The organism is Bradyrhizobium sp. SSBR45G (assembly GCF_030159255.1).
GTDB lineage: Bacteria > Pseudomonadota > Alphaproteobacteria > Rhizobiales > Xanthobacteraceae > Bradyrhizobium.
Map to the genome: position 1 here is coordinate 1 of NZ_BSCT01000034.1, position 84,745 is coordinate 84,745.

Annotated in this window: 77 protein-coding genes; 49 read left to right on the forward strand and 28 right to left on the reverse strand. The window is 65.9% G+C overall.

Annotated features, from left to right (window positions below; all coding sequences use genetic code 11):
* Positions 1 to 389 precede the first annotated feature (389 nt).
* Positions 390 to 1,394, forward strand: coding sequence for a GNAT family protein (locus QQL87_RS29180; RefSeq protein WP_284422564.1), 1,005 nt, complete (start codon positions 390 to 392; stop codon positions 1,392 to 1,394).
* Positions 1,394 to 2,608 (forward strand): hypothetical protein, encoded by a 1,215-nt coding sequence (locus tag QQL87_RS29185; RefSeq protein ID WP_284422643.1) that lies wholly within the window; start codon positions 1,394 to 1,396, stop codon positions 2,606 to 2,608. The genes QQL87_RS29180 and QQL87_RS29185 overlap by 1 nt, the downstream gene beginning before the upstream one ends.
* Here the strand turns inward: QQL87_RS29185 and QQL87_RS29190 are convergent.
* The 3 genes from QQL87_RS29190 to QQL87_RS29200 all read right to left on the reverse strand — a co-directional run bounded on the left by QQL87_RS29190 (position 2,593) and on the right by QQL87_RS29200 (position 5,984).
* Entirely contained in the window at positions 2,593 to 4,224 is a 1,632-nt protein-coding gene (locus tag QQL87_RS29190; protein ID WP_284422566.1) for a hypothetical protein, read from the reverse strand. The genes QQL87_RS29185 and QQL87_RS29190 overlap by 16 nt on opposite strands.
* A gap of 405 nt (positions 4,225 to 4,629) precedes the next feature.
* Positions 4,630 to 5,484 carry an SDR family NAD(P)-dependent oxidoreductase gene (locus tag QQL87_RS29195; protein WP_284422568.1) on the reverse strand — a complete coding sequence of 285 codons (855 nt, stop codon included), beginning with the start codon at positions 5,482 to 5,484 and terminating at the stop codon, positions 4,630 to 4,632.
* 110 nt (positions 5,485 to 5,594) lie between these two features.
* Entirely contained in the window at positions 5,595 to 5,984 is a 390-nt protein-coding gene (locus QQL87_RS29200; RefSeq protein ID WP_284422569.1) for a winged helix-turn-helix domain-containing protein, read from the reverse strand.
* Between the two features lie 100 nt (positions 5,985 to 6,084).
* Here QQL87_RS29200 and QQL87_RS29205 point away from each other — a divergent pair, with 100 nt between their 5' ends.
* The 9 genes from QQL87_RS29205 to QQL87_RS29245 all read left to right on the forward strand — a co-directional run bounded on the left by QQL87_RS29205 (position 6,085) and on the right by QQL87_RS29245 (position 16,961).
* Entirely contained in the window at positions 6,085 to 7,209 is a 1,125-nt protein-coding gene (locus tag QQL87_RS29205; protein ID WP_284422570.1) for an alkene reductase, read from the forward strand.
* Positions 7,210 to 7,415: 206 nt separating this feature from the next.
* Positions 7,416 to 9,080 (forward strand): thiamine pyrophosphate-binding protein, encoded by a 1,665-nt coding sequence (locus QQL87_RS29210; RefSeq protein ID WP_284422571.1) that lies wholly within the window; start codon positions 7,416 to 7,418, stop codon positions 9,078 to 9,080.
* Positions 9,081 to 9,938: 858 nt separating this feature from the next.
* Positions 9,939 to 11,321 carry a M20 family metallopeptidase gene (locus tag QQL87_RS29215; protein ID WP_284422572.1) on the forward strand — a complete coding sequence of 461 codons (1,383 nt, stop codon included), beginning with the start codon at positions 9,939 to 9,941 and terminating at the stop codon, positions 11,319 to 11,321.
* A 553-nt stretch (positions 11,322 to 11,874) separates the two neighbouring features.
* Positions 11,875 to 12,789 carry an amino acid ABC transporter substrate-binding protein gene (locus QQL87_RS29220; protein ID WP_284422573.1) on the forward strand — a complete coding sequence of 305 codons (915 nt, stop codon included), beginning with the start codon at positions 11,875 to 11,877 and terminating at the stop codon, positions 12,787 to 12,789.
* A gap of 203 nt (positions 12,790 to 12,992) precedes the next feature.
* Positions 12,993 to 13,724 carry an amino acid ABC transporter permease gene (locus tag QQL87_RS29225; RefSeq protein WP_284422574.1) on the forward strand — a complete coding sequence of 244 codons (732 nt, stop codon included), beginning with the start codon at positions 12,993 to 12,995 and terminating at the stop codon, positions 13,722 to 13,724.
* A gap of 1 nt (position 13,725) precedes the next feature.
* Complete coding sequence (locus QQL87_RS29230; protein ID WP_284422575.1) at positions 13,726 to 14,418, forward strand: amino acid ABC transporter permease; 693 nt, start codon at positions 13,726 to 13,728, stop codon at positions 14,416 to 14,418.
* A gap of 9 nt (positions 14,419 to 14,427) precedes the next feature.
* Positions 14,428 to 15,159 carry an amino acid ABC transporter ATP-binding protein gene (locus QQL87_RS29235; RefSeq protein WP_284422576.1) on the forward strand — a complete coding sequence of 244 codons (732 nt, stop codon included), beginning with the start codon at positions 14,428 to 14,430 and terminating at the stop codon, positions 15,157 to 15,159.
* Positions 15,160 to 15,398: 239 nt separating this feature from the next.
* The gene (locus QQL87_RS29240) at positions 15,399 to 16,259 is read left to right on the forward strand and encodes a D-amino-acid transaminase (protein ID WP_284422577.1); all 861 of its coding nucleotides are present in this window, start codon (positions 15,399 to 15,401) and stop codon (positions 16,257 to 16,259) included.
* A 102-nt stretch (positions 16,260 to 16,361) separates the two neighbouring features.
* Positions 16,362 to 16,961: a 3-keto-disaccharide hydrolase gene (locus tag QQL87_RS29245; RefSeq protein ID WP_284422578.1), complete on the forward strand. Its 600-nt coding sequence runs from the start codon at positions 16,362 to 16,364 to the stop codon at positions 16,959 to 16,961.
* Here the strand turns inward: QQL87_RS29245 and QQL87_RS29250 are convergent.
* From QQL87_RS29250 to QQL87_RS29260, 3 genes are all read right to left on the reverse strand, one after another.
* On the reverse strand, positions 16,948 to 17,115 hold the full coding sequence (locus tag QQL87_RS29250; RefSeq protein WP_284422579.1) for a hypothetical protein: 168 nt from the start codon (positions 17,113 to 17,115) through the stop codon (positions 16,948 to 16,950). The genes QQL87_RS29245 and QQL87_RS29250 overlap by 14 nt on opposite strands.
* A 77-nt stretch (positions 17,116 to 17,192) precedes the next feature.
* A complete protein-coding gene (gene wrbA / locus QQL87_RS29255; protein ID WP_284422580.1) occupies positions 17,193 to 17,792 on the reverse strand; it encodes an NAD(P)H:quinone oxidoreductase in 600 nt (199 codons plus the stop codon).
* Between the two features lie 75 nt (positions 17,793 to 17,867).
* Entirely contained in the window at positions 17,868 to 18,566 is a 699-nt protein-coding gene (locus QQL87_RS29260) for a pirin family protein (RefSeq protein WP_284422581.1), read from the reverse strand.
* A 131-nt stretch (positions 18,567 to 18,697) separates the two neighbouring features.
* On the opposite strand from QQL87_RS29260, the gene QQL87_RS29265 reads away from it, so the two are divergent.
* Together QQL87_RS29265 and QQL87_RS29270 are read left to right on the forward strand one after the other, a co-directional pair.
* Entirely contained in the window at positions 18,698 to 19,621 is a 924-nt protein-coding gene (locus tag QQL87_RS29265; RefSeq protein WP_284422582.1) for a LysR family transcriptional regulator, read from the forward strand.
* A gap of 123 nt (positions 19,622 to 19,744) precedes the next feature.
* Complete coding sequence (locus tag QQL87_RS29270) at positions 19,745 to 20,734, forward strand: Bug family tripartite tricarboxylate transporter substrate binding protein (RefSeq protein ID WP_284422583.1); 990 nt, start codon at positions 19,745 to 19,747, stop codon at positions 20,732 to 20,734.
* 3 nt (positions 20,735 to 20,737) lie between these two features.
* Here the strand turns inward: QQL87_RS29270 and QQL87_RS29275 are convergent, their stop codons facing one another.
* The 3 genes from QQL87_RS29275 to QQL87_RS29285 form a co-directional block, all read right to left on the reverse strand.
* Positions 20,738 to 21,205, reverse strand: a complete 468-nt coding sequence (locus QQL87_RS29275) for a YbaK/EbsC family protein (RefSeq protein ID WP_284422584.1) — start codon at positions 21,203 to 21,205, stop codon at positions 20,738 to 20,740.
* Positions 21,195 to 21,941, reverse strand: coding sequence for a haloacid dehalogenase type II (locus QQL87_RS29280; protein WP_284422585.1), 747 nt, complete (start codon positions 21,939 to 21,941; stop codon positions 21,195 to 21,197). The genes QQL87_RS29275 and QQL87_RS29280 overlap by 11 nt, the downstream gene beginning before the upstream one ends.
* A gap of 63 nt (positions 21,942 to 22,004) precedes the next feature.
* Positions 22,005 to 22,889 (reverse strand): amidohydrolase family protein, encoded by an 885-nt coding sequence (locus QQL87_RS29285; protein WP_284422586.1) that lies wholly within the window; start codon positions 22,887 to 22,889, stop codon positions 22,005 to 22,007.
* Between the two features lie 269 nt (positions 22,890 to 23,158).
* Between QQL87_RS29285 and ykgO the strand changes: the two genes are divergently transcribed.
* The 3 genes from ykgO (at position 23,159) to QQL87_RS29300 (ending at position 24,364) form a co-directional block, all read left to right on the forward strand.
* The gene (gene ykgO / locus QQL87_RS29290) at positions 23,159 to 23,284 is read left to right on the forward strand and encodes a type B 50S ribosomal protein L36 (protein ID WP_006611362.1); all 126 of its coding nucleotides are present in this window, start codon (positions 23,159 to 23,161) and stop codon (positions 23,282 to 23,284) included.
* A 95-nt stretch (positions 23,285 to 23,379) separates the two neighbouring features.
* Entirely contained in the window at positions 23,380 to 24,009 is a 630-nt protein-coding gene (locus QQL87_RS29295; RefSeq protein WP_284422587.1) for a tetratricopeptide repeat protein, read from the forward strand.
* A gap of 100 nt (positions 24,010 to 24,109) precedes the next feature.
* Positions 24,110 to 24,364: a hypothetical protein gene (locus QQL87_RS29300; RefSeq protein ID WP_284422588.1), complete on the forward strand. Its 255-nt coding sequence runs from the start codon at positions 24,110 to 24,112 to the stop codon at positions 24,362 to 24,364.
* A gap of 28 nt (positions 24,365 to 24,392) precedes the next feature.
* Here QQL87_RS29300 and QQL87_RS29305 read toward each other — a convergent pair whose 3' ends face one another.
* A complete protein-coding gene (locus QQL87_RS29305; RefSeq protein WP_284422590.1) occupies positions 24,393 to 24,575 on the reverse strand; it encodes a hypothetical protein in 183 nt (60 codons plus the stop codon).
* Positions 24,576 to 24,827: 252 nt separating this feature from the next.
* On the opposite strand from QQL87_RS29305, the gene QQL87_RS29310 reads away from it, so the two are divergent.
* On the forward strand, positions 24,828 to 25,787 hold the full coding sequence (locus QQL87_RS29310; RefSeq protein ID WP_284422591.1) for an alpha/beta fold hydrolase: 960 nt from the start codon (positions 24,828 to 24,830) through the stop codon (positions 25,785 to 25,787).
* 65 nt (positions 25,788 to 25,852) lie between these two features.
* Here the strand turns inward: QQL87_RS29310 and cycA are convergent, their stop codons facing one another.
* The gene (cycA, locus tag QQL87_RS29315) at positions 25,853 to 26,248 is read right to left on the reverse strand and encodes a cytochrome c-550 CycA (protein ID WP_284422592.1); all 396 of its coding nucleotides are present in this window, start codon (positions 26,246 to 26,248) and stop codon (positions 25,853 to 25,855) included.
* Positions 26,249 to 26,456: 208 nt separating this feature from the next.
* On the opposite strand from cycA, the gene QQL87_RS29320 reads away from it, so the two are divergent.
* From QQL87_RS29320 to QQL87_RS29330, 3 genes are all read left to right on the forward strand, one after another.
* The gene (locus QQL87_RS29320; RefSeq protein WP_284422593.1) at positions 26,457 to 27,950 is read left to right on the forward strand and encodes an FAD-linked oxidase C-terminal domain-containing protein; all 1,494 of its coding nucleotides are present in this window, start codon (positions 26,457 to 26,459) and stop codon (positions 27,948 to 27,950) included.
* A 1,311-nt stretch (positions 27,951 to 29,261) separates the two neighbouring features.
* Positions 29,262 to 32,039: an SIR2 family protein gene (locus tag QQL87_RS29325; protein ID WP_284422594.1), complete on the forward strand. Its 2,778-nt coding sequence runs from the start codon at positions 29,262 to 29,264 to the stop codon at positions 32,037 to 32,039.
* Complete coding sequence (locus QQL87_RS29330) at positions 32,029 to 33,534, forward strand: argonaute/piwi family protein (protein WP_284422595.1); 1,506 nt, start codon at positions 32,029 to 32,031, stop codon at positions 33,532 to 33,534. The genes QQL87_RS29325 and QQL87_RS29330 overlap by 11 nt, the downstream gene beginning before the upstream one ends.
* A gap of 273 nt (positions 33,535 to 33,807) precedes the next feature.
* Here QQL87_RS29330 and QQL87_RS29335 read toward each other — a convergent pair whose 3' ends face one another.
* A complete protein-coding gene (locus QQL87_RS29335) occupies positions 33,808 to 34,146 on the reverse strand; it encodes a putative quinol monooxygenase (protein WP_284422596.1) in 339 nt (112 codons plus the stop codon).
* A gap of 453 nt (positions 34,147 to 34,599) precedes the next feature.
* Between QQL87_RS29335 and QQL87_RS29340 the strand changes: the two genes are divergently transcribed.
* The 4 genes from QQL87_RS29340 to QQL87_RS29355 all read left to right on the forward strand — a co-directional run bounded on the left by QQL87_RS29340 (position 34,600) and on the right by QQL87_RS29355 (position 39,121).
* The gene (locus QQL87_RS29340; protein WP_284422597.1) at positions 34,600 to 35,838 is read left to right on the forward strand and encodes an FAD-binding protein; all 1,239 of its coding nucleotides are present in this window, start codon (positions 34,600 to 34,602) and stop codon (positions 35,836 to 35,838) included.
* Positions 35,835 to 37,151, forward strand: a complete 1,317-nt coding sequence (gene glcF / locus QQL87_RS29345) for a glycolate oxidase subunit GlcF (protein WP_284422598.1) — start codon at positions 35,835 to 35,837, stop codon at positions 37,149 to 37,151. Before QQL87_RS29340 ends, glcF begins: the two co-directional genes overlap by 4 nt.
* A gap of 77 nt (positions 37,152 to 37,228) precedes the next feature.
* Positions 37,229 to 37,690, forward strand: a complete 462-nt coding sequence (locus QQL87_RS29350) for a hypothetical protein (RefSeq protein ID WP_284422599.1) — start codon at positions 37,229 to 37,231, stop codon at positions 37,688 to 37,690.
* 438 nt (positions 37,691 to 38,128) lie between these two features.
* On the forward strand, positions 38,129 to 39,121 hold the full coding sequence (locus QQL87_RS29355) for a TorF family putative porin (protein ID WP_284422600.1): 993 nt from the start codon (positions 38,129 to 38,131) through the stop codon (positions 39,119 to 39,121).
* 627 nt (positions 39,122 to 39,748) lie between these two features.
* Here the strand turns inward: QQL87_RS29355 and QQL87_RS29360 are convergent.
* Positions 39,749 to 41,506, reverse strand: coding sequence for an ABC transporter ATP-binding protein/permease (locus QQL87_RS29360; protein WP_284422601.1), 1,758 nt, complete (start codon positions 41,504 to 41,506; stop codon positions 39,749 to 39,751).
* 320 nt (positions 41,507 to 41,826) lie between these two features.
* On the opposite strand from QQL87_RS29360, the gene QQL87_RS29365 reads away from it, so the two are divergent.
* Positions 41,827 to 43,494, forward strand: a complete 1,668-nt coding sequence (locus tag QQL87_RS29365) for an L-lactate permease (protein ID WP_284422602.1) — start codon at positions 41,827 to 41,829, stop codon at positions 43,492 to 43,494.
* Positions 43,495 to 43,642: 148 nt separating this feature from the next.
* The gene (locus tag QQL87_RS29370; RefSeq protein ID WP_284422603.1) at positions 43,643 to 44,050 is read left to right on the forward strand and encodes an META domain-containing protein; all 408 of its coding nucleotides are present in this window, start codon (positions 43,643 to 43,645) and stop codon (positions 44,048 to 44,050) included.
* Between the two features lie 324 nt (positions 44,051 to 44,374).
* Here the strand turns inward: QQL87_RS29370 and QQL87_RS29375 are convergent, their stop codons facing one another.
* The 3 genes from QQL87_RS29375 to groES form a co-directional block, all read right to left on the reverse strand.
* Complete coding sequence (locus QQL87_RS29375; protein WP_284422604.1) at positions 44,375 to 45,565, reverse strand: hypothetical protein; 1,191 nt, start codon at positions 45,563 to 45,565, stop codon at positions 44,375 to 44,377.
* 141 nt (positions 45,566 to 45,706) lie between these two features.
* Positions 45,707 to 47,350, reverse strand: a complete 1,644-nt coding sequence (gene groL, locus QQL87_RS29380; RefSeq protein ID WP_284422605.1) for a chaperonin GroEL — start codon at positions 47,348 to 47,350, stop codon at positions 45,707 to 45,709.
* Between the two features lie 134 nt (positions 47,351 to 47,484).
* Complete coding sequence (groES, locus tag QQL87_RS29385; RefSeq protein ID WP_008961387.1) at positions 47,485 to 47,781, reverse strand: co-chaperone GroES; 297 nt, start codon at positions 47,779 to 47,781, stop codon at positions 47,485 to 47,487.
* A gap of 330 nt (positions 47,782 to 48,111) precedes the next feature.
* Here groES and QQL87_RS29390 point away from each other — a divergent pair, with 330 nt between their 5' ends.
* Positions 48,112 to 48,618: a hypothetical protein gene (locus tag QQL87_RS29390; RefSeq protein WP_284422606.1), complete on the forward strand. Its 507-nt coding sequence runs from the start codon at positions 48,112 to 48,114 to the stop codon at positions 48,616 to 48,618.
* Positions 48,619 to 48,723: 105 nt separating this feature from the next.
* On the opposite strand, the gene QQL87_RS29395 is transcribed toward QQL87_RS29390, so the two are convergent.
* Positions 48,724 to 49,503: a protein phosphatase CheZ gene (locus tag QQL87_RS29395; RefSeq protein WP_284422607.1), complete on the reverse strand. Its 780-nt coding sequence runs from the start codon at positions 49,501 to 49,503 to the stop codon at positions 48,724 to 48,726.
* A gap of 306 nt (positions 49,504 to 49,809) precedes the next feature.
* Between QQL87_RS29395 and QQL87_RS29400 the strand changes: the two genes are divergently transcribed.
* Complete coding sequence (locus QQL87_RS29400; protein WP_284422608.1) at positions 49,810 to 50,610, forward strand: L,D-transpeptidase; 801 nt, start codon at positions 49,810 to 49,812, stop codon at positions 50,608 to 50,610.
* 89 nt (positions 50,611 to 50,699) lie between these two features.
* Here QQL87_RS29400 and QQL87_RS29405 read toward each other — a convergent pair whose 3' ends face one another.
* The 6 genes from QQL87_RS29405 to QQL87_RS29430 form a co-directional block, all read right to left on the reverse strand.
* Complete coding sequence (locus QQL87_RS29405; RefSeq protein ID WP_284422609.1) at positions 50,700 to 51,494, reverse strand: DUF2076 domain-containing protein; 795 nt, start codon at positions 51,492 to 51,494, stop codon at positions 50,700 to 50,702.
* Between the two features lie 229 nt (positions 51,495 to 51,723).
* Positions 51,724 to 52,566 (reverse strand): ChbG/HpnK family deacetylase, encoded by an 843-nt coding sequence (locus QQL87_RS29410; protein WP_284422610.1) that lies wholly within the window; start codon positions 52,564 to 52,566, stop codon positions 51,724 to 51,726.
* Positions 52,563 to 53,606, reverse strand: coding sequence for a glycosyltransferase family 2 protein (locus QQL87_RS29415; protein WP_284422611.1), 1,044 nt, complete (start codon positions 53,604 to 53,606; stop codon positions 52,563 to 52,565). Before QQL87_RS29415 ends, QQL87_RS29410 begins: the two co-directional genes overlap by 4 nt.
* Before the next feature lie 70 nt (positions 53,607 to 53,676).
* Complete coding sequence (gene hisG, locus QQL87_RS29420; RefSeq protein WP_284422612.1) at positions 53,677 to 54,654, reverse strand: ATP phosphoribosyltransferase; 978 nt, start codon at positions 54,652 to 54,654, stop codon at positions 53,677 to 53,679.
* On the reverse strand, positions 54,651 to 55,811 hold the full coding sequence (locus tag QQL87_RS29425) for an ATP phosphoribosyltransferase regulatory subunit (protein ID WP_284422614.1): 1,161 nt from the start codon (positions 55,809 to 55,811) through the stop codon (positions 54,651 to 54,653). The genes hisG and QQL87_RS29425 overlap by 4 nt, the downstream gene beginning before the upstream one ends.
* Before the next feature lie 120 nt (positions 55,812 to 55,931).
* A complete protein-coding gene (locus tag QQL87_RS29430; protein WP_284422615.1) occupies positions 55,932 to 56,678 on the reverse strand; it encodes a 16S rRNA (uracil(1498)-N(3))-methyltransferase in 747 nt (248 codons plus the stop codon).
* Between the two features lie 331 nt (positions 56,679 to 57,009).
* On the opposite strand from QQL87_RS29430, the gene QQL87_RS29435 reads away from it, so the two are divergent.
* From QQL87_RS29435 to ubiA, 3 genes are all read left to right on the forward strand, one after another.
* A complete protein-coding gene (locus tag QQL87_RS29435; protein WP_284422616.1) occupies positions 57,010 to 57,387 on the forward strand; it encodes a hypothetical protein in 378 nt (125 codons plus the stop codon).
* Positions 57,388 to 57,640: 253 nt separating this feature from the next.
* Positions 57,641 to 58,306 carry a hypothetical protein gene (locus QQL87_RS29440; RefSeq protein WP_284422617.1) on the forward strand — a complete coding sequence of 222 codons (666 nt, stop codon included), beginning with the start codon at positions 57,641 to 57,643 and terminating at the stop codon, positions 58,304 to 58,306.
* Positions 58,303 to 59,235, forward strand: coding sequence for a 4-hydroxybenzoate octaprenyltransferase (ubiA, locus tag QQL87_RS29445; RefSeq protein ID WP_284422618.1), 933 nt, complete (start codon positions 58,303 to 58,305; stop codon positions 59,233 to 59,235). The genes QQL87_RS29440 and ubiA overlap by 4 nt, the downstream gene beginning before the upstream one ends.
* Here the strand turns inward: ubiA and QQL87_RS29450 are convergent, their stop codons facing one another.
* Positions 59,236 to 59,760 (reverse strand): DUF6101 family protein, encoded by a 525-nt coding sequence (locus tag QQL87_RS29450; protein WP_284422619.1) that lies wholly within the window; start codon positions 59,758 to 59,760, stop codon positions 59,236 to 59,238. It lies immediately after the preceding gene.
* Between the two features lie 281 nt (positions 59,761 to 60,041).
* On the opposite strand from QQL87_RS29450, the gene QQL87_RS29455 reads away from it, so the two are divergent.
* From QQL87_RS29455 to lpxK, 6 genes are read left to right on the forward strand one after another with little or no spacing between them, the layout of a single operon-like run.
* The gene (locus QQL87_RS29455) at positions 60,042 to 61,436 is read left to right on the forward strand and encodes a TldD/PmbA family protein (RefSeq protein ID WP_284422620.1); all 1,395 of its coding nucleotides are present in this window, start codon (positions 60,042 to 60,044) and stop codon (positions 61,434 to 61,436) included.
* Between the two features lie 49 nt (positions 61,437 to 61,485).
* Positions 61,486 to 62,232 (forward strand): 3'(2'),5'-bisphosphate nucleotidase CysQ, encoded by a 747-nt coding sequence (locus tag QQL87_RS29460; RefSeq protein WP_284422622.1) that lies wholly within the window; start codon positions 61,486 to 61,488, stop codon positions 62,230 to 62,232.
* A gap of 59 nt (positions 62,233 to 62,291) precedes the next feature.
* On the forward strand, positions 62,292 to 62,531 hold the full coding sequence (locus QQL87_RS29465; protein WP_284422623.1) for a DUF4170 domain-containing protein: 240 nt from the start codon (positions 62,292 to 62,294) through the stop codon (positions 62,529 to 62,531).
* A 17-nt stretch (positions 62,532 to 62,548) separates the two neighbouring features.
* Positions 62,549 to 63,286: a lysophospholipid acyltransferase family protein gene (locus QQL87_RS29470; protein WP_284422624.1), complete on the forward strand. Its 738-nt coding sequence runs from the start codon at positions 62,549 to 62,551 to the stop codon at positions 63,284 to 63,286.
* On the forward strand, positions 63,279 to 64,586 hold the full coding sequence (locus QQL87_RS29475) for a 3-deoxy-D-manno-octulosonic acid transferase (protein ID WP_284422625.1): 1,308 nt from the start codon (positions 63,279 to 63,281) through the stop codon (positions 64,584 to 64,586). The genes QQL87_RS29470 and QQL87_RS29475 overlap by 8 nt, the downstream gene beginning before the upstream one ends.
* Complete coding sequence (lpxK, locus tag QQL87_RS29480; RefSeq protein ID WP_284422626.1) at positions 64,579 to 65,613, forward strand: tetraacyldisaccharide 4'-kinase; 1,035 nt, start codon at positions 64,579 to 64,581, stop codon at positions 65,611 to 65,613. The genes QQL87_RS29475 and lpxK overlap by 8 nt, the downstream gene beginning before the upstream one ends.
* Here the strand turns inward: lpxK and QQL87_RS29485 are convergent.
* Positions 65,583 to 65,810 (reverse strand): DUF2093 domain-containing protein, encoded by a 228-nt coding sequence (locus tag QQL87_RS29485; protein ID WP_284422627.1) that lies wholly within the window; start codon positions 65,808 to 65,810, stop codon positions 65,583 to 65,585. The genes lpxK and QQL87_RS29485 overlap by 31 nt on opposite strands.
* A 182-nt stretch (positions 65,811 to 65,992) precedes the next feature.
* Between QQL87_RS29485 and QQL87_RS29490 the strand changes: the two genes are divergently transcribed.
* Positions 65,993 to 66,823 (forward strand): dienelactone hydrolase family protein, encoded by an 831-nt coding sequence (locus QQL87_RS29490; RefSeq protein ID WP_284422629.1) that lies wholly within the window; start codon positions 65,993 to 65,995, stop codon positions 66,821 to 66,823.
* A 4-nt stretch (positions 66,824 to 66,827) separates the two neighbouring features.
* On the opposite strand, the gene xseA is transcribed toward QQL87_RS29490, so the two are convergent.
* Complete coding sequence (xseA, locus tag QQL87_RS29495; protein ID WP_284422630.1) at positions 66,828 to 68,444, reverse strand: exodeoxyribonuclease VII large subunit; 1,617 nt, start codon at positions 68,442 to 68,444, stop codon at positions 66,828 to 66,830.
* 195 nt (positions 68,445 to 68,639) lie between these two features.
* On the opposite strand from xseA, the gene QQL87_RS29500 reads away from it, so the two are divergent.
* The 8 genes from QQL87_RS29500 to QQL87_RS29535 all read left to right on the forward strand — a co-directional run bounded on the left by QQL87_RS29500 (position 68,640) and on the right by QQL87_RS29535 (position 78,729).
* On the forward strand, positions 68,640 to 69,563 hold the full coding sequence (locus QQL87_RS29500; RefSeq protein ID WP_284422644.1) for an alpha/beta hydrolase: 924 nt from the start codon (positions 68,640 to 68,642) through the stop codon (positions 69,561 to 69,563).
* 7 nt (positions 69,564 to 69,570) lie between these two features.
* Complete coding sequence (locus tag QQL87_RS29505; RefSeq protein ID WP_284422631.1) at positions 69,571 to 70,119, forward strand: hypothetical protein; 549 nt, start codon at positions 69,571 to 69,573, stop codon at positions 70,117 to 70,119.
* A 5-nt stretch (positions 70,120 to 70,124) separates the two neighbouring features.
* A complete protein-coding gene (locus QQL87_RS29510; protein ID WP_284422632.1) occupies positions 70,125 to 70,439 on the forward strand; it encodes a transcriptional regulator in 315 nt (104 codons plus the stop codon).
* A gap of 71 nt (positions 70,440 to 70,510) precedes the next feature.
* Positions 70,511 to 71,794 (forward strand): phosphoribosylamine--glycine ligase, encoded by a 1,284-nt coding sequence (gene purD / locus QQL87_RS29515; protein ID WP_284422633.1) that lies wholly within the window; start codon positions 70,511 to 70,513, stop codon positions 71,792 to 71,794.
* 162 nt (positions 71,795 to 71,956) lie between these two features.
* The gene (locus tag QQL87_RS29520) at positions 71,957 to 75,187 is read left to right on the forward strand and encodes an adenylate/guanylate cyclase domain-containing protein (RefSeq protein ID WP_284422634.1); all 3,231 of its coding nucleotides are present in this window, start codon (positions 71,957 to 71,959) and stop codon (positions 75,185 to 75,187) included.
* Between the two features lie 49 nt (positions 75,188 to 75,236).
* Positions 75,237 to 75,731, forward strand: coding sequence for a hypothetical protein (locus QQL87_RS29525; RefSeq protein WP_284422635.1), 495 nt, complete (start codon positions 75,237 to 75,239; stop codon positions 75,729 to 75,731).
* The gene (locus QQL87_RS29530) at positions 75,728 to 77,755 is read left to right on the forward strand and encodes a cytochrome P450 (protein WP_284422636.1); all 2,028 of its coding nucleotides are present in this window, start codon (positions 75,728 to 75,730) and stop codon (positions 77,753 to 77,755) included. The genes QQL87_RS29525 and QQL87_RS29530 overlap by 4 nt, the downstream gene beginning before the upstream one ends.
* A gap of 50 nt (positions 77,756 to 77,805) precedes the next feature.
* Positions 77,806 to 78,729, forward strand: a complete 924-nt coding sequence (locus QQL87_RS29535) for an alpha/beta fold hydrolase (protein WP_284422637.1) — start codon at positions 77,806 to 77,808, stop codon at positions 78,727 to 78,729.
* Here the strand turns inward: QQL87_RS29535 and tadA are convergent.
* Positions 78,713 to 79,159 (reverse strand): tRNA adenosine(34) deaminase TadA, encoded by a 447-nt coding sequence (gene tadA / locus QQL87_RS29540; RefSeq protein ID WP_284422638.1) that lies wholly within the window; start codon positions 79,157 to 79,159, stop codon positions 78,713 to 78,715. The genes QQL87_RS29535 and tadA overlap by 17 nt on opposite strands.
* Positions 79,160 to 79,290: 131 nt before the next feature.
* On the opposite strand from tadA, the gene QQL87_RS29545 reads away from it, so the two are divergent.
* Entirely contained in the window at positions 79,291 to 81,522 is a 2,232-nt protein-coding gene (locus tag QQL87_RS29545) for a pseudouridine synthase (RefSeq protein ID WP_284422639.1), read from the forward strand.
* A 9-nt stretch (positions 81,523 to 81,531) separates the two neighbouring features.
* Positions 81,532 to 82,086: a 16S rRNA (guanine(966)-N(2))-methyltransferase RsmD gene (gene rsmD / locus QQL87_RS29550; protein WP_284422640.1), complete on the forward strand. Its 555-nt coding sequence runs from the start codon at positions 81,532 to 81,534 to the stop codon at positions 82,084 to 82,086.
* A gap of 224 nt (positions 82,087 to 82,310) precedes the next feature.
* Here the strand turns inward: rsmD and mutL are convergent, their stop codons facing one another.
* Positions 82,311 to 84,158 carry a DNA mismatch repair endonuclease MutL gene (mutL, locus tag QQL87_RS29555; protein WP_284422641.1) on the reverse strand — a complete coding sequence of 616 codons (1,848 nt, stop codon included), beginning with the start codon at positions 84,156 to 84,158 and terminating at the stop codon, positions 82,311 to 82,313.
* A 185-nt stretch (positions 84,159 to 84,343) separates the two neighbouring features.
* Here mutL and QQL87_RS29560 point away from each other — a divergent pair, with 185 nt between their 5' ends.
* Positions 84,344 to 84,655 carry a ribbon-helix-helix domain-containing protein gene (locus tag QQL87_RS29560; protein WP_284422642.1) on the forward strand — a complete coding sequence of 104 codons (312 nt, stop codon included), beginning with the start codon at positions 84,344 to 84,346 and terminating at the stop codon, positions 84,653 to 84,655.
* Positions 84,656 to 84,745 lie beyond the last annotated feature (90 nt).

Below are 84,745 nucleotides of genomic sequence, written 5' to 3' on the forward strand. Positions count from 1 at the left end.
GGCCTCGCCCTTCGAGACGCCCGCCTTCGGCGGGCTCCTCAGGGTGAGGGGCGAAGTTTGCTCCGTCGCAGGCAGGTCGTGGATCGAGCGCGCTCTCTCTCGATGAACCCGCTATTCTCGGTTTCTGTGCAACGCCACTTGCAGCGCTGTGCAGTGCCAGGCTCGGAGCTTGACCCTCATGGTGAGGAGCGCCGCTTGCGGCGCGTCTCGAACCATCAGGCCCGGTACGAACAGGCGGTGGATGCGATTGCGTCCGCCGCTTGTCATCGTTCAAGCTGCGTTTACCGTGACTGAGGCTCCATCCATCGTCGTGGTCACGCATTAACGGCGTCAGGTTAGGCCTTGCGGAGCAAGGCACGGTCGCTGACTATGGCGAGTGGATCTACGGAATGAACATCGTCGCAGCGGCCAGGCGTCTCAGGGACAATCTCGGCTTCTGGCTGACCGCGCTCGGCCAGGAAGCGATGGACCTGTCGCTGCGCACCCATGCGGATTTCCGCACGCGCATCGTCGAGAGCCCGGGCACGATCCTGGACGACGCGGCGCTGGTCGCGCTGGTCGCCGATCTCCGCAGCATTGCCGGCAAGACGCTGCCGGCGGGCGATCTCACCTACGGCATCTTCTCTGGCCGGCGCGAGGCGCTTGCCCGCGCCATCATCACGCTGGTGTCGGATGCCGCCAGCGGCCGGCCGATCGCCTTCAATGCGCTGGCGGTGATGCAGGTGGCGCGCGATGGCGAGGCGCAGCAGGTGATCCATCTCGGGCTGGTGATGGTCGATCCCGAGGCGCGCGGCAAGGGCCTGTCCGGCGTGCTCTATGGTCTCACCACTTTGCTGCTGTTCATCCGCGACGGCCTGCGGCCGAAATGGATCTCCAACGTCACGCAGGTGCCGGCGGTGGCCGGCATGGTCTGCGAGACCTTCTCCGACGTCTATCCGTCGCCGCAGCCCGAGGCGCGCGCGAGCTTCGATCATCTGCAGCTCGCGCGCGGCATCATGCGGGCGCATCGCGCGGTGTTCGGCGTCGGCGACGAGGCCGGCTTCGACGAGGCGCGCTTCGTCATCACCAATGCCTATACCGGCGGCTCGGATGCGTTGAAGAAGACGTATGACGAGGCGCCCAAGCATCGCGACGACGTCTACAACGGCTTCTGCGCGCGCGAGCTCGACTACGTCAGGGGCGACGACCTCTTGCAGCTCGGCCGTATCGACCTCGCCGCCGCCCGCCGCTATCTGCTGCGCGAGATTCCTTCAGGATCGCTGCCGGCGCTGCTGGCGACCTCGGCGGTGCTGGCGCTGCAGCGGATGATCCTGCCGCTGGTGCACTGGTTCGACGACAGCAGGGCGTTCGGCACCTTGCGTCCGCGGCTGCCGTCCGGCGAGAGCGCGCCATGATGCCCGGCATCGTCGCCGATTCCGTCGTCAATCTCTGCGGCGCGATCGGCCTCGCCGTCGCCGCGGCGATGCTGCACCGTCGCGACTCCCACGGTCCGCTGACGGCGCGGCTCGTCGCTCTGCTCGCGCTGGTCGCCTTGCTGTTCCTGCTGCGCGGCATCGCCTGGTGGACGGATAACGCCACGCTCGACCGCATCTCGCTGATCCCGGCGGCGCTGGTCCCGCTCGGCGCGCTGATCGTGACCGAGGGCCTGTTGCGCCGTCACGCACATCGCCGGCTGAAGGCCGCCGCGCTGATCGGCGGCATCGTGCTCGCGCTGGCCGGAGTGCTCGGTCCGGTCGAGCTCGAAAACCATCATACGGTCGTGCTGTCGGCGTTTCAGCTCGTAGGCTTTGCGGTTTGCGCGTGGCTCTTGCTCCGCCGCGACCGCGCCAGCCTGCTCGCCTGGGAGAACCGCGCCATCGATCGCGTCGCGTTCGGCGCCGTCATGGTCATTCCCTTCATCATTACCGATTTCCGCGTGCTGGCGCCGGACATGCCGGTGCGGCTCGGGGCGCTCGGCGCGCTGCTCGCGGTGACCGCGATGCTGATTGCGGGCGCGAGCGCGGAGGCGCAGCGGCAGGGCGCGCTGCTCACTCTGCTGCGGATCGCCGGCGCAGCCCTGCTCGGCGCCGCCGCGGCCGCGCTGTCGTCGGACGTCGATGCGGCGCAATTGATGCGCTTCTGTGCGGTCGCAGTGGCCGGCGTGCTGACGATCGGCCTGTTGGGCGATGCCTTGCGGGCGGTGCTGGAGGCGCGCGAGCCGGGCGTGCTGGAGTCGATCGGCGCCGCGACCGCCGCGACGCGCGACGAGCTGATCGCCGAGCTGGCGCGTCAGCCGATCTTCGAGACCGCGCGCCGCTGCCGCGAGGCCGAGCTCACGGCGTATGATCCGCCGCTGCTGCGGGCGTTTCTCGCCTCACGGCGCGTGTTGCGCCGGGCCGACGCGCCCTGGGAATGGGCGGCGACCGATCCCGCCGTCGAGCGCATGGTGGCGCTGATGGCGGCGCGGCATGCGACGCATGTGATCGTGCTGTCGCACCAGCCGGTCGATCTCATCGTGCTGGCGGTCTCCGTGATCGCGGCCGATCCGGCCACGGAAACCGCGCTCGCGCTGGTGAGGCGCCTGCTGGTGCAGGCGCCTGAGACGTCAGCGGATCACGCCCACATGTGATGATGCTGATGATGGTGCGACAGGTCCATCATCGGCCCTTCCATCGCCGGCCCGTCGACCGCGGCAGCGCTGGCGTGTTGTGAAGCCGGTGCAGCATTCGGCAGCATGATCACGTTCGAGGCCGGCGCGGCCAGGATGTCCGCGAGCACGGCGGCGGTCGCGGCGCTGCCCGCATCGCCACTGCTGGCATCAGCGGCGGCGGCACCGCCCGTGGTCGCCAGCACCTGGGCGACCGTGGTGCCGTTGACGTCATAGGCGCCGCCGTTCACCGGGATGTTGTTGCCGCCGACATCGGCGGCGTTCTGGTGCATCTGGTCGGCGGCCGCGGCGACCAGCGCCTTGTTGCCGGTCTGGAAGCCCTCGAGGATCTTGGCGATCTCGGCGCCGAGCGTGCTCTGGTCGCCGAGCAGCTCGTTGTCGAAGCGGGCCTGGAAGATGCCGCCCTGCGCCGCGTCGAAATCGGTGACGTCCTTCTTGAAGGTCATCAGGTCGGCGGTGACCTGCGCCATCGCCGCCGCGTCGCCGGCATTGACGGCTGATATCGCGGCCTGGCCCAGCGCGTTCGACTTGGCGATGAACATGCCCCAGAACTCGGTCTGCGCCTGGTTGTCCTGATAGGCCGGCGTCGGATTGAGGAAATCGCCGAAGCCGGTCCAGCCGTTGAGGCCGTTCTGCTGCGCCATGTTGGCGAGGTTGGTGTCGCCGGCGACGATGTCGATGATGTCGAGGAAGTCGTCGTTCAGCGCTCGGCCGATGTCGACATTGCCGGCCGCGCCGTTGATGTGGGTGTTGACGAGCGCGAGCTGGTCGATGATGGCGAGCGCGTGCACGCCGGTGAGGCCGCCGAACTGCAGCGGATTGGCCGCGACCAGCGCGTTGAGGCCCGCGATCAGCGCGTCGACATCGTCCTGGATGACATTGACATTGCTGTCGTTGACTCCGCCGAGCAGCCGGTTGGCGGCATCGTTGAAGATCAGGCCGAGCTCGGCCAGCGTGCCCTTGGCCGCGGTCGCCGCCGTCACACCGTCGGGCAGCAGCGCCGGCACCTCGAGGAAGCCGGTGACGCCGTCGGCATTGGTGGCCTGGCCGGCGAGGTTGGCATCGGTGTTGACGACCTTGAGGATGTCGAGATGCGCGTTGCGCAGCGCGGCCTCCGCAGCGGCGATGCTGCCGAACGCGCCGCCGCCGGTCACCGAGGCCAGCGCGGCATCCTGCGCGGTCGCGATGTCGGCGAGAATGGTGTTGACGTTGGCGAGCGTCTGCCCGGTGAACTGGCCGGCCGCGACCATCGCCTTCAGCCCGTCCTGGATCACCGTGAGATCGCCGGTGTAGTTGAAGACGCTGCCGAGCCCTTGCCCGCCTTCCTCCACCACGTTGCGCCACAGCCCGCCTTCGAGAAAGCGCGTCGCGTCGTTGAACACCACGCCGAGATCGGCAAAGCCGAGCGCGGGTGGCGTCGGTGTTGGCGGCGGTGTCGGCGTCGGAGGAGGTGTGGGAGCCGGAGGTGGCGTCGGCGCCGGCTGGCAATGATGGTTGTGATGATGATGCTGGTGATGGTCGTTGTGGTGATGGTGATCGTGGTGGTGACTGTGATGGTGACGGTGATGGCGCGTCATGTCCGATGGACTCCCCTGGCTGCGCACCAAAGCGCGCCGGCCGACGCTGACGTCGCGGCTGATCGGGTGCGGTGATGCGCCCATCTGCTGCTTGCTTTTTGGCTGCTTCGCGCAAAGGTCGTGGAAGGCGTCTGCGGCAGATTGTCGTGCGGCGCGGAGACCGCGCTAACGGCAGCGCTGCGACATCGCGGCGCTTGACGTTCCGTGCCCTGCCGAGGCCGCGGCGAACCCTGCGGAGCCGTGCCGCGCAGCAAACGAATGAGTTTCAAAAGATTTCATCGCCACGATTCGTCGCCTCGCGACGACGGCGACCGACGCATCGGTCGCGTTGCGACGATCCGACGCGTCGGGGAACTCGGCGTGCGGCTTCGTCGTCAGGTCATGCCGTTGCCGGACGTGGCCGGATCATGGCGATTTCTTTACGAAAGCGGCGAAGGCGTCGGCGTAATCAGCATGCCAGCGCGACAGCGGCGGCCGGTTCTCGACGATGTCACCCGCCGCCCACAGGATCCGCCGCTCGTCGAGTGCGCGTGGCACGTCGTTGTCGGGACAGAGCACGTAGAAGTCACCGGCGGCGACGCGCTCCAGCATGAAGTCGACGGTCTGCTCCGGCGTCCATGCCGCCGCCGGCTTCTCGACACGGCCATTGGCGGTCAGCGGCGTGAACACGAAGCCGGGGATGAACAGATGCGCCGTGACCTTGCAGTCCGGCGTGTTGCGCAGCTCGTGCTGCAGCGCCTCGGTGAACGCCTTCACGCCGGCCTTGGAGACGTTGTAGGCGGGATCGCCGGGTGGCGTGGTGATGCCCTGCTTGGAGCCGGTGTTGATGATCAGCGCAGGCTTGCCTTGCGCGATCATGCTGGGCGCGAACACCTGCGCGCCATGGATGATGCCCCACAGATTGACGCCGAGAATGCGCTGCCAATTGTCCTCCGGTCCGAACATCTTGCTGCCCGGCTGGATGCCGGCATTGTTCATCAGCACGTCGACCGCGCCGAACCGTGCGCGCACCGCCGCTTCCAGCGCGACCACGCTGTCGCGGCTGCTGACATCGACCGTGACGGTCATGACCGCGGCCTCGCCGCGCGTCGCCACGGCGGTGACCTTGGCGGCCGCCTCGCGCAGCCGGGCCTCGTCGACATCGGCGATGCACACGTTCAGGCCGCGCGCGGCGAAGCGCATGGCGGCAGCGAGGCCGATGCCGGAGGCGCCTCCGGTGACGACGGCGGTGTGGTCGGGCGACAGGGCAGGATGGGACATGGGCGGGTTCTCCGGCAGGACGATGGGATGCTGGTGTATGACGTCTGGGCGCGGCCGCAAGATCATCCGGCCCAGGGCATGACAGGTCTTCGCGATCCGGCTGGAACCGGCTACGGCGCGGCCTTGGCGCCGCGCGCCTTCTTCGGCTTCTCGATCTCGCTGCGCAGCGCCGCCAGATCCTTCCTGACCGCGTTCGCCGCGTCGCGCTCGATGCGGCGGTAACGCTCGACCAACAGCTCGCCGAACGCCGTCAGCGCGGCGCCGCCGCCGTTGCGGCCGCCGGTCTGCCGCGCCACCGCGGGCTGCCGGCACACCCGGTTGATCTCGTCGACGAGGTCCCAGGCCCGCTTGTACGACATCTCCATGGCGCGCCCCGCCGCCGAGATCGAGCCGTAACGGTCGATGTTCTCCAACAGCGCGATCTTGCCCGGCCCGATCCGGCTGCCATCATCGAGATCGATGCGCAGGCTCAGGGAGGGCAGGGCGCTCGCTTTCGGCATGGAGGGTCTGCTTGGACTGACGTGGGGCGGACATTGCCACCATCATGTTTTGCGAACAAGATGATGCCAATCGACAATCACAATGACATCTGGGGACGAAATGCTGCCTAAGCTGTTTTCACCGCTGACGATCGGTCCATATCATCTCAAGCATCGCGTCGTGATGGCGCCCTTGACGCGGATGCGCGCCGACAAGGCGACGCTGGCGCCGCGGCCGCTCAACGTCGACTATTATGCGCAACGCGCCACGCCCGGCGGGCTGATCATCGCCGAGGCGACGCCGGTCGCGCCGACCGGCACCGGCAGCCCGAACGTGCCGGGCATCTACAGCGACGCGCAGGTCGCCGGCTGGAAGCACGTCGTCGACGCCGTTCACGCCAAGGGCGGGCTGATCTTCCTGCAGCTTTGGCATGTCGGCCGCGTCTCGCATTCCTCGTTCCAGCCCGGCGGCGCGCTGCCGGTGGCGCCGTCGGCGATTGCGATCGGCGATGATTTGAAGGCAATGACCGCGGACGGCAAGGCCGCCGCCTACGAGACGCCGCGTGCGCTGGAGACCGACGAAATCCCCGGCCTCGTCGCGGCCTATGGCCAGGCGGCCCGCAATGCGATCGCCGCCGGCTTCGACGGCGTCGAGGTGCACGGCGCGAACGGCTATCTGATCGAGCAGTTCCTGCAGACCCGCAGCAACCAGCGCACCGATCGCTATGGCGGCGGAATCGAGAATCGCTGCCGCTTCCTGCTCGACGTCATGCAGGCGGTGATCGATGCCTGCGGCGCCGACAAGGTCGGCGTGCGGCTGTCGCCCTATGGCATCGCCAACGGCTCCGGCGAGGCCGATCCGATGCCGCTCTACACTTACGCGATCGAGGCGCTGAACCGGCTCGGCATTGCCTATCTGCACCTGATCGAGCCGCGTTCCTCCGGCGCCGGCCGCGCCGACGTCAACTGGCAGAACGTGCCCTCGGCGCTCGCGCTGTTCCGGCCAGTCTGGAAGGGCGTCCTGATCGGCGCCGGCGGCTTCACCGGCGAGCCCGCGGAAGCGGCGATCCAGGCGGGCCACGCCGATGCCATCGCCTTCGGCCGCTACTTCATCTCCAATCCCGACCTGCCCGCCCGCCTGCAGCACGGCTGGCCGCTGACGCCGTATCATCGCCCGACCTTCTACGGCGGCGAGGAGAAGGGCTACACGGATTATCCAGTCTACGACGCGACGGTGAACGCGTAGCGCCCGCGCTCGGTCTGCTGTCATTGCGACGAGTCAGGATCAAAGGTTCTCGCTCGTCTCCTTCTACGTCGTCATGCCCGGGCTTGTCCCGGGCATCCACGTCCATCCGCGCGTGCCGACCAACGTGGATGGCCGGGACAAGCCCGGCCATGACGCGGTGAGGGCTTGCTACAACAAACAAAGCTGTGTTGCTCGGAGGGAATCGTATGAAGAACCGCACCACCGGTCGCTCGGCCTTCCTCGCGCTGCTCAAGGACGAGGGCATCACGCATCTGTTCGGCAATCCCGGCACCACCGAGTTGCCGATCATGCATGCGCTGAAGGACCATCCCGATCTCACCTATGTCATGGCGATGCAGGAGAGCCTGGTGGTCGCGATCGCCGACGGCTTCAGCCGCGCCTCCGGCCGCCTCGTCGCTTGCAACGTTCATGTCGCGCCGGGCTTGGGCAATGCGATGGGCGCGCTCTACAACGCGCAGTTCACGGGCACGCCGATGATCCTCACCGCCGGCCAGCAGGAGCAGGGCCACGGCCTGATGGAGCCGCTGCTGTACGGCCCGCTGGTGCGCATGGCCGAGCCGCTGGTGAAATGGGCGGTCGAGGTGACGCGGCTGGAGGACTTGCCGCGCATCATCAGGCGCGCCGCCAAGGTCGCGACCACGCCGCCGACCGGGCCCGTCTTCATCTCGCTGCCCGGCGACATCCTCAACGCCGAGGCCGGCATCGACCTTGGCCGCTCCACCCGCGTCGATGCGCGCGTGCGGCCGTCCGCCGACGCGCTGCAGGCGCTCGCCCAGCGCATTCTGAAAGCGCAACGGCCGGTCATCATCACCGGCGACGAGATCGTCAAGAGCGATGCGCTGCAGGCGGCGGCCGACTTTGCATCGGCGCTCGGCGCGCCGGTGCATCAGCAATCCGCGCCCTATGGGTCGCATTTTCTCTCCGAGCATCCCTGCTACATCGGCGCGCTGTCGCGCGCGCAGAAGCAGGTGCGCGACCTGCTGGCGCCGCATGATCTCCTCATCGTGCTCGGCGCCGATCCCTTGCGCATGTCCGTGCATAGCGAGATCGAGCCGCTGCCCGAGGGCCTGCCGCTCCTGCAGATCGGCCTGGTCGACTGGGAATTGGCTAAGAATTTTGGTGCCGAGATCGCGCTGAAGGCCGATGTCCGCGAGACGCTGCTTCAGCTCACGCCGCTGTTGCGCGAGCTCGGCGGCGCGGCCCTGCAGGCCCGTGTGCAGGAGCGCATCGCGGAGCTGTCATCGAAGAACTGGAGCGCGCGGCGCCGCACGTTGACGACGCAGATCGAAGCGGCGCGCGAGCGGACGCCAATCGACCCCGACTATCTGGCGCTGCAGGTGGCCGAGGCGATGCCCGAGCATGGCATCCTGGTCGACGAGGGCCTCACATCCGCGCGCCACATGACCGCGCTGTGGCCCTATCGCGACCGCTACAACTATCACGCCCTCGCCTCGGGCGGCATCGGCTGGGGCCTGCCGGCCTCGGTCGGCGTGAGCCTCGCCAATCCCGATCGGCCCGTCGTGTGCTATTCTGGCGATGGCAGCGCGATGTATTCGATCCAGGCGCTGTGGACCGCAGCCCATCACAAGCTGCCGCTCTCGGTCGTCATCATCAACAATGGCGGCTACCGCATCATCAAGCAGCGGCTGCTCTCGTTCCACGGCGACGACAACTACATCGGCATGGATTTCGCCGACCCGTCCGTGGATTTTGCAGGATTGGCCAAGTCGCTTGGCTGCGAGGCGCTGCGTGTCAGCGATCCCAGCGAGTTGAAGCCGACTCTATCGGAAGCGTTCCGTCGCCCCGGCGCCAAGCTGATCGAGGTGATGGTGAGCAACGCGGTGAATTGAGCCGACGCTGCCTCATCCCCACCGCCGTCATTCCGGGGCACGCAGGTCGTGGACAGCGAAGCTGTCTGCGACCTGTGTGAGCCCGGAATCCATATCCCCAGGCGGATGTGTGGAAGCGCGCTGGGCGTGATCACCGCCTCTCCAACCGCGGCCTGTGGTTATGGATTCCGGGCTCAGCCAAGTGCGGGACGGCTGCGCCATCCCGCACCTGGCTGCCCCGGAATGACGACCTCTTGAGCAGCGCTGCTAGAAAACACTTTACGAATATCCGAAGATATGCTTTATTCCCGAAATCCCGCCTCGAACGGAGGGGCGTTGCGCGCGATCGTCACGACACGCGGGGCGGGGAGCGATGGCCGCTGATGGACCGCAGCGTGGGGAGACCCGCGCCGACGAACGGTACGTTGCGGACGTAAAGGCGTGTGGTCCTGGCGCCCCGATGCTGGCGCCAAGTCGGCGGGTGATGATGATCCTGCCGGCGACGGTGGCTATCAAGCCGGACACCGGGGAGAGCGCGCTATACACGTGAAAACCGTCGCGCGGGGAATGCCGGATGTCCGGCTGAACCTGTGGTGACTGCCGCCTGCTTTTCTTTCTGCAGGCGGGCCATGGGTTGCGGCCAGCGCCCGGCATTCCCCGCGCCCTCCGTCTTTGCGAGGGCACCGCACCGGCAGACCTCGGACGCTCCTTGCGCCGCGAGAACGGAAGCGCGCATCCCGACACACAGATATCATCGATCCCTGCGAAGTTCCGAAATCCGAGACCTTCCTGATATCAGCACTGAATTCAAAGCGAGCCCCTTCCGCTTTGTACCCGATCCCGATATGACGCCGCCTTCGTTGTGACTGGAAAAGCGCCATGACCAGGATTGATGCAATCGCCCGTGCCCGTCAGAGCCTGACGAGTGGTGACTTTCTGGCCGAGCTCGGCCGCCGGGTCGCCTACCGCACCGAGAGCCTCAATCCCGAGCGCAAGGACGAGCTCGCCGCGTACCTGACGAAGGAGCTGACGCCGTCGTTCGCCGCGCTCGGCTTCTCCTCCGAGATCGTGGCCTCGCCGAGCGGCAAATCGCCGTTCCTGATCGCGACCTATCATGAGAGCGACAGCGCGCCGACGGTGCTGAGCTATGGCCATGGCGACACCGTCGACGGCATGACCGGCGAGTGGCGCGATGGCCGCGATCCCTGGGCGGTGACGCCGGACGGCAACCGCCTCTATGGCCGCGGCACCGCCGACAACAAGGGCCAGCACAGCATCAACATGGCGGCACTGCGCGCCGTGCGCGAGGCGCGCGGCGGCAAGCTCGGCTTCAATGCCAAGTTCATCATTGAGATGGGCGAGGAGATCGGCTCGCCCGACCTCGCCAAGGTGGCTGATCTGCATCGCGAGGCCCTGAAGGCCGACGTCTTCATCGGCTCGGACGGCCCGCGCCTGTCGACCGCGCGCCCGACCATCTTTCTCGGCTGCCGCGGCGGCATCCGGCTGCATCTCGACGTCAATCTGCGCGAGGGCGGCAATCACTCCGGCAATTGGGGCGGCGTGCTCGCCAATCCCGCGACGATCCTCGCCAATGCCATCGCGACGCTGGTCGACGGCCACGGCCGCATCAAGCTGGAGCAGCTCAAGCCGCCGCGTCTCACCAATGCGGTCCGCGCCATCCTCGCCGACGTGAAGGTGGAGCCGAGCGCCGACGAGCCGGCGCTGTCGGACAATTGGGGCGAGGACGGGCTGACCCCGGCGGAGCGACTCTATGCCTGGAACACGCTCGAGGTGCTGGCGATCTCCTCCGGCAATATCGACAAGCCCGCGAACGCGATTCCCGGCAGCGCCCGCGCCGTGCTGCAACTGCGCTTCGTGGTCGGCACCAAGGTCGATACGATCGTCGAGGATGTGAAGACCCACCTCGCCGCGCACGGCTTTCCAATGATCGAGGTCAGCATGACGCAGGGCTTCATGGCCTCGCGCGCCGACATCGACAGCCCCTGGATCACATGGGCGGCCGAGTCCATCAGGATGAGCACCGGCAAGGCGCCCGCCGTGTTGCCGAACTTCGGCGGCTCGCTGCCGAATGACGTCTTTGCCGACGTGCTGAAGATGCCGACCATGTGGGTTCCACACTCCTATCCCGGCTGCTCGCAGCACGCGCCGGACGAGCATATTCTTCTGGACGTCACGGAGGAGGCGCTCGGCCTGATGGCGGGGTTGTTCTGGGATCTGGGTGAACTGCAGAAGCCGTTGTGAGGAAGCTTGGGCATGAGCACACGTCGCGTGTCATTGGTGCTCATGTCTCATTGCCAGAGGCGGCGCCGCGGTCGTGCTCAGCGCGCCTGCGGCCGCCCTTCGAGACGCCCGCCTTCGGCGGGCTCCTCAGGGCGAGGACCGGCGGCTTGGCAAGACTCGGTCGTGTCCCTCATGGTGAGGAGCGAAGCGCCGATCAGGAAGATGGGATTCGAACTTATGGCGCGCGGCGCGTCTCGAACCATGAGGCCCCGGTCGGTGCGCTTCAGCTGCCACGCGGGAACCATCGGCGTGCAACTTTCGTCTGGTCGTCCGACCGTTGCAGGCCTCGTAGTTTACCATCACGACGTTCGGCGCCGCCGTATCGGCCCGAATGTCTTGTCCAACGGGATGCAGGACAGGCAATTTGTCGCAAGCGTCCGAGAATTTCCCGCCGCAGGGCGGTCTATGGTGCCCGCGCTCACCGGCCGAAAGATCGTCCGAGGCCGGGAGCAATTTTGAGTTCGTTCTGATTCATGCAAGCATCCGGCGATCAGCCGGATTGAGGAGATCGATGATGAAGCAGCTTCGCCTAATGGGTCTGGCCGTCGCCGCCGCGCTGTGCGCCGGCCCGGTGCAGGCCGAGGACCTGACGGGGACCCTGAAGAACATCAAGGAGACCGGCGCCATCACGCTCGGCGTGCGCGACTCCTCGATTCCGTTCTCCTATCTCGACGACAACCAGAAGCCGATCGGCTTCGCCATCGACATCTGCATGGGCATCGTCGATGCCGTGAAGAAGGAGCTCAAGCTCGACAAGCTCGAGGTCAAGCTCAACCCGGTGACGTCGTCGACCCGCATCCCGCTGCTCGCCAACGGCACCATCGATCTGGAGTGCGGCTCGACCACCAACAATGCCGATCGCCAGAAGCAGATCTCTTTCACCAACACCCACTTCCTGACCGCGAGCCGCTACGTCTCGAAGAAGGCGAGCAACATCACCAAGATCGACGATCTGAAGGGCAAGACGGTGGTGTCGACCGCCGGTACCACCAACATCAAGCAGCTGACCGAAGCCAACGCCGCGCGCAGCCTCGGCATCAACATCATCCCGGCCAAGGATCACGCCGAAGCCTTCCTGATGGTCGAGACCGACCGCGCCGTGGCGTTCGTCATGGACGACATCCTGCTGGCGAGCCTGGTCGCCGGCTCCAAGGATCCGGCCGCCTACGTCGTCTCCAGCGACGCGTTCTCCAAGCCCGAGCCGTACGGCATCATGCTGCGCAAGGACGATCCGCAGTTCAAGAAGGTCGTCGATGCCGCCACCGCCAAGATCTACACCAGCGGCGAGGGCGCCAAGCTGTATGACAAGTGGTTCATGCAGAAGATCCCGCCGAAGGGCCTCAACCTCAACACCCCGCTGTCGGCGGAGCTGAAGGCCGAATTCGCCAAGCCGTCGGACTCGCCCGATCCGGATTCGTACAAGCCGTGATGTGAGGCCGCAGATCTCGCAACTAACCGGCGCCCCCCCCCCCCCCCTGGGGGGGGGGGGTCGGGGGTGGGGGTCTCAGGAAAGACTGCCTGTGTGGACCCCCCACCCCGACCCTCCCCCGCAAGGGGGGAGGGAGCGCAGGGAGCTCTCGGCGAAAGTTGCGTGATCCGGCTACCGAGCTAATCCCCTCTTAGGATGCCCCCGTGAACTACACCTGGAACTGGCACATCTTCCTGGAGCCGAACCCGACCGGGGCCGGCACCTATTTCGACATGCTGCTGGCGGGGCTCAAGGTCACCATCGTGACCTCGCTGACGGCCTGGGTCATCGCGCTGATCTGCGGCACGATCGTCGGCATCCTGCGCACCTTGCCGTCGAAGCTGGCCGGCTGGATCGGCTTCGCCTATGTCGAGTTCTTCCGCAACATGCCGCTGCTGGTGCAGCTGTTTCTGTGGTTTTTCGTGCTGCCGGAGCTGTTGCCGCGCACGATCGGCCTGTGGCTGAAGCAGATGCCGAATGCGCCGTTCTATACGGCCGCTGTCGGCATCGGCCTGTTCATGTCGGCGCGTGTCGCCGTGCAGCTGGCGGCCGGCATCGGCTCGTTGCCGCGCGGCCAGAAGATGGCCGCGACCGCGCTCGGCCTCACCACGTTGCAGGCCTACCGCTACGTGCTGCTGCCGATGGCCTTCCGGATCATCCTGCCGCCGTTGACCTCCGAGTTTCTCAATACGGTCAAGAACAGCGCGGTTGCGATCACCATCGGTCTCATCGAGCTGACCGGTGCGGCGCGCGCGATGCAGGAATTCTCGTTTCAGGTGTTCGAGGCGTTCAGCGCCGCCACCCTGATGTATCTCGTCATCAACATCATCGTCGTGATCGGCATGCGCCTCCTGGAGCGCGCGGTGGCGATTCCTGGCTACATCACGGGCAAATGAGATGCTGGCCAATTTCGATTTCGACGTCATCCGCCGCTCGCTGAGCTATCTGTTCATCGACGGCATGACCTTCACCGTGACGCTGACTGCACTGGCGGCGGCGGGTGGGTTGTTTTTCGGCACCATGATCGCGCTGATGCGGCTGTCGGGCTATCGCGTGATGGGCTGGATCGCCGGGCTCTATGTCGACTTCATGCGCTCGCTGCCGCTGGTGCTGGTGATCTTCTGGTTCTATTTCCTGGTCCCCTATATCGGGCAGTGGATCACCGGCTCGTCGCGGCCGATCAAGGTCGGCGCGTTCGCGTCCTCCCTGATCACCTTCATCCTGTTCGAGGCTGCCTATTTCTCCGAGATCATGCGCGCCGGCATCCAGTCGATCTCGCGCGGGCAGCCGGCCGCGGCCTCGGCGCTCGGCCTGACCTATGCGCAGACCATGCGCTACGTCGTGCTGCCGCAGGCGTTCCGCAACATGCTGCCGGTGCTGCTGACGCAGACCATCGTGCTGTTCCAGGACACCTCGCTGGTCTACGTGCTCTCGATCCCGGACTTCCTCGGCGCGGCGTCGAAGGTCGCGCAGCGCGACGGCCGCCTGGTCGAGATGTACCTGTTCGCAGCCCTGATCTACTTCACCATCTCCTGCGTCGCGTCCTACTTCGTCCGCCGCCTGCAGGCGCGCATCTCCATCATCAGATAGTCGGCTCCCATGATCGAAATCAGCCACGTCAACAAATGGTACAGCCCGAGCTTCCAGGTGCTGAAGGACTGCACGACCTCAGTCGCCAAGGGCGAGGTCGTGGTGGTCTGCGGCCCCTCCGGCTCCGGCAAGTCGACCCTGATCAAATGCGTCAACGCGCTGGAGCCGTTCCAGGACGGTGCGATCACCATCGACGGCCTCAAGGTCAATGATCCCAAGACCGACCTGCCGAAGCTGCGCTCGCGCGTCGGCATGGTGTTCCAGCACTTCGAGCTGTTTCCGCACCTCAAGATCATCGACAATCTCTGCCTCGCGCAGCAGAAGGTTCTGGGCCGCGGCCAGGAGGAGGCGACCGCCAAGGGCATGAAGCTCCTGGAGCGCGTCGGCCTGAAGGAGCAGGCGCAGAAGTTTCCGGCGCAGCTCTCCGGTGGCCAGCAGCAGCGTGTCGCCATCGCCCGCGCCCTTGCCATGGACCCGATCGCGATGCTGTTCGACGAGCCGACCTCGGCGCTCGACCCGGAGATGATCAGCGAGGTGCTCGACGTCATGGTCGACCTCGCCCGCGAGGGCATGACCATGATGGTCGTGACCCACGAAATGGGCTTCGCCCGCAAGGTCGCCCACCGCGTCATCTTCATGGACCGCGGCGAGATTGTCGAGGACGCCAAGAAGGAGGATTTCTTCGGCCAGCCCCGCAGCGAACGCGCGCAGCAGTTCCTGTCGAAGATTTTGTCGCATTGAGGGAGTTGTGGTTTGCAGGCCGTGGTTCTGTCGCCGCACAAGTGCATGGAGTTCGAGCCCATGTCTCTCCGCGTCGTCATGGCCGGGCTTGTCCCGGCCATCCACGTCGACCGGCCAGGAAGAACGACGTGGATGCCCGGGACAAGCCCGGGCATGACGAGTAATTCATTGGCAGAGGCTCTTTTGGCCCGATATCCGATAACTCATAGTTCGAACACGAGCTACTAGGAGACACGTCCTTGGACCCGATCGCTTACGTCAACGGCGCTTTCGTGCCCCTGTCCGAGGCCAAGGTCTCGGTGCTCGATCGCGGCTTCCTGTTCGCCGACGGCATCTATGAGGTGGCGGCGGTGCTCGACGGCAAGCTCATCGACAGCGCCTCGCACCTTCAGCGTCTGGAGCGCTCGGTCGGCGAGATCGGCTTGGCGTTGCCGGAGAGTCTTTCGCGCATCGAGGAGCTGCAGAAGGAGCTGGTGGCGCGCAACGCGCTCGACCAGGGCATGGTCTATCTGCAGGTGACGCGCGGCGCCGACAAGAGCCGCGACTTCCCGTTTCCGAAGGGCGACGTCAAGCCGACGCTGGTGATGTTCGTCACGGCCAAGAACATCGTCGACGCGCCTTCGGCCAAGACCGGGATCGGCGTCATCACCGTGCCCGACATCCGCTGGGCGCGGCGCGACATCAAGAGCGTGGCGCTGCTGGCGCAGGTGCTGGCGAAGCAGGCCGCGGCTGCGGCCGGCGCCGGCGAAGCCTGGATGGTCGAGGACGGCCACGTCACCGAGGGCGGCTCGTCCTCGGCCTTCATCCTCACCCCGGACGACGTCATCGTGACGCGGCCGAACTCCAACGCGATCCTGCCGGGCTGCACACGCAAGGCGGTGGTGAAACTTGCCGAGGAGCGCCAGCTCAAGGTCGAGGAGCGGCTGTTCACGGTGGAGGAGGCGCTCGCCGCCAAGGAAGCCTTCATCACCAGCGCGAGCTCGTTCGTGCAGCCGGTGGTCACGATCGACGGAAAACCGGTCGGCGACGGCAAGCCGGGTCCGGTGGCGAGCCGGCTGCGCGAGATCTATGTCGATTTTGCGCGCGCGACGGCGGTGTAGGAGCGGGCGACGACAGAGCAGGTGCAGCATCGAAACTCGTTTGCATTGTCCGGCGCTTTGCTATCGTGGCGGACCAATAGAAAATTGCAGGGAGGAGTTTCGATGCGTTATCGCTGGGGCGTGCTTGCGGCTGGACTGGTCATGACGGGCGCAGCGTTGAATTGGATCGGGACGGCGTCGGCCGATGACGGCTGGGTGACGCTGGTGGATGGCGACAAGAAGGTGGAGTTCACCGAAGTCGGCAAGGCCAATTGGGAAGCCAAGGACGGCAGCCTGATGGCCGACAAGCTCGACGGCAAGGATCCGTCCTATCTGGTGACCAAGACCAGCTACAAGGATTTCCAGATCAAGGCCGAGTTCTGGGTCGACGACGCCGCCAACAGCGGCATCTTCATCCGCTGCGACCAGGCGGAGAAGATCGACTCCAACATCTGCTACGAGGTCAATATCTTCGACAAGCGCCCCGATCCGAAATACGGCACCGGCGCGATCGTCGACGTCTCGAAGGTCGATCCGATGCCGAAGGCCGGCGGCAAGTGGAATACGTTCGATATCACCGCCAAGGGCACGCGGCTGACCGTGATCTTCAACGGCGAAAAGACCGCCGACGTCGACGACAGCAAGCACGCGGCGGGACCGATCGCCCTGCAATACGGCTCTGGCATCGTGAAGTTCAAGAAGGTGCAGATCAAGCCGCTGTAGCGGTCTTGGCCGCTGGCGCGGCCGTGCATTCCGCACAGCGGCGCTGGCCGCGGCTCGCGCGATAGAGGCCCTTGCAGTACCAATGGCGCGCCATCATCTGCAGGGGATGGCGGGCCAGCCGGGCCAGCGTCACCAGTTCGAGCATGGCGGGCATTGCGAACTCCTTTACATCTTTCCAACGTTTGCGAGATGGGGCGGCCCTTCGTTTGCGGAAGGGCCGCCCCAGTCGCATCAGCCATGCAGCTTCTTGGCTGTCTCGGCGATCACGCGGCCCTGATAGCGCGCCCCCGCCAGCTCGTTCTCGCTCGGCTGCCGGCTGCCGTCGCCGCCGGTGATGGTGGTCGCGCCATAGGGCGAGCCGCCGGTCACCTCGTCGAGCTTCATCTGGCCGGCGAAGCCGTAGTTAAGGCCGACGATGGTCATGCCGAAGTGGAGGAGGTTGGTGATGATCGAGAACAGCGTGGCCTCCTGGCCGCCATGCTGGGTCGCGGTGGAGGTGAAGGCGCCGCCGACCTTGCCGTTCAGCGCGCCCTTGGCCCAGAGGCCGCCGGCCTGGTCGAGGAAGTTGGCCATCTGCGAGGCCATGCGCCCGAAGCGGGTGCCGGTGCCGACGATGATCGCGTCGTAGTCGGCGAGATCCTCGATCTTGGCGATCGGCGCGGCCTGGTCGAGCTTGTAGTAGGAGGCCTTGGCGACGTCGGCGGGCACGAGCTCCGGAACGCGCTTGATGTCGACGGTGGCGCCGGCTTCGCGGGCGCCCTCGGCGACGGCATTGGCCATCGCTTCGATGTGGCCATAGGCGGAGTAGTAGAGAACGAGGACCTTGGTCATGGTGTGCTCCGTGGGGGCGGGGGTGATCGGGACGAACGTCCCGGCCGGAGGGCCGGCCGGGATTGTGAGAAAGCGCTAGGCGGCGTCGACCAGCACCAGCTCGGAATCCTCGAGCGCGGTGATCTTGAGTGTCGCCTCGTCGCGGATGGCGGCGCCGTCACGGGCGTTGACGCGGACGCCGTTGACCTCGACGCTGCCGGCGGCCGGCACGATGTAGATGTGCCGTGCCTTGTCCGCCGCATATTCGGCGGTCTCGCCGGCCTTCAGCGTGGTGCCAAGCACGCGCGCCTTGGCGCGGATCGGAAGCGCTTCAGCGTCGTCGGCAAAGCCCGAGGCCAGGGTGACGAGCTTGCCGGAGCGGTCCGACTTCGGGAACGGCTTGGCGCCCCAGGTCGGCTGGCCGCCCTCGGTGGCGGGCTCGATCCAGATCTGGAAGATCCGCGTCGTGGTCGGCTCGAGATTGTACTCGGAGTGCCGGATGCCGCTGCCCGCGCTCATCACCTGCACGTCGCCGGCTTCGGTCCGGCCCTTGTTGCCGAGGCTGTCCTGGTGGGTGATCGCGCCCTCGCGGACATAGGTGATGATTTCCATGTCCCGGTGGGGATGGGCGGGAAAGCCGGTGTTCGGCGCGATCTCGTCGTCGTTCCACACCCGCAGGGCGCCGTGGCCCATGTTCTTCGGGTCGTAATAGCTGGCGAACGAGAAATGATGCTTGGCCTTCAGCCAGCCGTGGTCGGCGCCGCCCAGCGCCGCAAAGGGCTTCAATTCGATCATGGGTCTGCTCCTGAGGTTGCGACGGTCGGCCGTCAGCCGCCGTGCTGTTGGGCATTGGAATAGGGGATGAGCCTAGGTATATAAATAGAAACTATTGAAACCTATTGTTTCCAAAATAGAGATTCGAGCCTATGGCGCGACTTCCCGATTTCGAGGCGATGGCGATCTTCGCCAAGGTCGTCGAGCTGCGCTCCTTCGCCGGCGCCGCGCAGGATCTGGGCCTCTCCAAGGCTTCCGTCTCCAAGGCGGTAAGCCGGCTGGAGGAGCGCCTGGGCACGCGGCTGTTCAACCGCACCTCGCGCCGCCTGGCGCTGACGGATGCCGGCCAGCGCCTGTCCGAACGCGCCGCGCAGCTGCTCGCCGACGGCGAGGCGGCAGAGACCGAGGCGCTGGCGCAATCGCTGACGCCGCGCGGCCTGGTGCGGCTCGCCGTGCCGATGACCTTCGGCGTCAAGATGATCGCGCCGCTGCTGCCGGCCTTCCTGGAGCAATATCCGGATGTCGCGATCGATCTGCACATGAGCGATGCCACCGTCGATCTCATCGGCGAAGGTTTCGATCTCGCGCTGCGCATCGCGCGGCTGCCGGACTCCTCGCTCGTGGCACGCCGCCTCTGCACGATGCCGCGCTACACGGTGGCGGCGCCGTCCTATCTGAAGAAGCATGGACGACCGACACATCCGATGCATCTCGCCGAGCACAAATGCTTCGGCTACGCCTATCTGTCGACCGCAGGCGTCTGGCACTACACCAACGCGGCCGGCGAGCAGGCCAGCGTGCGGCCGGCAGGTCAGCTACGCGTCAACAATGGCGAGGCTGTCCTGCCTGCTGTCGTCGCAGGTCTCGGCATCGCCGATCTGCCGGATTTCATCATCGGCGATGCGATCGCGTCGGGCGAAGTCGAGGTGATCCTGAAGGGCTGGAGCCAGCCCGAAGGCGCGATGCATCTGGTGATGCCGCCCGGCGGCCCGCGCCCGGCGCGGGTCGAGGTGCTCTCGGAGTTTCTGGTCAAGGAGCTGGCAAAGGGGAAGAGGGCACGATCGAACTCGATCTAATGAGCTCGTTGCAGTGCAACTGCTCGCGAAGCGCGCACAACGAAATCTCGCTTTGCCCGCATGCAATCGTTCGCGCTAGGATCGGACGCGCACGACAAGAAGACTTGCCAGGGAGAGCTCCCGATGAACCGCCGCGGGTTCTTGCGGACCGCCGCCGCGTTGCCGCTCATGCAGAGCTTGCTGCCGGATCTCGCTGCCGCGGAGGATGTCTACCCCAGCCGCACGATCACGATGATCGTGCCGTTTCCCGCCGGCGGCCAGGCCGATCTTGCGGCGCGGCCCATTGCCGCTGCGCTGGAGCGGATTCTCGGCAAAGCTGTCATCGTCGACAACCGCGCCGGTGGCGCCGGCGGTTCGGTCGGCAATGCACAGGCGGCACGCGCAGCGCCGGACGGCTATACGCTGCTGATGACGCTGTCGTCGCTCGCGGTGCTGCCTGAGGCCGACCGCCTGTTCGGGCGACCCGTTGCCTATGAGGTCTCGCAATTTACGCCGATCGCGCGAGTGCTGGCGGATCCAACGCTGCTGGCAGTGCCGGCTTCTTCGCCGTGGCGAACGTTAAAGGACCTTGTCGACGACGCACTCAGGCGTCCGGGGGAGATCCCGTATGGCTCGTCGGGACCCTATGGCACGCTCCACGTGGCGATGGAGATGTTTGCATCGAGCGCGGGGATCAGGCTGCTACATGTTCCGTTCCGCGGTGCCGGCCCGGCATTGACGGCGCTGCTCGGCGGCACAGTCCAGGCGATCGCCGCCGCGCCAGGCACGCTGAAGCCGCAGGTCGACGATGGACGGCTCCGTGTTCTCGCGAACTGGGGCGCGTCGCGCGTCCCGAGCTTTCCCGACGTGCCGACCTTCATCGAGCTCGGCTATCGGGATGTCGAGATGTACATCTGGGCTGGCTTGTTCGGCCAGCGCGCAATCCCTTCGGGCATCGTGAAACGGCTGCGCGAAGCGATGGCGCAGGCCGCAACGAGCCCGGAGGTCTTGAAGACGTTCGCGGCCGTCGGCAGCGTCGTCGCCTATCAGGATGCGCCCGAGTTTGCCAAGTTCATCGACGCCGACAGCGCGCGCCTGATCGCCGCGGTGCAACGGATCGGGAAGGTGGAGTAGCGGCTAGTTCGAAACCTCGCAGACGTCGACCCATTCGGCCGCGGTCAGCTCGGCCATGCGGTCCGGCGTGATCTTCACCGCGCTGTGGGTCGAGCCAGCCGCGGGCACGACGATGTCGAACGCCTTCAGCGAGACGTCGCAATAGACCGGCAGCGGTGCTTTCAGCCCGAACGGGCAGACGCCGCCGACTTCGTGTCCGGTGATGTCGGCGACCTCGTCGAGGCCCAGCATCTTCGGCTTGCCGCCAAAGGCCGCCTTGACCTTCTTGTTGTCCATCCGCGCATGGCCGGCGGCAACGATCAGGATGACGCGGTCGCCGACGCGCAGCGAGAGCGTCTTGGCGATGCGGGCCGGCTCGACGCCATAGGCCTCTGCCGCGAGCGCCACGGTCGCGGAGCTCTGGCTGGAGACGAGGACGTCGATGTCGGGGGCTTTTTCGGCGAAGAAGGCGCGGACGGATTCAAGGCTCATGTGTGGCGGCGATCTCGGGCAATTCGGACAGCGCAGCAATACGATAATCGGGCGCAAAACCCAACTCGTCCATCTGGGTACGGAGCGCCTTGAACAAGGTGAGCGGTGCGACCAGCGCGGTCTCGCTGCACGCCGCGGCCAGGGCCTGCGGACTGACGCGCTCGATCCAGGCGACGCTCAATCCGAACGCCTTGGCGCCGCAGACGTCCCAGGGATTGGAGGACACGAACAACACCTCGGCGGGTGCAACACCCAACGTCTCCTCGATCAGCGCGTAGGCCATTGGACTCGGCTTGAAGATCTGATGGGCATCGACGCTGATCACGGCATCGAGCAACGTGCCGAAGCCGCTGGCCTTGACGAGGCCGTCGAGCATCGCGGGGCTGCCGTTGGAGAGGATCGCGAGCCGATGATCTCTCATCGCGGCGAGCGCGGCCTGCGCATCGGGGTAGGGCTCGAGATCGAGGTACTTGGCGGTGATGCGATCAAGTGTGGCTGCATCGGCCTGCAGTCCGAGAACGCGCAGCGTGTAGATCAGGGACTCGCGGGTGATGGTGGCGAAATCCTCGTAGCGTTGCATCAGCGAGCGCAGCCAGGAATATTCCAGCTGCTTGATGCGCCAGATCTGCGTGATGATGTCGCCCTGGCCGGGAAACGCCTGCTCGGTGACGGTCGCGACCGACTGGATGTCGTACAGCGTGCCATAGGCGTCGAAGACCACGGCTTTGAAGGGCACGGTGCTCACCTGTCGAAAAGCAGACCGGCGCGATGACAGGTGGTCACCGCGCCTGGAGCGATGTCAGATGCCCAGCAGCTTGCGGGCGTTGGCCTTCAGCACCTTCGGCCGGATCTCGTCGCGGATGTCGAGCTTGGCGAAATCGGCGAGCCAGCGGTCGGGCGTGATCACCGGCCAGTCCGAGCCGAACAGCATCTTGTCCTGCAGAATCGAGTTGATGTAGCGCACCAGGATCGGCGGGAAGTATTTCGGCGACCAGCCGGAGAGGTCGATGTAGACGTTCGGCTTGTGGGTCGCGACCGACAGCGCCTCCTCCTGCCACGGGAAGGACGGGTGCGCGAGGATGATCTTGAGGTCGGGGAAATCGGCCGCGACGTCGTCCATGTACATCGGGTTGGAGTATTTCAGCCGCATCCCCATGCCGCCCGGCATGCCCGAACCGACGCCGGTCTGGCCGGTGTGGAACAGCGCGATCGCGCCGCCATCGTTGATCGCCTCGTAGAGCGGGTAGGCGAGGCGGTCGTTGGCGTAGAAGCCCTGCATGGTCGGATGGAATTTGAAGCCGCGGACGCCGTACTCCTCGATCAGCCGGCGTGCCTCGCGCACGCCGAGCTTGCCCTTGTGCGGATCGATTGACACGAAGGGGATCAGCACGTCGAGATGCTCGGAGGCGATCTCCAGCATCTCTTCATTTTTGTAGCGGCGGAAGCCGGTCTCGCGCTCGGCATCGACTGGAAAGATCACGGCGGCGATGTTCTTCGAGCGATAATAGGCGGCCGTCTCCGGCACGGTCGGCGGATGCTTGTGCGGCGACTTGAAGTACTCGGCCATCTGCGCCTGGAAATCATCATAGCCGTCGTCGCCGTGCATGCCGCAGGGCTCCTCGGCATGGGTGTGGATGTCGATGGCGACGACGTCGTCGATCTTGGGCAGAGCGAGCTTGGGCATGGGCGTTCCCGGTGGTTGGTTCTTGGCTTTGTAAAATTGATTATACCATATAACGAATTTGGCAATCGCCAATTCGGCCGGCGGCTGGTTCCTCTCTTACCCTCCTCCGGCGCGGGGTCTGTTGAAGTCGGCGCCACAATCGTTGACATCCGGCGGGTCGGTGGTTAGAAACCGGGCCGATCCGGGCGACTTGGTCGCTAGCGGAATTCGATTTCTATTTGCCACTTCCGGCCTGTCCAACACGGCCTTTCAACGTATCAGGATGTCCCATGAAGGTCCGTAACTCGCTGAAGTCGCTGCGTGGCCGCCATCGCGCCAACCGTCTGGTCCGCCGCAAGGGCCGTGTCTACGTGATCAACAAGGTCCAGCGCCGCTTCAAGGCGCGCCAGGGCTGATCGACGAGATATCCCCCATCGGGAAAAACCCGCTCACGGGTCTTTGACGCGCGTGCTGCTTTGCAGGACGCGCTGACTGCGTCTAGACTTGCGGGATGGTCATCAGATCTCTGCGGGCGGTCCTGCTCGCTACCCTCGTCCTTTCGGTTCCGCACCTTGCCTCTGCGCAGGGTGACCCAAAGGCGGTCACCAAGCCCAAGCCTCCCGAGGCGCCCGCCAAGCTGCCGAAGGTTGGCGCCGACAGGACCAAGGGCCTCGATTTCCTGTTCGGTGCCCTGAAAGCGGCCCCTGACGACATCAGCGCCAAGCACGTCGAGGCCCGGATCTGGGCGATCTGGCTGCAGACCCCGAGCGACACCGTCGCGCTGCTGATGTCGCGCTCCAAAGCCGCGATGGACGCGCGGCAGAACGAGGTGGCGCTCAAGCTGCTCGATTCGGTCATCAAGCTCCGTCCCGACTATGTCGAAGCCTGGAATCGCCGGGCCACAATATATTACCTTCAGAACGACTATGGCCGGTCGCTCTCCGACATCCAGCAGGTTCTGCTGCGCGAGCCCAGGCATTTCGGCGCGCTCGCCGGCCTCGGCATGATCATGCAGGACCTCGGCGAGGAAAAACGGGCGCTGGATGCCTTCCGCAAGGCGCTGGAGGTCAATCCGCACCTGGAAAAGGTGCCGGATCTCGTCAAAACCCTCACCGAGAAGGTCGAGGGCCGCGACATCTAGCCGTAACGGTCGATTAACCATGTCCGGACGGCCGTCCTTGCCGGTGCGGCCGCGCGAACCTAGCTGCCTCTCGACGACGAAGCGCGGCAGGAGAGACGCAATGCGGCGGGCGGTGCTGACGGCAGCGCTGGTGATGGTGACGCTGTCGGCCGCGCGGGCCGATGATCCGGATCTGTTCTGGGTGGTCGGGAATCGCGCCACGAATCGCTGCGAGATCGTGACCAGCAACCCGGTCATCTCGATCATGGGCGACATCTGGTTCGCGTCCGGTCCCTTCAGATCGAAGGATGACGCCAAGCTCGCGCGATCCACGATCAACGCGTGCCCGAACAAGGACCTGACGCAGGAGGACTGATCGGCTTGCCCGTGCGCGGGCCGGCCGCTCAGTGGAAGGCGGTGCTGCGGCGCTCCGGCAGGCCGTACTGTACGGCGGCGGCGTAGAGCTGGGCAATCTCGGCCTCGAGATGCTCGTTGACCAGCAGCAGGGCCTTCAGCGCGCCGCGGATGTCGCCATTGCAGCTTGCGACGATCTCGTCGATTGCTGCCTCGCTTGAACGAAAGCTCATCGGTAACCCCCTCCCAAAACACCAAACTAAACGCAGGGCCGGTCATCGCAGGTGACTTCGTGCAATGACCCAACCGGAAGTAATTCACGGTCATCAGCCGATTGCGAGGAAAAGTCCCGACCATGGTTATAAAATGGCCGACGACGCCGTGATGACAGGATTTGCGGCCGAAACGACCCGGCATCGCCTTTGGATCTGCAACTCTCGGCCTTCTCGCCCGTAACTGTCCTTGTGACCGGCAGAAAACTATCAATGATTTCAATGTTCTTAGTGGGCGCTTTGGCATTGCTGGCGCTCGTGACACGGGCTGGCGTGGTGGTGGTCGAGCGCCGCTATCCGGCGCAAGGGCAGGCCGTCGATGTCAACGGGGCCAGCATCAATCTTGTGGATATCGGGCCGCGCGACGGCCAGGGGCCGCCATTGTTGCTGCTTCATGGTGCGAGCTCGAACCTCGAGGCGATGCGCAAGCCGCTCGGCGATCTCCTGGCGCAGCGCCACCGGGTGCTGCTGGCCGACCGTCCGGGCCATGGCTGGAGCCCGCGCGAGCGCGACGAGGACTCGACGCCCGCTCTGCAGGCCCGGATGCTCGACGAAGCGCTCGGCCGTCTCGGCGTCGACCGCGTCATCCTGGTGGTGCATTCCTGGAGCGGCGCGCTCGGCCTGCGGATGGCGCTCGACTTTCCCAGCCGTGTCGCCGGCCTGGTGATGCTTGCGCCGGTCGCCTATCCCTGGCGCGGCGGGGTCGGCGGCTACAATGTCGCCGTCACCACGCCCGTCGTCGGGCCGTTGCTGGCGCATACCATCACGCTGCCGCTCGGCCTGGCGCTGATGGCGCCGGGCGCCCGCGGCGTGTTCGCGCCGCAGCAGATGCCGGACGATTTCGTCGAGCAGACCGCGACGCCGCTGCTGTTGCGGCCGCGCGAATTCATGGCCAACGCGCGCGATCTCGTCACCCTGAAGCAGGCGGTCATCGAGCAGTCGCCGCGGTATGGCGAGATCAAGGCTGCGGTCACGATCGTGGCGGGCGACGCCGACAGGACGGTCTACACCGACATCCATTCCCGCCCGCTCGCCAAGGTCATCCCGCAGGCGCGGCTGATCGTGCTGCCGGAGCTCGGCCACATGGTTCAGAACGCCGTCCCGGAGCTCGTGGCCAGTGAGGTCGAGCGGATGGTCGCCGCGGTCGCGCCCGTGGACGCATCGGGGCCCTGACAGAAAAGCCCCGGCCGTCGGCCGGGGCTTTGCAATCCTCTGCGCCGGGCGCAGCCGGTGGCGGCTTACTGCTTCTGCTTGCCGTCCTTGTCGAACGACGACACATACGCCCAGAGGTTGTTGACCTCGGTCTCGTTCTTGATGCCCGCGAAGGTCATCTTGGTGCCGGGGATCTTGGCCTTGGGGTCCTTGATGTATTCCTTGAAGACCGCCTCGTTCCAGGTGATGCCCGAATTCTTGTTGGCCTCGGAATAGTTGTAGTCCGGCGCGCTGCCCGACTTGCGGCCGTCGAGGCCGTTGAGTTCCGGGCCGACCTTGTTCTTCGCCCCTTCGCCGATCGCATGGCAGGGCAGGCACTTGTTGAAGGACGTCTTGCCGGCGGCAGCGTCCTGCGCCAGCGCGGCCGTCGCCAGCGACGACGAGGCGATCATGACCAGCGCGCTCAAAGTCAGTTTCTTCATGGATCAAGCTCTGTGGGGTTACGAGACGAGTTTGTGCGCAGGTTGTGGCATGGCCCCGGGCGACGCACAAGCGGGGAAGCGGCGGCGGAAGGCAGCACAAAGGCGGAGCGCGGTGCCCCGCCGCAGGCCGCCCGGCTGATCCGCTGCCTATCCAAAGCGTTTCGGTTGTGATTGATAGGCCGACACCAATCGAGCCGGAGACAACGCGATGGCGATCATGATGCCGGAAGCCGATCAGGCGGTGCTGGCGCGCCGCGACGGGATCGTTGCTGCACTGCGTGCGATCGTGCCCGGCGAGGGCGTCATCGACAGCGCCGCGGAGATGATCCCCTACGAGTCCGACGGATTGATGGCCTACCGGCAGCCGCCGATGGTGGTGGTGCTGCCGGAGACCACGGCGCAGGTTTCGCAGGTCCTGAAATACTGCCATGACCAAGGCATCAAGGTGGTTCCCCGCGGCTCCGGCACGTCGCTGTCGGGCGGCGCGCTGCCGCTCGCCGACGGCGTGCTGCTCGGCCTCGGCAAGTTCAAGCGCATCCGCGACATCGATTTCGACAACCGCGTCGTCGTCACCGAGCCCGGGGTCACCAACCTCGCCATCAGCCAGGCGGTGGCGCATGCCGGCTTCTACTACGCGCCCGATCCGTCGTCGCAGATCGCCTGCTCGATCGGCGGCAATGTCGCGGAGAATTCCGGCGGCGTGCACTGCCTCAAATATGGCATGACCACCAACAACGTGCTCGGCTGCGAGATCGTGCTGATGACCGGCGAGGTGCTGCGCATCGGAGGCAAGTGCGCCGAGAACGCCGGCTATGATCTGATGGGCCTGATCACCGGCTCGGAGGGCCTGCTCGGCGTCGTCACCGAGGTGACGGTGCGCATCCTGCAGAAGCCGGAGACGGCCCGCGCGCTGATGGTCGGATTCGCCGAAGTCGAGGCGGCCGGCGAATGCGTCGCGCGCATCATCGGCGCCGGCATCATCCCCGGCGGCATGGAGATGATGGACAAGCCGGCGATCCACGCCGCCGAGGCCTTCGTCCATGCCGGCTATCCGCTCGACGTCGAGGCGCTGCTGATCATCGAGCTCGACGGCCCCGGCGTCGAGGTCGACGAGTTGATCGGCCGCGTCGAAGCGATCGCCAATGGCTGCGGCTCGACCACCTGCCGGATCTCGACCTCCGAGGCCGAGCGCAATTTGTTCTGGGCCGGCCGCAAGGCGGCGTTCCCCGCGGTGGGGCGGATCTCGCCGGACTATCTCTGCATGGACGGCACCATCCCGCGCGGTGCGCTGCCGAAGGCCTTGGCGCGCATCCGCGAGCTGTCGGAAAAATACCAGCTCGGCTGCGCCAACGTGTTCCATGCCGGCGACGGCAACCTGCATCCGCTGATCCTCTACGACGCCAACAAGCCCGGCGAGATGGAGCGCGCCGAAGCCTTCGGCGCCGACATCCTGCGCTGCTGCGTCGAGCTCGGCGGCGTCCTGACCGGCGAGCACGGCGTCGGCATCGAGAAGCGCGACCTGATGCCGGAAATGTTTTCCGAGATCGACCTCAACCAGCAGCAGCGCGTGAAATGCGCCTTCGACAGCCAGGGCCTGCTCAACCCGGGCAAGGTGTTTCCGACCCTGCACCGCTGCGCGGAGCTGGGGCGGATGCACGTCCACGGCGGCAAGCTGGCGTTCCCGGATCTGCCGAGGTTCTGAGGCGCGCCGGCCTCTCCACGTCATTGCGAGGCGCCCTTGCGCCGACATGTCCGCCGAAGCCCGTAGGGCGAAGGCGGAAGCAATCCAGAGTCGTGGGCGGGACCCTGGATTGCTTCGCTTCGCTCGCAATGACGGCGGAGAGAGCCTTTCTGACCAGTCCCCATTCCATCTCGCGAACACCCGTCGCTGCCCGCTCACGCGACGACTCTCTCCCCGCGTCATTCCGGGGCGCCCGCAGGGCGAGCCCGGAATCCATAACCACAGGCCGCTGTGTGAGGCACGCCGCCAGCTCCACCTCGCTCCACCAACATCCGCCTGTGGTTATGGATTCCGGGCTCATCGCTTCGCGATGCCCCGGAATGACGACGGAGAGAGCCTGCCTCCCATCCACATCATCGCCGACACACGTCCGCATCCCCGCGGCGCCTGACGCCCGGACCATGCCATCGACACCACCCTCCAAAACCATCGAGAGGGCGCAGGGAATGCCGGGTGAAGGCCTCACCCATGGCCCGCCTGCGAAAAAAATGCAGGCGGCAGGTACCACAGGTTCAGCCGAACATCCGGCATTCCCTGCGCGGCGGTCTTAACGCTTATACGTGCTCTCCCCGGGGACCGGCTTGATTGCCCCCGTCGCCCGCATGCCCGTCACCGAGCATCGCAAGGCTTGGTCTCGGCACCGGGAGACCAGGACCACACGATTTCACGTCCGCGTCGACATCGTTCGTCGGCATGATCGAAATCACGCTGCGACCCGACACGGCCACCGCATCCCCGCCTCGCATATCGTGACGACCGCGCGTACGCCCCTCTCGGTGAGGCGGGATGTGGGGAGTCATACACGATTTCTGTAAAAGCGAAAGAGGAGAATTTCATGGTTCGGAGGAGGCCTGCCGCTCTGCATTGAAATAGCTCACGAAATGAGTTTTTTCACGCGAGCGATTTTTCCCTCACAGCCGCAATGTGCAATGAGATCGCGCAAAGGGCGAAGGTGATTTGCCCGGCGCGTCGACTCGAGATGGGAACGGTGGTCGGTGTGCAGAAAAGTGTCTCAGGACGCGCAGCTTTGCGTTTGCAGCCTGAGCGGCCTCTGACGGGCTATTGACAATTTGTGATATAAAATCGGATGCTCATATCTTAAAGGTGGTATTCGTCCCGCCGCTCGCCCTCCGTGCTGTGTATAGGGTGAACAACCATACTAAAGGTTGTGGGCCGATGGCGTAGAAGCAAGCGAATCATTTTAACTGTGGGATATGCATCCACAGACCGCGGCATCAATGAGCGGTCTCGCTGCGGCAGCAAGGGTAGAGTGTGCCGGACGAACCGACATTTCAGACGTCAACACCGGGTCATATCCGGTCGCTGCTGCTTGATGGGTCAAGTCCCGTACTCCTTCTGGGCGCGGGAGCGTCAGTCACGTCAGGGATTCCGGCTGCTGGCGCTACGGCGGAAAAGGCGGCGCGTTGGGCTTGGTGTAGAGAGGCCGGACGTTCACCCGAGGATATCCGGATTCAACGGTCCGACTATTGGCCATGGCTTTGCCGGCAGCCATGGTTTTCGGAGCACGTTCCGCTCGCCGATCAATATCCCAAGATCATTGAAAAGCTCTTTGGCGTCCGCAAGCAACGTCGTGATTTTTTCGAGCGCTTGATTGCGCCAGGCGTGGCTCCAAGGAGCGGTTATCGGGCGCTGGTGCGCATTCTCAACGAAGGGTGGGTCAACACCGTACTAACGACCAACTTCGATCATTGTATCGAGGAAGCGAAAGTTCTTGAGAACAAGCCGCACTTCCTGGTTTCAATCAAGACGCCCGACGATCTCGTCAGATTCAATGCGGCCTCACCTGATCCCCAACTCGTCTATTTGCACGGATCCGTCGAACACTACTCAGATAAGAACCTGGATCACGAGGTGGATAAGCTGGACGAGCCGATCGTCCAGCGATTGGTCCCGCTATTGCGAGATCATCCGCTGATCGCGGTGGGATATCGAGGCAACGAGCCATCGGTTATGAGGGATCTCCTGCTCGAGCAGATCAATGCCACAAATAACTTTGCGCAGGGAGTGTACTGGTGTGTTCGCGAGAGCGACATGCTGCAGCCGCTTTCGCCCTTGGTCAAAGAGCTCGCAGCAGCGATAGGCACCAATTTCCAGATCGTCCGCATCGCCGGGTTCGATGAATTACTTCAGTATGATCTATGGGACCGGCTGCGATCCGAAGGCGCGCAGCCGATACGGCGGAGCCATGCCTACGGCCAGACCGATTTGCCCTCTGACATGCGAGCTATCGAGAAGGCCGAGGCCGACGATCTCGATGAAAAGATGTTGCGTCAGCGATTGACGCAATATGCCAAACGTCTCGGTCTGAGCGCGCCAGAAAATCCCGATCGCGCATGGCTCAGAGAGGAGGCCAGGGTCCGAAATCTTCTCAGGACCGTGGGTAACGATCTCCGTCCGACGCTCGCGGGGTGGCTCTTGTTTGCACCTTCGCCCGAACGTAAAACCGCTCAAGCCACCGTAGCATTCTCGGCCCGAGGACCTATCCATTGGATCAAGCGTTGCTTCGGTGATGACGCTGCCACCGGCACGCCTGACGAGGATGGCTTAATCTCCGTTGAACAGGATATATCCGGAAATCTCTGGTCGCAGCTGAACGCGCTGACCGATCTGCTTGCTCTCGTCAACGTATCATTTCGCTTAAAGGAAGAGATATCTCGGACTGCGTATCCTTACGACAGTCTTGCGCTCAAGGAGGTGGTGGTGAATGCGCTTGTCCACCGCGACTACGACCGCGAGGGACCGGTCAGGATGGAGGTGACGCCAAGCGAGATACGTGTCGCGAGCCCGGGTGGCATCATTGCCGAAGTTGCGGCCCAAATGGCCGGTAGGACACTTGAGACAGTCGTCAGGAGTGGTAGTCGAGGCATCAAGGGCTATCGCAATCCGGTCATCACCGACTTGTTCTACGGCGGCGGACAAATGGATCGCTCAGGCTCAGGGCTTGGCGACGTTTGGTCACTCACTTTGAACAACAACGGAGAGGTCCATTTCGGGCCCGACGCGAACAACCAGAATTTCGTTGTCACCATCCGCGCGCGGCCGGAGGCGGTGGATGAGGTCACTAATACCGCCGTTCCGGCTGTTACGGATACTGTACGCTATACGACCAACCTTCTGCCGATCGAGGAGATGCCAGCCAAGATCTGGCACACAGCCACCAGTTCCACCGCGGCATGGCGGCTCAAGAAAGAAGCTGCAGGTTTGGCCGTGCCACCTGGCCATGTCCATGATGGCCGCTTCTTCACCCTCTATGATCTGGAAAAAATCGCCCGCGATCTTGTATCGCCCTTCGACGAGGGAGAGGTCGAGTCGCTCACGGTTAGCGAACTCCTCGATCAGCCGAACGGCGAGAACATCCTGCTAAAGCTGATGAACGAGGCGATTTTCGAGCATCTGCGCAAACTCGGACTCGCGATCGACTACAAGCGCCGCCGAGCCTATTTTCCGAAAGAGGAGCGGGGCGAGCGAAAAATCACCTATCAGGGGCGTGTCAAACGAGCAACACGCACGGTTGTGAAGGCTCGCGTCCGCCGTGGTACCGAAGACGTTCTCTACTACGAGCACAAAGCCTTTGGATTTACGGTAATGCCGTTCGGAGGCGATTGGGCAGTCCTCCTGACGCCCGGCTATGCCTTCACCCGCGACGGCGTTGGTAAGCCGATTGGGCGAGAAAAGATTAACATTTTGTCCACACGTCGAGCTGCACGGGATTTTAATCCAACCGTTCACCACGATGTCACCTTCTGGGCATCCATCCTTTCCGAAGATGCGGAGGGAGTCTTTGCCCTCACATTTGAGCGTGCGAACGATCTTTCCAGCTATGCTCCGACGATATTGCTGTCTCGAAGTCAGCCGACCGTAGCCTTTAGTTCTACTGCCTTTAGTGAATCCGAAGATCTAGATAGCGAAATTGAGGCTGATCTCGAGAATCTGGACGACGAACTGAGCGCACTCGCAGAGGAAGAGGCACAGTCGGAAGATCGCGATAAAGGGGAAGAAGACGAGCGAGATCAAGGTAATGACGATTAGGCTCGCCGTCCGCGAACTCAGGCCACCACAACTCCAGTTTGGCGGCGCTGTGACAACATCCGACCCAAAGGTCGGGCTCGATCTCGCCGGGCCTTTCGACCTGCGATTTGGTGCTGCCCGCCAGACCCAGGTTAAGGTCGGCATCATTGGTCCGCGCCAGCTCGTCGATCAGACGCGGCGCTGGCTTGAGCGCTGTCGCGCGCCCGTACCAGTACTTGGTACGCCATCGCTGCTACAAAAGCCGTTTCCAGGCTTCGCAAAGACGTTTCACATGTCACTCGTCGATTCAGACGGATGGTCGGTGCATCTCGACAACGAACGTCGGAATCCGCTTGAGGAGGCGCTGGATGACGATGATCTGTTCAAAAGCTTCCAGAAGGTTGTCGATCTATACAGTGATGCCCATGCCCGTCTCGCAAAAAGGGACACCAACCGGCCGGATCTGGTTATCGTTTGCATCCCTGACGATGTCCTAAAAAAGGTTCGTTCGGTAGAACGCGACTTGACGGCGGAGGAAAAGAAAAAAGCGAAAGCGATCGCGAAGTCGCGCGAAAGTCGACAAATGGACATGTTCGACATGTTGCAAGAGGTCGAGCAAACCGAAGAGGATTTTCTGAAGCGCGACCTCCGGCACGCCCTGAAGGCTCGCGCTATGGCAAACAAGCTGCCGATACAGATTGTCACTGAGCGGCTATTGGTTGACGGTCCCTACAACGAGGACCCCGCAACCCGCGCCTGGAATTTTACCGTTGGACTTTACTACAAGGCCGGCAATGTGCCTTGGCGATTGCCTACCGATGGACCCGAGACGTGTTTCGTTGGCATCAGCTTTCATCATTTTCGAACGACACAACGCCATATCGTGCAGTCGACTCTAGCTCAAGCGTTTTCAAGCGAGGGGGAAGGCTTTGCTATCCGAGGGCAAGGCGTGCCAGCGGATGCCGATCAGAGACGAAATCTTCATCTGTCCGAAGATCAGGCTTTCAATCTCTGCAAGAACGTTCTTGTCGAATATGAAAAGCGAACCGGCGGCGCACCCCTGCGTATGGTCGTGCACAAGACGACCTTCTTCGATCAGGCCGAGCAGAAGGGTTTCTCGGAAGCGCTGCGAGACATTCCTATCGTCGAAATGGTGACGCTTGTGCCCAGTGCATTTCGGCTAATCCGGTTTGGCGCCTACCCGCCCAAGGTCGGCACGCTGTGTTCCGTTAATGAAGCCCGAAGCTATCTTTTTACATCCGGCTACATGCCTGAGCTCGGCACATACCCTGGACCGCATGTCCCGCAACCCTTTGAAATCCGTCGCATTGGCGACGGGGATCATATTTCGGCAGCGCAAGACGTTCTCAACCTAACTCGCATGAACTGGAATACTGCCGACATTCGCGGCAAGTGGCCAGTGACACTTTCCTTTGCCCGTCGTGTTGGGGGCATTCTGGACGAATACGGTGAGGATGAGGGTGAACCGGTCACATCCTTCCGATATTTCGTTTGAACTAAGAACCTGGTTCGGAGCTGCAGCGGCAACCCGGTTCCGAGTAGTAGCAATAGAACTACGGGGTCAAGGTGATAGTGCATTCAATTCAAAGAGTCGTAGGAGTGCCATAGTACGCGCATGATCGGAATATCCACGGTCTGGCCGTGAGTGGCATGTCCCCCCGGCCTGTCGCTGGGCATTTCTGCAAAAGCGCCTCAGACGGCGGACTGCCCACTTGCGTGTCAAGAAGCCGGCAGGCCGCCATCCACCCAATCTCGGTTTGTTGACGTTCTAAATCAGCCCATATTGAACCCGCTCGCGCCGGGCCAGCAACGGCACGGCCTGTCCCGCGATGTAGGTCTTGAAATGCTCGCTCTCCTGGTGGGCCTTGAACGCCGCCTCGTCGCGGAACAGTTCGTAGAACAGGAACTGCGCCGGGTTGTCCTTGGCGCGGGAGATCAGGAACAGTTTTGCGCCGGGCTCGCGCTGCGCTTCGGGGAGGAAGCGCGACAGGATCTCGGCGACGCGGTCGGCTTCGCCTGGCCGGGCCTCCCATTGCGCCACCACCAGCAGGCTGCCGCCGCTGACGGCCTCGTTCACGGTTTTCGTTGCGATGGCGTATCCGGTCATGGGGATTGGTCCTCTCGTTGATGGTCTGCGAGGGGATTGATAGCCCGGTTCGTGAGGGCGATCCTTCGATGACGGACGAAGGATGGATGCGGAGATGCAGGCGTAGGGCGGATTAGCCGAAGGCGTAATCCGCCATGTGGCTCGAAAGAGTCGGCGGGTTACGCTTCGCTAACCCGCCCTACGGGCTGACACTTCCGTGCGGCTGCCCCTCACCCCGACCCTCTCAGCGCGAGCGAAGCTCGTCGCGGCCCCGTGAAGAACGGGGAGGGGGAGGGCACCGCCGTCTGCCACATCGCTCGCCTCGCAGCCGGCCGGGCGTCATGCAGATCGCTTGGAACGTTCCGTCTCGCCCGGCCTTGTGTCCGGCTCGCAACGCTTTAGAAAGGCGCCAACGTCGGTGGCTGCCCGGTGCGCTGGGCTGCCGGTCATCATCAATGAGCAAGGCCAGCAGTGGTGGACGCCCTCAAAGTACGCAACGCAGCCGACGTGGAGGAGGTGGTTCGTTCCGCGATCGCGAGCGAGCAGCCGCTCGATGTCATCGGCCACGGCTCGAAGCGCCGGATCGGCCAGCTCACGGCGACCAACGCCGTGCTCGATCTGTCGGCGCTGAACGCGGTCATCGGCTACGAGCCGAACGAGCTCATCATCACGGCGCAGGCCGGCGCGCCGCTCGGCGACCTCCTGTCGCTGATCGATTCGAAGAGCCAGCAATTCGCGTTCGAGCCGATGGACACCGGGCCGCTGCTCGGAACCACGGGGCGCGGCACGCTGGGCGGCATGATCGCGGCCGGGCTCGCGGGGCCGCGGCGCATCCGGGCCGGCGGGGTGCGCGATCATCTGCTCGGGGCGCATGCCGTCTCCGGCTTCGGCGACAGCTTCAAGACCGGCGGCAAGGTGGTCAAGAACGTCACCGGCTACGATCTCTGCAAGCTGCTGGCGGGCTCCTGGGGCACGCTGGCGGTCATGACCGAGGCGACCTTGAAGGTGATGCCGCGGCCGGAATCCGAGCGCAGCCTGGTGCTGCGCGGGCTCGATGAGCTCAAGGCGAACCGGGCGATGACCGCGGCGCTGGGCTCGCCGTTCGACGTCTCCGGCGCCGCTCATCTGCCGGCCTCGTCGTTGCGGCCCGAGGTCGAGGGGCTGAGCCTGATCGGCTCGCCGCGCGAGGCGGTCACCGTGCTCAGGCTCGAGGGCATCACGGCCTCAGCGGCGCATCGCGCGGCCTCGCTCGCCAGGCAGCTCGCGACGTTCGGCGCGGTCGAGATCATCGAGGATGACGCCTCGGCCCGGGTGTGGAGCGCGGTCAGGGACGTGCTGCCGTTCGCGGCCAATGGTCCGCTCGGCGCCTGGCCGGTGTGGCGGATCGTCTGCCCGCCGGTGTCGGGCGCCGCCATCGGGCAGGCGCTGACGCGCCAGACCGGCGGCGAGGCGATCTATGATTGGGGCGGCGGCCTGATCTGGGCGGCGCTGCCGCCGCAGCCCGACGCCTCCGCGGGCCTCGTGCGCAAGGAGGTCGAGGCGGCCGGCGGCCACGCGATGCTGCTGCGCGCCTGGGACGAGATGCGGCATGCCGTGGATGTGTTCCAGCCGCAGTCGCCCGGCGTCGCCGCGCTGGAGGAGCGGGTTCGCGTGTCCTTCGACCCCAGGACCATTCTCAACCGCGGGCGTGTCAGGCGGAGCGTTGCGTCATGAAGACCGAGTTCACCCTGGCGCAGCTGGCCGATCCCGACATCGCGGTCGCCGACAAGATCCTGCGCGCCTGCGTCCATTGCGGCTTCTGCACCGCGACCTGTCCGACCTATGTGCTGCTCGGCGACGAACTCGACAGCCCGCGCGGCCGCATCTACCTGATCAAGCAGATGCTGGAGAAGGACCAGGCGCCGACCGCCGATGTGGTCAAGCATATCGACCGCTGCCTGTCGTGCCTCGCCTGCATGACGACCTGTCCGTCCGGCGTGCACTACATGCACCTCGTCGACCAGGCGCGGGTGCGGATCGAGGAGACCTATCAGCGCCCGCTCAGCGAACGGCTGCTGCGCGCCGTGCTCGGCTATGTGCTGCCGCGGCCGCGCGAGTTTCGCATCGCCATGACGCTGGCGCGGCTGGGGCGGCCGTTCAAGGCGCTGCTGCCGGCGTCCTCCGCTGGGCCGTCGCCGGGCCTGCTGCGGCGGCTCCGGGCGATGCTGGAGCTCGCGCCCGCGGCCGCCCTGCCGCCGCCGGGGCCTGCCGGCGGCAGCGTGTTTCCGGCGCAGGGCGCGCGCCGCGGCCGCGTGGCGCTGCTGCAGGGCTGCGCGCAGGCAGCGCTGGCGCCGCGCATCAACCAGGCGGCCATCAACGTGCTGACCCGGCACGGCATCGAGGTCGTGCTGGTCAGGGACGAGCAATGCTGCGGTGCGCTCACCCATCACATGGGGCAGGACGCCGACGCGCTGGCGCGCGCGCGGGCCAATGTCGCGGTGTGGACCGCGGAGGCTGCGCGCGGCGGTCTCGATGCCATCCTGGTGACGACGTCGGGCTGCGGCACCGTCATCAAGGACTACGGCCACATGCTGCGCGAGGACCCGCAATTTGCAGCGTCTGCGGCCAATGTCTCGGCGATGGCCAAGGACATCAGCGAGTATCTCGCCGGCCTCGAACTGAACACCACGGCGGATCACGATGACCTCGTCGTCGCCTATCACTCCGCATGCTCGCTGCAACACGGGCAGAAAATCACGAGCACTCCGAAAGAATTGCTTTCCAAGGCCGGCTTCGTCGTGAAAGATATACCGGAGAGTCATTTGTGTTGCGGTTCGGCGGGGACCTACAACATTCTCCAGCCTGACATCGCGATGAAGCTGCGCGATCGCAAGGTCGCCAACATCGCGACCGTCAAGCCGAATGTGATCGCGGCAGGCAATATCGGCTGCATGATGCAGATTGCCAGCGGCACCACCATCCCCGTCGTCCACACCATTGAGCTTCTCGACTGGGCGACGGGTGGTCCGCGACCAGGACTGAATTGAGAGATGGGCGCGTGCGGACTGCCGGCCCGTCTCCCGCCGGATGATGCGATCGTTCGACGGCAACTGGAGGGTTTCTGATGGCGAAGACGACGACGGCCAAGGACAAGACGGCCAAGGACGACAAGAAGGACAAGAGCAAGGTGATGGCGCAGGCCAAGTCGGCCAAGGGGACGGCGAAGAAGTCTGCCAAGAAGGCTGCGAAGGCCGCCAAGAAGGCGGCGAAGGCTCCTGCCAAGAAGGCCAAGAAGGCGGCGAAGAAGGCGGCCAAGGCACCTGCGAAGAAGGCTCCTGCGAAAAAGGCATCTGCCAAGAAGGCGCCTGCGAAGAAGGCCGCTGCCAAGAAGGGATCGGCGAAGGCTCCCGCGAAGAAGGCTGCCAAAGCTCCGGCTGCGCCGAAGAAGGCTGCCAAGAAGCGCGCTGCCAAGAAGGCGGCACCGGTCGAGACCCCCGAGCTCCACGAGACCGAGACGGCCGGCGAGGCCAGCTGGGCGACGCCGGCGGCAGACGAACATGAGGGTGAGGCCGGCTCCGAGAGCTGAGCGTCCGTCGCCGTTAAACCCGAATCATCACGAGGCCGTGGCGGCGACGCTGCGGCCTCGTTGTCGTTGGGATGCGTTGTGTTGGGACGCGTTGTTGCGACCCGGTGCGCGGCCCGCAATTCTACGGCGGGGCGAATCCGTAGGTTTTTCAGGCTGTTTTCGACCGGCCACGATGTGGAAAAGGCGGCCGGCCTGCGGCTGCATCTGCACGGTGGCATGCCCTGGGACACGGATATTTGTTGTTCAAATGCAACAGGCTCTGAGAACCTGCCGCAGAAATGTCAAAACGCTCAAAAAGGCGGCAGATGCCGCGCTTTTTTGCTTCACCTGCGGCGGCAGCCTGTCACAAATTGCATCCGGATGACGCGGCCGGTCTTATTGCGCCCTGGGGGGCCAAGCTTCGGACCGTTGCACGACACTAGGGTGATGGGGATCTTCATGAAAAAGTTGGCTTTGTTGGCAACGGCGCTGGCAATGATCTCGGGTTCGGCTTCGGCCGCAGACATGGCGGTGAAGGCCCTGAAGGCGCCGCCGGCTCCGGCGTTCGATCCCTGGGATGTCGCCTTCGGCGGCGGTATCGTCAGCGACTACGTGTTCCGCGGCGTGACCCAGTCGAACCACAAGCCGTCGGTCACCGCCTATTTCGAGCCGCGCTACAACGTCAACAAGGACCTGCAGTTCTACGTTGGCGTGTCGGCCGAGAGCATCTCCTTCACCAACCGCGCTGCGGCTGAGGTCGACATCTACGGCGGTATCCGCCCGACCTTCGGCGCCTTCGCCTTCGACATCGGCGTGTGGGGCTACCTGTATCCGGGCGGAACCTGTTTCTACGGCGCTCCGACCGATTTCACCGGCCGCGCCGTGGGTGCAGAATGCGCCGCGAACTTCCTGCTGAACGGCAACACCATGAAGAAGGACGTCAGCTTCTTCGAGGTGTACGGCAAGGGCACCTACACGGTGAACGACAACTGGGCGTTCGGCGTCACCGAGTTCTATTCGCCGAGCTTCCTGAACTCCGGCGCCTGGGGCAACTACGCCTCGGTGACCGCCAAGTACACCGCTCCGTCGACCGTGTTCGGTTCGAGCGGCGTCGGCATGTACGTGTCGGGTGAGTTCGGTCGTCAGTGGTTCGGCAAGACCGACAGCTTCTACGGCACGCCCGCGTTCCCGACCGGCATCCACTACGCCGACTACAACACCTGGAACATCGGCGTCGGCTTCACCTACAAGGTCTTCACGCTGGATCTGCGCTACTCCGACTCGAACCTGTCGAAGGGTGATTGCAGCGTCTTCACGGGTGCCTTCAACGCGGCGGCTGGTACCACCACCGTCACCGGCAACAACCCGCTCGGCGCAAGCTCCAACTGGTGCGGCGCCGCCGGTATCGCCAAGCTCTCGTTCGACCTGACCGCGATGACCAACCTGAAGTAATCATCGCCTGGGCGGATCGACACTTTCAAGCAAGGGCGGCAGAGCAATCTGCCGCCCTTCTGCTTTTGGATGGGAGGCTTCCGGGGATTGCCGTTCATTCTCGCCGCTCGGCTGGCAAGCGCCACGGGCCGCCTGATGATAGCGGTGCATGGCCCTCGATTCGCCCCTGCGGGCGCTGGACGTGGCGCCAAGCGAACGCTGGGCTGATCGCCGCGCCGAGCTGCGACCAGCCTCTCCGAGTCTTTCAATGGCTGCGCGGAACCGGCTGCCGATGAGCCGCCGGCTGCTGTGAGCGAGCTGTCCCGAAGCCCGCCAGCGATAGGCCTGCGCCGCCGGCCATCGGCGAGCGGCCGCCCGGGCGGCCGTGAGACAGAGGCAGGACCATGCCTTCTGTCTTCAGGCGGCCCGCAGGGCTATCGCATATGACCAATCTGAGTTTTTCGCGAAACCGTTCTACATCGTCATGCCCGGGCACCGTCCCGGGCATCCACGTCGTTCTCGGCATCCCGCACGGAGTGGATGGCCGGGACAAGCCCGGCCATGACGATGTGGAGACAGACGAGCGCAACACTTCGATCGCCAAATGCGATAGCCTGAGGCGGCCCGGGGCGGGTCGTCAGGCCTTCGCTACGACTCCGCGCCGCTGGAGGAGACGTCTGCCGGCGCAGCTCGCAGCGAGAACCGGTCGCCATCCCGGATCAGCTCGACCTTGCGGTCGTGGAAGTCGTGCAGGGTCGAGCGGTGGCCGATCGAGACCACCGTGGTCTGCGGCAGGCGCCCGGCGATGACCCGATACAGCTTGGCCTCGCTCGGCTCGTCCAGCGACGCCGTGGCCTCGTCGAGGAGCAGATAATCCGGCCGGTGCAGCAGCGCGCGGGCGATCCCCAGCCGCTGCTGCTCGCCGAGCGACAGCGTCCGGTTCCAGTGTGCGTCCTCCTCAAGCCGGTCGGCGAGCAGCGGCAGGCCCACAGCGACGAGCGCCTCCTTGACCTGATCGATGCTGAACGCGTCGGCCCCTGCCGGATAGATGATGGCTGCCTTGAGCGGCCCGATCGGGAAATAGGGCCGCTGCGGCAGCATCATCAGCTTGGCATGCGCGGGCACGCTGATTGCGCCGCTGCCGAACGGCCAGACGCCGGCGATGGCGCGGAACAGCGTCGACTTGCCGGCGCCGGACGGCCCGGTCAGCAACGTGCGCTCGTTGCTCCTGATGCTGAAGCCGTCGGCAGCGATCAGCGGCAGGCCGTTCGGCAGCTTCAAGAGCAGCTGGGTGAGATCGATGCTGTCGCCGGCATGGCTGACGACGTCGATGGTCTGCGGCTCGCCCGAGAGCTTGGCGGCGCTGTCGATCGACATCTCGAAGCCGTCGAGACGGGCCACGGTCGAGCGCCACTCGGCGAGCGTGCGATAGGTGTTCACGAAGAAGGACAGCGCGCGCTGCACGCTCGAGAAGGCCGACGCCGTCTGCATCATGCCGCCGAGCTGAACCTTCTTGGCGAAATAGGCGGGGGCGACGATGACGTAGGGAAAGATCGTGGCGACCTGCGAATAGCCGCTCGTCACGGCGGTCAGCCGCTTGGTCCGGCTCATGATCTGATACCAGTTATGCACCACGCGGCCGTACCGGTTCGACAACAGATGCTGCTCGGCCGTCTCACCGCGCAGCACCGCGATCTGCTCGGAGTTCTCGCGCACGCGCACCAGGTTGAAGCGGAAATCGGCCTCGAAGCGCTGCTGCTCGAAATTGAGGTTGACCAGCGGCGAACCGATCCAATGCGTCAGCGCGGTGCCGGCGATGGCGTAGAACAAGGCGGCCCAGACCAGATAGCCGGGGATCAAATATTCGGTCCCGAACAGCGTGAGGGGAGCCGCTTCGGAGAGGCCCCAGAGCACGACGACGAACGAGGCCAGCGTCACGACCGAGCTGAGAAGATTGATCGTGATGAAGAGCGTCTGCTCGACGAACTGCTTCACGTCATCGGCAATACGCTGGTCGGGGTTGTCAGCCGCGTCGCCCTTGAGCTGCATGCGATAGTGATTGGCGTTGCCGAGCCAATGACGGAGATAGGTCTCGGTCATCCACTGCCGCCAGCGGATCTGCAGCCATTGGTTGAGATAGAGCTGATAGACTGCCAGCACGATGAAGGTCGTCGCGAGCACGACGAAGACGCCGATCTCCCAGATGAAGCTGTCCCAGTTGTACTCCTGCAGCGCGTTATAGAACCGGGCCTGCCATTGGTTCACCAGCACATCGATCGCGACCAGCGCGAGCTCGATGGCGATGACGGCGGCGAGCAGGGAACGGCCTGCGACCTTGTCCTCGGAGCGGAAGTAGGGAATGGCGATCCGCCAGACGATGGCGACAAGCGAGCGCAAATTGTTCACAGAGGGGCTGCTCCTGAGAAAAGGGCTTAACAGGCTGAGGTAGAAAGAGAATTCCGCAGACTTGGAGGTCTGTCTAGACGAAAGTCGTAAGAGGCCCGGCGACCACCGGCTTGTCGGTTGGCTGCGGCAAACCGTAGCATGCTGCATACAAGAGGGACTGCGACCGCCTCCTGATTTCGCGAGAATTTGAGCGGAGTGGGGCGTTGCCGCTTTTGTGATCTCGGTTTTGCGGCTGACTTGCCCCGGCTTGACCCTGGGCAGGCAGACTTGGTCCGCCCCGCCGGGTCGGGTCCAACAACAAGAACGTGGGGGGAGACATCATGAGCTGGAATCAAATCTACGACCCGTTGGGAAGCCCGGTGCTGTCGACCTTGGCCGCCGCCGTGCCGGTGGTGACGCTGCTGGTGCTGATCGCCAGTGGCAAGGTCAAGGCGCATATCGCGGCGATCGTCGCCGTGATCCTGACCAACCTGATCACGATCTTCGTCTTCACGATGCCGGCCAACATGTCGCTGCGCGCGACGTTTCTGGGCGTCGTCACCGGCTTCTTCCCGATCGGCTGGATCGTGCTGAACGTCATCTTCCTCTACCAGGTCACGGTCTCGACCGGCCGCTTCGAGCTGCTGAAGCGGGCGATCGGCGGCGTCACCGAGGACCGCCGCCTGCAGCTGCTGCTGGTCGCGTTCTCGTTCGGCGCGTTCTTCGAGGGCGCGTCGGGCTTCGGAACACCGGTCGCGATCACCGGCGCCGTCCTGATCGGGCTCGGTTTCTCGCCGCTCGCAGCCTCCGGCCTGTCGCTGATCGCCAACACCGCGCCGGTCGCCTATGGCGCGCTGGGCACGCCGATCCAGGGCCTCGCCTCGGTCACCGGCATCGATCCCTACATCCTCGGCGCGATGGTCGGCCGGCAGCTGCCGGTGTTCTCGCTGATCGTGCCGTTCTGGGTGATCTGGGCGTTCGCCGGCTGGAAGGGCATGAAGGATGTCTGGCCGGCGATCCTGGTCACCGCGGTCTCGTTCGCGGTGCCTCAATTCCTGATCTCGAACTACATCAACCCGTGGATCGTCGACATCGGCGCCTCGCTGATCTCGATGGGCGCGCTGATCCTGTTCCTGAAGGTCTGGCAACCGAGGCAGCTGTGGCTGTCGCCGGCGCTGCGCGGCCGCGACGAATCGGCGGCCACGATGGCGGCGGCGAAGCCGCTCGACCGCACGCCGCTGACGCAAGGCGAGCTGTGGGGCGCGCTGCTACCATGGATCATCGTCTGCATCATCATGCTGATCTGGGGCAACGGCGCCTTCAAGACCTGGGCGAACTCGATCTTCACCTGGAGCTATCCGGTTCCCGAGCTCGACAAGCTGATCAACAAGATGCCGCCGGTGGCGGCGAAGCCGACACCTGAAGGCGCGGTGTTCTCGTTCACCTATCTGACCTTCACCGGCACCGGCATGCTGATCGCGGCGATCATCTCCGGCTTCCTGATGGGCGTCGGACCGGGCAAGCTGATCGCCGAATATGGCCGCACCATCCGTCTGTGCGCGATCTCTCTGATCACGATCTCGGCGATGCTGGCGATCGGCACGCTGACCCGCCTCTCCGGCGTCGACGCCACGCTCGGCCTCGCCTTTGCGGCCACCGGCGTGCTCTATCCCTTCTTCGGCACCTTGCTCGGCTGGCTGGGCGTGGCGCTGACGGGATCGGATACGGCGTCGAACGTGCTGTTCGGCAATCTGCAGAAGATCACCTCCGAGCAGCTCGGCCTGTCGCCGGTGCTGATGGCGGCGGCGAACTCCTCCGGCGGCGTGATGGGCAAGATGATCGATGCGCAGTCGATCGTGGTCGCCTCGACCGCCACCAACTGGTACGGCCACGAGAGCTCGATCCTGCGCTACGTGTTCCTGCACTCGATCGTGCTGGCCTGTCTGGTCGGCCTGTTCGTGACGTTGCAGGCCTATGTCTACCCGTTCACGGCCATGGTGCTGAAGTAGCGCCATCGGCGAAACAAAACCTCGCGTCGCCCAGGCGATGCGGGGTTTGCTATGTTTGGGTCACATTTGTGCGGGAGCGGTGCTGGCGACCGCCCGGCCAATCGCCTAGAAGGCGGGCCCTGCGCGTGATCAACTGTCGAGAGGATAGATGCGAGTCGTGAAGCAAGCCTTCGCCGGTCTGGCGGCGGCGTTGTTGATGTCGGGCGTGCCGCTCGCGGCAGCTTCGGCGGAAGAATTTCCGTTCGGCATGGAGATGACGCTCGATGCGCTGCCGCAGCCGGGCTCGAAGCGGGTGCCCGATCTCGACATCGGCGACAACGGCGAGACCGTGCTCGAGCTCTGGTGCAAGGGCGGCAAGGGCCAGTTCTCGGTCGCCGGCAACACCATCGTCTTCATCGCCGGCAAGATCGAGGACCGCAACTGCCCGGCGGCGCGGGCCCAGGCCGATGACGAGCTGATCGCAGCCCTGAGCGCGGCGACCAACTGGAAGCGTCAGGGCGATCTGATCATCTTCGTCGGACCGAAAACGCTGCGCTTCCGGCTCAACACCAATTGAGCGCAGACGAGCGTTTCCAGCTCACGCACTTTCGCGCTTCGGCAGCGCAACTTTGAAGTCAGCCCCGCTGCCACCCTCCCCTGGAGGGCAGGGCTATCGCATATGACCAATCTGAGTTTTTCGCGAAACCGTCTCCGCACCGTCATGCCCGGGTTCTGTCCCGGGCATCCACGTCGTTCTCAGTATGCCGGACGACGTGGATGGCCGGGACAAGCCCGGCCATGACGGAGACAGACGAGCGCAACACTTCGAAGGCCATATGCGATAGCCCCGCCCTCCAGGGGAGGGTGAGACTGAGATCGTGGCGAGTAGCCGTGGCTCGCCTTACTTCCAGACGGAATTGTCCGCGTCCCAGCGCTTGGCCTTGAAGGCCTTCGCGAGCTCATCGATGGCGCCGCCATCGTCCCTTGTGTCGCTTTCCTCATCGCCCGAAGATTCGTCCGACAGGACCAGCTTGGCGGCGGAGTTCTCGTCGATCGTGGTCGTCGTCGGGGTGCTGATCCACAGGATCAGGGCGTCTGCCCCGCCGGGCTTGTCCGGCGAGACCAGGCTGGTGACCTCGATCACGTCGGTGAGCTCGAGAGACGGCATCAGCTGGCTCGGCCGCTTCAGGGTCAGCTTCAGCTTGCCGGTGACCGGGTTCCAGGCCGCACTCGTCGGCTTGGCGTTGTAGGTCTTGGCCAGCACGTCGGAGATCGCGCTCGCCAATTTGTCGCGGTTGATCTTGTCGCCGTCGCGCCAGTCGGCGGCAGCAAAGCGGATGGTGCGGTCCATCTCGACCGTGCCTGCCGTCCAGCCGGCCGTCACGACGCCGTTGGTGGCCCGCGCCTTGGCGATCAGGGCGCCGGCCCGATCAGGATCGACCGTCATGCTGATGGTCTGCTCGCCGGCCCGCAGGGCATCGCAGCTGACGATCAGGCTGGAGAGCGAGACTTCGACATCCTGCCCCTTCAGGCTCTTGAGGAACTCGGGCACCGCATCCAGCTTCAGGCGCACGGAGATCGCCTCGGGCGAGACGTCGGTGAAGTCCTTCGGCTGCGCGCTGATGCCGTCGTCGGTCGACTGGCTCTCCAGGAACTCCTTCTCGCTGACGTCGGAATTGTCGGTCGACGCCACTTCGGTCACGGTCTTGCCGATCGCGATCTGGCCGCGGAACTCGAAGGTGTCGCCGGTCGGCTTGCGGTTCAGCTTCACCGTAACCGGCTCCTTGGCGCCGTTGCTCTGGGTCGCGCCGGTCAGGGTCTGGCCGTTGACCGTGAGGCTCACGACGAAGCGGTCCTTGCGGTCCGAATTCTTCGCCACGGGGTAGCAGACGTCGAGCGTGGCCGCGGTCACGGTCTTGCCCTGGCGCGTCTCCTTCAGGATCACGTCGGCATTGCCATCCATCAGACCGTCGATCGCGGTGAAATAGCGTGTCTCGTTGGCGGGGGCCTTGGTCCCGCTCTTGGTCTGGGCCCAACCGAGTTCCGGCGCGGCCGCTGCAATCACGGCCAGCGCAAGCAAAATCGCGCGCATCTGAAAATCCTTGTGGAGGCAGAATCGGCCTTAAGCTGTAGCGCCGATTTGCGGTCGCTGCACCCCCGGGGCGAACTCTCGGCAAAAAAGAAGGCCGCCCGGAGGCGGCCTTCCTGAACGTCTTCGTGAGGGCGCGGGGGCTCAGAAGCCCATGCCGCCCATGCCACCCATGCCGCCGCCGGCCGGCATCGCGGGAGCGGCATCCTTCGGCAGCTCGGCGACCATGGCCTCGGTGGTGACCAGGAGGCCGGCGACCGACGAGGCGTCCTGCAGTGCGGTGCGGACGACCTTGGCCGGGTCGATGATGCCCTTGGCGACCATGTCGACATAGTCCTCGGTCTGGGCGTCGAAGCCGAAGGTCTCGGACTTCTCGTCCAGGATCTTGCCGACCACGATCGAACCCTCGACGCCGGCGTTCTCGGAGATCTGGCGAACCGGGGCTTCGAGCGCCTTCAGCACGATGTTGATGCCAGCCTGGACGTCCGAGTTCGGGTTGGTGATGCGGCCGACCGCCTTCTTGGCGCGCAGCAGCGCCACGCCGCCGCCGGGGACGATGCCTTCCTGCACCGCAGCGCGGGTCGCGTTGAGGGCGTCCTCGACGCGGTCCTTCTTCTCCTTGACCTCGATCTCGGTCGCGCCGCCGACGCGGATCACCGCGACGCCGCCGGCGAGCTTGGCCAGACGCTCCTGCAGCTTCTCACGGTCGTAGTCCGAAGAGGTTTCCTCGATCTGCGCCTTGATCTGGCCGACGCGCGCCTCGATGTCGGCCTTCTTGCCGGCGCCGTTGACGATCGTGGTGTTCTCCTTGTCGATCACGACCTTCTTGGCGCGGCCGAGCATCTTCACCGTGACGTTCTCGAGCTTCATGCCGAGGTCGTCCGAGATCAGCTGACCGCCGGTCAGGATCGCGATGTCTTCCAGCATGGCCTTGCGGCGGTCACCGAAGCCCGGCGCCTTGACGGCGGCAACCTTGAGGCCGCCGCGCAGGCGGTTGACGACCAGGGTGGCCAGCGCCTCGCCCTCGACGTCCTCGGCGATGATCAGCAGCGGACGGCCCGACTGCACCACGGCTTCGAGCACCGGCAGCATGGCCTGCAGGCCGGACAGCTTCTTCTCGTGCAGCAGCACGTAGACGTCGTCGAGCTCGGCGGTCATCTTCTCGGCATTGGTGACGAAGTAGGGGCTGAGGTAGCCGCGGTCGAACTTCATGCCTTCGACGATGTCGACCTCGGTCTCGAGCGACTTGTTCTCCTCGACCGTGATGACGCCCTCGTTGCCGACCTTCTGCATCGCCTGGGCGATCATCTTGCCGATCGCGGCGTCGCCGTTGGCGGAGATGGTGCCGACCTGGGCGACCTCGGACGACGAGGCGACCGGCTTGGCGCGCTTCTCGATGTCCTTGATAACGGCGGCGACAGCGATGTCGATACCGCGCTTGAGGTCCATCGGGTTCATGCCGGCGGCCACCGCCTTGGCGCCCTCGCGCACGATGGCCTGGGCCAGCACGGTCGCGGTGGTGGTGCCGTCACCCGCGGTGTCGTTGGTCTTGGAGGCGACCTCGCGCAGCATCTGCGCGCCCATGTTCTCGAACTTGTCTTCCAGCTCGATCTCCTTGGCGACGGTGACGCCGTCCTTGGTGATGCGCGGGGCGCCGAAGCTCTTCTCGATGACGACGTGACGGCCCTTCGGGCCGAGCGTCACCTTGACGGCATTGGCGAGAATGTCGACGCCGCGCAGCATGCGGTCACGCGCGTCGCCAGCGAATTTGACGTCCTTGGCTGCCATTTCAAAACTCTCCTGGAGTGGACCTCGACGGCCAGGGGCGTGATCGCCTGCCTGTCGCCTGAACGAGGCTGCAAAGTGCTGGTCGCCCGGGGCGGCGCGTGCCGCCCAGAGCGGTTCGGATCAGGCGGTTCGGATCAGGCGACCACGCCCATGATGTCGGACTCCTTCATGATCAGGAGCTCCTCGCCGTCCAGCTTGACCTCGGTGCCGGACCACTTGCCGAACAGCACGCGGTCGCCGACCTTGACATCGATCGGGATCAGCTTGCCGCTCTCGTCGCGGCCGCCCGGGCCGACGGCGACGACTTCGCCCTGCGAGGGCTTTTCCTTGGCGCTGTCGGGGATGATGATGCCGCCCTTGGTCTTCTCTTCGGCGTCGATGCGCTTAACCACGACGCGATCATGCAGGGGACGAAACTTCGATTTAGCCATGACGGATCCCTTTGCGGGTGCTTTGGTAGGTTGCTGTCGGAGGAAATCTGAATGCGGCCACATTTGGCGCCCACGTGGCACCAACTGACTCGCGGCCTTAGCAATCGTGCCCTCCGAGTGCTAAAGACCGCTGCCGGAAATATGGCTTGCCGCCGATCCTGTCAAGCAAAGGCCGGCGGTTAAGCCCTTGTTCAGGCTGTTAAGGGGATGCTGAACTGGGCCGGACATGTTAGTGGAGCGGCGTCGTCATCCGACGTCGTTGCTCTAACGCGTGTTTTGCGCTTGGTTGCCGGACGGGGCAGCTACGATCTTGTTCCTTAAGGGGATGCCATGACGAGTTCACGGTGCGTGCGGCCGATTGCCAATCTCGGTATCGTGTCGGCGCTCACGATGCTTCTGGGAGCGTGCACGGGCTTCAGCCTGTCGCCGTCTGCTCCCATGCAATCCGAGCCGCCCGTCGAGCCGGAGGTTCCGTCGACGATCCGCCCGGAGGACCTCGTCGGCAAATGGGGCCTCGCCGCCTACAACAATCCCAACGACCGCGCGCGGACCGAAAAGATGGCGCTGGCGCAATGCAAGCAGCCCTACACGATCGGGCAGGGACAATCCGGCGGCGTGATCATGCATCTGGCCGACCAGGCGACCCCGCAGGAGCTGCGCCTGAAAGGCTCGGCCGGCGGCAAGAACTACATCGGTCCCGCGGGTCCCCCCGGTGGCGAGCAGGATCGCGAGGTCGTCTCGTTCGACGGCCGGGTGCTGATCACCCGCTTCGTCGACAAGGATGCGGCCACCCGCTACCAGACCATGGTCTATGTCCGCTGCGGACCGCGCGCCTGAGTTCCGCGCGCCTGGTTCCACGGGCACCGACAAACGAAAAACGCCGGCAGGAATGCCGGCGTTTTGTTTGGGTCTCACCGCCCGCGATCGCGGGCCGATCGCGGCTCAGTTGAACATCGCGTCGATGTCGTCCTGCGAGGCGTGGCCGACGTCGCCTTCCGCCTTCGGGCCGTTGAGCAGCTTGGCGTCGCCTTCGCGGTGGTCGACGATCGGCGGGGTATGCGCCTTGATGGCGTCGACGCCGCCCCAGATGTCCATCATCACCACGATATGGTGCTCGATGAACTTCATCGTCGTCATGACCTTGTTGATGCGCTGGCCGGTCAGGTCCTGGAAGTTGCAGGCCTCGAAGATCGACACGACGCGTTCCTGGATGTCCTCGCTGAGGATCTTCTGCTGGTCGGCCGAGTCGACCTTGCCGAGCGCGCTCGCGGCCTGATCGATCGCCTCCGCGGCTTCGAGGATCTGCTGGGTGGCCTGCTCGGTGCCGCCGACCACGGCGCCGAGCTCGCCATTGACCTTGGCCATCTCCTCGCCGTTGAAGCTCTTGGCATGGAGCGTGGCGATCTCGCCCTTGGTGCGGTTGATCGCGTCGTGGATCAGGTCGAGCTCGACCTTCAGCTTCTCGCACTGCTCGATCTGCGCGCGATAGGTATCGAGCAGCGCACGCGCTTCGGCGACCTCGCGTTGAGCGGATTCTTCGATCGCCGCGTTGGCCGTGCTGCTTCCACCACTGCGGATGGCGTTCGCCATCTGGGCGCGGATGGCGCGGAGCTCGTCCATGATTTCCTTGTGGTTGGGGCCGATCTCGCCGCCCACGAAGTCGGGCTCCGGCATATGGCCGACGATGGCTTCTTCGATACGGAAACGCTTGCGAACCGGCATGAGGGTGTCCCTGACCTTTTACTGAGCACAGTTCTACGCGGAGGCTATTTAACATCGCGTTCACGCCAGGAACCGCTGTCGCGCAACGCCCGCGTGCGCTCGGCATCAACGATTAACCATGCCGCTTCGGCCTTCACGCAAAATAAACGCTAGCGACCGAATCCGCCGCCAAGTGCAGCGATGGTGAATCCCGGAGGGCCCTGCGTTTACCAAAGCGATCGGGTTTTGCTCTTTATTGACGATACGCGGCGGCCTTGCAGCCTCCGGCGAGAACAGTCTCCAGACGAAACAGTACAGAGTACGTCGATGTTCAGATCATTCTCCACAGCGCTGCTGGCCAGCGCATGCGTCTTCCATGCAGGTCTGGATCGGGCCGCAGCCCAGGGATTTCAGGCGGGATTTCAGCAGCCGACGGTGATCTACAGCGGTCCGCCGCAGAGCGCGCCGGTGCGCACCGCCTATGTCGAGCGTTCGCGGATGGGCGGCGGCTTCATCGAATTCCTGTTCGGCGACCCGCAGGGCGGACGCGGCGCTCCGCCGCCGGGGCAGCCGACGTACCAGCAGCAGCCCTCCTATTACGGGCCGCAGCCGACGATGCCGGGCACGGCACCCCAGCAGGGATCTCCGGACGAGGAAGCCTATGAGCAGACGCAGCGTCCGATCGATCCGAAGTACGAGAAACAGATCGTTGACTATGACGGCAAAGAACGGCCGGGCACGATCGTCATCGATACACCGAACAAGTTCCTCTACCTGGTGCAGGGCGAGGGCAGGGCGCTGCGCTATGGCATCGGCGTCGGCCGCCCCGGCTTCACCTGGTCGGGCGTGAAGACGATCTCGGCCAAGCGCGAGTGGCCGGACTGGACGCCGCCACCGGAGATGCTGACGCGCCGGCCCGACCTGCCGCGTCACATGGAAGGCGGCCCGCAGAACCCGCTCGGCGCCCGCGCGATGTATCTCGGCTCCTCGCTGTACCGGATCCACGGCTCCAACGAGCCCTGGACGATCGGGACCAACGTGTCATCGGGCTGCATCCGGATGCGCAACGAGGACGTGATCGACCTCTACACCCGCGTCAATGTCGGCACGCGGGTCATCGTGCTCTGAGGCTCGCTGAGGCACGCAAAGGCCGTCATTGAAGAAGGCCGCCCGTGGGGCGGCCTTCGCAGTTCAGGACTCGTCAAGACGTTGCAGCGCTAGACGTCTTCGCTGCCGCCGTCATCGCCGCCAAAATTGTCGTCGGCGTCGAAATCGGCGGCGTCGCTGTCATTGCCGCTGTCGTCATAGCTCGCCTGATCGAACAGGCCGGCCCGGCCGCCGCCGTCGCCTGAGCGGCCGATATCGTCGAGGCCGGCGTCGCGCGCCAGCGAGCCGCCGGACTGATCGCTCCACGGGCTGGCGCCACCGCCGCGCTCCTCGATGATCGTGGTGTCACCGAACGCCTGATGCTGGCCGCCGCCCATCATCGAGCGGATGCCGCCGAGCAGCAGCGAGCCGCCGACCATGCCGGCTGCGGCCGCCGCCGCCGTGCCGAGAAACGAGCCGCCTCCGCCGCCAAACATGCCGCCGCGAGGCTGGCCGAAGCCGCCCTGGTCATAGGGGCCCGGCTGAGCGGGATACCCAGGTTGACCCTGCGGAAGCGCCTGTCCGCTGTTCCAGACCGGCCGGCTCGGTGACGGCGGAGGAACGTTGGGAACCGAGCCGCGGCTGCTGCCCGAGCCGAAGATGCTGTCGCGCATCGAATCGAGGAAACCGCCGGACTGAGCCTGCTGCGGCGCCTGGGCGTGCTGCAGCTCCTCGATGCGGGCGTTGGCACGCTTCAAGGCCTCGTCCTGCACCAGCACCGTCTGCACCAGCGCATAGACGGCATTGGGCGCCTGCTGCAGGCCCTGGGAGATGGCGGCGGCGGCTTGCGGATCACGCGGCGCACTCTCCAGCCTGGCAAGCCGGTCGAACAGATCGTCGATGAGTTGGCGTTCTTGCGGTGTCATGTGGTTCTCCTGCCGCTGAGCCTTGTTCCGGCGAAGCGCGGCCAAGATTTAGGGGGACTTTGTGATCCGGCCAGTCGGGCCGCGGATTAAATTTCCGTATGCGACAAGGCGTCTTTCGGGTTTGGTGTCTTTCGGGCTTGCGCAGCGCTTTCGACCATCCACACCGCCTCCATTCGGGATGAAACGCCGCCATCAGGCGTTTTGTTCGTCGTGAGCTTTCAAAGATGGTTCAGGCGAGCGTCATGCGGTGACGGTCCAGCAAAGCGGGGAAGTGCTCTCCGGCGAGATAGGCATGTTCATGCTCGCGCTGCGCGGTCAAAGGATCGAGCGCGACGAGGATGTCGTCGACAAAGCCGGGATGGCACATCACGAGCCCGTGCTCGGGCAGCTGGCTCAGGAAGCCGTCCATCAGGCTGCCGAAATCCGACGCCTTGGTGAAGTCGTAGGCGCCGGCGAAGGCGGGGTTGAATGCGATCTCGGCGCGCCTGGCGTGGCGTCGGAATTGCGCGCTGAGCGCGTCGAGCAGCAGTGCCTTCGGCGCTGCCAGCCGCTGCCGCAGCGGAAGGTTGCGGCCGCCCTGGCGGACCCAGGCCGACGGTGCTGCGTCCTTCACCGCGGCGAGAAAGCCCTCGCGTACCTGCGGATACAGCTGGGCGTGCTGGTGACCGTCGACGAAATCGGGCGCGCGGCCGAACAGCTCGGCGAAGGCGGCGAGCTGAACCAGCACCTCGGCCTGGATCATCTCCGGATCGAGCCGGCGGGCCAGCCCGGCGCGCAGCAGCTTGGGAAAGGGCAGGAACATGCCGCCTTCAGCGGGACGGAAATGCATCGTCAGCGGTCGGAACGGCGCGGTCAGCGTGACGTGGAGACCGATGGCGCAGCGCGGGCTGTCGGCGGCGACCTTGGTCAGCTCGCTCACCTCGTCGCGGCCGATCGCTGCGCCCACGGTCATCACCGAGGTCGCGTTCAAGCGGCCACGCGCGATCAGGTCGCGGATGGCGCTGTTGACCCCGGGACTGATGCCGTAGTCGTCGGCGCACAGCCAGATGCGCCGGTGCGGCGCGTCGCTCATTCGGCGGCGTTCCGCTCAGAGCCGTCGCTACGCGCATCGAGCGCGGCGCGCTTCTCGCTGTGCTCGGCGACGAAGTAGATCGGCCGCGCCTTCAGCTCGGACAGGATCTTGCCGATATACTCGCCCATGATGCCGATCATGATCAGCTGCACGCCGCCGATCGTCATCAGGCCGACCATCAGCGAGGGATAGCCGGGCACCGACTTGCCGGTGGTCAGCGTCTCCCACAGGATCGAGAGGCCGAACAGGAACGCGCCCGACGCCAGGAGGATGCCGAGCAGGCTCGCGAAGCGCAGCGGCGCGACCGAGAACGAGGTCAGGCCTTCGATCGACAGGCCGAGCAGGCTGGTCACGTTGAACGTCGTGACGCCATGCGCGCGGGCCGCCGGCTCGTAGTCGACGCGGACCTGGCGGAAGCCGATCCAGCTCGCCAGGCCCTTGAAGAAGCGGTTGCGCTCCGGCAGCTGGCGCAGCGCGGCCACCGCGCGCGGCGACAGCAGGCGGAAGTCGCCGGCGTCTTCGGGAATCTTCTGGCGCGCGCCCCAGTTGATCAGGGCATAGAAGCCGTGCACGGCGACGCGGCGCAGGAACGGCTCGTTGTCGCGATGCGCCTTGGCGGTATAGACGACGTCGTAGCCGTCCTTGATCCAGTGCGAGACGAGCTGCTCGACCAGCGCCGGCGGATGCTGGCCGTCGCCATCCATGAACAGCACGGCGCCGCGCCTTGCATGATCGAGGCCGGCCATCAGCGCCGCCTCCTTGCCGAAATTGCGCGACAGCGACACGATTTGGACGTCGAGCGCATCGGCCTGCAGGGTGCGCGCGATCGCGAGCGTGTTGTCGCGGCTGCCGTCGTCGACATAGACCAATTCGCAGGCGAGGCCGAAGCGCTGGCGCAGCGTGCGGGCGAGATTGTTCAGCCGCTCGTGCAGCGCCGTCAGGCCCGCGCCCTCGTTGTAGACGGGGATAACGATCGACAGTCCCTGCGACGCGGCATCGGCCGCGGTCGTGGTCAGGTCGGACACGTCAGTTCCCAACATCGCTCAGAGTCCTCGTTCTCCTACCAACATATGGTAGTCGCGTTCACCTGTCGCTACGATGAACGGCGATTTATGATCGCAGGAAGGCCTCGAGGCGGGCAAACAGCGGATTCTCGCGGTCGAGCACGTAGTCGAGCGAGGCGACCGACACCGTCTCGGCGCCATGCGCGCGCAGGAAACTGCCGAGCGCGTAGATCTGCGCCGGCGGGCAGTGCAGGGTCAGCATGCCCGACGAGGTCGGGCCGCCGAACGGCGCGACGACGCCGAACCGGTTGTGCGCCTCGGCCAGCATTGCTGCGTCGCACCCTTTGAACCGGGTGCGGACCTCGCGGTATTTGCTGGCGCGGGCACGGGCATGGATGTGGTCGAGGATGATCCGCGCGCTCTCGCGCGGGCCCTCTGACCAGTCGGCATCGCGCGAGGCCACCAGATTGGCCTGGCTGCGCAGGATCACGCCGTCGTCGAGCACCTTCAGCCCATTGGCGGCGAGCGTCGAGCCGGTGCTGGTGATGTCCACGATCAGCTCGGCGGTGCCGACGGCGGGAGCGCCCTCGGTGGCGCCGGCGCTTTCGACGATGCGGTAGTCGACGATGCCGTGGGAAGCGAAGAAGCTGCGCGTCAGGTTGATGTATTTGGTGGCGACGCGCATGCGGCGATTGTGCTGGGCGCGGAAGCCGGTGGTGACATCGTCGAGATCGGCCATGGTGCGGACGTCGATCCAGGCCTGCGGCACGGCGACCACGACATTGGCGCCGCCGAAGCCGAGCGTGTCGATCAGCAGCACGCGCTTGTCGGCATCGGTGATGCTCTCGCGCACGAGGTCCTCGCCGGTGACGCCGAGATGCACCGTGCCGCGCGCCAATTGCGAGGCGATCTCACCCGCAGAGAGATAGGCGATCTCGACATTGTCGAGGCCTGCGATGGTGCCGCGATAATCGCGCGCACCGCCCGGCTTGGACAGGGTCAGCCCGGCACGGCCGAAGAAGGCCTCGGCATTCTCCTGCAGGCGCCCCTTCGAGGGAACGGCGAGGACGAGGGGGCCGCTCATGATGCTCTCCCGCGCGCGGGCTGCCCCGCGGCGCTGCTCGTGGCCAGGCGCTCGATCCAGATCGAGAAGCCGACGGCGGGAATGGATTCGGCGGCGCCGAGCTGACTCAGCAGGCCATCGTAACGGCCGCCCGCAACCAGCGGCTCGTCGCCATTGGCCGGGCGATGCAGCTCGAATTCGAAGCCGGTGTAGTAATCGAGGCCGCGGCCGAAGGCGGTCGCGAACCGCACCTTCGCGATGTCGATGCCGCGTGCCGCCATGAAGCCGGCGCGGGCTTCCAGCGCGTCGATCGCCGCCGAAATGTCCAGCCTGGCGTCGGCGGCGAGCGCGCGGAGCTGCGTCACCGCCTCCGCCGGGCTGCCGGCAATGGCGAGGAAGCGCTTGATCAGCTCGAGCGCGTCGCGCGGCAGCGCGCCGCTCTTCAGGGTCGATTGCTCCAGGAAGCGGTCGGCGATCTCGGCCACCGTGCGGCCGCCGACGGCGGTGGCGCCGGCGATCGACATCAGGTCGGTGACGAGGGCGAGCGCCGCCTTGCGGTCGGAGCCGGCTAGCGCGGCGAGCACGCCCTCATACTCGTTGCGCGGCGCCACTGCGGCGCTCGCCAGCCGCTCCAGGTCCTGCTCCAGGGTGCGCTTGCGGTTGAAGTCCTTGATCAGCCGGCGCCGCCACACCGGGTAGAGATTGAGCGCGTCGATCAGCGCCGTGAACAGCGCCACGTCGCCGGTGCGGATGTCGATCGCAGCGAGGCCGGCGGTCGAGGTGGCCTCGATCGCCAGCGCCAGCATCTCGGCGTCGGCCGCCGGGTGGTCCTTGCGGCCGAATGATTCGATGCCGGCCTGCAGGAACTCGCTGGGACGGCCACTGCGGTAGCGAAATACGGGTCCGAGATAGCTGAACCCGGCCGGCTCGCCGGCCCGGGCCGAGGCCAGATAATCGCGCGCGACGGGAATCGTCAGGTCCGGGCGCAGGCAGAGCTCCTCGCCGCCGGCATCCGTCGTCAGATACAGGCTCTTGCGGATGTCCTCGCCGGAGAGGTCGAGGAACGGCTCGGCCGGCTGCAGGATCGCCGGCTCGGCGCGGGCATAGCCGGCCTCGGCAAAAGACTGCAGCAGCGTGTCCGCCCACGCGGCGGGTCCGGTCGGAGCGGGTCCGGTCATATCGGTCTTGGTTCCAATGGCAGCGCGCGCCGCCGGTGCGGCGGCGGCAGCCCCTTAGCATGCTCATCCCGCGGTTTCGACACTGAATGGTCGTTGCCGGCCACACAATCGGCCGGGAGCTTAACGGTTGCGCCAATCGCCAAGGGCCGCCTGGACCAGCGCCAGCGCGGCGACGCCGGCGGTATCGGCCCGCAGGATGCGCGGCCCGAGCGCCAGCCTGACCACCTGCGGCTGCCGCAGCAGCAGCTCGCGCTCGTCGGCGGCAAAGCCGCCTTCCGGGCCGATCAGCAGATCGATGCCGGCCTGTTCACCCGTGCCGCGCAGAGCCTGCAGCGGATCGGCGACCTCGGCCGCCTCGTCGCAGAACACCAGGAGACGGGAGGCCATGCGGTCGCGCAGCAGGCGCTCCAGCGGCACCGGATCCTTGACCTCGGCCAGGCTGAGGATGCCGCATTGCTCGGCCGCCTCGATCACGTTGGCGCGCATGCGCTCGCCATTGATCCGCGACACCTGGGTGTGGCGGGTGATGACCGGCTGCAGCTGCGCGGCGCCCATCTCGACCGCCTTCTGCACGATGTAGTCGAGCCGCGCGTGCTTGAGCGGGGCAAACACATAGGCGATGTCCGGGAGCTGATCCTGCGGCCGTATCCGCTGCTGGAGGATCAGGCTCTCGGGCCGCTTGCGGCCTGCGATCGCCGCCCGCCACTCGCCGTCACGGCCGTTGAACACCAGCACAGGATCGCCGGCGCCGAGGCGAAGCACATTGCCGAGATAGTTGCTCTGGTTGCGCTCCAGCGCGACCGCGCCACCCTCCTGCAGGGGGGCATCGACGAACAGGCGCGGGGCGGTGAAGTCGTATTCGGGCATGGTGCGTACGGGGGAAGCGAGGGACGGATGTTGCTTATCGGAGCGGACGCCGTCCGGAAAGCCGGCGCGGGCTTGCAGGCTGGCACCGGCGATGGCCCGTTTCGGCCGCGCTGTCGACAGATTTTACCGTTTGGATGATGCGAGGACTGGCGATCGTCCATTGGGCTCGGTTCCCGACGATGCGGGAAGCCTCGGCTCTGAGCCCTGGCGAGGAGAGACAAACGTGATCAGCAGACACTCCATTTGGGTCCTCTGGGCTCTCGCCGCGGCTATCGTGACCATGGCCTCCGGGCCGTCCCGGGCCGACGACAAGAGTGTGGGAGCTCCCCAGATGGCCAATCCGGCGGCTCCTGGCGATGTCACGGCGGGGGGCTTTCGCCCGCCCGCGAGCTGCCTGAAGGATTTCACGCCGCTGCGCGACGAAGCCGCCCGCCGCGCCCAATTGCTGAAGACCGCGACGGGGCGTCGTTTCGCACCGGGGGAGGCCTGCCGGCTGGTGCACGACTACGAGCTCGCCCAGACCAAGATGATCGACTACGCGGTTGCGCATGCCTCGAGCTGTGGAATCCCGGCCAAGATCACCGACCAGCTGAAGGCGAATCACGAAAATACCTTGTCGGTGATGCGCAAGGTTTGCACCGTGACCTGGAACGTCGTGCCCGGTACCGGGGTGGCCTTGGCGTTGCCGGGATCGCAGGAGCGGTCTTGAATGCAGCTTGCAACCGGCTTTCGGACCATCTCACGCAACCTGGGCGTTCAATGACCGAATTTCCGGCCTGAATCCGGGACTTCAGACGAGAGCCGGGCGGTTCACCGGCATGGAACTTTGGCTGCGTCTCTCCGCCGCGGAGCTGATCAACTCCGCAGTTGTGCTCGGCGGGCGAGAATCGTAAAAGCCCCGGACTGGATCGCGCTTTCATCGGGAAGTGTTGAGGATTCTTGGTCTTGCCGGAGAACCAGCCTTGATCATCCGTCATCCCCTGGTGCCGTTCGCCGTCGCTGCTGTTCTGCTCTCTGCCGGCCATGCTCTGGCGCAGAGCGCGTTTCCTGCACCGCTGCCTGGCCAGACCCAGAGCAACGCGTCGCCGTTTCCGCCGATCAACGGCAATGCGCCTGCGCCGATGGCCGCGCCTGCGAATGCATTCCCCCCGGCGGCCGGCCCGGCCGCTTTCGGAGGCGGCGGTGGTGGCTTCGCGCCGCCGCAGCAGCAGGCCGGCCCGTCGGACAGCTGCATGAAGGACTTCGTGCCGCTGCGCGAGGAGGCCGAGCGCCGCGGCAAGCTGATCCAGGAGGCGAGCAAGAAAAAAGCCACCCCGGTCGAGGCCTGCAAGCTGTTCAGGAACTTCAGCCAGGCCGAGATCAAGATGATCAAATACGTCGAGGCCAACTCCGCCCGGTGCGGCATTCCCGGCCAGATCGCCGAGCAGTTGAAGACCAACCACAAGGGCACCGAAGGCATTCAGCAGAAGGTCTGTAACGTCGCCGAGCAGATGCAAAAGGGCGGCAGCCCGGCCCAGCCCGGCCTCAGCGACGTCCTCGGCACGTCGGCCGCATTGCCCGAAGCCAACACGGGGAAGAAGGGCGGCTCGACCTTCGATTCGCTCACCGGCAATCCTCTTACCCGATGAGCGACAGCGCCGTCCGCGTTGCTGACGCGACCGGCAATTGGGTCGACACGCTGGCGCCGCTCTGGAGCCGGCCCTATCTGCGGCTCGCCCGCTATGATCGCCCGATCGGATCCTGGCTGCTGTTGATGCCGTGCTGGTGGTCGGCCGCGCTGGCGGCCGGGATGCTGGGCCGTCTGTCGATGCTGCCGATCTGGATCGGGCTGTATTTCGTCGGCGCCTTCGCGATGCGCGGCGCCGGCTGCACCTGGAACGACATCACGGACCGCGATCTCGACGCCAAGGTGGAGCGCACGCGCTCACGGCCGATTCCGGCGGGGCAGGTGGGCGTCAAGCAGGCGCTGGCCTTCCTGGTTGCCCAGGCCCTGATCGGCCTCGTGGTGCTGCTGCAGTTCAACCGCTTCGCGATTGCGACCGGCATCGCGTCCCTGATCATCGTTGCGATCTACCCGTTCATGAAGCGCGTCACCTGGTGGCCGCAGACGGTGCTCGGCCTCGCCTTTTCCTGGGGCGCGCTGATGGGCTTTGCGGTCGCCTTCGGGCGTCTCGATGCCACCGCGCTCCTGCTCTATGCGGGCTCGATCTCATGGGTGATCGCCTATGACACGATCTACGCGCATCAGGACGCGGAGGATGATGCGCTGATCGGCATCAAGTCGACAGCGCGGCTGTTTGCCGAGCGGACGCATCTGGCGCTCTGCATCTTTTACACGCTTGCGGTCGTGCTGATCGGAGCGGCATTCGCAACCGCCCATGTGCATGTTGCAGCGTGGCTCGGCCTCGCCGCTTTCGCCGGCCATCTCGCCTGGCAGATCCGACGGCTCGACATCGCCGATCCGGCGCTGTGCCTGCGGTTGTTCAAGTCGAACCGCGACGCCGGACTGCTGCTGTTCGCAGGACTTCTGGTTGACGCCGCGCTGCGCGCCGCCTGATCAGTCCCGTGCGATGATCTCGCGCTCGCCACGATGCACCGACACCGGATTGAGCAGGTGCCCGACACGGCGGCGCATCAGAAAACGTGGACGACGGGAGCGGATGGCGTTGCGGCGCCGGCGCCGGGGCGCAGCGTCCCGCTTCGGCTCCTGCAGCTGCGGGAGCGCGAAGGTCTCGCTCCACATCGCCCAGGCGGCTACGATCTCGTCCTGGTCCTCGCTGACGCACAACGGGATGCTCAGCGAAGGGTCGCGGTGAAGCAGGATCAGCATCATCTGCGTGTCGTCGACGTCGCGCAGGACGATGCCGAGGAAATCGCTGACCCGGAGATTCACGGCCATGCGCATGCCGCTGACGGCACGGCGCAGGACCACGCGCTCGCGGTGCAATTCGATCTGCCGGATCCCGCCATCGGCACGGGTGTCGTGCGCGCTGAACGAGACGGGCAGGGAAAGAGGGTCGAGCCGCACAGCGCGGCCCGACCCAGCGGAATTGCTTCCGCCTGTTGCTGTTTGACGCCTCACGGCCTGGTCTCCCCGCCGGAATTATGTTCCCGGTCGATGCGTGAGACCTTGCCACGCGCCTTTGCCGTATCAGCTTAAGAAGCCTGGTTAATCAGCCGTCACGCATGATCCTCTTACCGTCATGATTGACAACCGCTTGCCTCGCATGATTGACGAGACCTTGCCGATTTGCCGACAATCCGCAGAGTCGTCGCCGCCCTGCTTGAAGTCGGCGTGACCAGGCCACATTTCGTCTGGATTGAGCCGTCTTCGCCGCCCCTGACATCGATCGGATCGTGTACGTGACCTCTTCCCCCGCAGCCGCTGCTTCGTCGACCTCCGTCCCATCAGATCTGTTCGATCAGTCCGCCCTGAGAACGCTCGCCGAGCGGCTGGTCGAGGCCGCAAGGAAGGCCGGCGCCGATGCCGCCGACGCGATCGCGGTGCGCGGCATCTCGCAGGGCGTCGAGGTCCGGGACGGGCGCGTCGAGGAAGCCGAACGCTCCGAAGGCGACGATGTCGGCCTGCGGGTGCTCGTCGGCAAGCGCCAGGCGGTCGTCTCCACCAACGACGTCAATGGTGACGGCGTGGCCCGGCTCGCCGAGCGGGCGGTGGCGATGGCGCGTGTGGCGCCCGACGACAATTACGTCGGCCTCGCCGATCCGGCGCTGCTGGCGCGCGACATCCCCGAGCTCGATCTGCTCGACCCGAACGTTCCCTCGACCACGGAGCTGGAGCGGCGCGCCCAGGAGGCGGAGGCCGCGGCGCTCGCCGTGAAGGGCGTCACCAAGTCGGGTGGCGCGTCGGCCTCGGCCGGCATCGGCGGCATGGTGCTGGTGACCAGCAGCGGTTTTCATGGCGCCTATCTGCGCTCGAGCCAGAGCATCTCGGCCACCGCGATCTCCGGTGAAGGCACCGGCATGGAGCGCGACTACGACTACACGGCGGCCCCGCACGGCATCGATCTGCTGGCGCCTGCAGCCGTCGGACGCAGCGCCGGCGAGCGCGCGGTGGCCCGCGCCAATCCGCGCAAGGTCGCTACCTGCCAGGTGCCGGTGGTGTTCGATCCCCGCGTCTCCGGCTCGCTGGTCGGCCATCTCGTCGGCGCCATCAACGGCGCATCGATCGCGCGCAAGACCAGCTTCCTCAAGGACAAGCTCGGCGCGCAGCTGTTCGCCAAGGGCATTCGCATCATCGATGATCCGCTGCGTCGGCGCGGGCTGCGCTCGCAGCCGTTCGACGCCGAAGGCGTCAAGGTGAAGCAGACGGCGCTGGTCGACGACGGCGTCCTCACCACGTGGCTGCTGGACTCGGCCACGGCCCGCGAGCTCGGCCTGGTCACGACCGGCCATGCGCATCGCGGCGTGTCGTCCTCGCCGTCGCCGGGACCGTTCAATCTGCATCTCGAGGCCGGCGTCGTGACCGCCAAGGAGCTCATCTCCGACATCAAGCAGGGCTTCTACATCACTGACCTGATCGGCTCCGGCGTCAATGGCGTCACCGGCGACTACAGCCGCGGCGCCTCGGGCTTCTGGATCGAGAACGGCGAGATCGGCTATGCCGTGAGCGAGGTGACGATCGCCGGACATCTGTTCGAGATCTTCAAGTCGATGACTCCGGCCAGCGATCTCGAATTCCGCTATGGCGTCAATGCGCCGACGGTGCGCATCGAAGGATTGACGCTTGGCGGACGGTGAGACCGGTGACCTCGGCCTGGCGGCAGATGCCGGGCTTCTGAAGGAGGCCGTGCGCGAAGCCGGCGAGCTCGCGCATGCGATGTTCGGCACAGAGCTGCGCAAATGGACCAAGGGGGCATCGTCCCCGGTGTCCGAAGCCGACATGGCCGTCAATGCGCTGCTCGAGGGCAGGCTGAGATCGGCGACCCCGGACTATGGCTGGCTGTCCGAGGAGAGCGCTGATGACAGGACCCGGCTCGGCTACCGCCGGGTCTGGATCGTCGATCCGATCGACGGCACCCGCTCCTACCTCGGCAGCCGCAATGATTGGTGTGTGAGCGTCGCATTGGTCGAGGACAATTCTCCGGTCCTTGCCGCGGTATATGCCCCGTTGACCCAGGAGTTCTTCTTCGCGGCGCGGGGGCAGGGCACCACGCTCAATGATCAATCCGTTCACGCGTGCCAGGGCACCGCGCTGGACTTTTCGCGCGTGGCCGGTCCCAAACCGCTGGTTGAGCGGCTGGCTCCGGATTCGACCCGGGTTGAGCTCCACCCGCGAATCGGGTCGCTGGCCCTGCGCCTGTGCCGAGTCGCGCATGGCGCGCTCGATGCCGCTTTTGCAGGCGGACAAAGCCGCGATTGGGATCTTGCGGCGGCTCATCTGATCGTGCAGGAAGCGGGAGGTAAAATGACCGCGTTGTCCGGCGAGGCGATCCTCTATAATCGTCCGGAAGTGGTGCACGGGGTGCTGGTGGCAGCGGGCCGCGACCGACATGCTGATATCGTCGCGCAGTATCGCAGATTACCGCCGGACTGAACGCCCCGGGGCTTGCACCCTCCACGTCGCCTGCAAGGCGCTGATTAGGAACGGACCCGATGACAGATAGCGCCTCGCAGCAGCTCCTTCACCTCGTGATCGGCGGCGAGCTCGTCAACCTCGAAAAGAACGAGTTCAAGGATCTCGACAAGGTCGACATCGTCGGCGTCTACCCCAACTATGCGTCGGCCCACGCCGCCTGGCGAGCCAAGGCTCAGATGACCGTCGACAACGCCCACATGCGCTATTTCATCGTTCACCTGCACCGGCTGCTCGATCCCGGTCAGGACGCGAAGTAAGACGCAAAGCTTCCGACTTGAAACATCTCATCCGCAATATGCTGCGCAGCGGCTGGTTCCAGCGCGCCGTCGGGTTCCTCGCGGCCGAGTACCTGCGCCTGGTCTGGCTGACCAACCGCTTCACCTACGAGCCGCCCGAGGTCTACGACATCGTCGAACCGCAGATGCCCGCGATCTTCGCGTTCTGGCACGGCCAGCATCTGCTGACGCCGTTCATCAAGAACAAGCCGAGCTACCGCGCCAAGGTGCTGATCTCCAAGCATCGCGACGGCGAGTTCAACGCCATCGCCGCCGAGCGCCTGGGCATCGGAACCATCCGCGGCTCCGGCGATCACGGCGGCTCCTTCCACCGGAAAGGCGGAGTGGGGGCCTTCAGGGAGATGGTGCAGGCGCTCGAAGACAACTATAATGTGGCATCGACCGCCGATGTGCCGAAGCGCGCGCGGATTGCGGGTCTCGGCATCATCATGCTCGCGCGTGAGTCAGGACGTCCGATCATGCCCTTCGCAATGGTCACGAGCCGCTTCGTCCGCCTGAAGAATTGGGACAGCACCACCATCAATTTGCCATTCGGCCGCGGCGCATTGGTGGGAATCAAGGAAATCAGCGTGCCGCGCGATGCCAACGCCGCTGCCATGGAGCAGGCGCGCCTCGACCTCGAGGCGACGCTGAACCAATGCATGCGCCGCGCCTATGAGATCGTTGGCCGGCCCGATGCATGTCCGCCTCCGGTGTCGGAGGCGTCTCGTGGCTAGTCCGCTGCCGATGGCCCTGCGCGTCTACCGCGGGTTGTCCTCGGCGGCGGTGCCGCTTGCGCCGGCCCTGATCAGGCAGCGGCTCAGGCATGGCAAGGAGGATCCGGAGCGGACCGATGAGCGGCGTGGCCTCAGTCACGACACCCGTCCGCAGGGACCTCTGGTCTGGATTCATGGCGCGAGCGTCGGCGAGGTGCTGGCGGCGGCGGCCTTGATCGAGCGGCTGCGCGCCCTGAACATCCGCATCCTCATCACCTCCGGCACGGTGACCTCGGCCGCGATCGTCGCCAAGCGCTTCCCGGCCGACGTGATCCATCAATACGTCCCCTATGACACGCCGCGCTTCGTCGAGCGCTTCATCGATCATTGGCGCCCATCGCTCGGCCTCTTCATCGAATCCGACCTGTGGCCGAACCTGATCCTGGCCGGGGCCTCGCGGCGGGTGCCGATGGTCGTGATCAACGGCCGCATGTCGCCGCGCTCGTTCCCGCGCTGGCGCCGGATGTCCGGGGCGATCTCCGCCCTGCTGGGACGCTTCGACATCTGCCTGACCCAGTCGGACGCCGACGCAGACCGGTTTTCCGCGCTCGGCGCCCGCAACGTCGTCACGACAGGCAATCTCAAGCTCGACGTGCCGGCGCCGCCGGCCGATGCGGCGAAACTGGACCGGCTCACCGCCATGACGCGTGGGCGTCCGGTGGTCGTTGCCGCATCCACGCATCCGGGCGAGGAGGAGATCCTGATCGCGGCCCACAAGGCATTGTCCGGATCCTATCCATCGCTGCTCACCGTGATCGTGCCGCGCCATCCCCATCGCGGTCCCGCCGTGGGTGAGCTCGTCGCCAGTGCGGGGCTGCAGGGCGCGCTGCGGTCGCGCGAGGAGCAGCCGCTGTCCGGGACCGATATCTATGTCGCGGACACGATGGGTGAGCTCGGCCTGTTCTACCGGCTCGCGCCGATCGTGTTCATGGGCGGCTCGCTGGTGGAGCATGGCGGCCAGAACCCGATCGAGGCCACCAAGCTCGGGGCGGCGATCGTGCACGGGCCCCACGTCTTCAACTTCACGGACGTCTACCAGGCGCTGGACAAGGCGGCCGGGGCACGGCTTGCGCATGATCCGGAGGCGCTGGTGCGGCAGCTTCGTCAACTGCTCGCCGATCCCGCGGCTTGCAACGGCCTCGTCGCCGCCGGATCCCGCGTCGTCGAGCAGCTCGGCGGCGCGCTGGATCGGACGATGTCCGCGCTCGAGCCCTATCTGCTCCAGATCAGGCTGGAGATGGGGGCTGCCGGCGATGCGTGAGCCGGCCTTCTGGCATCGGCCACCGTCCTGGCAATCGCGTCTGCTGCTCCCGCTCTCGATGCTGTACGGCGCCGTGGCGGCGCGCCGCATGGCGCAGAGCGGCATCGATGCCGGCGTGCCCGTGATCTGCGTCGGCAATTTCCACGTCGGCGGCGCCGGCAAGACGCCGACCGTGCTGGCGCTGACGGCTTTGCTGCGCGCGCAGGGCGAGCAGCCGGTTGTGCTGAGCCGCGGCTATGGCGGGCGGCTGCAGGGGCCCGTGCTGGTTGATCCGGCGACGCATGATGCGGCCGACGTCGGCGACGAGCCGCTGATGATGGCCGCGCAAGTGCCCGTGGTGGTGTCGCGCGCGCGGGCCGAAGGCGTCGGGCTGGCGAAGGCGCAGGGCGCGTCCGTCATCCTGATGGATGACGGATTTCAGAATCCGTCGATCACCAAGGATCTCGCGCTGATCGTGATCGATGGCGCGCGCGGACTCGGCAATGCGCAGGTGTTTCCCGCCGGACCGCTGCGCGCGCCGCTGCCGCCGCAACTGGCGCGCACCGACGCGTTGATCGTCGTCGGCCGCGGCGATGCAGGCGAGGCCGTTGCGTCACGCGTGGCTGCGGCAGGAAAACCGGTTTTCAGAGCCCAGCTGCAGCCGGACCCGCGGGTCGTCGCAGCGCTTGCCGGCTGGCCCATCCTTGCGTTTGCGGGGATCGGCGATCCCCAGCGCTTCTTCAGGACCCTTCGGGCCTGCGGGCTCGACATCAAGGCCGAGCGCGCGTTTCCCGATCACCATCCCTTCAGCGCGGAGGACATCAAGACGCTGGAGGAAACTGCCAGGCGCGGCGGCTTGACCCTGGTCACGACCGAGAAAGATCTCGTGCGGCTTCGCCGCAAGGACGCGGGCCAGCCAGACCCTGCGCTGACGGCATTTCCGGTCACGCTGCAGGTCAGTGATGTCGCCGCTCTGCGTACATTCGTCGCGCAGCGGCTGTCCGCCGCGCGGCAGCCTCAGCCGCTCGCCTTCAGTGCGCCGGGGTAGTGCCGTTGCAGCACGGCGCTCGGCAGCGCATAGGCTTCCTGCAGGTCGACGCTCCAATATTTCAGCTCATCGAGCGGAATCCGCGCATCGGTGACGGCGCAGCGCACGTAGCTTCCTGGCGAAATAACGCGGAAATCACCATCCAGATACTGCACCTGCGCTTCCCCCTGGCCCGAGGGACCGAACTTGTTGAGCACGTCCGCGATCTCCAATTCATGCACGCCAGCGGCGGCACGACACGCCAATTTCGGCGGGTTTCCTAGCACAGATGGGGAGCTCTGTCGCTTCCGCAAACCCACCGATTTGTGATGCTTCGGCCGGAAACTCCGTGCTAGCTAGATTTCAGGCTATCCGCCGCTTGTCTCGCCCGGCTGGTTTGATGCGCTCCCTCGTCGCCGTCGTCGTCTCTCTGATCTGCGCCACGGCATCCGCGGCATCTGCTGAATCGTTGCCGGCCCCGGCCGCAATCGAGATTCCCTCCGGAGATTACGTGCTGCACGCGCAGCTCTACAAGCCGAGCGCGGCGGGCCCGTTTCCCGTCGTGATCGCGCTGCATGGCTGCGGCGGACTGGCCGGCCGCTCCGACCCGGTGTTGCCGCGCTATCGCGATTGGGCGGTGGACCTCGTGAAGGACGGCAAGGCGGTGTTGTTGCCGGACAGCTACGGCTCGCGCGGGCTTGGTCCGCAATGCCGGGTCAAGGACCGCCGCATCAGCGGCCGGCGCGATCGCGTTGCCGACATCGTGATCGCGCAGAAGTGGCTGCTGCAGCAATCCTGGGCCGTGCCGGACCGCATCAGCCTGGTCGGCTGGGCCAGCGGTGCGAGTGCGCTGCTCTGGGCGGTCCGGCCGCAACTGCCCGATCATGTCTCGCCGGACTTCCGTGCGGCTATCGCCTTCTATCCGGATTGCCGCGCCTCGTCGGGGCTGGGCTGGAGCGCGCGTGTCCCGACGTTGATCCTGATCGGCGGCCTGGATGATGTGTATTCACCGCCGGCGTGCCGGCAGATGATCGACGGCGCGCGCGGCCGCAGCGCGCTGACGCGTATCGTCGTCTATCCCGGCGCCTATCACGATTTCGATCGCGTCAATCTGCCCGTCCACCAGGTGGCGGGCGCCGATGCCGCGGCCCCCGAGGGCGGTCATGTCGGCTCCGATCCGGAGGCGCGGGCCGACGCCCAGAAGCTCGTCGCCGATTGGCTGGCGCGTTGAGGGGTCAGAACAGGCTGCCCTGATCCGCGGGATCGGTCGTGCGCTTCGGTGCTGCGGGCTTGCTCTCGCGCGCGGGCTTCGGCGCGGCCTGCGCCGTGGTCGGAATCGGGGCTCCGGCACCGGCCGTCGCCGCGATCCTGCCGTCGGCGAATTCGATCGACAGCGCCGCACCGGGCTGGATGTGGGTCGCCTGATGCAGCGGATGATCCGACTCGTCGCGCACCAGGGCGAAGCCGCGCGCCAGCACGCTCCGATAAGACAGCGCCGACAGCAATTGGCCGGCGTGATCGACACGCGCCGTCAGGCGCGAGATCGACGTCGTCAGTGCACGGCTGGCGCGATCGGCGAGCCGTTCGGTGCGGTCGCGCTCGCGGGCGATGGCCTGGCGCTTGGCTTGCGCATAGGCTGTCCGCGACGCCTTGAAGCGGGCATCGAGGACCTCGAAGCGCTCGCGCCGCCGGTGCAGCAGAGTCCGCGCGGACAGTGACAGGCGCTCGGAGGAGACGACCAGGCGGTGATCGGCCTGCGAGATCTGTCCGTGCAGCACCCGCAAGGTGAGCTTGGCGCTGGCGGCTGCGAACTGGCGGAAGTGCACGTTGGTGTTGGTCTTGAGCGCGCGGGGCAGGCTCGCGGCCGCCGAATCCAGTCGCTGCCTGGGAATGGCCAGCAGCTCGGCTGCGCCGGGCAGGGCGCGGGCGGCCGCGCGCAGCTCGTTGCGGCGGCTCTCCTGGCTGCGCTGCCAGCACACGCTGACGCGGCGCGCGAGGCTTGCGACCTCCTGCATGAGCTCGCTGCGCACCGGCACCGCCATTTCCGCAGCCGCCGTCGGCGTCGGCGCCCGCTTGTCGGCGGCGAAATCGATCAAGGTCACGTCGGTCTCGTGGCCGACCGCCGAGATCAGCGGGATCATGCTCTCGGCCGCGGCGCGGACCACGATCTCCTCGTTGAACGACCAGAGGTCCTCCAGCGAGCCGCCGCCGCGCGCGACGATCAGCACGTCGGGCCGCGGGATGGGGCCGTCCTCCGGCAGGTCATTGAAGCCGCGGATCGCGGCCGCGACCTGCTCGGCCGAGCCCTCGCCCTGCACCTTGACCGGCCAGACCAGCACATGGCGCGGAAAGCGGTCCTCGAGCCGGTGCAGGATGTCGCGGATGACCGCGCCGGTCGGCGAGGTAACCACGCCGATCACCTCCGGCAGCCACGGCAGCAGCTGCTTGTGGGCGGGATCGAACAGCCCTTCGGCGCCGAGCTTGCGCTTGCGCTCCTCCATCAGCGCCATCAGCGCGCCGATGCCGGCCGGCTCCAGCGCCTCGATGACGATCTGGTACTTCGAGGAGTTCGGATAGGTCGTGAGCTTGCCGGTGGCGATGACCTCGAGCCCCTCCTGGGGCTTGAAGCGCATGCGGCCGTGCACGCCCTTCCAGATCACCGCCTCGATCTTGGCGCTCTCGTCCTTGAGGGAGAAGTAACAGTGGCCGGACGTATGCGGGCCGCGAAAGCCGGTGATCTCGCCGCGCACGCGGACGTGGCCGAACTGGTCCTCGACCGTGCGTTTCAGCGCGGAGGACAGCTCGGAGACGGTGAATTCGGGCGCGTTGGGCAGGGCTTCCGCAGGCGGCATCGCTGGCTGATTCGGTTTGGGGGCAGCCGCCAAGGTAGGGGCTTTCGCGCCGCACCGCCAATCAAGCCGTTGCCTTTTCGATAACTCTGCAATACAGAGTACTCTAGATAAGGCGAGAGTGGAGAGGGTCCCATGTGGAGGAGCATCAAGATTATGCGCCGGCTGATCGGCTGGGGACTCGGCCTCGCGGGTGCTCTGGCGCTGGTTCTGGCCGTGATGATCGCGACGCCCTTGGCGCGCCCGCCCGAGCTGAAGTCGATCTCCGAGACCGTCGGTCGTGTCGACCGCAGCACCATGCCGCCCCTGCAGCGCTTCAGCGCCCGGGACGGCACCGAGCTGGCCTATCGGCACTATCCGGCGCGGGCGACGCCGATCGGCAAGGTCGCCATCCTGGTGCACGGCTCGTCCGGCTCCAGCGTCGCCGTGCATGCGCTGGCGGACGGGCTCGCCGCCCGGGGCATCGACACCTTCGCGCCTGACATCCGCGGTCATGGCGGCTCCGGCACCCGTGGCGACATCGGCTATCTCGGCCAGCTCGAGGATGATCTGGCCGACTTGGTCAAGGAGGTCAGGACATCGGTGCCCGCCCAGCCGATCGTGCTGCTCGGGCATTCGGCGGGCGGCGGCTTCGCGCTGCGCGCGGCCAGCGGGCCGATCCAGGACTTGTTCGCGCGCACCGTGCTGCTGTCGCCCTATCTCGGCTATGATGCGCCGACCAACCGCGACAATTCCGGCGGCTGGGCCAGCCCCGACATTCCGCGCATCCTGGCGCTCGGCCTGCTCGATCGGGTCGGGTTGAGGTGCTGCGAGGCGCTGCCCGCGCTGGCCTTTGCCGTCAGGCCGAACGCGGAGAAGTTCGTCGCCTCGACCTACAGCTACCGCCTGCTGCGCAATTTCGCGACCCGCGGCTACAAGCCCGATCTCACCGCGGCGAAGCATCCGGTCACCCTGATCGCAGGCGCCGATGACGAACTGATGCTCGCCGACAAATATGCCGACGCCGTGCATGCCGTCGTGCCCGCAGTTGACGTGAAGCTGATCGCCGGCGTCAATCACATGGAGATCGTCTCGGCGCCGCAGGCCGTCAGCGCGATTGCCGAGGATGTCGCCACGCATTGAGGGGCGGATGATCGACAGCCTGGAAGCCGCGCGTGCGCTCGATGACATCGAGGATGTCACCCGGCGCGTCCGAAGATCGCAGATCTACAGGCTCTCCAGCCTGATGATGATCCTGTGGGGCGCGCTGGTCTTCGTCGGCAATCTCGTGACCTATCTGACGCCGTCCTACGCCGACAAGGCCTGGCTGTCGGTCTATGTCCTCGGTATCGCCGGCTCGGTCGTCTTGGGCGCGGCCGAGAAGGCGCGTTCGGGGGGGCGCAGCTTCGATGTGAGGGCGCTGCTCGCCTTCGTCATGTTGTTCGCCTTCGGCTTCTTCGTCGAGGCGATCGGTCATTTCGGGCCGCGCGAGATGGGCGCGTTCTGGCCGATCTATTTCATGCTGTTCTATTGTCTCGCCGGCCTGTGGTTCGGCATCGCGTTCACGGTCTTCGGGCTTCTCGTCACGGCGCTGACCCTGATCGGCTATGTCTCGATCGGCGCGGCGTTCCCGCTGTGGATGGCGTTCGTCAATGGCGGCGGCCTGATCGTGGGCGGTCTGTGGATGCGGCGGGGCTAGCGGAATTGGCGGAGCTCGACGAGATCATTCATCAGCCGCTGCGGCTCAGGATCATGGCGGCCCTGAATGCGCTGCCGCCAGGCACGGGTCTCGAATTCGTCCGGCTGAAGAAGCTGACCGGCGCCACCGACGGCAATCTCGGTGCCCATATCGAGACTTTGGCCCGGGCCGGCTATGTGACCGTGGACAAGGCCTTCGTCGGCAAGAAGCCGCAGACCACGGTGACGCTGGCCGCCGCCGGCCGGGCCGCCTTTGCCCGCCATGTCGCCGGTCTGCAGGAAATCATCGCCGGCGCCGCCGCAAAACCGCCTGAGCCATGATTTGACTCTGTTGCGAGGGCCGGGCAATTGGGGCGTCCAAATTGGCCCATATCCTTGCGACGGCATCGACGATGAACATTCTCCTGATTGGTTCCGGCGGCCGCGAGCACGCGCTCGCCTGGAAGATCGCCGGCTCCCCGCTGCTCACCAAGCTGTGGTGCGCGCCGGGCAATGCCGGCATCGCCAAGGAGGCCGAATGCGTCGCGCTCGACGTGACCGATCATGCTGACGTGATCAATTTCTGCCGGGCGAACAAGGTCGATCTGGTGGTGGTGGGGCCGGAGACGCCGCTGGCGGCCGGCATCGTCGACGACGTCGGGGCCGCCGGCATCAAGATCTTCGGACCGAGCCGGCTTGCCGCGCAGCTCGAAGGCTCCAAGGGCTACACCAAGGATCTGTGCGCCGAATACGGCATTCCGACCGGCGCCTATGGCCGCTTCGACAATGCGCCGGAAGCGCTGGCCTATGTCCGCGAGCAGGGCGCGCCGATCGTCGTGAAGGCGGACGGGCTGGCGGCGGGCAAGGGCGTGGTCGTGGCCAGGACGCTCGCCGAGGCCGAGGACGCCGTGCGGATGATGTTCGACGGCGGCTTCGGCGTCGCCGGCACCGAGGTCGTGATCGAGGAGTTTCTCGAGGGCCGCGAAGTGTCGTTCTTCGCGCTCTGCGACGGCGAAACGGCGATTCCGCTGGCGTCCGCCCAGGACCACAAGCGGGTGTTCGATCACGACCAGGGGCCGAACACCGGCGGCATGGGCGCATACTCGCCGACGCCGTTCGTGACGCAGGAGATTCATGACCAGATCATGAAACGCATCATCCTGCCGACGATCGACGGCATGAATGCGCGCGGCACGCCGTTCAAGGGCATTCTCTATGCCGGCCTGATGCTGACCGCGCAGGGCCCCAAGCTGTTCGAATACAACGTGCGCTTCGGCGACCCGGAATGCCAGGTGCTGATGCTGCGCATGATGTCAGACCTGGTGCCGGCGATGCTGGCGGCATGCGACGGACAGTTGAAGAATTTCGACCTGCGCTGGTTTCCGGACGCGGCCGTCACCGTGGTGATGGCGGCCAAGGGCTATCCAGGCGACTACAGCAAGGGCAGGGTGATCGAGGGGCTTGATGATGCCGCCAAGGTCGCAGGCGTGGAAATCTTCCACGCAGGCACGGTGGCGAAGAATGGTGCCGTCGTCGCCAATGGGGGCCGCGTCCTCAACATCTGCGCCTCGGGCAAGACCGTGACCGAGGCACAGGCGCGCGCCTATCAAGCCGTCGATCGCATCAACTGGGCCGATGGCTTCTGCCGCCGTGACATCGCCTGGCAGGCCCTGGCGCAGGAGCGCGGCGAGGGCTGAGCTACGACCTCCAGCGATGCGGCCGGCTGGAGATAGAGAGAGTTTCCAGTTTCCGCATGCCTTGGTTCCGCCGTTCAGACTATGTTTCCCGCGAAAATTGTGGCAGTTCCATAGGCTCATGCCGCGAGGCGTGAATCAGTTCCGCCGTGGAACGGAGGGGCCATGGAATGCGCGCGGTGCGGTAAGCAGAATCAGGCGGAGAGAGCCTCGTGCGAACTCTGTGGCGAGCCGCTCGGCCTCAAATGTGAGGCGTGCAACGAGACCAACAGCCCGTCGAATCGTTTTTGCGGGCAATGCGGTTCTCCGCTGTCGGGGCGGCTTGCCGCGTCGGATCAGGCCGCCCAGCGTGTGCTGCGGACGCTGAGCAGCAAGGGCGGCGAGCGCAAGCGCCTCACCATCCTGTTCGCTGACATTCGCGATTCCACCCAGCTGATCGACAGTCTCGGCGATCCCGAGCTTGCGATGCAGCGGCTCGATCCGGTGCTCAACCTCATGAAGGAGGCGGTCCACCGCTACGATGGCGTCGTCAACAAGACGCAGGGTGACGGCGTCATGGCGCTGTTCGGCGCACCGGTGCCGCATGAGGATCATGCCGTGCGCGGCTGTCTCGGCGCACTGGCGATGCAGGACTCGATCGGCCGGCTGGCCGACCCGCATCTGCAGGTCCGGGTCGGCCTGCACACCGGCGAAGTCATCGTCCAGGTCGTCGAAAACAGCATGTACCAGACCTACGATGCGGCAGGGGCCAACGTTCATCTGGCCAACCGCCTGGAGCACATGGCCGAGCCGGGCTCCATCCTGATCAGCAAGGAGACCTACGCCGGTGCGCGTCAGTTCGTGGAAGCCGAGCCGCTCGGCACCCACACCGTTCGCGGGATCGCCTCGCCGGTCTCGATCTACAGGCTGATCGGTCGCCTGAACGCGCCGGCGAGCGATGTCTTCCGCAGCGGCCAGCGGCTGCTGCCGCTGATCGGTCGCAAGGCCCAGTTCGACGTCCTCGAACGCGAGCTCGATAACGTGCTGGCGGCCCGCGGCGCCGTGGTCGGCGTCGTCGGCGAGGCCGGCATCGGCAAGAGCCGGCTGTGCTTCGAGTTCGCCGAGCACTGCCGCCGCCAGGGCATTCGGGTCTATGAGGCGCGCGTGCTGGCGCATGGCCGCGCGACGCCGTTCCAGCCGGTGCTCGAACTGCTGCGCGACTTCTTCGGCATCCGGCCGAAGGAGCCTGTCGAGGTGTCGCGCCAGCGCGTGGTCGACCGGCTCGAAGCGATCGCGATGCCCGACACGGCGCTGGTCCTGCTGCTGGATTTCATGAGCCTCGCCGATCCGGCGCGGCCTGCGCTGCTGCTCGATCCCGGCGTGTTCAAGATCCGCCTCCTGAACGTGTTCAAGACGTTGTTCCGTTCGGCGCCTGCCGACAGCGCCATGGTGATTCTGATCGAGGACCTGCATTGGATCGACGAAGCGAGCGAGGAGTTCGTCGAGGCGCTCGCCGAAGCCACCGTCGGCACCAAGACGCTGCTGGTGGTGAACTACAGGCCCGGCTTTGCCGCATCCTTCATGCAACGGACCGCGTTTCACGAGCTGCATATCGTTCCGCTCGCCTCGGCCGAGGCGCGCGAATTGCTGCGCGGCGTGTTTGGCGATGATTCGTCGCTGCAGAATCTCGCCGGCGACATCGTCGAGCGCGCGCAGGGCAATCCGTTCTTCCTCGAGGAACTGGCCAGCGCGGTCTCCGAGAGTGGCGGCTTCGAGGGTGAGCGCGGCGCCTACCGCCTCAAGGGCGGCATCGGATCGATTCCGCTGCCGCCGACCGTACATGCGGTCGTCGCGGCTCGCATCGACCGGCTCAGCGAGACGGCCAAGACCGTGCTGGAGACGGCCGCCGTGATCGGTCGTTCGGTGGCCCTCGCGGTGCTCAAGCCCGTGACGGGTCTTGCGGATGCGGAGCTGTACGACGCCCTCGCGCAGCTCCGCCAGGCCGATCTTCTCTACGATCTGCCGCCGTTCGATCTTGGTGTGCTCGCCTTTCGTCATCCGCTGATCCAGGAGGTGGCCTATTCGATGCCGCTGCGCTCCCGGCTCAGCACGGTTCACTCCGCGGTGGCAAAGGCGATCGAGACCCTCGATTGGGGCGCACAGGATGAGTTCGCCGCCTTGATCGCCTCGCATTATGAGTTCGCCGGCCAGGTGATCCCGGCCGTCGAGCACCTGCAGCGCGCCGCGCGCTGGATCGGCCGCACCAACACCGCGGAGGCCCTGCGGCTGTGGAAGAAGATCCGCGCCATGCTGCAGGCACTGCCGGAGTCCGAGCATGTGGAACGCCTACGTTCGCTGGCCAGCGCCCAGATTCTCAACTTCGGATGGCGTGAGGGCATCTCCGCGGAGGAGGTCAAACCCTTCGCGGAAGAGGCTCTGCGCTATGCCCGTTCCTCCGACAAGATGCATGAGCCGCTCGTGCTGGGCGCTTACGGGCGGGTCCTGGCCTCGACCGGAGCAGCCGACGACTACGTCAATCTGGTGCAGAATGCGGTCAAGCTGACGTCCGAGGAGGGGGATGTCGGCCGCTACGCAACCGTCAACGCCATGCTGGCACAGGCCTTTCTATTGTCCGGGCGGGTTCGCGAGGCGCTCTCGGCCGCCGAGACGGCGCAGGAGGCCATCGCGCGGCAAAGCGGCTTTGACGATAATGTGACGCTGGGCCTCAATCCCAATCAGATCATGGGTTTCGATGTCGAGTACTGGATCAAATGCCTCAAGGCCCGGATCCTGCTGCAGCTCGGCCGATTTGGAGAGCTCCAGCTTCAGCTTGCTGAGCTGCTGGAAACGCCTGCTGATAGGGCGGCCCCAGTCGTGCGGTTCATCCCTCATTTCGCGGCGATAGAGTTCGCCAGATACGAAGGTCGCGCCGAAGATGCCGCGATGCATTCGGTCGAACTGCAGCAGATCGCGGAAGCGTCGGGCATGCCATATCTTCGGGTACAGGCATTGGCGGGTGCCGGCATCGCCCGGGCCGTTGCCGGCGATGTGACACATGCAGCCTATGATTTTCGCGAGGCGATCGAGTACTCGAGGCGGGCCAGGGCGGGCCTGGAATTCGAAGCCCGCATGTTGGGCGACCTGGCTGACGCGTTGTATCGTGCAGGGGACATGCAAGGCGCATTGGAGGTTTCGGGCGAAGCCATCAACGTCTCCCGCCGCCGGACTGATCGCATCGGCGAGCTTCGTGCCGTGTTGCTGCGCTGTATGATCCGCGCGTCCGATTCCACTTTGCGCAACGATACGGAAGCGCTCCAGTCGCTGATCGACGCGGAGCGCTTGCTGGAGGTTTCCGGCGCCGAGATCTACAAACCCATGTTGATAGAGTGCCGATCCTCCCTTGAAGGTACTAAGTGACCCGTGCAGTATGACCGCTTTCCATGAAGCATATTGGGAGGCTGGGCACATGGGCATGATGATCAAGGACAGTACGACACTCGATATTCTCGTACAGTTGAACAGGCGTTTCGAAGCTGAGGCGTTGCCGGAGATGGTCGAGCTGCAGCGCGAGTTTGGAGTCTTTTCACTTCAGCATGGCTTGCAGCAATCTTTCGCCTTGCTTGGGATCGTGCCGCAGGATTGGACGGAGCGTCGGCGCTGGTATCGTTTCCTGGAACATCTCCGGACATACACCTCGGATCTCGCTGGCGTGAATGGTCATGACCGGGTCATCAAGGCTTTCAAGGACGACCTGGAATCCGAGAAGGCCCTGCCAGTTTCGATCGTCTGTCACTCGGCAGCCAAGGATCCAAGAGTGACGGTCTCGCATGGCCGTCCGGTGGTGTTCTCCCTCGAAACCCATGTGATTGTTTCGATTCCAACCACGCCTGGACGGGAGGCACGCGAGAATCTGGCTGAGGAGGCCCGCACCAGGCGAGTCCAGAAGCGCGGCAAGAAATGAAGGGGACGGCGGGCAGCGCCATCGAGCCTGACCCATCCCCGCTCGATGCCATCTGCTCCGATGTCGATGCCTACTACTCCGCCTGCGTCGCGCGTCATGGCGCGACGCCGCGCGGTGTTGACTGGTCGTGCGAAGCGACGCAGGGCTTGCGCTTCGTGCAGCTCATGAAGCTGTGCGATGCGTCAGCGCCCTTCAGCCTCAACGACATCGGCTGCGGTTATGGGGCGCTGGTGCCTTTTCTCGCGGCGCGCTTCCCATCCTGTGAGATCGACTATCTCGGCATTGACCTGTCCCGCGCCATGATCAGCCGGGCGCGGCGCCGCTTTGCCGGCCCACGACGACGGTTCTCCGTCGCGGCCGAAAGCCCGCGCATTGCCGACTATTCGGTGGCCTCGGGCATCATGAACGTCAATGTCGGCTATTCGCGTGAGGCCTGGGAAGACTATGTCAGGGCCATGTTGCAGCGCATGTACGCGGCCAGCCGGCGCGGCTTCGCCGTCAATTTCATCGAGGCAGGAGCTGACGAGAAGCTCGAAGATGGCGTTGTCACGGCGCGCCTGTATCGCACCACGCCGGACGTGTGGGCCGCCTATTGCGAGCAGGCATTTTCGGCGCAGGTCGAGCTCATCAGAAACTATGGCATGAAGGAGTTCACGCTCCTGGTGCGCCGCGCGCCTGATCAGGCCGTCGCCAGCGAGTCCGTCACACCGATGTCTGCGGCTCCGTCGTCCCGTTCGAAAGCCGCTCGGCACAATGCCGCCGTCGAACGCGCCGTGGACGTGCTGATCTCCTCGCGAGGTCACGCCAACCCCATGCGGCTGGAACGCGCCTGCGCGCTGCTCCGCCAGCACGCGCCGCTGCATTGGGTCGAACGTCTAGGCGTGCGCCCGTTCTGGGCGGTCACGCGCTACGCGGACATTGTTTCGATGGAGACTCGCAGCGGCGATTTCGCGGCGGGCCCGCGGACCTATCTTGCCAGCGAAACCTCTGAAGCCGTGCTGCAGCGGATCACCGGCAAGCCGCAACTCGTGCGCAGCCTGACCGAGATGGATCCGCCCGATCACGGCGTCTACCGCGGCATCATACAGTCCGCCTTTGCGCCGCCGGCCTTGCGCGAGATGGAGGTCTGGCTGTCGCGATGGGCTGCCGAGGTCATCGAACGGGTGGCTTCGCAGGGTGCCGCCTGCGATTTCGCTCGCGACGTGGCGGTGCCGTTCACCTTCCGCGTGATCGGCCGCATGCTGGGCACGCCCGAGGCCGACGACATCAGGCTGGCACGGCTCGCGCAGGCTTTCGTGGGTGCGGAGGACCCGCAGCGGCGCCTCGCGGAGGCGCCCGGCGACACCATGCGCATGGCGATGCTGGCGCTGCGCGATTATTTCGAGACCGTCGTCGCCGATCGCCGGGCGCATCCGCGTGACGATCTCGCCTCTTTGATCGCCCATGCCGCGCCGCATGGCCAGGCGATGCCGCACTACGAGCTCATCTCCTACTTCATCCTGCTGGTGACCGCGGGCCACGACACCACGGCGCTCGCGCTCGCCGGCGGCCTGGAAGCGCTGCTCACGGCGCCCGGCCAGTTCGCCCGCCTGCGCGCCGAGCCGGACCTGCTCGATAGCGCCATCGAGGAGATGCTGCGCTGGACGACGCCGGTGCGCCACTTCATGCGCACCGCGCTTCGTGATACCGAGGTCGCGGGCCAGCCCGTGCGCGAGGGCGAGTCGCTGGCCCTGTTCTTCCACTCCGCCAATCGCGACGAGGCGGTGTTCGACGATGCGGCCGCGTTCCGGATCGATCGCAGCTCCAACCCGCATATTGCCTTCGGCCGCGGTCCGCACATCTGCATGGGGCTGCAGCTGGCGCGGATGCAGATGCGCGCGCTGTTCGCGGAGCTGCTCCGCCGCACGGAGCGGATCGAGCTGGCCGGGCGGGTGCGCCGGGTGCAGTCGCAATTCATGAGCGGCGTGGGCTCGCTGCCGGTCCGGATCTCGCTTTGCGCCTCTCGCTGCCCGGCGGTAGCATAGGTCGCGATCGGCGCCGTGCTGATCGCGCGATCGGTTCCCGTGAGGCTGGCATGTCTGATCTCGCCGATCTGTTTCCAGGCTTTCGATCCGAATGGATCAACACCTCCGCAGGCCGCGTCTTCGCACGGGTCGGCGGCAGCGGTCCGCCGCTGCTGTTGCTGCACGGCTTTTCCGAGACGCATGTGATGTGGCACCGCGTGGCGCCGTCGCTTGCCGATCGCTTCACGCTGATCATCGCGGACCTTCCGGGCTACGGCTGGTCCGACATGCCCGAGAGCGACGCCGACCACACGCCCTATACCAAGCGGGCGATGGCCAAGACGATGATCGAGGCCATGGAGCAGCTCGGTTACGTCCATTTTGCGCTCGCCGGTCATGATCGCGGCGGTCGCGTCGCCTATCGCCTGGCTCTCGATCATCCCGGCCGGCTGTCGAAGCTCGCTGTGCTCGATATCCTGCCGACCTATGACTATTGGGAGCGCATGAACCGCGCCTACGCGCTCAAGATCTATCATTGGGCCTTCCTGGCCCAGCCTGCGCCGCTGCCGGAGACGCTGATCTCTGGCCATGGCGAGTTCTTCCTGAAGCAGAAGATGGCGAGCCAGACCAAGGCGAAGACGCTGGATCCGATCGATCCGCGTGCGCTCGCCCACTATCTCGCGCCGTTCCGCGATCCCGCCCGCGTGCATGCGATGTGCGAGGACTATCGCGCCGGCGCCTATGCCGACTACGAGATCGACAAGGCCGATCGCGACGCCGGCAAGACGATCACGGTCCCCATGCTGGCGCTGTGGGGCGATGCCGGCATCGCCACCGCGGCGGCCACGCCGCTGGACACCTGGCGGACATGGGCGACCAATGTTCGAGGCGCGCCGGTCGATTCCGGGCATTTCCTCACCGAGGAGAATCCGACCGAGACGGCGAGGCTGTTGCGGGAGTTTTTCTGCGCGAGTGACGTCAGCGCCGCGCCTTGAAGAACTCCCTCAGCATCTGCGACGCCTGCTGTTCGCCGACGGCCGAATAGACCTCCGGCGCGTGGTGGCAGGTCGGAGACGCGAAGAAGCGGACGCCGGATTCGACGGCGCCGCCCTTGGGGTCGGCGGCGCCGTAATACAGCCGTCGGATGCGAGCGAAGGAGATGGCGCCGGCGCACATCGTGCACGGCTCCAGCGTGACGTAGAGGTCGCAATCGACCAGCCGCTCGCTGCCGATCACCTGCGCGGCCTGGCGCAGTGCCAGGACCTCGGCATGGGCGGTCGGGTCGCGGTCGGTCAGGGTGCGGTTGGCGGCGGTGGCGATCACCTGGTTGTCGCGAACGACGACGCAGCCGATCGGCACCTCACCGGAAATTGCGGCCGATTCGGCCGCTTTCAGCGCCAGATCCATGAAAGAAGGAGCGTTCATGGCTCGTAATGCCCGGACAAGTCTGCTACTGCATCGCCCTTCAGCAAAACCGGACCTCGATTTCCCGCGTGACAGGCGCTGCTCAGAGCGCGCGTACCACGCGATGTCCCGCACCTCAAAGTGAGACCTTCATGCCCCGCGACACCGACAAAGACAACGATTCCCGCGGCCGCCGCGGGGCCGCCCCGCGGGGGCGGTCCGAGGGGACTAAGGGACGCTCGGGCGCCGCGCGCGGGCCGGAGAAGAAGTTCGCCAAGCGCGGCACGGCAGGCGCAGGCGCGGGCGGCAAGGGCTTCGCCAAGCGCGACGGCGACAAGCGGTCGTTCGACGAGGGCCGCGCGCCGCGCCGTCGCGAGGACGGCGCCGCGCCGCGTAAATCCTTTGGCGGCAAGTCCTTCGGCGATAAGTCCTTCGGCGACAAGCCGAAATTCAATCGCGACGAGCGCCCGCGCGGCGACCGGCCGTTTACCGCGCGTCCGCCGCGGGGCGAGGACGGCGAGAAGCGCGCCTTCAAGCCGCGCGGCGACCGGCCGAAATTCGACCGCGACGCGGGCGGCGGCAGCAAGCGTCCGTACACGCCGCGCGCCGATCGCGACGACGCCCGTCCGGCGGCGCGGTCGTCCGAGCGCAAGTTCGGCGAGCGCAAGCCCTACGCCGCGCGGGAGCGCGATGGTGAGAAGCGCCCGTATACGCCGCGTGGCGAGGGCGCGCGCGATCGTCCGCGTCCGGCGAAGAGCTTTGGTGACCGTCCGCAGCGCAGCGGCGATCGGCCGGAGCGCAAGTTCGGTGGCGAGAAGACTTTCTCCCGCGGCGCTGATGGCGATCGCGGCGAGCGCAAATTCGGCGCAGGCCCGCGCGGTCCGCGCAAGGAATTCGGTGATCGTCCCGACCGTGGCGAGTCCAAGCCCTGGCAGAAGAGTGAGGGTGGCGATCGTCCAGAGCGCGGCGCCCGGCCGCCGCGCGACGGTGCGCGCAGCTTCGACCGTCCCAAGTTTGACCGTCCCAAGTCCGATCGCCCACGCGAGGATCGTCCCAAATTCGACCGACCCAAATTCGATCGTTCCAGCTCCGATCGTCCCAAGTTCGATCGCCCGAGATCCGACCGCCCCGCGTCGGACCGTCCGAAATTCGACCGGCCGCGCGATCGCGGCGACGACCGCAAGTTCGATCGTCCGCGCCCGCGTCCCGAAGGCCGCAGCGAGTGGCAGGAGCATCCGCGCGGCGAGGGCCGCGGCGGTGATTTCGCCGACCGGCCGCGCCGCGACAATGAGGACGAGAGCCGGGTCTTCGCCAAGCGCCCGGCGTTCGGCGGCCGTGGCGCCTATCGTGAGCGCAAGCCCGAGACCGACAAGCGCAGCGCCCGCGCCAGCGCTCCTGCCGAGCCGGCCAAGCCCAAGAAGCCCGGCGACCGCATCGCCAAGGTGTTGGCCCGTGCCGGCCTTGCCTCGCGCCGCGACGCCGAGGAAATGGTGACGCAGGGCCGCGTCACCGTGAACGGCCGCATCATCAACTCGCCGGCGCTCGACGTCACCGAGAACGACGTGATCCAGGTCGACGGCGCGCCGCTGCCGGAGCGGGAGCGCACGCGGCTGTTCCTCTATCACAAGCCGCGTGGGCTGATGACGACGCACAGCGACCCCGAGGGCCGCCCGACCGTGTTCGACAATCTGCCCGAGGGCCTTCCGCGCCTGATCTCGATCGGCCGGCTCGACTTCAACACCGAGGGCCTCTTGCTGCTCACCAATGACGGCGGGCTGGCGCGGGTGCTGGAGCTGCCGGACACCGGCTGGACGCGGCGCTATCGTGTCCGCGCCCATGGCGAGATCACGCAGGCCCAGCTCGATCAGCTCGCCGCGGGCGTCGAGGTCGACGGCGTCAAATACGGTCCGATCGAAGCCACGCTGGAACGCGACCAGGGCGCCAATGTCTGGCTCGTCGTTGCCATCCGCGAGGGCAAGAACCGCGAGGTGCGCAACGTGCTCGCGCATCTCGGCCTCGAGGTGAACCGCCTGATCCGGGTGTCCTACGGCCCGTTCCAGTTGCTGGAGCTCACTGAGGGCGAGGTGCAGGAGGTCAAGACCCGGGTGCTGCGGGAGCAGCTCGGCGAGAAGGTGATCGCGCAGTCGGGCGCCGATCTCGGGCCGGGCGGCAGCAAGTCCAATCGCGAGCCGCTGCCGGACCCGAAGCCCAAGCCGAAGCGCGAGGTCGTCGCCGACCGCAAGGGCCGCCGCGTGCTCGTGCAGCGCACCGGCAGCGACGAGGCACGCGCCCGCAACGAGAACGAGGCGGCCGGCTACGGCCCGCCGCGGCGGCCGAAGCGCGGCTATCACGGCAAGCGCGATATCACGCCGCTGGATGAGTAGGGTGGTGCGATGCGTGTCGTCGGTGGACGGCTGAGAGGCCGCAACATCGCGTCTCCCACCTCGCGTGACATCCGGCCGACCCAGGACCGGCTGCGCGAGGCGCTGTTCAACATCCTCGTCCACGCCTACGACGATCCGATCGACGGCGCGCGCGTGCTCGACCTGTTCGCGGGCACCGGCGCGCTCGGCATCGAGGCGGTGTCGCGCGGCGCATTGTTCACGCTGTTCGTCGACAACGGCGCCGAGGCGCGGGCGCTGTTGCGCAACAATGTCGAGGCGCTCGGCCTCGGCGGCGTCACCAAGGTCTATCGCCGCGACGCCACCGATCTCGGCCCGGCGCATCCGGTCGAGCCGTTTGCGCTAGTGTTTCTCGACCCACCCTATGGCAGGGGCCTGGCAGACAAGGCGCTGGCCTCACTGCGCGACGGCGGCTGGCTGGTGCCGTCGGCGCTGTTGGTCGTCGAGGAGTCCAAGGCCGCCGCGTTCAAGGCGCCCGAGGGGTTCGAAGAGCTCGAGCGGCGCGCCTATGACGATACCGAGTTCGTGTTCCTGCGCCGCCCTTGATCCTTGCTCGCTGTCGCCTCTGCGAACGCAGGAGCCCATCACCATAGGATGGCGTCGGGGCGCAGGCTGCTCGCCACGTCGTTCATTTTCCTCACGTCTGCTGCGGCGCATGGGTCCCGGGTCGGCGCCTCCGCGGCGCCTTGCGCCGCTGCGGCTTGCCCGGGACGGCAGCGTGTTTGTAGCTGCCGTCGTGCCACTCCTCGTCGCTCTCGAGATCGTTGGTGCTACCTCCTCCCGAACAGCTTCTCGACGTCGGCGAGCTTGAGCTCGACATAGGTCGGGCGGCCGTGGTTGCACTGGCCGGAGTTCGGCGTCTCCTCCATCTCGCGCAAGAGCGCGTCCATCTCCTCCGGCTTGAGGCGGCGGCCGGCGCGGACGGAGCCGTGGCAGGCCATGGTGGCGGCGACGTGCATCAGCCGGCGCTCCAGCGGCAGCGCCTCGCCCCATTCTTCCATATGCTCGGCGAGATCGCGCAGCAGCCCGGCCGCGTTGATCTTGCCGAGCAGCGACGGCGTCTCGCGCACGGCGACCGCGCCGGGGCCGAAGGATTCAATCGAAAGGCCGAACGAGGCCAGCTCCTCTTCGCGCGCGAGCAGCGCCTCGACGGCGGCCTCGTCGAGCTCGACGATGTCGGGGATCAGCAGGATCTGCCGCTGCACGCCATGCGCCGAGAGCGAGGCCTTGAGCCGCTCATAGACGATGCGCTCATGCGCGGCGTGCTGGTCGACGATGACGAGGCCGTCGCGGGTCTGCGCCACGATATAGGTGTCGTGGATCTGAGTGCGTGCGGCGCCGAGCGGACGGTCGAGCAGATCGGGCGCGGCCGCCTGCTCGTGCAGGCGCAGATCGGCGCGCGGCGTGCCGACATCGAAGGTGGCCTGCGCCGGCTCGGCGAGCCCGAAGCTCGCGGAGGGCATTCCGCCCGCTTCGTCATGACGCGGCACCGGCGCGACCGGCGCCGAGGGCGAGCGCTGCCAGTCCCAGTTCATTGGCCCCGGGTTGGGCCGCGGCGGCGGCGTGAACGCCGGGCGAAATGCGGCGATGGTCGCGCCGCCGTCATTGGCCGCGGTGCGGCGGCCCTCGCGGGCCAAGCCCTCCTTCAGCGCGTGGATGATCAGCGCGCGCACCAGGCCGGCATTGCGGAAGCGGACCTCGGTCTTGGCGGGATGGACGTTGGCGTCGACCTCGCGCGGATCGAGCGTCACGAACAGCGCCACCACAGGATGCCGGTCGCGCGGCAGATAATCGGCATAGGCCGCGCGGACCGCGCCAAGGATCAGCTTGTCGCGTACGGGACGGCCGTTGACGAACAGATATTGTCCGAGCGCATTGGCGCGCGTCAGTGCGGGTGCGGCGGCGAAGCCCTCGACCGCAACGCTCTCGCGCCCGCTGCGCACCGCAATCGCGTGGCTGCGGAAGTCGGCGCCGAGGATGTCGCCGAGCCGCGTCAGCTGTCCCGGCGCGCCGGGCAAAGCGGCGGCCCAGGTCACCGGCGCGCGCTCCTCGCCGGCCAGCGTGAAGGCGATGTCCGGCCGCGCCATCGCCAGTCGTCGCACCACCTCGCGGATCGCCTCGGCCTCGGTGCGGTCGGTCTTGAGGAACTTCAGCCGCGCCGGCGTGGCGTGGAAGAGGTCGGCGACCTCGACGCGGGTGCCCTGGTTCAGCGCCGCCGGCACGATATCGGACTTGTCGCCGCAGTCGACGGTGATCGCCCACGCGTGCGGCTCGCTCTTGTGCCGCGTCGTGATCGAGAGCCGCGCCACCGAGCCGATCGAAGGCAGCGCCTCGCCGCGGAACCCGAGGGTGCGGATCTGCAGGAGATCCTCGTCGTCGAGCTTTGAGGTTGCGTGGCGCTCGACCGCGAGCGCGAGATCGGCGGCGGTCATGCCGCCGCCGTCGTCTGATATCGCGATCTTCCGCCGGCCGCCGCCGTCGGTGAAGATGTCGATGCGGCTGGCGCCCGCGTCGATCGCGTTCTCGACCAGCTCCTTGACCACGCTCGCGGGACGCTCGACCACCTCGCCGGCGGCGATGCGGTTGATGATCTGTTCGGGAAGCTGGCGGACGGGCATGGTGCGGACTGTCGTCGGATTCGGATGCGCTGTTGGTGCCGCCACCGCGGCGCGGAATTTGTGGCCGGGAGAATAGCGTTTTTTATGCAGTGCGGCAGACGAATGCCGCGTTCTCCAACGGGATTGTGAGGCCGGCGGGGCCGGTATATCGTTTCCTCAAAATCACAATCTGCCGGAGGAACATCATGTGCCGTCTGTTCGCACACCAGCCTCAGCGCGATTATGAGTCGCAGACCCGTTCGTTGCGGATCGGCGGCCATAGCACGTCGATCCGGCTCGAAATGGCGTTCTGGGACACGCTCGAGGAGATCGCCGCCAAGGAAGGCATGAGCCTCGCCAAGTTCGTGACCACGCTCTACGCCGAGGTGCTGGACCATCACGGCGAGGTGAAGAATTTTGCGTCGCTGCTGCGCTGCTCCTGTCTGATCTACCGTGCCAAGGCGAACGCCGCGCTGCCGGAGTTTGCAACGGCGGCGATCATGGACGCGGCGGAGTAGCCACGCCCTCGCTGTCTCGTCTCCCTCCCCCGCGCGCTACCGTATTCACACATCGATATTGAATACGGGAAGAACGTCTGATTCCCTGTC

What these genes read in the sequence shown, in the direction of transcription:
- QQL87_RS29365 (WP_284422602.1), top strand. Translation starts at nt 41,827, where the DNA reads ATGAGCTGGAATCAAATCTACGACCCGTTGGGAAGCCCGGTGCTGTCG.
- QQL87_RS29310 (WP_284422591.1), top strand. Translation starts at nt 24,828, where the DNA reads ATGATTTCAATGTTCTTAGTGGGCGCTTTGGCATTGCTGGCGCTCGTG.
- QQL87_RS29330 (WP_284422595.1), top strand. Translation starts at nt 32,029, where the DNA reads ATGACGATTAGGCTCGCCGTCCGCGAACTCAGGCCACCACAACTCCAG.
- lpxK (WP_284422626.1), top strand. Translation starts at nt 64,579, where the DNA reads ATGCGTGAGCCGGCCTTCTGGCATCGGCCACCGTCCTGGCAATCGCGT.
- QQL87_RS29215 (WP_284422572.1), top strand. Translation starts at nt 9,939, where the DNA reads ATGACCAGGATTGATGCAATCGCCCGTGCCCGTCAGAGCCTGACGAGT.
- QQL87_RS29560 (WP_284422642.1), top strand. Translation starts at nt 84,344, where the DNA reads ATGTGCCGTCTGTTCGCACACCAGCCTCAGCGCGATTATGAGTCGCAG.
- xseA (WP_284422630.1), bottom strand. Translation starts at nt 68,444, where the DNA reads ATGCCGCCTGCGGAAGCCCTGCCCAACGCGCCCGAATTCACCGTCTCC.
- QQL87_RS29275 (WP_284422584.1), bottom strand. Translation starts at nt 21,205, where the DNA reads ATGAGCCTTGAATCCGTCCGCGCCTTCTTCGCCGAAAAAGCCCCCGAC.
- QQL87_RS29200 (WP_284422569.1), bottom strand. Translation starts at nt 5,984, where the DNA reads ATGCCGAAAGCGAGCGCCCTGCCCTCCCTGAGCCTGCGCATCGATCTC.
- QQL87_RS29220 (WP_284422573.1), top strand. Translation starts at nt 11,875, where the DNA reads ATGAAGCAGCTTCGCCTAATGGGTCTGGCCGTCGCCGCCGCGCTGTGC.
- QQL87_RS29205 (WP_284422570.1), top strand. Translation starts at nt 6,085, where the DNA reads ATGCTGCCTAAGCTGTTTTCACCGCTGACGATCGGTCCATATCATCTC.
- QQL87_RS29520 (WP_284422634.1), top strand. Translation starts at nt 71,957, where the DNA reads ATGGAATGCGCGCGGTGCGGTAAGCAGAATCAGGCGGAGAGAGCCTCG.
- hisG (WP_284422612.1), bottom strand. Translation starts at nt 54,654, where the DNA reads ATGAGCGGCCCCCTCGTCCTCGCCGTTCCCTCGAAGGGGCGCCTGCAG.
- ykgO (WP_006611362.1), top strand. Translation starts at nt 23,159, where the DNA reads ATGAAGGTCCGTAACTCGCTGAAGTCGCTGCGTGGCCGCCATCGCGCC.
- QQL87_RS29335 (WP_284422596.1), bottom strand. Translation starts at nt 34,146, where the DNA reads ATGACCGGATACGCCATCGCAACGAAAACCGTGAACGAGGCCGTCAGC.
- QQL87_RS29535 (WP_284422637.1), top strand. Translation starts at nt 77,806, where the DNA reads ATGTCTGATCTCGCCGATCTGTTTCCAGGCTTTCGATCCGAATGGATC.
- tadA (WP_284422638.1), bottom strand. Translation starts at nt 79,159, where the DNA reads ATGAACGCTCCTTCTTTCATGGATCTGGCGCTGAAAGCGGCCGAATCG.
- QQL87_RS29350 (WP_284422599.1), top strand. Translation starts at nt 37,229, where the DNA reads ATGGCGAAGACGACGACGGCCAAGGACAAGACGGCCAAGGACGACAAG.
- groES (WP_008961387.1), bottom strand. Translation starts at nt 47,781, where the DNA reads ATGGCTAAATCGAAGTTTCGTCCCCTGCATGATCGCGTCGTGGTTAAG.
- QQL87_RS29390 (WP_284422606.1), top strand. Translation starts at nt 48,112, where the DNA reads ATGACGAGTTCACGGTGCGTGCGGCCGATTGCCAATCTCGGTATCGTG.
- QQL87_RS29530 (WP_284422636.1), top strand. Translation starts at nt 75,728, where the DNA reads ATGAAGGGGACGGCGGGCAGCGCCATCGAGCCTGACCCATCCCCGCTC.
- purD (WP_284422633.1), top strand. Translation starts at nt 70,511, where the DNA reads ATGAACATTCTCCTGATTGGTTCCGGCGGCCGCGAGCACGCGCTCGCC.
- QQL87_RS29305 (WP_284422590.1), bottom strand. Translation starts at nt 24,575, where the DNA reads ATGAGCTTTCGTTCAAGCGAGGCAGCAATCGACGAGATCGTCGCAAGC.
- QQL87_RS29415 (WP_284422611.1), bottom strand. Translation starts at nt 53,606, where the DNA reads ATGTTGGGAACTGACGTGTCCGACCTGACCACGACCGCGGCCGATGCC.
- QQL87_RS29265 (WP_284422582.1), top strand. Translation starts at nt 18,698, where the DNA reads ATGGCGCGACTTCCCGATTTCGAGGCGATGGCGATCTTCGCCAAGGTC.
- QQL87_RS29210 (WP_284422571.1), top strand. Translation starts at nt 7,416, where the DNA reads ATGAAGAACCGCACCACCGGTCGCTCGGCCTTCCTCGCGCTGCTCAAG.
- QQL87_RS29425 (WP_284422614.1), bottom strand. Translation starts at nt 55,811, where the DNA reads ATGACCGGACCCGCTCCGACCGGACCCGCCGCGTGGGCGGACACGCTG.
- groL (WP_284422605.1), bottom strand. Translation starts at nt 47,350, where the DNA reads ATGGCAGCCAAGGACGTCAAATTCGCTGGCGACGCGCGTGACCGCATG.
- QQL87_RS29250 (WP_284422579.1), bottom strand. Translation starts at nt 17,115, where the DNA reads ATGCCCGCCATGCTCGAACTGGTGACGCTGGCCCGGCTGGCCCGCCAT.
- QQL87_RS29395 (WP_284422607.1), bottom strand. Translation starts at nt 49,503, where the DNA reads ATGCCGGTTCGCAAGCGTTTCCGTATCGAAGAAGCCATCGTCGGCCAT.
- glcF (WP_284422598.1), top strand. Translation starts at nt 35,835, where the DNA reads ATGAAGACCGAGTTCACCCTGGCGCAGCTGGCCGATCCCGACATCGCG.
- QQL87_RS29320 (WP_284422593.1), top strand. Translation starts at nt 26,457, where the DNA reads ATGGCGATCATGATGCCGGAAGCCGATCAGGCGGTGCTGGCGCGCCGC.
- rsmD (WP_284422640.1), top strand. Translation starts at nt 81,532, where the DNA reads ATGCGTGTCGTCGGTGGACGGCTGAGAGGCCGCAACATCGCGTCTCCC.
- QQL87_RS29245 (WP_284422578.1), top strand. Translation starts at nt 16,362, where the DNA reads ATGCGTTATCGCTGGGGCGTGCTTGCGGCTGGACTGGTCATGACGGGC.
- QQL87_RS29435 (WP_284422616.1), top strand. Translation starts at nt 57,010, where the DNA reads ATGGCCAATCCGGCGGCTCCTGGCGATGTCACGGCGGGGGGCTTTCGC.
- QQL87_RS29525 (WP_284422635.1), top strand. Translation starts at nt 75,237, where the DNA reads ATGGGCATGATGATCAAGGACAGTACGACACTCGATATTCTCGTACAG.
- QQL87_RS29270 (WP_284422583.1), top strand. Translation starts at nt 19,745, where the DNA reads ATGAACCGCCGCGGGTTCTTGCGGACCGCCGCCGCGTTGCCGCTCATG.
- QQL87_RS29410 (WP_284422610.1), bottom strand. Translation starts at nt 52,566, where the DNA reads ATGAGCGACGCGCCGCACCGGCGCATCTGGCTGTGCGCCGACGACTAC.
- QQL87_RS29230 (WP_284422575.1), top strand. Translation starts at nt 13,726, where the DNA reads ATGCTGGCCAATTTCGATTTCGACGTCATCCGCCGCTCGCTGAGCTAT.
- wrbA (WP_284422580.1), bottom strand. Translation starts at nt 17,792, where the DNA reads ATGACCAAGGTCCTCGTTCTCTACTACTCCGCCTATGGCCACATCGAA.
- QQL87_RS29400 (WP_284422608.1), top strand. Translation starts at nt 49,810, where the DNA reads ATGTTCAGATCATTCTCCACAGCGCTGCTGGCCAGCGCATGCGTCTTC.
- QQL87_RS29260 (WP_284422581.1), bottom strand. Translation starts at nt 18,566, where the DNA reads ATGATCGAATTGAAGCCCTTTGCGGCGCTGGGCGGCGCCGACCACGGC.
- QQL87_RS29375 (WP_284422604.1), bottom strand. Translation starts at nt 45,565, where the DNA reads ATGCGCGCGATTTTGCTTGCGCTGGCCGTGATTGCAGCGGCCGCGCCG.
- QQL87_RS29465 (WP_284422623.1), top strand. Translation starts at nt 62,292, where the DNA reads ATGACAGATAGCGCCTCGCAGCAGCTCCTTCACCTCGTGATCGGCGGC.
- QQL87_RS29180 (WP_284422564.1), top strand. Translation starts at nt 390, where the DNA reads ATGAACATCGTCGCAGCGGCCAGGCGTCTCAGGGACAATCTCGGCTTC.
- QQL87_RS29285 (WP_284422586.1), bottom strand. Translation starts at nt 22,889, where the DNA reads ATGCCCAAGCTCGCTCTGCCCAAGATCGACGACGTCGTCGCCATCGAC.
- QQL87_RS29430 (WP_284422615.1), bottom strand. Translation starts at nt 56,678, where the DNA reads ATGCCCGAATACGACTTCACCGCCCCGCGCCTGTTCGTCGATGCCCCC.
- QQL87_RS29185 (WP_284422643.1), top strand. Translation starts at nt 1,394, where the DNA reads ATGCCCGGCATCGTCGCCGATTCCGTCGTCAATCTCTGCGGCGCGATC.
- QQL87_RS29370 (WP_284422603.1), top strand. Translation starts at nt 43,643, where the DNA reads ATGCGAGTCGTGAAGCAAGCCTTCGCCGGTCTGGCGGCGGCGTTGTTG.
- QQL87_RS29190 (WP_284422566.1), bottom strand. Translation starts at nt 4,224, where the DNA reads ATGACGCGCCATCACCGTCACCATCACAGTCACCACCACGATCACCAT.
- QQL87_RS29405 (WP_284422609.1), bottom strand. Translation starts at nt 51,494, where the DNA reads ATGACACCGCAAGAACGCCAACTCATCGACGATCTGTTCGACCGGCTT.
- QQL87_RS29355 (WP_284422600.1), top strand. Translation starts at nt 38,129, where the DNA reads ATGAAAAAGTTGGCTTTGTTGGCAACGGCGCTGGCAATGATCTCGGGT.
- ubiA (WP_284422618.1), top strand. Translation starts at nt 58,303, where the DNA reads ATGAGCGACAGCGCCGTCCGCGTTGCTGACGCGACCGGCAATTGGGTC.
- QQL87_RS29505 (WP_284422631.1), top strand. Translation starts at nt 69,571, where the DNA reads ATGATCGACAGCCTGGAAGCCGCGCGTGCGCTCGATGACATCGAGGAT.
- cycA (WP_284422592.1), bottom strand. Translation starts at nt 26,248, where the DNA reads ATGAAGAAACTGACTTTGAGCGCGCTGGTCATGATCGCCTCGTCGTCG.
- QQL87_RS29235 (WP_284422576.1), top strand. Translation starts at nt 14,428, where the DNA reads ATGATCGAAATCAGCCACGTCAACAAATGGTACAGCCCGAGCTTCCAG.
- QQL87_RS29295 (WP_284422587.1), top strand. Translation starts at nt 23,380, where the DNA reads ATGGTCATCAGATCTCTGCGGGCGGTCCTGCTCGCTACCCTCGTCCTT.
- QQL87_RS29300 (WP_284422588.1), top strand. Translation starts at nt 24,110, where the DNA reads ATGCGGCGGGCGGTGCTGACGGCAGCGCTGGTGATGGTGACGCTGTCG.
- mutL (WP_284422641.1), bottom strand. Translation starts at nt 84,158, where the DNA reads ATGCCCGTCCGCCAGCTTCCCGAACAGATCATCAACCGCATCGCCGCC.
- QQL87_RS29490 (WP_284422629.1), top strand. Translation starts at nt 65,993, where the DNA reads ATGCGCTCCCTCGTCGCCGTCGTCGTCTCTCTGATCTGCGCCACGGCA.
- QQL87_RS29545 (WP_284422639.1), top strand. Translation starts at nt 79,291, where the DNA reads ATGCCCCGCGACACCGACAAAGACAACGATTCCCGCGGCCGCCGCGGG.
- QQL87_RS29195 (WP_284422568.1), bottom strand. Translation starts at nt 5,484, where the DNA reads ATGTCCCATCCTGCCCTGTCGCCCGACCACACCGCCGTCGTCACCGGA.